General features: G+C 63.9%; 105 protein-coding genes, 1 pseudogene and 1 riboswitch (1 of these 107 cut by a window edge). Of the genes and pseudogenes, 42 read left to right on the top strand and 64 right to left on the bottom strand.

The window, feature by feature from the left end:
* Positions 1-110: 110 nt before the first annotated feature.
* The 3 genes and pseudogenes from ACE3UG_RS03980 to ACE3UG_RS03990 form a co-directional block, all read left to right on the top strand.
* A pseudogene (locus ACE3UG_RS03980) lies at positions 111-278 on the top strand (RHS repeat-associated core domain-containing protein); the annotation flags it as partial.
* On the top strand, positions 261-704 hold the full coding sequence (locus tag ACE3UG_RS03985; protein ID WP_374620442.1) for a DNA/RNA non-specific endonuclease: 444 nt from the start codon (positions 261-263) through the stop codon (positions 702-704). The pseudogene ACE3UG_RS03980 and the gene ACE3UG_RS03985, both read left to right, overlap by 18 nt.
* A gap of 12 nt (positions 705-716) precedes the next feature.
* Positions 717-1151, top strand: a complete 435-nt coding sequence (locus ACE3UG_RS03990; RefSeq protein WP_374619970.1) for an NTF2 fold immunity protein — start codon at positions 717-719, stop codon at positions 1149-1151.
* A gap of 434 nt (positions 1152-1585) precedes the next feature.
* Here the strand turns inward: ACE3UG_RS03990 and glmS are convergent, their stop codons facing one another.
* The 5 genes from glmS to ACE3UG_RS04015 all read right to left on the bottom strand — a co-directional run bounded on the left by glmS (position 1586) and on the right by ACE3UG_RS04015 (position 7224).
* Positions 1586-3415 (bottom strand): glutamine--fructose-6-phosphate transaminase (isomerizing), encoded by a 1830-nt coding sequence (gene glmS, locus ACE3UG_RS03995; protein WP_374619973.1) that lies wholly within the window; start codon positions 3413-3415, stop codon positions 1586-1588.
* A 110-nt stretch (positions 3416-3525) separates the two neighbouring features.
* Positions 3526-4887 carry a bifunctional UDP-N-acetylglucosamine diphosphorylase/glucosamine-1-phosphate N-acetyltransferase GlmU gene (gene glmU, locus ACE3UG_RS04000; protein WP_374619976.1) on the bottom strand — a complete coding sequence of 454 codons (1362 nt, stop codon included), beginning with the start codon at positions 4885-4887 and terminating at the stop codon, positions 3526-3528.
* Between the two features lie 111 nt (positions 4888-4998).
* Positions 4999-5955: a tRNA 2-thiocytidine(32) synthetase TtcA gene (ttcA, locus tag ACE3UG_RS04005; RefSeq protein ID WP_374619978.1), complete on the bottom strand. Its 957-nt coding sequence runs from the start codon at positions 5953-5955 to the stop codon at positions 4999-5001.
* Position 5956: 1 nt separating this feature from the next.
* Positions 5957-6352 (bottom strand): dihydroneopterin aldolase, encoded by a 396-nt coding sequence (locus ACE3UG_RS04010; protein WP_374619981.1) that lies wholly within the window; start codon positions 6350-6352, stop codon positions 5957-5959.
* Between the two features lie 29 nt (positions 6353-6381).
* Positions 6382-7224, bottom strand: coding sequence for an SDR family oxidoreductase (locus ACE3UG_RS04015; protein WP_374619983.1), 843 nt, complete (start codon positions 7222-7224; stop codon positions 6382-6384).
* A 259-nt stretch (positions 7225-7483) separates the two neighbouring features.
* Between ACE3UG_RS04015 and ACE3UG_RS04020 the strand changes: the two genes are divergently transcribed.
* The 3 genes from ACE3UG_RS04020 (at position 7484) to ACE3UG_RS04030 (ending at position 10080) form a co-directional block, all read left to right on the top strand.
* The gene (locus tag ACE3UG_RS04020; protein ID WP_374619986.1) at positions 7484-8698 is read left to right on the top strand and encodes a class I SAM-dependent methyltransferase; all 1215 of its coding nucleotides are present in this window, start codon (positions 7484-7486) and stop codon (positions 8696-8698) included.
* Between the two features lie 32 nt (positions 8699-8730).
* Complete coding sequence (locus tag ACE3UG_RS04025) at positions 8731-8925, top strand: DUF2905 domain-containing protein (protein WP_374619988.1); 195 nt, start codon at positions 8731-8733, stop codon at positions 8923-8925.
* Positions 8926-9177: 252 nt separating this feature from the next.
* Positions 9178-10080 carry a glutamate/aspartate ABC transporter substrate-binding protein gene (locus ACE3UG_RS04030; protein ID WP_374619991.1) on the top strand — a complete coding sequence of 301 codons (903 nt, stop codon included), beginning with the start codon at positions 9178-9180 and terminating at the stop codon, positions 10078-10080.
* Positions 10081-10254: 174 nt separating this feature from the next.
* Here the strand turns inward: ACE3UG_RS04030 and ACE3UG_RS04035 are convergent, their stop codons facing one another.
* The 4 genes from ACE3UG_RS04035 to ACE3UG_RS04050 all read right to left on the bottom strand — a co-directional run bounded on the left by ACE3UG_RS04035 (position 10255) and on the right by ACE3UG_RS04050 (position 15206).
* Positions 10255-11505 carry a multifunctional CCA addition/repair protein gene (locus ACE3UG_RS04035; RefSeq protein WP_374619994.1) on the bottom strand — a complete coding sequence of 417 codons (1251 nt, stop codon included), beginning with the start codon at positions 11503-11505 and terminating at the stop codon, positions 10255-10257.
* Positions 11502-12146 carry a glutathione S-transferase family protein gene (locus ACE3UG_RS04040; protein ID WP_374619997.1) on the bottom strand — a complete coding sequence of 215 codons (645 nt, stop codon included), beginning with the start codon at positions 12144-12146 and terminating at the stop codon, positions 11502-11504. Before ACE3UG_RS04040 ends, ACE3UG_RS04035 begins: the two co-directional genes overlap by 4 nt.
* Positions 12147-12209: 63 nt before the next feature.
* Positions 12210-13160, bottom strand: coding sequence for a complex I NDUFA9 subunit family protein (locus ACE3UG_RS04045; protein WP_374619999.1), 951 nt, complete (start codon positions 13158-13160; stop codon positions 12210-12212).
* A 39-nt stretch (positions 13161-13199) separates the two neighbouring features.
* Complete coding sequence (locus ACE3UG_RS04050) at positions 13200-15206, bottom strand: transglycosylase SLT domain-containing protein (protein WP_374620002.1); 2007 nt, start codon at positions 15204-15206, stop codon at positions 13200-13202.
* 24 nt (positions 15207-15230) lie between these two features.
* Between ACE3UG_RS04050 and ACE3UG_RS04055 the strand changes: the two genes are divergently transcribed.
* From ACE3UG_RS04055 to pxpA, 4 genes are read left to right on the top strand one after another with little or no spacing between them, the layout of a single operon-like run.
* Positions 15231-15881 carry a 5-formyltetrahydrofolate cyclo-ligase gene (locus ACE3UG_RS04055; protein ID WP_374620005.1) on the top strand — a complete coding sequence of 217 codons (651 nt, stop codon included), beginning with the start codon at positions 15231-15233 and terminating at the stop codon, positions 15879-15881.
* A gap of 3 nt (positions 15882-15884) precedes the next feature.
* Complete coding sequence (gene pxpB, locus ACE3UG_RS04060) at positions 15885-16538, top strand: 5-oxoprolinase subunit PxpB (protein ID WP_374620008.1); 654 nt, start codon at positions 15885-15887, stop codon at positions 16536-16538.
* On the top strand, positions 16535-17545 hold the full coding sequence (locus ACE3UG_RS04065) for a biotin-dependent carboxyltransferase family protein (protein ID WP_374620011.1): 1011 nt from the start codon (positions 16535-16537) through the stop codon (positions 17543-17545). The genes pxpB and ACE3UG_RS04065 overlap by 4 nt, the downstream gene beginning before the upstream one ends.
* A gap of 41 nt (positions 17546-17586) precedes the next feature.
* A complete protein-coding gene (gene pxpA, locus ACE3UG_RS04070; protein WP_374620014.1) occupies positions 17587-18333 on the top strand; it encodes a 5-oxoprolinase subunit PxpA in 747 nt (248 codons plus the stop codon).
* A 111-nt stretch (positions 18334-18444) separates the two neighbouring features.
* On the opposite strand, the gene ACE3UG_RS04075 is transcribed toward pxpA, so the two are convergent.
* Both ACE3UG_RS04075 and ACE3UG_RS04080 read right to left on the bottom strand, forming a co-directional pair.
* Positions 18445-19971 (bottom strand): CoA-acylating methylmalonate-semialdehyde dehydrogenase, encoded by a 1527-nt coding sequence (locus ACE3UG_RS04075; RefSeq protein WP_374620017.1) that lies wholly within the window; start codon positions 19969-19971, stop codon positions 18445-18447.
* Between the two features lie 103 nt (positions 19972-20074).
* Positions 20075-21403, bottom strand: a complete 1329-nt coding sequence (locus tag ACE3UG_RS04080) for an aspartate aminotransferase family protein (RefSeq protein ID WP_374620020.1) — start codon at positions 21401-21403, stop codon at positions 20075-20077.
* Between the two features lie 311 nt (positions 21404-21714).
* Between ACE3UG_RS04080 and ACE3UG_RS04085 the strand changes: the two genes are divergently transcribed.
* Positions 21715-23163 carry a PLP-dependent aminotransferase family protein gene (locus ACE3UG_RS04085; protein ID WP_374620022.1) on the top strand — a complete coding sequence of 483 codons (1449 nt, stop codon included), beginning with the start codon at positions 21715-21717 and terminating at the stop codon, positions 23161-23163.
* A gap of 13 nt (positions 23164-23176) precedes the next feature.
* Here the strand turns inward: ACE3UG_RS04085 and ACE3UG_RS04090 are convergent, their stop codons facing one another.
* The 8 genes from ACE3UG_RS04090 to ACE3UG_RS04125 all read right to left on the bottom strand — a co-directional run bounded on the left by ACE3UG_RS04090 (position 23177) and on the right by ACE3UG_RS04125 (position 32933).
* Entirely contained in the window at positions 23177-24589 is a 1413-nt protein-coding gene (locus tag ACE3UG_RS04090; protein ID WP_374620025.1) for a TolC family protein, read from the bottom strand.
* A complete protein-coding gene (locus ACE3UG_RS04095; protein ID WP_374620028.1) occupies positions 24586-26739 on the bottom strand; it encodes a peptidase domain-containing ABC transporter in 2154 nt (717 codons plus the stop codon). The genes ACE3UG_RS04090 and ACE3UG_RS04095 overlap by 4 nt, the downstream gene beginning before the upstream one ends.
* Before the next feature lie 15 nt (positions 26740-26754).
* A complete protein-coding gene (locus tag ACE3UG_RS04100; protein ID WP_374620031.1) occupies positions 26755-28020 on the bottom strand; it encodes an HlyD family secretion protein in 1266 nt (421 codons plus the stop codon).
* A gap of 24 nt (positions 28021-28044) precedes the next feature.
* Complete coding sequence (locus ACE3UG_RS04105) at positions 28045-29001, bottom strand: hypothetical protein (RefSeq protein WP_374620034.1); 957 nt, start codon at positions 28999-29001, stop codon at positions 28045-28047.
* Positions 29002-30174 carry a radical SAM protein gene (locus ACE3UG_RS04110; protein WP_374620037.1) on the bottom strand — a complete coding sequence of 391 codons (1173 nt, stop codon included), beginning with the start codon at positions 30172-30174 and terminating at the stop codon, positions 29002-29004.
* Between the two features lie 70 nt (positions 30175-30244).
* The gene (locus ACE3UG_RS04115; protein WP_374620040.1) at positions 30245-30403 is read right to left on the bottom strand and encodes a hypothetical protein; all 159 of its coding nucleotides are present in this window, start codon (positions 30401-30403) and stop codon (positions 30245-30247) included.
* Between the two features lie 214 nt (positions 30404-30617).
* The gene (locus ACE3UG_RS04120; RefSeq protein ID WP_374620043.1) at positions 30618-31598 is read right to left on the bottom strand and encodes a GlxA family transcriptional regulator; all 981 of its coding nucleotides are present in this window, start codon (positions 31596-31598) and stop codon (positions 30618-30620) included.
* Positions 31599-31619: 21 nt separating this feature from the next.
* Positions 31620-32933, bottom strand: a complete 1314-nt coding sequence (locus ACE3UG_RS04125; protein WP_374620046.1) for an MFS transporter — start codon at positions 32931-32933, stop codon at positions 31620-31622.
* Between the two features lie 472 nt (positions 32934-33405).
* On the opposite strand from ACE3UG_RS04125, the gene urtA reads away from it, so the two are divergent.
* The 18 genes from urtA to ureG all read left to right on the top strand — a co-directional run bounded on the left by urtA (position 33406) and on the right by ureG (position 50543).
* The gene (gene urtA / locus ACE3UG_RS04130) at positions 33406-34662 is read left to right on the top strand and encodes an urea ABC transporter substrate-binding protein (RefSeq protein WP_374620049.1); all 1257 of its coding nucleotides are present in this window, start codon (positions 33406-33408) and stop codon (positions 34660-34662) included.
* Between the two features lie 62 nt (positions 34663-34724).
* Positions 34725-36347, top strand: a complete 1623-nt coding sequence (gene urtB / locus ACE3UG_RS04135) for an urea ABC transporter permease subunit UrtB (protein ID WP_374620052.1) — start codon at positions 34725-34727, stop codon at positions 36345-36347.
* On the top strand, positions 36348-37550 hold the full coding sequence (gene urtC / locus ACE3UG_RS04140) for an urea ABC transporter permease subunit UrtC (RefSeq protein WP_374620054.1): 1203 nt from the start codon (positions 36348-36350) through the stop codon (positions 37548-37550).
* 8 nt (positions 37551-37558) lie between these two features.
* On the top strand, positions 37559-38422 hold the full coding sequence (urtD, locus tag ACE3UG_RS04145; protein WP_374620444.1) for an urea ABC transporter ATP-binding protein UrtD: 864 nt from the start codon (positions 37559-37561) through the stop codon (positions 38420-38422).
* 2 nt (positions 38423-38424) lie between these two features.
* Positions 38425-39126, top strand: coding sequence for an urea ABC transporter ATP-binding subunit UrtE (urtE, locus tag ACE3UG_RS04150; protein WP_374620057.1), 702 nt, complete (start codon positions 38425-38427; stop codon positions 39124-39126).
* Between the two features lie 77 nt (positions 39127-39203).
* Positions 39204-40064: an urease accessory protein UreD gene (locus ACE3UG_RS04155; RefSeq protein WP_374620060.1), complete on the top strand. Its 861-nt coding sequence runs from the start codon at positions 39204-39206 to the stop codon at positions 40062-40064.
* A gap of 217 nt (positions 40065-40281) precedes the next feature.
* A complete protein-coding gene (locus tag ACE3UG_RS04160) occupies positions 40282-41673 on the top strand; it encodes a hypothetical protein (RefSeq protein ID WP_374620063.1) in 1392 nt (463 codons plus the stop codon).
* A gap of 411 nt (positions 41674-42084) precedes the next feature.
* On the top strand, positions 42085-42855 hold the full coding sequence (locus ACE3UG_RS04165; RefSeq protein ID WP_374620446.1) for a transporter substrate-binding domain-containing protein: 771 nt from the start codon (positions 42085-42087) through the stop codon (positions 42853-42855).
* Positions 42856-42895: 40 nt separating this feature from the next.
* A complete protein-coding gene (locus tag ACE3UG_RS04170; protein ID WP_374620067.1) occupies positions 42896-43576 on the top strand; it encodes an amino acid ABC transporter permease in 681 nt (226 codons plus the stop codon).
* Positions 43573-44223: an amino acid ABC transporter permease gene (locus tag ACE3UG_RS04175; RefSeq protein WP_374620069.1), complete on the top strand. Its 651-nt coding sequence runs from the start codon at positions 43573-43575 to the stop codon at positions 44221-44223. Before ACE3UG_RS04170 ends, ACE3UG_RS04175 begins: the two co-directional genes overlap by 4 nt.
* Complete coding sequence (locus ACE3UG_RS04180) at positions 44210-44932, top strand: amino acid ABC transporter ATP-binding protein (RefSeq protein WP_374620071.1); 723 nt, start codon at positions 44210-44212, stop codon at positions 44930-44932. The genes ACE3UG_RS04175 and ACE3UG_RS04180 overlap by 14 nt, the downstream gene beginning before the upstream one ends.
* Positions 44933-45093: 161 nt before the next feature.
* A complete protein-coding gene (locus tag ACE3UG_RS04185) occupies positions 45094-45396 on the top strand; it encodes an urease subunit gamma (protein WP_039394912.1) in 303 nt (100 codons plus the stop codon).
* Between the two features lie 312 nt (positions 45397-45708).
* Positions 45709-46284 carry a HupE/UreJ family protein gene (locus ACE3UG_RS04190; RefSeq protein ID WP_374620448.1) on the top strand — a complete coding sequence of 192 codons (576 nt, stop codon included), beginning with the start codon at positions 45709-45711 and terminating at the stop codon, positions 46282-46284.
* A gap of 45 nt (positions 46285-46329) precedes the next feature.
* A complete protein-coding gene (locus ACE3UG_RS04195; RefSeq protein WP_374620075.1) occupies positions 46330-46635 on the top strand; it encodes an urease subunit beta in 306 nt (101 codons plus the stop codon).
* A complete protein-coding gene (ureC, locus tag ACE3UG_RS04200) occupies positions 46632-48332 on the top strand; it encodes an urease subunit alpha (RefSeq protein WP_374620078.1) in 1701 nt (566 codons plus the stop codon). The genes ACE3UG_RS04195 and ureC overlap by 4 nt, the downstream gene beginning before the upstream one ends.
* Positions 48333-48392: 60 nt before the next feature.
* Complete coding sequence (gene ureE / locus ACE3UG_RS04205) at positions 48393-49109, top strand: urease accessory protein UreE (RefSeq protein WP_374620451.1); 717 nt, start codon at positions 48393-48395, stop codon at positions 49107-49109.
* Positions 49090-49815, top strand: coding sequence for an urease accessory protein UreF (locus tag ACE3UG_RS04210; RefSeq protein ID WP_374620081.1), 726 nt, complete (start codon positions 49090-49092; stop codon positions 49813-49815). The genes ureE and ACE3UG_RS04210 overlap by 20 nt, the downstream gene beginning before the upstream one ends.
* 89 nt (positions 49816-49904) lie before the next feature.
* The gene (ureG, locus tag ACE3UG_RS04215; protein WP_374620084.1) at positions 49905-50543 is read left to right on the top strand and encodes an urease accessory protein UreG; all 639 of its coding nucleotides are present in this window, start codon (positions 49905-49907) and stop codon (positions 50541-50543) included.
* A gap of 147 nt (positions 50544-50690) precedes the next feature.
* Here the strand turns inward: ureG and ACE3UG_RS04220 are convergent, their stop codons facing one another.
* The 12 genes from ACE3UG_RS04220 to ACE3UG_RS04275 form a co-directional block, all read right to left on the bottom strand.
* Positions 50691-51692 carry a TraB/GumN family protein gene (locus tag ACE3UG_RS04220; RefSeq protein WP_374620087.1) on the bottom strand — a complete coding sequence of 334 codons (1002 nt, stop codon included), beginning with the start codon at positions 51690-51692 and terminating at the stop codon, positions 50691-50693.
* Positions 51689-52735, bottom strand: coding sequence for a dipeptide ABC transporter ATP-binding protein (locus ACE3UG_RS04225; RefSeq protein ID WP_374620089.1), 1047 nt, complete (start codon positions 52733-52735; stop codon positions 51689-51691). Before ACE3UG_RS04225 ends, ACE3UG_RS04220 begins: the two co-directional genes overlap by 4 nt.
* Positions 52732-53736: an ABC transporter ATP-binding protein gene (locus ACE3UG_RS04230; protein WP_374620092.1), complete on the bottom strand. Its 1005-nt coding sequence runs from the start codon at positions 53734-53736 to the stop codon at positions 52732-52734. Before ACE3UG_RS04230 ends, ACE3UG_RS04225 begins: the two co-directional genes overlap by 4 nt.
* A complete protein-coding gene (locus ACE3UG_RS04235) occupies positions 53733-54653 on the bottom strand; it encodes an ABC transporter permease subunit (protein ID WP_374620095.1) in 921 nt (306 codons plus the stop codon). The genes ACE3UG_RS04230 and ACE3UG_RS04235 overlap by 4 nt, the downstream gene beginning before the upstream one ends.
* 12 nt (positions 54654-54665) lie before the next feature.
* Positions 54666-55670 carry an ABC transporter permease subunit gene (locus ACE3UG_RS04240; protein ID WP_374620098.1) on the bottom strand — a complete coding sequence of 335 codons (1005 nt, stop codon included), beginning with the start codon at positions 55668-55670 and terminating at the stop codon, positions 54666-54668.
* Between the two features lie 224 nt (positions 55671-55894).
* A complete protein-coding gene (locus tag ACE3UG_RS04245; protein WP_374620101.1) occupies positions 55895-57535 on the bottom strand; it encodes an ABC transporter substrate-binding protein in 1641 nt (546 codons plus the stop codon).
* 208 nt (positions 57536-57743) lie between these two features.
* Positions 57744-58574, bottom strand: a complete 831-nt coding sequence (gene metF / locus ACE3UG_RS04250) for a methylenetetrahydrofolate reductase [NAD(P)H] (RefSeq protein ID WP_374620104.1) — start codon at positions 58572-58574, stop codon at positions 57744-57746.
* 26 nt (positions 58575-58600) lie between these two features.
* Positions 58601-59500: a TlyA family RNA methyltransferase gene (locus ACE3UG_RS04255; RefSeq protein WP_374620107.1), complete on the bottom strand. Its 900-nt coding sequence runs from the start codon at positions 59498-59500 to the stop codon at positions 58601-58603.
* A gap of 47 nt (positions 59501-59547) precedes the next feature.
* The gene (locus tag ACE3UG_RS04260) at positions 59548-59907 is read right to left on the bottom strand and encodes a phage holin family protein (RefSeq protein ID WP_374620110.1); all 360 of its coding nucleotides are present in this window, start codon (positions 59905-59907) and stop codon (positions 59548-59550) included.
* A 162-nt stretch (positions 59908-60069) separates the two neighbouring features.
* On the bottom strand, positions 60070-61485 hold the full coding sequence (gene ahcY / locus ACE3UG_RS04265; RefSeq protein WP_374620113.1) for an adenosylhomocysteinase: 1416 nt from the start codon (positions 61483-61485) through the stop codon (positions 60070-60072).
* 31 nt (positions 61486-61516) lie between these two features.
* Positions 61517-61643: riboswitch (S-adenosyl-L-homocysteine riboswitch) on the bottom strand.
* A 38-nt stretch (positions 61644-61681) separates the two neighbouring features.
* Positions 61682-62365: an LrgB family protein gene (locus ACE3UG_RS04270; RefSeq protein ID WP_374620116.1), complete on the bottom strand. Its 684-nt coding sequence runs from the start codon at positions 62363-62365 to the stop codon at positions 61682-61684.
* A 70-nt stretch (positions 62366-62435) separates the two neighbouring features.
* Complete coding sequence (locus tag ACE3UG_RS04275) at positions 62436-62891, bottom strand: CidA/LrgA family protein (protein WP_374620119.1); 456 nt, start codon at positions 62889-62891, stop codon at positions 62436-62438.
* A gap of 196 nt (positions 62892-63087) precedes the next feature.
* Between ACE3UG_RS04275 and ACE3UG_RS04280 the strand changes: the two genes are divergently transcribed.
* From ACE3UG_RS04280 to ACE3UG_RS04290, 3 genes are all read left to right on the top strand, one after another.
* Positions 63088-64032 (top strand): LysR substrate-binding domain-containing protein, encoded by a 945-nt coding sequence (locus ACE3UG_RS04280; protein ID WP_374620122.1) that lies wholly within the window; start codon positions 63088-63090, stop codon positions 64030-64032.
* A gap of 146 nt (positions 64033-64178) precedes the next feature.
* Positions 64179-64952 carry an exodeoxyribonuclease III gene (locus ACE3UG_RS04285; RefSeq protein WP_374620453.1) on the top strand — a complete coding sequence of 258 codons (774 nt, stop codon included), beginning with the start codon at positions 64179-64181 and terminating at the stop codon, positions 64950-64952.
* 134 nt (positions 64953-65086) lie between these two features.
* Positions 65087-65824: a hypothetical protein gene (locus tag ACE3UG_RS04290; protein ID WP_374620125.1), complete on the top strand. Its 738-nt coding sequence runs from the start codon at positions 65087-65089 to the stop codon at positions 65822-65824.
* Positions 65825-65914: 90 nt separating this feature from the next.
* On the opposite strand, the gene ACE3UG_RS04295 is transcribed toward ACE3UG_RS04290, so the two are convergent.
* The 5 genes from ACE3UG_RS04295 to ACE3UG_RS04315 all read right to left on the bottom strand — a co-directional run bounded on the left by ACE3UG_RS04295 (position 65915) and on the right by ACE3UG_RS04315 (position 70949).
* Positions 65915-67210, bottom strand: a complete 1296-nt coding sequence (locus ACE3UG_RS04295) for an AmpG family muropeptide MFS transporter (protein WP_374620128.1) — start codon at positions 67208-67210, stop codon at positions 65915-65917.
* A 106-nt stretch (positions 67211-67316) separates the two neighbouring features.
* Positions 67317-67979, bottom strand: coding sequence for a methionine biosynthesis protein MetW (metW, locus tag ACE3UG_RS04300; protein WP_374620130.1), 663 nt, complete (start codon positions 67977-67979; stop codon positions 67317-67319).
* Positions 67976-69169 (bottom strand): homoserine O-acetyltransferase, encoded by a 1194-nt coding sequence (locus ACE3UG_RS04305; RefSeq protein WP_374620133.1) that lies wholly within the window; start codon positions 69167-69169, stop codon positions 67976-67978. Before ACE3UG_RS04305 ends, metW begins: the two co-directional genes overlap by 4 nt.
* Positions 69170-69478: 309 nt before the next feature.
* Positions 69479-70135: a nucleoid occlusion factor SlmA gene (gene slmA, locus ACE3UG_RS04310; protein ID WP_374620135.1), complete on the bottom strand. Its 657-nt coding sequence runs from the start codon at positions 70133-70135 to the stop codon at positions 69479-69481.
* A gap of 10 nt (positions 70136-70145) precedes the next feature.
* A complete protein-coding gene (locus ACE3UG_RS04315) occupies positions 70146-70949 on the bottom strand; it encodes an HAD-IA family hydrolase (RefSeq protein ID WP_374620138.1) in 804 nt (267 codons plus the stop codon).
* A 598-nt stretch (positions 70950-71547) separates the two neighbouring features.
* Here ACE3UG_RS04315 and ACE3UG_RS04320 point away from each other — a divergent pair.
* From ACE3UG_RS04320 to ACE3UG_RS04330, 3 genes are all read left to right on the top strand, one after another.
* Positions 71548-72216, top strand: coding sequence for a GntR family transcriptional regulator (locus ACE3UG_RS04320; RefSeq protein ID WP_374620140.1), 669 nt, complete (start codon positions 71548-71550; stop codon positions 72214-72216).
* A gap of 80 nt (positions 72217-72296) precedes the next feature.
* A complete protein-coding gene (locus tag ACE3UG_RS04325; RefSeq protein WP_374620143.1) occupies positions 72297-73352 on the top strand; it encodes a Rieske 2Fe-2S domain-containing protein in 1056 nt (351 codons plus the stop codon).
* Complete coding sequence (locus ACE3UG_RS04330; protein ID WP_374620146.1) at positions 73349-74293, top strand: 2Fe-2S iron-sulfur cluster-binding protein; 945 nt, start codon at positions 73349-73351, stop codon at positions 74291-74293. The genes ACE3UG_RS04325 and ACE3UG_RS04330 overlap by 4 nt, the downstream gene beginning before the upstream one ends.
* Positions 74294-74462: 169 nt before the next feature.
* Here the strand turns inward: ACE3UG_RS04330 and ACE3UG_RS04335 are convergent, their stop codons facing one another.
* The 3 genes from ACE3UG_RS04335 to ACE3UG_RS04345 all read right to left on the bottom strand — a co-directional run bounded on the left by ACE3UG_RS04335 (position 74463) and on the right by ACE3UG_RS04345 (position 77467).
* On the bottom strand, positions 74463-75161 hold the full coding sequence (locus tag ACE3UG_RS04335; RefSeq protein ID WP_374620149.1) for a diphthine--ammonia ligase: 699 nt from the start codon (positions 75159-75161) through the stop codon (positions 74463-74465).
* 172 nt (positions 75162-75333) lie between these two features.
* Positions 75334-76239: an acetylglutamate kinase gene (gene argB, locus ACE3UG_RS04340; protein ID WP_374620151.1), complete on the bottom strand. Its 906-nt coding sequence runs from the start codon at positions 76237-76239 to the stop codon at positions 75334-75336.
* A 721-nt stretch (positions 76240-76960) separates the two neighbouring features.
* The gene (locus ACE3UG_RS04345; protein ID WP_374620154.1) at positions 76961-77467 is read right to left on the bottom strand and encodes a copper chaperone PCu(A)C; all 507 of its coding nucleotides are present in this window, start codon (positions 77465-77467) and stop codon (positions 76961-76963) included.
* Positions 77468-77685: 218 nt separating this feature from the next.
* On the opposite strand from ACE3UG_RS04345, the gene ACE3UG_RS04350 reads away from it, so the two are divergent.
* Both ACE3UG_RS04350 and ACE3UG_RS04355 read left to right on the top strand, forming a co-directional pair.
* Positions 77686-78954 (top strand): ATP-binding protein, encoded by a 1269-nt coding sequence (locus tag ACE3UG_RS04350; RefSeq protein ID WP_374620157.1) that lies wholly within the window; start codon positions 77686-77688, stop codon positions 78952-78954.
* Positions 78951-79493 carry a response regulator transcription factor gene (locus ACE3UG_RS04355; RefSeq protein WP_374620160.1) on the top strand — a complete coding sequence of 181 codons (543 nt, stop codon included), beginning with the start codon at positions 78951-78953 and terminating at the stop codon, positions 79491-79493. The genes ACE3UG_RS04350 and ACE3UG_RS04355 overlap by 4 nt, the downstream gene beginning before the upstream one ends.
* A 64-nt stretch (positions 79494-79557) precedes the next feature.
* Here the strand turns inward: ACE3UG_RS04355 and hslU are convergent, their stop codons facing one another.
* The 5 genes from hslU to ACE3UG_RS04380 form a co-directional block, all read right to left on the bottom strand.
* On the bottom strand, positions 79558-80916 hold the full coding sequence (gene hslU / locus ACE3UG_RS04360) for an ATP-dependent protease ATPase subunit HslU (protein ID WP_374620162.1): 1359 nt from the start codon (positions 80914-80916) through the stop codon (positions 79558-79560).
* A gap of 105 nt (positions 80917-81021) precedes the next feature.
* Positions 81022-81573, bottom strand: a complete 552-nt coding sequence (gene hslV, locus ACE3UG_RS04365; protein ID WP_374620165.1) for an ATP-dependent protease subunit HslV — start codon at positions 81571-81573, stop codon at positions 81022-81024.
* 544 nt (positions 81574-82117) lie between these two features.
* A complete protein-coding gene (dksA, locus tag ACE3UG_RS04370) occupies positions 82118-82537 on the bottom strand; it encodes an RNA polymerase-binding protein DksA (protein ID WP_374620457.1) in 420 nt (139 codons plus the stop codon).
* A 389-nt stretch (positions 82538-82926) separates the two neighbouring features.
* Entirely contained in the window at positions 82927-84006 is a 1080-nt protein-coding gene (locus tag ACE3UG_RS04375) for a GTP-binding protein (protein ID WP_374620167.1), read from the bottom strand.
* 90 nt (positions 84007-84096) lie between these two features.
* Positions 84097-84591, bottom strand: a complete 495-nt coding sequence (locus ACE3UG_RS04380) for a Fur family transcriptional regulator (protein ID WP_374620169.1) — start codon at positions 84589-84591, stop codon at positions 84097-84099.
* 210 nt (positions 84592-84801) lie between these two features.
* On the opposite strand from ACE3UG_RS04380, the gene ACE3UG_RS04385 reads away from it, so the two are divergent.
* A complete protein-coding gene (locus ACE3UG_RS04385; RefSeq protein ID WP_374620172.1) occupies positions 84802-85677 on the top strand; it encodes an EamA family transporter in 876 nt (291 codons plus the stop codon).
* Positions 85678-85696: 19 nt separating this feature from the next.
* Here ACE3UG_RS04385 and ACE3UG_RS04390 read toward each other — a convergent pair whose 3' ends face one another.
* From ACE3UG_RS04390 to ACE3UG_RS04410, 5 genes are all read right to left on the bottom strand, one after another.
* On the bottom strand, positions 85697-86920 hold the full coding sequence (locus ACE3UG_RS04390; protein ID WP_374620174.1) for a class I SAM-dependent rRNA methyltransferase: 1224 nt from the start codon (positions 86918-86920) through the stop codon (positions 85697-85699).
* A 157-nt stretch (positions 86921-87077) separates the two neighbouring features.
* The gene (gene xerC, locus ACE3UG_RS04395; RefSeq protein ID WP_374620177.1) at positions 87078-88139 is read right to left on the bottom strand and encodes a tyrosine recombinase XerC; all 1062 of its coding nucleotides are present in this window, start codon (positions 88137-88139) and stop codon (positions 87078-87080) included.
* 49 nt (positions 88140-88188) lie between these two features.
* Positions 88189-88857, bottom strand: a complete 669-nt coding sequence (locus ACE3UG_RS04400) for a DUF484 family protein (RefSeq protein WP_374620180.1) — start codon at positions 88855-88857, stop codon at positions 88189-88191.
* A gap of 159 nt (positions 88858-89016) precedes the next feature.
* Entirely contained in the window at positions 89017-89868 is an 852-nt protein-coding gene (dapF, locus tag ACE3UG_RS04405; RefSeq protein ID WP_374620183.1) for a diaminopimelate epimerase, read from the bottom strand.
* A 43-nt stretch (positions 89869-89911) separates the two neighbouring features.
* Positions 89912-90808 (bottom strand): lipid A biosynthesis lauroyl acyltransferase, encoded by an 897-nt coding sequence (locus tag ACE3UG_RS04410; protein WP_374620186.1) that lies wholly within the window; start codon positions 90806-90808, stop codon positions 89912-89914.
* 188 nt (positions 90809-90996) lie between these two features.
* Here ACE3UG_RS04410 and metK point away from each other — a divergent pair, with 188 nt between their 5' ends.
* A complete protein-coding gene (gene metK, locus ACE3UG_RS04415) occupies positions 90997-92175 on the top strand; it encodes a methionine adenosyltransferase (RefSeq protein ID WP_374620189.1) in 1179 nt (392 codons plus the stop codon).
* Positions 92176-92297: 122 nt separating this feature from the next.
* Here the strand turns inward: metK and ACE3UG_RS04420 are convergent, their stop codons facing one another.
* Positions 92298-93782, bottom strand: coding sequence for a coniferyl aldehyde dehydrogenase (locus tag ACE3UG_RS04420; RefSeq protein WP_374620192.1), 1485 nt, complete (start codon positions 93780-93782; stop codon positions 92298-92300).
* Between the two features lie 71 nt (positions 93783-93853).
* Positions 93854-95518: an isovaleryl-CoA dehydrogenase gene (locus ACE3UG_RS04425; RefSeq protein WP_374620194.1), complete on the bottom strand. Its 1665-nt coding sequence runs from the start codon at positions 95516-95518 to the stop codon at positions 93854-93856.
* Between the two features lie 318 nt (positions 95519-95836).
* Here ACE3UG_RS04425 and ACE3UG_RS04430 point away from each other — a divergent pair, with 318 nt between their 5' ends.
* Positions 95837-97522: a GMC family oxidoreductase gene (locus ACE3UG_RS04430; protein WP_374620197.1), complete on the top strand. Its 1686-nt coding sequence runs from the start codon at positions 95837-95839 to the stop codon at positions 97520-97522.
* Here the strand turns inward: ACE3UG_RS04430 and ACE3UG_RS04435 are convergent.
* From ACE3UG_RS04435 to gatC, 13 genes are all read right to left on the bottom strand, one after another.
* A complete protein-coding gene (locus tag ACE3UG_RS04435; RefSeq protein ID WP_374620200.1) occupies positions 97490-98380 on the bottom strand; it encodes an A24 family peptidase in 891 nt (296 codons plus the stop codon). The two genes, ACE3UG_RS04430 and ACE3UG_RS04435, sit on opposite strands and share 33 nt — an antisense overlap.
* 2 nt (positions 98381-98382) lie before the next feature.
* On the bottom strand, positions 98383-99474 hold the full coding sequence (locus ACE3UG_RS04440) for a type II secretion system F family protein (protein ID WP_374620203.1): 1092 nt from the start codon (positions 99472-99474) through the stop codon (positions 98383-98385).
* A 55-nt stretch (positions 99475-99529) separates the two neighbouring features.
* Entirely contained in the window at positions 99530-101248 is a 1719-nt protein-coding gene (locus tag ACE3UG_RS04445) for a GspE/PulE family protein (RefSeq protein ID WP_374620205.1), read from the bottom strand.
* Positions 101232-101702 (bottom strand): hypothetical protein, encoded by a 471-nt coding sequence (locus ACE3UG_RS04450; protein WP_374620208.1) that lies wholly within the window; start codon positions 101700-101702, stop codon positions 101232-101234. Before ACE3UG_RS04450 ends, ACE3UG_RS04445 begins: the two co-directional genes overlap by 17 nt.
* Positions 101692-103053, bottom strand: coding sequence for a type 4b pilus protein PilO2 (gene pilO2, locus ACE3UG_RS04455; protein WP_374620211.1), 1362 nt, complete (start codon positions 103051-103053; stop codon positions 101692-101694). Before pilO2 ends, ACE3UG_RS04450 begins: the two co-directional genes overlap by 11 nt.
* A gap of 1 nt (position 103054) precedes the next feature.
* Positions 103055-104824 (bottom strand): secretin N-terminal domain-containing protein, encoded by a 1770-nt coding sequence (locus ACE3UG_RS04460; RefSeq protein ID WP_374620213.1) that lies wholly within the window; start codon positions 104822-104824, stop codon positions 103055-103057.
* Between the two features lie 51 nt (positions 104825-104875).
* The gene (locus ACE3UG_RS04465) at positions 104876-105571 is read right to left on the bottom strand and encodes a toxin co-regulated pilus biosynthesis Q family protein (RefSeq protein ID WP_374620215.1); all 696 of its coding nucleotides are present in this window, start codon (positions 105569-105571) and stop codon (positions 104876-104878) included.
* Positions 105572-105627: 56 nt separating this feature from the next.
* The gene (locus ACE3UG_RS04470) at positions 105628-106275 is read right to left on the bottom strand and encodes a type 4 pilus major pilin (RefSeq protein WP_374620218.1); all 648 of its coding nucleotides are present in this window, start codon (positions 106273-106275) and stop codon (positions 105628-105630) included.
* Positions 106276-106804: 529 nt separating this feature from the next.
* A complete protein-coding gene (locus ACE3UG_RS04475; protein WP_374620221.1) occupies positions 106805-107611 on the bottom strand; it encodes a polyphosphate kinase 2 family protein in 807 nt (268 codons plus the stop codon).
* 125 nt (positions 107612-107736) lie between these two features.
* Positions 107737-109209, bottom strand: a complete 1473-nt coding sequence (gatB, locus tag ACE3UG_RS04480; RefSeq protein ID WP_374620459.1) for an Asp-tRNA(Asn)/Glu-tRNA(Gln) amidotransferase subunit GatB — start codon at positions 109207-109209, stop codon at positions 107737-107739.
* A gap of 105 nt (positions 109210-109314) precedes the next feature.
* Entirely contained in the window at positions 109315-109818 is a 504-nt protein-coding gene (locus tag ACE3UG_RS04485; RefSeq protein ID WP_374620224.1) for a hypothetical protein, read from the bottom strand.
* 2 nt (positions 109819-109820) lie between these two features.
* Positions 109821-111311 (bottom strand): Asp-tRNA(Asn)/Glu-tRNA(Gln) amidotransferase subunit GatA, encoded by a 1491-nt coding sequence (gene gatA / locus ACE3UG_RS04490; protein WP_374620227.1) that lies wholly within the window; start codon positions 111309-111311, stop codon positions 109821-109823.
* 103 nt (positions 111312-111414) lie between these two features.
* Positions 111415-111714, bottom strand: a complete 300-nt coding sequence (gene gatC / locus ACE3UG_RS04495; protein ID WP_374620230.1) for an Asp-tRNA(Asn)/Glu-tRNA(Gln) amidotransferase subunit GatC — start codon at positions 111712-111714, stop codon at positions 111415-111417.
* 550 nt (positions 111715-112264) lie between these two features.
* Between gatC and ACE3UG_RS04500 the strand changes: the two genes are divergently transcribed.
* Together ACE3UG_RS04500 and mreC are read left to right on the top strand one after the other, a co-directional pair.
* Positions 112265-113308, top strand: a complete 1044-nt coding sequence (locus tag ACE3UG_RS04500) for a rod shape-determining protein (protein WP_010805637.1) — start codon at positions 112265-112267, stop codon at positions 113306-113308.
* A 184-nt stretch (positions 113309-113492) separates the two neighbouring features.
* Positions 113493-114286 carry the 5' portion of a rod shape-determining protein MreC gene (gene mreC / locus ACE3UG_RS04505; protein WP_374620234.1) on the top strand. The gene runs 175 nt beyond the window's last position, so only the first 794 of its 969 coding nucleotides appear in the window; its start codon is at positions 113493-113495; the stop codon falls past the right edge of the window.

Here is a 114286-nt window from a genome sequence, read left to right on the forward strand (position 1 = left end):
CAGCCTCCGCGCGCTTGAGCGCCTCCAATATCTGGCTGTCCGTGAATCTTGACTTCTTCATCTGCAGAACTCCCTCTTAACGAGAAAATTCTACTTCTCCCAGCGGTGGATTTCAGGGGGCATTACCTGATGAGTCGGGGCTGCACTATAACCGGCATCGGTATTACGATCCCAACTCGGGACGGTTCGTCTCGAAGGATCCGATTGGGCTGGCGGGTGGCGTCAACGTCTACCAGTATAGGCCGAACCCAGTCGAATGGATTGACCCTCTTGGCCTCTGGGACTCAAACCCGCTCACAAAATATCGATACAACGACAACGGCACACTAAAGAGCGCTACTGCGAAATTTCGTCCCGAGAATCTGGGCACTGGTACCACAACCAATGCAAGTTCACGAGCTGCAGCGCGAACTTTTGGGTGTGCTAGCGACGACGCAGGGCACCCGATTGCGCGCAACCTTGGCGGTCTTGGTGGCGTTAAAGAAGTCTTTCCACAAGATCCGAGTACCAATCGCGGTGAGTTCAGGGATTTCGAGGCTGGCATCGCGAACCAAGTGACGCGCGGCAACAACGTCATTGTTCGGGTAGTGCCGCAATATGGGCTCGGTTCAACGAGGCCTGATTCGGTCCTTTATCAAGCTAGGGTGAATGGTGTAACGCGATCCCGAACGTTTGAAAATCCTTGCCCTTGTACATGTCCTTAAAGAGGAATAAAAGTGACGCCAGTTGCTCGATTGCGGGAATTCGTTGCAGACATGTTGGAGTGGGAAACCACGTTTGACGTGCAAAGACGTGCGCAGCAAAGAGAGCGGCCGAAAGATGCCGTTTTTCGAGAGAAAATGATTCAGGGTAATAAAGCTAAGCTTCTGAAAATATTCAAGGAGCACCTAAGTAAATCGGCCTTAGCTACGGAGGCAAAAGCTCGTCTCGACACAATGGGAACGGGCCGTCCCCCAGTGTTTGCGCAGCAGGTGCTGGAAGACACCGAGATTCGTTCTGGAAAGAAGGTATATGTAGAAACGCTGAACGAGAAGGACATTACCCCACGTCGACGCTACGCTCTCGTCATAGAAGATGATGAACCGAAGATCGACGCGGTATATGCCTGGCGCGACAGCATCGGTAAGTGGGAGAAGCAGCATTCCATCTGATGCGAGTCGAGAGCCCGAGGACAAGCTCTTTGCGAGCGACGCACTACAGTTCCGATTAGCCAACGAGTCGTTGATCAACGGAATGAATACTGATGCCGCATTCGGTCGAGATATGTTGAGGAGGAATCCGACTTTGTCGGTGGAACAGCCCCTTGAATCACCGGACTCCGTCAGCCACGTAAAATTACGGATAGGACAAGAAGCAAGAAGTGATGGAAGTATTGACGGCGCCGGAGCGCAAGCGGAGATGATCCGCGACGGAAAAGCTCACGGCGATAAGCCATAAAAAAGGCCAACGGCAGAATTGCTCGTTGGCCTTGTAGTGCAAGTCTTTCCGAGAGGAGAGACCGCGACGCATTTAGCTGATGCGGCGCGACATTCAATGCGCATCTATTGGCTTCTTCAGACGGAGTACCGCCCCCGCCCCTCCCGCCTTACTCCACCGTCACTGACTTGGCCAGATTACGCGGCTTGTCGACATCGGTACCACGGGCACAGGCCGTGTGATAGGCGAGCAACTGCAGCGGCACGACGTGCAGAATCGGCGACAGCTGACCGTAGTGCTCCGGCATGCGAATCACATGAATGCCCTCGGCGTTCGAGATATGCGTGTCCGCGTCTGCGAAAACGTACAACTGGCCGCCACGCGCGCGCACTTCCTGCATGTTCGACTTCAGCTTCTCGACCAATGCGTCATGCGGCGCCACCGTCACCACCGGCATCTCTTCCGTCACCAGCGCAAGCGGACCATGCTTCAGTTCGCCCGCCGGATATGCCTCGGCATGAATGTACGAGATCTCCTTGAGCTTGAGCGCGCCTTCCAGCGCAATCGGGTAATGCAAGCCCCGTCCAAGGAACAACGCATTCTCCCGACGAGCAAACTCCTCCGCCCACGCAATGATCTGCGGCTCCAGCGCCAACACACTATGCAACGCCGCCGGCAAGTGCCGCAATTGCGCCAGATAGTCCGCCTCCTGTGCCGCCGTAAGCCGACCGCGCAGCTTCGCAATCGTCAACGTCAACAAGAATAGCGCCGTCAACTGCGTCGTGAACGCCTTCGTCGACGCCACACCGATTTCCGTTCCCGCACGCGTCAAATAGTGCAGCGCCGTCTGACGCACCATCGCGCTCGTGCCCACGTTGCAAATCGCGAGCGTGTTCGTCATGCCCAGCGATTGCGCATGTTGCAGCGCCGCCATCGTGTCGGCCGTCTCGCCCGACTGCGAAATCGTCACCACCAGCGTTCTCGGATTCGGCACGCTGTCGCGATACCGATACTCGCTCGCCACTTCCACTTGCGTCGGAATCTGTGCCAGCGATTCCAGCCAGTACTTGGCCGTCATGCCCGAGTAGTAGCTCGTGCCACACGCCAAAATCAGAATCGAATCGACGTTGCTCAACACCGCTTCCGCCTTCTCGCCGAAAAGCGTCGGCGAAATGCCTTCCACCCCTTCCATGGTGTCGCCAATCGCACGCGGCTGCTCGAAGATCTCCTTCTGCATGTAATGCCGATACGGACCAAGCTCCACCGCCCCCGTATAGGCCTGCACCGTGCGCACTTCGCGCTCGACGGCCACGTCGTTGCGATCCACGATCTTCACGCCCTCAAGCGTGAGTTCAACGACATCGCCCTCTTCCAGATAGATGAACTGATCGGTCGTGCCCGCAAGCGCCAGCGCGTCCGACGCGAGGAAGTTCTCCCCCTCGCCCACCCCCACGACCAGCGGCGACCCGGCACGCGCGCCCACCACGCAGTGCGGCTCCTGCTTGCGGAACACGGCAATCGCATAGGCCCCCTTCAGACGCCGCGTCGCCAGACGCACCGCCTGAAACAGATCGCCCGCCGCACCGTTCGAGAGCAGATGATGCACGAGGTGCGCAATGACTTCCGTGTCGGTCTGCGACACAAACGCGTAGCCCAAACCACGCAGCTCGTCACGCAAGCCCTCGTGATTCTCAATGATGCCGTTGTGAACCAACGCCACCTCGTCGCGCGAGAAGATCGGATGCGCATTGTCCGTGATCGGCGCGCCATGCGTCGCCCAGCGGGTGTGGGCAATCCCCGTCTCGCCGCTCAGGTGCGTTTGCGCAAGCTGCTCGTCAAGATCCGCCACGCGCGAGACACTGCGGGCACGCTGCGGCACGCCATCCTTCAACACCGCGACACCGCATGAGTCGTAGCCGCGATACTCCAAACGACGCAACCCCTCGACCAACACCGGTACTACATTACGACGCGCTACCGCGCCAACAATGCCGCACATATTCGCTTCCCTTAGTGCCAGAGACCCTGGCGCATTCGATCGGATTCAACCCGTTTTTTGACTCTCCGGCGCACACGCTCGCGTCGTACGCCGATCCATAACCGCCGATTCTACTGCTTCTGCTTGCGCGGACGAACGTAACCCGTCTTCGCTTCCTGCGTCTTGCCATTGAGCACCAGTGCATCTTCCGGCGTGTCCTTCCACACGGTCGTGCCCGCAGCGATCGTCGTGCCGCGACGCACCGTCACCGGCGCCACGAGCTGCGTGTCCGAACCGATGAAGACGTCGTCCTCGATCACCGTGCGATGCTTGTTCGCCCCATCGTAATTGCACGTAATGGTGCCCGCGCCGATATTGACCCGCGCACCCACGGTCGAGTCGCCGACATAGGCCAGATGGTTCGCCTTCGAACCCCTCGCGAGCGACGCATTCTTCACTTCCACGAAGTTGCCGATGTGCACCTCGTCGGCCAGATCGGCCCCCGGACGCAGACGCGCATACGGCCCGATGTGCGCATCGGCGCCCACCACCGCACCGTCCAGATGACTGAACGCCTCGATGCGCGTCCCCGCGCCAATGGTGCTGTTGCGAATCACACAGTTCGGACCGATGGTCGCACCATCGCCTATCGTCACCTTGCCCTCGAAGATGCAATTCACATCGATGCTGACGTCCGTGCCGCACGCAATCTCGCCACGCACGTCGAAGCGCGCAGGATCGATCAGCGTTACGCCCGCCGCAAGCAATGCACCCGCCGCATTGCGCTGGTAATCGCGCTCCAGCTCGGCAAGCTGCGCCTTGTCGTTTACGCCATTGGGCTCCCACGCGAACGCCGGCTGCGTAGTGACGACCGGCACATCCGCCGCGACCGCGCAAGCGATCACGTCGGTAAGGTAGTACTCGCCCTGCGCATTCTGATTCTTCAGACCCGCCAGCCAGCCTTTGAGCGCGCGTGTCGGCGCCACGACAATGCCGGTGTTGATTTCGCGAATGGCCAACTCCGCCTCGTTGGCGTCCTTCTGCTCGACGATGCGCAACACCTTGCCCGCCGCGTCGCGCACGATCCGGCCATAACCGGCCGGGTTGTCCAGATCGACCGTGAGCACGCCCAGCTTGTCGTCACCCGCCGCGTTGAGCAGCGTCTGCAACGTCTCGGCGCGGGTGAGCGGCACGTCGCCGTAAAGCACCAGCGTCGGTACCGATTCGTCGAGCAGCGACACCGCCTGCTGCACAGCATGTCCGGTCCCCAATTGCTGCGCCTGCTCGGCGAAATACACGCCGTCACCGGCGACCGCCTCGCGCACAGCATCGCCGCCGTGTCCGATCACCACGATGAGCTTGCCCGGCGTGAGCTTGCGCGCAGTCGCAATCACATGCGACAGCAGTGGCCGGCCAGCCAGCGGCTGCAGCACTTTGGGCAACTTCGAGCGCATGCGCTTTCCCATACCAGCAGCGAGAATCACAATATTCATGGCGTCGTGACGATTTGAAAGTGGAAATACATGGTTCGGGGTCATGCGACGCTACCGTGGCGTTCGGCAGGTCGCGTCAGCGGTCGCATCAGTGGGCGCGGACAAGCGCGATCAGTCGTCGAATTGCGCAATGCGGATGATGCCCGCGTCGTTGTCGTCGGCGCACGGCGCCTCGTCGAACGCGATATCCCCGAGCGGATCGGGTTGCCCCGTCGCACGCAAATTCTTGAAATCGTGAATCCCCGTATCCATCAGATGGGACGGCACAACATTCGACAGCGCACTGAAAATCGACTTGATGCGCCCAGGGTGCTGCTTCTCCCACTGACGAATCAGCGCCTTCATCTCGGCACGCTTCAAGTTCGGCTGGCTGCCGCACAGCGTGCACGGAATGATCGGAAACTGCTTGTACTCAGCGTACCGCTCCAGATCCGATTCCCGCACGTAAGCAAGCGGACGAATCACCACGTTCTTGCCGTCATCCGACTGCAACTTCGGCGGCATGCCCTTGAGCTTGCCGCCATAGAACAGGTTCAGGAAGACGGTCTCGATGATGTCGTCTCGATGGTGGCCCAGCGCGACCTTGGTCGCGCCGAGTTCGCCCGCCACGCGGTAAAGAATGCCGCGACGCAGACGCGAGCAGAGCGAACACGTGGTCTTGCCCTCGGGCACCACGCGCTTGACAATGGAATACGTGTCCTGATTCTCGATGTGGAATTCCACGCCGAGCGAACGGAAGTAATCGGGCAGCACATGCTCAGGGAATCCCGGCTGCTTCTGGTCGAGGTTGACCGCGACGATGGAAAAATCGATCGGCGCGCGCTCGCGCAGCTTGAGCAGAATGTCGAGCATGGCGTAGCTGTCCTTGCCGCCGGACATGCACACCATGACACGGTCGCCGTGCTCGATCATGTTGTAGTCGCCAATGGCCTGCCCCGTCAAACGGAACAACCGCTTCTCGAGCTTGTTGTTCTCGAACGCGAGCTTCTGCGCCTTCTTCACACTATCGGCGGCAACGTTTGCGGGCGCAGCAAAGGCCGCACCGGTCTCAGGCATGACGGCACTCATGTCAGGCGTCCTTCATCTTGAATACTTCGATGCCGACCGAGTGGCAATCGGGATAGACGTCGGGCTTCTCGGTCGACACGCCCACCGCACGCACACGCGGATGCGCGAGCAGCGCGCTCGCCACATCGTCGCACAGGGTTTCCTGAAGGTGGATGTGGCCCTGCCCGACCCGCTTGGCAATGGTCTCGCGCATGAAGTCGTAGTCGACCACCTCGTCGAGCTTGTCCGACACGGGCGTACTGTCGGCAAGCGGCACAAACAATTGCACATTGATCAGCACGCGCTGCTCGCCACGCTTCTCGTATTCGTGCACGCCGATGTTGATGAACACTTCATAGTCGCGCAGGAACATGCGACGGCAGTCCATCAGGCGAGGGTGGGAAAGGGCGCTATGCATTTTGAAAACTCTTAATGACCATCTGACAATCAACGAGACCGGTCGGCATCGGCCGGCTCGGTCAGAAATTTCACGTCGCGCGACGAACGCGCGAGATGCTGCCCGCCATCGACATACAGCACCGTGCCGGTCACCGCAGACGCCTCAGCCAGGTACGCCACGGCCTGAGCAATGTCCTCCGGTGTCGACGACGCGCCCAACGGGGTGGAAGCGTGCGCCGCTGCAAACCCCGCCGGCGTCTGATCGACCGACAGCAGGGTTACCCCCGGCGCCACGCCCACCACGCGCAAGCGCGGTGCAAACGCTTGGGCAAGCAACGTCGTTGCCACCTCCAGCGCCGCCTTCGACAACGTGTACGACAGGTAATCGGGGTTCGGATTCGCGAGCTTCTGATCCAGCAGATTGACGACGACGCCGCGCTCCGTCTCGCCCAACGCCGCGTGCATCTCGCGCGCAAGCACGAGCGGTGCACCCGCATTCACGCGCATGTGGCGCTCCAGCGCCTGGTAGCCGAAATCGTCGGCATTATCGTACTCGAAGCGCGAGGCATTGTTCACGAGACAAACCGGCACGCCAAGCGCTGCGATGCATCGCGCAACGAGTCCCGCCGTAGCGGCTTCGTCGGCCAGCGACGCCTGCAACGCCACGGCCCGTCGCCCCAGCGCCTCGATGGCCGCCACGGTCTCGCGCGCCTCGTCGTGCGAACGCTCGTAATGAACGGCGACGTCCCATCCCAGGCGCGCGAGCCGCAAGGCAATGGCGCGGCCAATCCGGCGCGCGCCCCCCGTCACCAGCGCCACGCGCGGCATGCCGGACGTGCTGGCAACGTCGCCTTCGGCCGACGTGGGGCGTGGTGTCGATGCAACGGTCATACAGCGAATTCCTGTCAGAAGGCGGTTGGTTCGATGAATTTCGTGCGGCAACGGCCGTCCCCGGGCACTCAACGCGGCGGCGTGGGACAGCGCTGCGCGTCGCCCCGATCCGAGGGTGTGCTTCGCACGAACCGGCGAAAAGCACGCGCAAACGGCATGAAATTGACGAAATCCGGCGAAAATTACCCCCAATTCGCTCGCAGACACGCCAGTATCAATCATGACAGCCAGTCTGCACTGTCTCCGTTACAATGCCCGCATGAATCAGGCCGCACCGAAACCCCATAGTTTACCCGTTCCGGAGCCGGACGCGCTCGAACACTCGCGCCGCCTCACGGCATATCTTGCCGACGCCATCGACGCGGCCGGCGGCTGGCTGCCGTTCGATCGCTTCATGGAACTGACCCTTTACGCGCCCGGCCTGGGTTACTACGCCGCCGGCGCCGCCAAATTCGGGCGTCTGGCCGCCGACGGCAGCGATTTCGTCACGGCACCGGAACTCACGCCGCTCTTCGCGCGCACCCTGGCCCGTCAACTCGGTGAGATCTTCGAGCAGACGGACGACGCGCAAGTGCTGGAGTTTGGCGCAGGGTCGGGGCGTCTCGCGGCCGACCTGCTGCTCGCCCTCGACGCCGAAGGCACGCCGTGCGAGCGCTACTCGATCATGGAACTCTCCGGCGAGCTGCGTGCGCGCCAGCGCGACACGATCGCGCGCGCCGCACCGCATCTGCTCGATCGTGTCGCGTGGCTAGACCGGTTGCCCGACGCCTTCCAAGGCGTGATGCTGGGCAACGAGGTGCTCGACGCCATGCCAGTCCGCCTGTGGGCACGCCGTGCGGACGAGCAGGGGCGGCCCGTCTGGTTCGAGCGCGGCGTGACGCTCACGCGCGATGGCTTCGCGTGGGAAGAACGAGACTACGCCGGTGCGCTGCCGCAGGCCCTCGACGCCCTCGCCGATCTGCCGCCGACACAGGAATATCTGACCGAGACGCACGAAGCGGCATCGGCATTCGTGCGCAGCGTCGCCCCGCTGCTCGCCCGTGGTGTGCTGCTGCTCATCGACTATGGCTTTCCGTCGCGCGAGTACTACCATCCGCAGCGCGCCCAGGGCACGTTGATGTGCCACTACCGGCATCACGCGCACGACGACCCCTTCTATTACCCGGGCCTGCAGGACATCACCGCGCACGTGGAGTTTTCCGGGATTGCCGATGCGGGCGTAGAAGCCGGGCTAGATCTGCTGGGTTTCACCTCGCAAGCGCGATTCCTGATGAATGCGGGCATCGTCGATTTAATGAGCGCGCTCGATCCGACCGATCCGAAAACGTTCCTGCCAGCGGCTGCCGCCGCGCAGAAGCTGCTCTCCGAGGCCGAAATGGGTGAGCTTTTCAAGGTCATCGCGTTCGGACGCGGCATGGACGAGTGGGCCGGCCTGTTCGGCTTCGCCACGGGCGACCGCAGCCACGCCCTCTGATCCCCTCTCCTTCAACTCAAGGCCACACCGATATGTTTCGCTGGATGTTCACGATCTTCATCGCGATCTGCATCCTCTCGGCGGCCTCGCCATGGCTCACCAAACTCGGCATCGGCCGATTGCCCGGCGACCTGCGCATTCGCTGGCGCGGTCGGGAGATGGTCTTCCCGTTCGCCTCGACGGTCGTACTCTCGCTCGTCTTCAATCTGCTGATTCGTTTGCTGTAATCGCTCGCCGGTAACGCAACGTCTGTTGCAACCCGCGTTCGTCTCTTCCGCTCCCGTACCCGCTCCCGCTTGCCCGCCTCTCCCCTGCGAATGCGCCGCACTTCGGCCATTTGCGCCGACGGATCGTCCTGCGCGACGCCGGAGCACTGTCATCGCTAGGGTTAACAACTATTTTACCATTTGTTGCAAAAAAACTAATATGCAACAAATGATTCAATCGTGAATCACGGCGGCACCATTTCAGGAGCGGACATGAACAAGAGGCAATTGACCGGGGCGATGCTGGGTGTGGCGATGTGCGTCATGGCGGGCGCGGCGCTGGCCCAGACGGCATCGGAGACGCTGCAGAAGATCGCGAGCAGCGGCGTGATCACGATCGGGCATCGCGAGTCGTCGATTCCGTTCTCGTACTACGACAACGACCACAACGTCATTGGTTATTCGCAGGACCTGTGCAACAAGGTGGTCGACGCGGTGAAGACGCGCCTCAAGAAGCCCGACCTGCAAGTGCGCTTTATTCCTGTCACCTCGCAGAACCGCATTGCACTCGTGCAGAACGGCACCGTCGATATCGAGTGCGGCGTGACGACGAATCTGAAGGCGCGTCAGACGCAGGTCGACTTCTCGGACACGTTCTTCGTCGCGGGCACGCGCCTGCTCGTGAACCGGCAATCGGGGATCAAGGACTTCGCGGATCTGGCGGGAAAGCCGGTCGTGACGAACGCGGGCACGACGTCGGAGCGCATTCTTAACAAGATGAACAACGAGAAGCAGATGAAGATGAGCGTGATCTCGGGCAAGGACTATGGGGAATCCTTCACCATGCTCCAGGGCGGTCGCGTGCAGGCGTTCATGATGGACGACGTACTGCTCGCCGGTGCGCGCACGATGGGTCGCAACCCCGACGAGTGGGTGGTCACCGGCACGCCGCAATCGTTCGAAGCCTACGGCTTCATGATGAAACATGGCGATACCGAGTTCAAGAAGCTGGTCGACGACACGCTCGCGCACGTGATGACGAGCGGCGAGATCAATACGATGTACAGGAAGTGGTTCGAGTCGCCGGTACCGCCGAAGCACATCAACTTCAACTTCCCCATGAGCGAACAGCTCAAGCAGCTCTACGCGCATCCGAACGATAAGGCGTTCGATTGAGCTGTGCGCACGGGCACGCGTCGGGGCCGATTGCCAATCCGCAGTGCGCGTCACGGGCAACATCGCTCCCACGCAGAGACCACCGTCGCGGTGGTCTTTGTCCTTCCACTCGCCTCTCGCAAGGCCTCGTCGACGGCGCGATGTTCAGGCGGCGCGTATGCCCAGCGGCGCGGCTCACTCGTCGGCGGCGTGCAACCCTGCCGCTTCGACGGCAGCGATTCTTGCGGCCTGCACGGCGTCGCGAATCTTCGTGGGATTGTCCGCGTATTGCCGCGCGACAGCCCCTGCATCGATGCCGCGCGCCGCACTGAGCGCCGCCATCAACCGATCTCGTTGCGGATAGGGGGCGGTGGCGAATTCGCCGCCGCGTCCGCGCGCGTCGGACTCGCAGGCCTGGAGAATTTCGACGAAGCGCTCGGGCTTGCGCAAGGCGTCGCACCGCTCGAGCAGACGCACCAGGGCCGCCGCACCGAACTTCAGACTCCCGTGAATATTGCCATGCTCGCGCGCCACGACCTGCGCCAGTTCACGACACTCGACCGGCACGCGCAGACGCGCACACATCGGCCCGAGCAAATCGACGCTGCGCCCCTCGTGCCCGAGGTGACGCGGCAGGATCGCGTCCGGCGTCGTGCCTTTGCCGAGATCGTGAGTGAGTGCCGCGAAACGCACCGGTAACGAATAGCCCTGCTTCGCCGCGTAGTCGAGCACCATCATCACATGCACGCCGGTATCCACTTCGGGATGGAAGTCGGCACGCTGCGGCACGCCCCACAACCGGGCCACCTCGGGCAGTATGCGATCGAGTGCCCCGCACGCGCGCAAGACATCGAACATGCGCGACGGCTGTTGCGCCATCAGTCCCCGCGAAATCTCCTGCCACACCCGCTCGGCGACCAGCGCATCGACCTCACCGTTGGCAGTCATCTCGCGCATGAGCCCGAGCGTCTCCTGCGCCACGGAAAAGTCCGTGAACCGCGCGGCAAACCGTGCACATCGGAGAATGCGTACCGGATCTTCCGCGAAGGCTTCACCGACATGACGAAACAGTCGCGCGTCGAGATCGCGCTTACCGCCGTAGGGATCGATCAGCAGGTCCGACAGGCTGTTGTCGGGCAGAACCTCGCGCGCCATCGCGTTGATGGTGAAATCGCGCCGCACAAGGTCCTCCTCGAGCGTGACTTCCGGTGCGAAGTAGAACGAAAATCCGTGATAGCCGCGTGCCGTCTTGCGCTCGGTGCGCGCCAGCGCATACTCGGCCTGGGTCTTGGGATGCAGGAACACCGGGAAGTCACGGCCCACCGGCTTGAAGCCTTGCTGCACCATTTGCTCGGGCGTTGCGCCCACCACCACGTAGTCTCGATCCTTGACGGGCAGCCCCAGCATGGCGTCGCGAATCGCGCCGCCGACCGCGTAAATCTTCATGGACGCACTTCGTAGAAAGCGATGCTCTCGGTCTCGCCGCGTCCCGCCGCCACCCACGCCTGCACGGCAGCCACTTCGCGGATGCGGTCGGCATACGCCTGCGCGCGCGCCGACAGCACCGGCTCGAACGTCGCGAATCGCATCACCACAGGCGCGTAGAACGCGTCGGCAATGGTGAAGTCGCCAAACAGGAAGGGGCCGTCATAACGCCCGAGGCAATCTTCCCAGATGGCCTCGATGCGGCGGATATCGGCCAGCACTTCGGGCGTTACGCCCGCGCCCGGCCAATGGGCGGCAACGTTCATCCACATATGGGTGCGCAGCGCCGTAAAGCCGCTGTGCATCTCCGCGCAGATGCTGCGGGCATGAGCCCGCGCCTCGCGCGACTTCGGCCACAGCGGAAGATGCGCATAGCTATCGGCCAGATATTCGCAGATGGCAAGCGAATCCCAGACGGTGATGCCGTTGTCGATCAGGCACGGGACTTTGCCGGTCGGCGAATAGCGCAGGATCTGCTCGCGCGAGTCGGGCTGCGCGAGCCGCACATTCTGCTCCTCGAATGCAATGCCGAAGTGCTTGAGCACGACCCACGGGCGCATTGACCACGACGAATATTTTTTGTTGGCGATGATCAGTTGCATAGACACATTCCTTGCGTGCGCGACACATCGAGGTGTTGCGTGCCTGATGGGGGAAGCGAGGCGTCAGCGCCCCGCGTAACGCCGGTAGTCCGACAGGCGACGCTCCCAGTTGTCGCCGTCGAGATAATCGACGGCTACTTCCAGTCCATTCGGGACAAGCCCAAGTTCAGGCGCCAGCGGACCGGTCATGACATTATCGACACGCATCGAGTCGAGATTGTCGCGCGTGATGATCGGCTCACCCGGCAGCTTCTCGAAGAGCGCCGCCTGCAGGCGCGCAGTGCTGTCGGGCAACGACAGGATCGGCCGCTCGCAGCCGCACGCGGCCCCGGCAAAGCGCATGAGCGCCTCGAGCGTATACACCTCCGGCCCCCCCAGTTCGTATGTCTTGCCTAGGGTGGCGTCGTTGTCGATCGCGCCCGCGAAGGCCTGCGCGACGTCGATGACGTAAATGGGCTGAAAGCGCGCCTTGGCGCTCGCAAGCGGCACAATGGGCAAGCGCCGTTGCAGCTTCGCGAATGTATTCAGGAAGTGGTCGCCCGGTCCGAACACCACCGACGGGCGGAAGATCGTGACGGGAATCCCCGTCTCGCGAATCGCCTTCTCGCCATCGCCCTTCGAGCGCTGGTACATGCTCGGGCCATTCGAATCGGCCCCCAGCGCGCTCATGTGAATGAGTCGGTCGACGCCCCGGTCGCTGCACGCCTGTGCAATCTTGCGCGGCAATTCCACGTGTGCGCGAGCGAACGCGCGGCCGTAAGGCATGCCTCGGTCGCTGTGCAAAATGCCGACGAGATTGATGACGGCGTCGCTCCCCGCGATCACGCGCTCCAGCGCGCGCGGATCGTGCACGTCGCATTCGACGAGCTCCACGCCCGGCAGCACGCCAAGCGCCTTGGCAGCCTCGACACGCCGCGTTGGCAGGCGCACGACGTGCCCCATCGTCACCAACCGGGCCACCAGATGGCTACCGATGAAGCCGGTGCCACCGACGACACAAACGTTATAGCGCATGCGTCACCTCCGCGTCATGACTGTGGGACCGCTGTCCCGTCACTCGGGCAGGATTACGCCGAGCCGCTCCTTGAGCGATTGTGGACGGCCCGTGATCAGGGCCGCGTAATACGTCGTATTCGACAACACGTTCTCGACATAGGTGCGTGTCTCGTTGAACGGAATCGTCTCGGCGAAGATCGCACCCTCGACCGGATGCTCCAGCGTGGAGCGCCACGTGCGCGGACGCCCCGGGCCAGCGTTGTAGCCGGCCGATGCGAGCACCGCGGAGCCGTCGAATCGATTGTAGATATCCGACAGATAACTCGTGCCCAGACGAATATTGGTATCGATGTCGTGCATCATGCCCGGGTGGTAATCCATACCGATGCGCCTGGCGACCATCTTCGCGGTGGCCGGCATGATCTGCATCAGACCGCCGGCCCCGGCCGACGAGCGGGCATCGATGATGAACCGCGACTCCTGCCGAATCAGCCCATACGCCCACGCCTCGTCCAGATCGACGGCGGCGGCAAGGGGTTCGACCTTGCTGCGGAACGGCATCAGGTAGCGCAACGTAAAGTCATGCTCGGCCTTCGTGCGATCCGCCGTGTTGACCACGCGATCGAACAGTTCGATGCCATTGGCATACTGGGCGGCTGCGAGCAACTGACGGTCGGTCATGTTGCGCAATTCCCAGTTCCACTCCCGATTGCCCTCGAAACGCAGGCCCAGCGCGTAGAACTTCGCAGCGCGTTGGAAGCCGGGATTCGCGCGGTTCGCATCGACCTCCGCCTGGGTGACCGTCGTGCGCGGCGGCAACGACGTCTTGTTGCCCAGTTCCTCGTTCGCCAATTGCCCGTAGAAATTCGGTTGCAGGGCAATTTTCTGGAATTGCGCGCGCGCCGCGTCACCCTGCCCGGCTTCGCGCAACGCGCGGCCGTACCAGTACGTCCATACGGCGTTCTCGCGTAACGTCGCAGGCATCGCTTCGATGCCTGTACGCACGAGATTCCAGTCGCCCGCGCGCAACGCCGCACGAATCTTCCATTCCTGCGCCGTATTCGATAGCTTGGCGTTACCGGCCTGACGGTACCAGGTGATCGCCATCGGATTCTGCGACAGTGCGCCGCGCATGCCGATGCTGCCCCAGCCGATAGCCCGCTCCTCCCGCGACAGACTACCCGCCACCGACGAGAAGCTGCTCGCGGCAAGCATGGCGTCGCTGCGGGCCATGCGCACGACGGCCAGCAGCGCGAGCTCGCGCGATGCCTCCGAGCCATCCACCCCGCGCGCGAGAATCTGCGCCGGACGGGTCGCCGCCATGTCGAGCAGGCTGTCATCCGGACGGGCGGCGCCGAGTGCATCGGCGATCTGCTTGCCGAGCGAAGTGTAGTTTTCCTCGTAGGCCAGACGGATCTGATGCCAGACTTCCTTGCGCGGCAACTGGCCGCTCGCGGCCAGCGTATTTATCATGTCGACGCACCCCTCGCCGTAGTGCTTTGGCGTGGTCAGCAGGTCGATCGCGGCCTGCGTGACGTTCTCGCCGCGCGCAGCGCGCGACATCAGCGAGTAGCACTTCACCTGTGTGTCGTCGTCGAGCACGAACTTCGGATACTGCGCGTCGAACGTCTGCCAGTCATGGCGCTTGCCGAGCACCAGCAGCCAGTCGTTACGCAGCCGGTCGGCAATCGCCTGGCCGTCATACGTGCGCAAGAAAGCACGGATATCGTCGTCGGGCGCATCGATGAGCGCCTTGCCCGAGCGGTCGAACATGCGCGGCTTGATCTGGAAGTACTGGACGTACGACGGCACGTCGTAGTCCGAGAGCATGGCGGCAAGCACAGCGGCGCGCGGCGCATCGTTGGTGCGGGCGGCCTCGCGCAGTTGCACGAAGATGTCGTCGGGCGAGCGTTGCGAAAGCAGGTCGGCAGACGTCGCCGAGCGGCTTGCCGCCGATTGCGCCTTGGGACGACCGGTCGCCTGCGTCGTGCTGCATGCGACGAGCGCGGCAGCGGTCAGGGCCAGCGCAGCGGCGCGATATACTCGGGTGAAACGTTCTGACATCTTCGGGGGAGCGTCGGGTAAAAAGTGGATTCAAGCATAGCACGGGACCCCGCCGAACCGGCGGCCCAACCATCGGGAAATGGACCGGAATCGGCCACCGGGAAGGCGCAACTGCGCAAGGCGCTGCTCGACACGCGCAACGCGCTCACCACACGCGATGCGCGCGACGCCGCGCTCGCCGCGAGGTTGAGCGGCGAACTCGCGCGCCGCGCGCCGCGCTGCGTCGGCTTCTACTGGCCGATTCAGGGGGAATTCGATGCGCGGGCGCTCATCTGCGCATGGCTCGCGCAAGCGTCGCCCGGCGCGCCGCGTCTGGCTGCCCTGCCGGTCGTCACGGCACCGGCCGCCCCGCTCGCCTTCCATCGTTGGACCCCCGACACCGTCATGACCGAAGGCCACTATCGCATTCCGGTCCCGCGCGAGCCCGACCTGATCGTGCCCGACCTGCTGCTGGTCCCCTGCGTGGGCTTTACCCGCGACGGCCTGCGTCTTGGCTACGGCGGCGGCTTCTACGACCGCACCCTTCATTCGATGACCCCTGCCCCGCAAACGCTCGGCGTCGCGTACGACGCACTCGAAGTCCCCCATCTCAGCGCCGAAGCCCACGATCTGGCGCTCGACGCCATCGTGACTGAATCCGCCACCTTCGCACGTCCTTGCGGCACCCTCCGCTGACCGATGACAACCCTCAAGATTCTGCCGCTCGGCGACAGTGCCCTCGTTTGCGAGGCGGGCGTAACGCCCACGCTCGCCACGCAACGCCGCGTCTGGCATGTCGCGGCCCTCGCGCGCGAATGGCCCGACGTGCGCGAAGTCGTCCCCGGCATGAACAACCTCACGCTGTTGTTCGACCCCCTTACTGCGGATATCGACGTGCTGGGTGAGCGTCTGCGCGACGCCTGGCAAACGCAGCCGTCGGTGGGGGAGGTCGGCCGCGACATCGAGATCCCTGTGCACTACGGCGGCGAGCACGGCCCCGACCTCGCGGACGTCGCCAAGCAGGCTCGCCTGCAGCCGAAGACCGTCGTTCAGCGGCATACCGCGCCGGAATACATCGTCTACTTCCTGGGCTTTCAACCGGGCTTCGCCTATCTGGGCGGACTCGACGAGTCGATTGCCTCCCCCCGCCGCGCCGAGCCCCGACTGTCGGTGCCGGCCGGCGCCGTGGGCATTGGCGGCAATCAGACCGGCGTCTACCCGCTCACCTCACCCGGCGGCTGGCAAATCATCGGTCACACGGCCTGCCGCCTGTTCGACCCCGCCGCCACGCCGCCCGCCTTGCTGGCGCCGGGCGACCGTGTGCGCTTCACTATCGCGAGCCTCGACCTGTGATCGATATCCTGCGTGCCGGCCTGCTCACCTCGGTTCAGGACCTGGGCCGTCCCCGACAGCGCGAATTCGGCGTTGCCAGCGGCGGCGCCGTCGATTCGCTCGCGTGCGCCGTCGCCAACCGCCTCGTCGGTAACGAACCGAACGCCGCGACCCTGGAAATCACGATGGGAGCGTGCGTGCTGCGCTTCTCGTGCGCCACGCTCGTGGCGCTGGCCGGTGCCGATTGCCACGCCGATCTCGACGGCGCCCCCGTGTGGTCCTGGTGGCGCTTCCCCGTCGCGCGCGGTCAGACGTTGACGCTGCGCCCCGCTCGCTTCGGCATGCGCACCTATGTCGCCGTGGCCGGCGGCATCGACGTCCCCGAGACTTTGGGCTCGCGCAGCACCGACCTGACGGCCGGCTTCGGCGGCTTTGAAGGCCGCGCCCTGCGCGACGGCGACCGCATTGCCATCGGCCACGCGAGCGCCGCCACACGCAAACTGGCGCCGATGGGGGTGCGTCCGCCCGTGTGGCTGTCCGACCCGCTGGCGCACCGCGTACGCGTGCTGCCCGGCCCGGAATACGACGACTTTTCAGCGCTCGCCCACAAGCATTTCTGGGAAAACGCGTGGCGAGTCACGCCCAACAGCAATCGCATGGGCTACCGCCTTTCGGGCCCCGAACCCCTCGCGCGCAAGAAGAACCGCACCCACGATCTGCTCTCGCACGGCGTCGTGCCGGGCGTGATCCAGGTGCCACCGTCTGGGCAGCCGATCGTTCTGCTGGCCGACGCCCAGACCACCGGCGGCTACCCCAAGATCGGCACGGTGATCAGCGCCGACCTGTGGCGTCTCGGACAGGTGCGGCTTGGCAGTACGCTGTACTTTTCGGAATGCAGTGCGGCCGAAGCGCGAGAAGCGCTGCGCGAACAGTTGCGGTATCTTGCCCAGATCGATCGCGCGATCGCCTGGCACGATCGCGGCATTCTGAATACACCCCGGGTGCCGGCCATCACGCGCGAGCGTTGACACGGCGCACGCGCGGCGCCGGCGCCGCAGGAGACCCCTTGATGAAAATCGATTTGAACGTCGACCTCGGAGAAGGTTGCGATAGCGACGAGGCCCTGCTCTCGCTGGTCAGCTCGGCCAACGTGGCATGCGGCTGGCACGCGGGCGACGCGAGCACAATGCAACAGGTGGTGCGCTGGGCGCTGTCGAATGGCGTCGCCATCGGCGCGCACCCGAGCTTTCCCGATCGCGAGAACTTCGGTCGCACGGAGATGCAACTCCCTCTCGACGACATTCGCGCGGGCATGCTGTATCAGATCGGTGCACTCGCCGCGATGGTGCGAGCGCAAGGCGGCTGGCTTGCGCACGTCAAACCGCACGGCGCACTCTACAATCAGGCGGCGCGCGATCCGGCACTGGCCGAAACGCTTGTCGAAGCGATTCGCGCGTTCGATACCGATCTCGCCGTCTTTGGGCTGGCGGGCGGCGAGTTGGTGAAAGCGGCGCGCGCGGCCGGCATGCAGGCGGTTGAGGAAGTCTTCGCCGACCGGGGTTACAACCCGGACGGCTCACTGGTCAAACGCGGTACGCCCGGCGCCTTGATCGAACGCGAGGAAGATGTCCTCGCGCAAACGCTGATGATGGTGCGCGAGCAACACGTGCGCGCCGTCGACGGCACGCTCGTGCCGATTCGGGCGCAAACCGTCTGTCTGCATGGCGACGGCGAACACGCGCTCGAATTCGCGCAACGCATTCGCGGCTTCCTTCTCGCCGAGGGCATCGAGATCGCGCCGGCACGACAGGTGTAACCCCCAACGTCCCCCAACATCCTCCCGTCTCAAACGAAAACGCCGTCCGGGGATGTCCCCAGACGGCGTTTTCGTTGAGGGCGCCGGTAGACACCGGCGCTGGCGCGTGGCTTACTGACCGAGCGTCGGCATGGCGAGCGACGCCGTGGCATTGGCCGGACGTCCCTCCGGCCAGCGACGCGTGACAACCTTCGAGCGCGTATAGAAACGCACCGATTCCGGGCCGTAGATGTGCTGATCGCCAAACAGCGAATTGCGCCAGCCGCCGAACGAGAAGTATGACACCGGCACTGGAATCGGCACGTTCACACCGACCATGCCGACTTCGATCTCGTCTTCGAAGCGTCGCGCCGCACCGCCCGAGGTCGTGAACACCGCCGTGCCGTTGGCGTACGGGTTGCGGTTGATGAGCGCAATGGCCTCTTCCAGCGTGTTCACACGCGCCACAGCCAATACCGGCCCGAAAATCTCGTTGCGATAGATCGACATCTCAGGCGTCACGTTGTCGAACAGGCATGGGCCGATGAAGAAGCCCTCGTCACGCTGTGCGACTTTGAGACTGCGGCCGTCGACCACGAGTGTCGCGCCCTCGTCGACACCGGCGTCGACAAGTCCCCGCACCTTGTCGCAATGCGCGCGGGTAATCAGCGGCCCCATTTGCGCGACGGGATCGGTACCGTCGCCGACCGGCAGCGACTTCGCGGCTTGCGCCAGACGGGCCACCAGTGCATCGGCCACGTCGCCGACCGCCACGGCCACCGAGATCGCCATGCACCGCTCGCCTGCCGAGCCGTACGCAGCGCCGATCAACGCGTCGACGGTGAAGTCGAGGTCGGCGTCGGGCATCACGACGCCGTGGTTCTTCGCGCCGCCAAGCGCTTGCACGCGCTTGCCGTGCGCCGAGGCCGTGCTGTAGATGTACTGCGCAATGGGCGTCGAGCCGACGAACGACACGGCGTTCACGTCCGCATGGGTGAGCAGCGCATCGACGGCCGCCTTGTCGCCATTCACGACGTTGAGCACGCCATCGGGCAGACCGGCATCCTTGGCCAGACGCGCGAGCAGCAACGCCGCCGACGGCACCTTCTCCGAGGGCTTGAGCACGAACGTGTTGCCGCAGGCCACGGCCATCGGGAACATCCACAGCGGCACCATCGCCGGGAAGTTGAATGGCGTAATGCCTGCGCATACGCCCACGGGCTGGTGAATCGAGTACGTGTCGACGCCGGTGCCGACCTGCGGCGCGATCTCCCCCTTGAGCAAATGCGGAATGCCGATGGCGAACTCGACCACCTCGATGCCGCGCGTGACTTCGCCGCGAGCGTCGTCGAGCGTCTTGCCATGCTCTTGCGTGATCAATTGCACGAGCGCTTCTCGATGCGCTTCGAGCAGTTCCCGGTACTTCATCATCACGCGGGCGCGCTTCATGGGCGGCGTGGCGCGCCAGCCGGCCAAGGCAGCACGTGCGGCTGCCACGGCCCGCGCGACGTCCGCCGTGCCGCCCAATGCCACCTGACGAATCACCTCGCCGGTGGCCGGGTTCGTCACTTCGCCAAAGCGCAGCTCGGCTTCACCCGACGCCACGCGCTCGCCGCCAATCCAATGCTCGATACGTTCGGTACTCACTCGCTGATTCATGTCGATTTCCGTGAAAACGCTGTCGTTGGGCAAACGCCCACCCGAGGCAGGCGGTTGCCGCTACTGTCTGGCGGCGGCCGCCCCACTCTGCTGCCGATGTCGCTTATGCCGTCTCGCGAATGGCCTGCGCCACGATGCTGAACAACTCGTCGATCTGCGCTTCGCTCACGATGAGCGGCGGCGAGAACGCCAGGATGTCGCCCGTGTAGCGCACCATCGCGCCCTTCTCGAAGCACTTGACGAAGATGTCGTGCGCACGCGCGCCCGGCTTGCCGTCGCGCGTGGACAGTTCAATGCCGCCGACCATTCCCAGATTGCGAATGTCGATGACGTTCGGCAGGTCGCGCAGACCGTGGATGGCCTTCTCGAAATGTGGTGCGAGCGTTGCGGCGCGCTCGAACAGGCCTTCGCTCTGGTACAGATCGAGGGCGGCGCAAGCGGCGGCGGCGGCCAACGGATGACCAGAGTAGGTATAGCCGTGGAAGAACTCGATGGCGCCGGTGTTGCCTGCATCGACGATGGTGTCGTGCACGCCGGTTTTCACCGCGACAGCGCCCATCGGCACGGCGGCGTTGTTCACGCCCTTGGCCATCGTGATGATGTCCGGTGTCACGCCGAAATACTGGGCAGCGAAGGGCTTGCCGAGACGGCCGAGACCGGTGATGACTTCGTCGAAGATCAGGAGAATGCCGTGCCTGTCGCAGATCTCGCGCAGCTTTTGCAGATAGCCCTTCGGCGGCACCAGCACGCCGGTGGACCCGGCGAGCGGCTCGACGATCACGGCGGCGATGGTCGACGCGTCGTGCAACGTCACCAGGCGCTCGAGTTCGTCGGCCAAATGCGCACCCCATGCCGGTTGGCCCTTGGAGAACGCGGCCTCCTTGAGGTTGAGCGTATGCGGCAGATGATCGACGCTCGGTAGCAGTTGGCCCGAATACGCCTTGCGGTTCGGGGAGATACCGCCGACCGAAATGCCACCGAAGCCCACGCCGTGATAACCGCGTTCGCGGCCGATGAGCCTTGTGCGCTGGCCTTCGCCCCGGGCGCGATGGTATGCGAGCGCGATCTTCAGCGCCGTGTCGACCGACTCCGAACCCGAGTTCGTGAAGAAGACGCGATCAAGCCCCTGCGGCGTGATCGCGGCGATCTTGCTCGCGGCCTCGAACGCTTTCGGGTGGCCCATCTGGAACGTCGGCGCAAAGTCCATTTCACCCGCCTGCTGACGGATCGCTTCGACGATCTCGGTGCGGCAGTGACCGGCGTTCACGCACCACAAACCCGCGGTGCCGTCGAGAATGCGGCGATTGTCCGACGATGTGTAGTACATGCCCTCGGCCTTCACCAACAGGCGCGGCGAGCTTTTGAACTGGCGGTTGTTGGTGAACGGCATCCAGAACGCCGTCATGTCGAGATTCAGGTCTTTCATGCTCATCGCGGGGGCTCCCCAGGTCTTCGCTCGATCAGGATGTCGCGCAGTCTGCATAGCGCCGCGCCACGGGTGGATAGGATCGATCCTACGAGAGGCAGACCGATACAGACATGTACAGTTGCATGGAAAATGTATATTCTGTATCGGTCAATCGCACCCACTGTATTGGCAACAGCCGATTCGGCGGACACGCCTTGGCCCCATGCCATGCGGCAGGGGCCGAGACGAGACGCATCGACGTTGGGTCAGACACCGCAAGTCGTGGCCCACTTTCATTTACACACCCACGACGCCACCCGCGTCGTCTTGCCATCATGGTCCAGCCGCTCGCCTTTTCTCTGAACCGCGCCCAACCGGAAGCGCTTGTCGACCAGATCGTGCGGGAGGTCGAGCGTGCGTTGCAGCGTCAGACGCTGCATGCGGGCATGCGGATGCCCTCGATTCGCGCGTTGGCCAAGGCGCACGGCATCAGCACGTTCACGGTGGTAGAGGCCTACGACCGCCTCGTCGCCCAGGGCACGCTCGTCGCCCGGCGCGGGGCGGGGTTCTTCGTGGCCGGGGCCGCCGACGCGCGCGACGCCGGACTGGCCAGCCCGGGCGGCACGCTGGCCATGAGCGCCACGGCGAGTGAGGTCACCAACGCGTGGCTGCTCTCCGAGATCTTTGCGGACGACACCATCGCGGTGAAAAGTGGCTGCGGGTGGTTACCTGATAGTTGGCTCGATGAAGATGGGCTGCACGGCGCGCTGCGTGCGCTCTCGAAAGGGCCCGGCGCGCACTTCGCGCATTACGGGCATCCGCACGGGTATGGGCCGTTGCGCCAGTGGCTGGCGCGGCGTCTCGGCGAGTTGTCGATCGACGCCCCGCCCGAGCACATCGTGCTCACGCATGGTGCGACGCAGGCGCTCGACCTGGTGGTGCGTACGCTGCTCAAACCGGGCGACACCGTGCTCGTCGAAGCGCCTGCCTATTGCAATCTGTTGGCGGTGTTGCGTCTGGCAGGCCTGAATGTGGTGGGCATTCCACGCACGGAAGCGGGACTGGACCTCGGGGCATTGGAGCAGGCGGCACAGACGCACCGTCCGCGCGCGCTGTTCGTGAATCCGGCATTGCAGAATCCGTTGGGGACGTCGCTCACGCCAGCGGCGGCGCATCGCATTCTGCAGTGTGCGGAGCAGCATGGCTTCTGGATCGTGGAGGACGACATCTATCGGGAGTTGGCCCCCGCCGGCACGCCGTCATTGGCGGCGATGGATGGCCTGTCGCGCGTGATTTACGTGTCGAGTTTCTCGAAGACGATTTCGCCGTCGGTACGCGTGGGGTATCTGGCATGCGCGCGCGATCTGGCGCATGAGATTGCCCGCAGCAAGATGGTGGCGGGGCTTACGTCTTCGGAAATCAATGAGCGCATCGTTCATGCGATTCTCACCGAGGGGCGTCACCGCAAGCACCTCGAGCGCCTGTCGGATCGCTTGACGCGCTCGCGCGCGCGTCTCATCACGCAATTGCAGTTGCATGGTGTAACGCTGCTGGCCCAGCCGGAAGGGGGGATGTTCGTGTGCGGCAGCTTGCCGGAGACGGCGCAACCCGCGCGCGAACTGGCCGAAGCGGCACTCTCGCAGAGCATCATGCTGGCGCCGGGCGAATTCTTCCTCGCACACACCGAACCCTGCCACTGGTTCCGCTTCAACGTTGCCTACTCCGACGACGCCCGTCTATTCCGCTTTCTCGAGCGGGCGGCGGCGGGAAAATTGGCGCCTTGACCCCAGGTTCGAGCTATTGGGAAGGACGCTGCGCCTTCGTCGATATGACGTCGATGTTCAACTGACCAAGGTTCGCAATCAACGTCAGCTTCGCCAGATTCCATCGCGCACGCGATGCGGCCATCGCATGCTCCGCGTCCGCCAGAGCACTCTGCGCACTGATCAGTTCCTCGATGTTGCCGACGCCTTCTCGATAACGCCCGCGCGCGATCTCGTAGGATTGCGTCGCGTCATCGTGCAAACGGACTTCGACGACTCGACGCAGTGACAGCGCGCGCAGCGCCCGATGGCTCTGCCAAATGCTGGAAGCAATGTTTCGCTCGGAAGCCCGCATTTTCGCTCTGGCCACGTCGACTAGCGCTTCGGCTTCCATCGTGCGGTGCTTCCTGAGTCCGCCGTCGTAGAGCGGAATAGTGATCTGGATACCGATGCTGGCGCCGGTTCTGGCCCGTTCAGTTGTCATCGACCCAGTCCGAGTTCCACGGCTGACGTCTCCCACCAGTGTCAACGACGGTCCCCAGGCACGCTTGATGGCATCTCGCCCTGCCTCCTGCGCAAGTATTTCGGCATACGCTTCGCGCAGCATCGGATGCTGCTGCCTGAGGTCGGCCAACAGATCCTCGACGGGCGCGAGCGGATCGCGCGGCTCTGGACCGTTGGCGTCCTCGCCGTCCAGGTCGAGTGTCATGTTCATATCGATGCCAACCAACGAGGCAAGGCCCCCCTTTCGGGCGACAAGTTTTGCCCAGGCGTCCAATCTTTCCAGCACCTGCCGGTCATAGGCAGTGCGGGCGCGCAACACGTCGCCCCGAGCACCGGCACCCGCTTCGTATCTCGCACAAGCGGCCATTGCGCTCTGCCACGACAAGCCTTCCACCTTCAATGCCGTGTCGAGCAACGACTGCGCCTCGAGGGCGGCGTAGTAGGCCCGGGCGACATCGAACATCACCTGCTGAAGCCGCACGTCCCGAAGCGCAGTTGCGACCGCCAATCGATTTCGTGCCCTCTCCAGACGGGCACCACGTGAACCGGTGTCGAGCAAAAGCCAACTCATATTGGCTCGCCACTGGCCTGCGGAGCTTGCGCCGTTGGCATCGCCGCCCAGCGCCGAGGATGTCGATTGATCGCGCTCGCGCGAGACCTCCACCGCAGCGTGCACATATGGCAAATAAGCAGCGCGCGCGACGCCGATTCCGGCAGCACGCGCAGAGACTTCCGACCAGGATTGCGTGACACGCGGATCGAGCGCCAACCCGCGGCGTATCGCATCGCCCAAGGGCAGCGCAACGCGCTCGCCCGCCATTTCGGAGATCTCCTCCGTCGGGATACAGCTTGCCCAGGAGGACACGCTCGCGGCAAAGAACAGGAAGGCCGCCAACGTCACTTGCACAATAGCGTTGACCTGTCGGAGGCCGTCCGGCCTCATCGATCAGTCCCGACTTCGGTGGCCCCCGCCGGGCGGGGCGATTGTCTGCGATCGGAGACGATGGTTCCGTGGCGAATTTCGATCACCCTATCGGCACTCGCGATCGTCTGAGGACGATGGGCAATGATCACACGGGTCATGCGAAGCGCGCGAATCGCATCGTTGACACGCTGCTCGTTCTCCATGTCCAGATGACTTGTCGCCTCATCGAGCAACAGAATGGCGGGACGCTTATACAGCGCACGGGCAAGCAAAATTCGTTGCTTCTGCCCCCCTGAGAGCACGCTTCCCATATCACCGACCAACGTGCTGTATCCCATGGGCATGGCTTCGATGTCGTCGGCGATACAGGCGACGCGGGCGCACTCACGTATCCAGTCCGCATCTCCCTTCGTATCAAAAAGGCTAACGTTATCCGCCAGCGAGCCCGCAAACAATGTGTCGTCCTGCATCACAGCGCCCACCGCGCGACGAAGCCGGTAAGCCCCCAGCCTGTGCAACGGCGTTCCCGCCAATGAAATCGTCCCTGCCGTCGGCGTTAAAATACCGAGCAGCAAATGCGCCAACGTCGACTTCCCTCCCCCGGATGCGCCGACGATGGCCACCGACTCTCCGGCCGATACGGAGAACGTAATGTCCTCAAGAATTAGGGGGTCATACGCGTTGTGGCGAAAGCTGAGCCCCTGAACATCGAGCCGGGCGTTGGAAATCGTCTCGTCGACCACAGACACGTTCCCGTCGGCTTCAGGTGCGTGCAAGGCGATGTCCGCAAGGCGCGCAGCTTGCACGCCTAGCATTCTGAACTCCGCCAGCTTGTCGATCAGCGACGTTACACGAGATTGAAACTGCGTCTTGTACGCCAGCAACGCAATAAGGGCGCCGACCGTCAGGTCTCCACCGATGACAAACGTTGCCGCGATCCAGATGACCACAATATTCTCGGCGCCCATCAGAAAGCCGTTGGCGTGCCGATTGAGAAGTGTCAGCTTCTGGATGCGAATGTCTGCGTTGGCTTGTCGTATGAGCAATGTCAACCACGTCAATTGCCGCTCGTCTTCCCGCGAAAAGAGCTTGATGGTCTTGATTCCGCGTAACGTCTCGAGGAAATGACTCTGCTGGCGCGAAGCCTGCACCAGGTGCTCTTCCGTCGCGCGGAAAATCGGCCGGTGAAGCACCACACGTTGCAGTGCGTAGACACTCACGAATCCGAGCACGACAGCGCCAAGCGCCGGGCTGTAGACAAATATCAGAATGAGTGTCAACAAAGCCATGATGCCGTCGAGCCCTGCCTCCACGAATGAAGCCGTCAGCGTGCGCTGAATCTCGTCCACGGCACCGAAGCGCGACACCACGTCTCCCAAATGGCGTTTGGCAAAGTAGCTCACCGGCAAGCGAACCATATGGGCAAATAGATTCGCCCGCCATTGCAGATTCCACGTCACGCCGAGGCGCATCAGCGACCACGAACGCAGCGCCCCGATCGCGTGCTGGCATATGAGCGCCAGAGAGAATCCCACTGCGAGCGTCGCCAACAAATCGGTATCGGCGGTGATAAGCGCATGGTCGATAACCCACTGAAGATAGAACGGCGATATCAGCACGAAGACTTCAAGCGACACCGCCAGCACAAGAAGCTGCGTCATTGAAGAAGCGAGACCAGTGACGCTACCGAGCAAATCCGCGATATGCACCTTCTTCCTTTCGTCGCGCGCAACAAAATCGTCACCCGGCCAGAGTTCAAGCGCAACGCCGGTGAACGATTTCGACACGTCGGACATCGCGACGGTGCGACGTCCCATGGACGGATCGTGAATGATCGCGCTTTGCGCGCTCACGCGCACCAGCACGACAAAGTGATCGAAATTCCAGTGCAGAATGCAAGGCAGCCGCAACTTCGGAAGCGCATCAAGCGGCAGACTCACAGCGCGGCTCGCCAGGTTCAAACAGCGCGCAATGCTCACCACGCTTGCAAGCGTGGCGCCCATCTGAGAGATTGGGAATCGCGTGCGAAGCGACTGGAGGTCCACACAACGGCCGTACCTCCCGGCCACCATGGCCAGACACGCCAAACCGCATTCTGCCGCTTCCGTCTGGAGGATCGTTGGCACCCTCGCCCGGAACAAGGTGTCGAGTTGACTCCATTTTGTCATGCACCACTCCTGAACTCAGATTCTCCCGCCCATGCTCTTCAACGGATGAAATGCCCACTCATAAAGTCGCCGGGTTTCGCGCATGATGTCCGCATCCAGGGTCATGCCGGCTCGCAACGGGAGCGAACGGTTTTGTCCGGACGCCGATTCGGCAAGGCTTACCCTCACGAGATAAATCGGCACGCGCGAGCCATACCGGCCCTCGTAGGGATCGACGTCGAGGATATCGGTATGCGGCACCGCAGCTTCGGACACTGAGACCACCGTCCCTCCGAAATGCCCGAATTTCTGATGCGCAAACGCGCGGTAGCGCAGACGCACCCCATCTCCCGCCTTCAAAAATCCCACAGCGTTGCTCCGCACGTACAGGTGCGCTTCAAGCTGTGCGTCAACGGGCATGATCGACATGACCGGTGACGTTGCGCCGACATTCTGTCCCGCGTCGGCGACCACTGCCGTCGCGATTCCGCTAACAGGCGCCACGACGGAAAACTCGCGCTTCCCTTCGCTTTCCGCCAGCTCCTGCTCGAGATTGGTCAGGTCACGCAACGTTCTCGTTAGCTCACGATGCTGACCTAGCGGCATCGCCACGAGTTTCTGCCTATCGGCAGTCAACGCTCTCGTGGCTATCACACGCTCCCGCTGCAACACGCTCAGACGAGATTGTTGTTCCAGATATTCCGCGTGCTTTTCCTGTGCCAGTTCGCCGGAGACGTACGACCGCGCAAACAAGCGCTCGTATCTCTCTTTGTTCACCTTGGCGAGGGCGACGCGCTCGCGCTGATGTCCTATCAGGATGTCAAGTTTGCCAATCTCTTCCGCATGTGCCGCAATCGTGGCCTGCTGTTCTTCCAGGGCCAACCGCTGAACATGTTTCATCTCGACGATGTCTGCCCGCAACGAGGTCAGGCGAGCGGCGATCTGTGCCGTCACCGATGCGTGAATGCCTGCGCCGGTTCGCTGCCGACGCTCGGACGAGATCACGTACAGCACATCGCCACGGTTGACCCGTTGCCCCTCGGTGACCCATCGCGCTACGACGGTTCCCCTTTCTGCAGCGTAGACCTTCGCGACGCCCGATACCGGGACAAGTCGGCCGACAACGGCAACCCTGTGCGTATACGTACCGAGTACCAGGAGGGCAACCACTGCGGCTGCCATCGCGGCTGCCGCACCCATCGCCACTTTGACCGGCACCGGCTGCACCAAGAGCACATCTCCCAGCCATCTGGGCCGGCCCGCCGCCAAGGCCTCATCGCGGAACATAGCGTTGACAACCATCGAAGGCCCGATGCGGCGCGGGCATCAATGCGCCGCCTCGAAATGCCCATCGAGCGCGACGAATGCGAACCGATTGAAGTCCCCGTCATGGAAAATAACGCGCCCCGCGAGCACGTCCATACCCACGGCCCCGAGGGTGACAACGCCCTTGTCGGAAATCGTTGGTGCCGGAACGACGGGATGCCGGAGGAAGCGTTGTCCGTTAACTGTGATGTCCACCAGCCGGGTGCGTCGCTGGCTCGCGACGACGTTACCCAGCAGATCCACGTTTGTGGTTCGTTGCCGCCCGACGATTGACCGACGCAGCAGGCTGCCCAACAGCGTTGTTCGGTAGGCACCAGAATCCACGACGACCGGCACCCGCCCACCCGGCACATCGAGCGGAATCGCCATCACGCGATGAGGATTGGGAACCGTACCCACGAACTGTGCCGCGTATCGGCCACCGCCTTCTGGATCGAACCGCTCGCTCACGAAGAAGCAGTCGTCTTTGAAATCAAGGATCGACACCTTCTCTTGTGCCAGGTACTGTGGACTGATGATGCCGGAGAAGCCGTCCGCCATCAGCGGCGTTTCGTCAATCACGTAGAACTGCTGCTCGCTTCGATGGCCTGTCCCGTCGCTCACGAGCAGCAAGGCCCTTTTCGCCTGCGTGGACGACGCGATCGCGTTAAGGGTCTCCTTCTCCGTCGCGTGATCCTCCCCCTCAGCAAGCAATCGATTGTCCCAAAGCACGTGGACGTTGGACCCGGTGTCCAGCAGCATCTTTGCCGGCTTGTCGTTGATCGACACAACGATGTAGGGGTCGGACTTTCTCTGCGCGTCGCCGTATTCGACGCGAGAAATGAAGTCTGGGCGTATTGTCGGCCACGGCGCGCTACAGTTCGGAGCAGCGAACGCATGGGCCCCCGACCACCCCATACCCACAAGCGCAATGAAAGCTATCCAGAAAACGGACGCGACGCGATAAGTGAACGACATTCAATGAATCTCTACAAAGTTTCGGGATATGTCATTGATGGGAACGCCCCTCAACGCGAGGTACTCGGCACCCTTTAGATAAGTCGCTTTCAGACAGTCGCAATAGATGGTGTGCTGATCGGCCACACCGTCCTTGCAGCGATGTAACGGCGTATCGGCCCTCGTGGCGAGCTCGCATATCTCACGCCACAAACACGAGCGGCAAGCAGACGCAGCCGATCGCCGCGCCAGTAGGGCGCTGACGGTCGCGTGCCATGCAAGGAATTCGGAGAATGTCGCATCCGCGACATTCATGCGGGCGTAAAAGATATCGGGGATCACGTTTCTCAGCGTATCGTCGTGTCCGATGTCGCCGCCACTCGATAGCGTGAACACGATGCTTTGCTTCGCTTCGCTCCAGATCTCCGCTTTGCGCTTTTCGTCCGCCAGAATAGCGTCGAGCATGCGGTCGATGGAGCGGATGCGTACGGTGCCCCTGTCGTCCTCGGCCCAGCACTGGAAGAGCGCTTCATTAAACCGCTTCAGTGCCGCAACGTCCGACGCTTTGACGGAATCGTGCGACTCGTCCGGCAGCAGAAACTGGAGGTTCGTGATACCCAACGTCCGCGTGAGCGTCTCATATACCAATCGCGCGTCGAATTTCGGATTCATGACGCAAATCGCGCCATACCCCGGAATTTTTCCCGCGTCTGCCGCTTGCTTTATCAACGCGATTTTCTCTACCGTGCGGTCATAAGTACCCGCACCATTCTTATCAACACGGTTTTCGTCGTGATAGCTTTTGGGGCCGTCAATACTGACCCCTACATAGACATTCAACCGAGAGAGCAAGGCGAGCCACTCCTCGTCGATCAGCAGGGCATTGGTCTGCACCGTGAATTGCACCGCCGCGGCATCGCTGAGCCCGTGCTTCAGAATGGTGACGATCTCTTCAAACCGCTCGCGCTTCATCATCAACGGTTCACCGCCGTGAAGATCGATCTGAAACGTCGTCTCTTTGAAATTGGGCGCCGACGAACGGAGGAATTTGACAAACTGCCTCGCCGTCTCACTCGACATGTAGGGCGGATTCGACGCGTAATCCTTGTTCTCTTTATTAAAGAAGTAGCAGTACTTACAGTCGATATTGCAGCGCTCCGCGAGCTTCAGAATGACCTCGACGTACAGTTTCACGGTACCCCCCTGTAAAAACGGGCACGCGCCAAATCGCGCGTGCACCGTTTCAACGGCTAATGCCGTCGCCTCAGATAGCGCGGCTCCACGTCGCGTTCACAAACACGTTTCCGCCCCTGGCCCCTGAGATTTGCTCAAGCTCGGACAGCGGAATTTCCTTGATCGAACCGTCCTCTCGTGCTGCGTTCTGCTTTTCGGTCAGTTGCGCGATGAATGCCTGAGTGCTCATGGATAAGTCTCCTGAAAACCCGCGAGAAAATTCATCTCGTTGATTGCGGGGCGTCAACAAGACGCACTACGCTTTGCCGTGTGACAGTGAAACGCGGGTGGAGAAGAGTATTGACCGTGAACGGTCTGACTTGAAATCGGGAAATTCCGAAAAACTCCGGCTAGTTGCAACGCAACTTGCGTCTAGAACGACATCGGGAGGTCTGGGGTAGCCCTCAGACGTCCACCCCGAACCGCTCCCGATACGCCATAGGCGTCACGCCGTATTGACGTTGAAACGCGCGGCGCAGGTTTTGTTCGTCGCCGAAGCCCACACGCGCGGCGATGCGTTTGAGCGGCGCGTCCGAGTCGAGCAAGGCGAAACGGGCCGCCTCCAGACGCATGCGCTCGACCGCCTTGGCCGGTGTCGATCCCGTGCGCGCAAGGTAGCTTCTGGCAAACGTACGCGGACTCATGTTCGCCTGCTCGGCAAGGCGCACCACCGACAGATCGCCGTCCAGCCGCTCCGACATCCACGCGTGCAATTCCCCGAACGGTGCTCCGGCGGCAAGCTGTTCCTGCAACGGCGGACTGAACTGCGACTGCCCCCCCGCACGCTTGAGAAACACCACGAGCCGACGCGCCGCCTGCAACGCCACGTCCGCGCCGCAATCGTCCTCCACGAGCGCCAACCCAAGATCGATACCCGCCGTGATCCCGGCCGACGTCCACACCGGGTCCTCACGCACGTAAATCGGATCGGACTCGACCAATGCCTCCGGGAAACACGCCTGCAACATCGCCGTATCGAGCCAATGCGTCGTGGCGCGACGCCCGTTCAGTAACCCCGCCGACCCCAGAATGAACGCGCCCACGCACACCGAACACATGCGACGCACGCGCGGCGCGTAGCCCCGTAACCACTCGCTCACCTCGCCCGGCACCGCAGGACGATGCGCAATCGCACCGCCGACCGCAATCAACGTGTCAACGTCCATCGCGTCGAGCGCGCGCAACGGCTCGGTATGCAGCGTAATGCCCGACCCCGTCTCGACAGGGCCGCCATGCTCGGACACCACCACGGTCCGGTACGGGGCGGCCTGTCCCAGCGCCGCAAAGTTGCGAACGACCGCATGAAACGCATCGAGCGGTCCGGCCAGATCCAGCAGCACGAATGGCGGCACGATGAGAAAGGCAACGAGACGAGGTGGGTTCATGGTGACGCAATCATTGAATCGTCAGACGGGCGCTTGCGCCACCCGGCGTTTCGCGTCGACGGCGTACCACACGGTCGCGAGCGCAGCGAGTGCCAGCAGCGGGAAGGTCGCCTGGTTGATGGTGGCCCAGCCGTAGCGGGCGAGCAGTTGCCCCGCGAACAGACTCGCGAGCGCCGTCCCGGCAAAGGTGATGAACTCGTTGGCCGCCTGCGCACGCGCACGCTCCGCCGGACGATACGACAGGGTGAGCAAGGTCGTGCCGCCCACGAACATGAAGTTCCAGCCCACCCCAAGGAATGCCAGCGCCGCGTAGAAATACGGCAGGCTCGTCGAGGCCAGCGCCAGCACGCCGCACAGGGCACTCATCGCAATGCCCGCCAGCAACACCGGCACCACGCCCCAGCGCTTGACGAGATGCCCCGCGAAGAACGACGGCGCATACATCCCCACCAGGTGCCACTCGATGATGTGCGCACCGTCGTCGATGCTGTGACCGCACGCCACCGCCGCAATCGGCGTCGCCGTCATCACGAACATCATCACCATGAAGCCGATCAGGTTGTTCGCGAGCGCCGCCAGATAGATCGGCTGACGCATGATCTCGCCGAGCGGTCGGGCCGGTATCGTCGAGATCGTTGATATCGCCGGTAGTGCGGCAGCATGGCCCGCCGTCCCGCCAGCGGCGTGCACCGGCAAATCGCGCAGACAGCCGACGAGCAGCACCAGCGATATCCCGGAGAGGATCGCGACGACGAGATACGATCCCGCGAACGTCACCGGCGCAAACCAGTCCTTGCTGCCCGCCGCGAGCGCCGGCCCGATCACCGCCGCCAGCACGCCGCCCGTGAGCACGAGCGAGATCGCACGCGGCTTGTCTTCGACAGACACAACGTCTGCCGCCGCCAGTCGGTAGTAGCGCGCAAACGCCTGAAACACGCCCACACACGCCGTGCCCGCGCAGAACATGGCGAAATGCCGCTCGTAGATCGCCACGACCGAAACCAGCCCGCCCACCGTGCCGAACAGTGCGCCCAGCGCAAAGCCGAGCCGTTGCCCGATGCGCTGAATCAGTATCGACGCAAAGATCGTCGTGATGGCCGAGGCGACCGTAATCAGCGAAAACGGCAGCGTCGCATAGCCCTTGTCGGACGCCAACACATAGCCGACAAGCCCCGTCAACGTGAGATCGACGGACAGCGCGGCGGTGTACAACGCCTGACACGCGGCCAGCACGGCGGTGTAACGGCGGCCCATACGCCGATCGGGAAGTCTCTGGCGCTCGGCTTGGCCGGATTCGGTCGAGGGCGCGGCGCGCCCGGCAATGGCATCGGTCATGAGTGTGCTGTCGAACAAGTCGGGGAGTCGTCGGGAGTCCTCATCTTGCCGTCGGCCAGTTTGGCACGAATGCCAATCATGCATCAAAAAATGCCACTTCGTCTTTCCAGACGTCCGTCGCCGCTCGGCCGCCGTTGGCAGACGTCGCACCGATAGCCGCACCGCCCGTTCGCGCCAACTCGGTGCGCACCAACTCAGCGCGTGGCCGCACCATCGTGCTTCGCCCGGCGCGTGACACTCGGCCGAACGACGGATGCCGGCACGCCGCGCTCGGCGTGAATGGCCTCGCCCATGGGGCTCGCCGATGCACCGCGCATATGGCCCCGAGCGCCATGCGACCCGTAACGCTCACGCCCCGGCGAATGGGCGTCGACGCCACGCCCTCACAATCTTTCCCATCGCTGGCACGCCCTTTGCGTTAGTCCCCCAGTACCGGATCGACCGGTCTAACCAGGAAAGGGGAAGACGTACCATGAAACGACGCACGCTACTCCAGATGGCGGCCCTCTCGGGCGCCGCTTCGCTTACCGGCATGGCGCCGAATTTGTTCGCGCAAGGCAAGCAACCCATCAAGGTGGGTATCCTGCACTCGCTCTCGGGCACGATGGCCATCTCGGAGACGTCGCTCAAGGATGTCGCGCTCATGACGATCGCCGAAATCAACGCCAAGGGCGGCGTGATGGGACGCCCGCTCGAAGCGGTGGTGGTCGACCCGGCATCGAACTGGCCGCTCTTCGCGGAAAAGGCCCGTCAGTTGCTCACCAAGGACAAGGTCTCGGCCGTGTTCGGCTGCTGGACGTCGGTGTCGCGCAAGTCGGTGTTGCCGGTGTTCGAAGAACTCAACGGCCTGCTCTACTATCCCGTGCAGTACGAAGGCGAGGAGATGTCGAAGAACGTCTTCTACACGGGTGCCGCGCCGAACCAGCAGGCGATTCCCGCCGTGGAATACGTGATGAGCAAGGAAGGCGGCGGCGCCAAGCGCTTCTTCCTGCTGGGCACCGACTACGTCTATCCGCGCACGACCAACAAGATTCTTCGCGCCTTCCTGCATTCGAAGGGCGTGGCCGACAAGGATATTCAGGAGGTCTACACGCCGTTCGGTCATAGCGACTACCAGACCATCGTCGCCAACATCAAACAGTTCGCGCAAGGCGGCAAGACCACGGTCATCTCGACCATCAACGGCGACTCGAACGTTCCGTTCTACAAGGAGTTGGGCAATCAGGGCCTGAAGGCCACCGACGTGCCGGTCGTGGCGTTCTCCGTGGGTGAAGAGGAACTGCGCGGCATCGACACGAAGCCGCTCGTGGGACACCTCGCGGCCTGGAACTACTTCATGTCGGTGAAGAACCCGACCAACGACGCGTTCAAGAAGGAGTGGTTCGCCTACGTCAAAGCGAAGGGCCTGCCGGGCGGCGACAAGCGCGTGACCAACGATCCGATGGAAGCCACGTTCGTCGGCATGCATATGTGGAAGCAGGCCGTGGAGAAGGCCGGCAGCGTCGATGTCGACAAGGTGCGCACCGCCATGATCGGCCAGTCCTTCAAGTCGCCGAACGGCTTCGATATGGTCATGGACGGCAATCACCACCTGCACAAGCCGGTGATGATCGGCGAGATCCGCCAGGACGGTCAGTTCAACGTTGTGTGGAAGACCAAGACGACCGTGCGTGCCCAGCCGTGGAGTCCGTACATCCCGGGCAATGAAGGCAAGCCGGACAAGGTCTGACCTTCCTTTCATTCCTTGCGCCGGCGCCGCTTCGGCGGTCTCCGGCGCATGCAGAGGTTTCGATGATAACGATAAGACGCTGGACCGCTGCCGCCCTTGTCCTGCTCTCACTGGGCGCCGCGCTGAACGTTCCCGCCACGGCCCACGCCGCCGTGACGGACACCGACCTTACCGCGCTGGCCGGCGACGACTTCGACGCCAAGTCGCAAGCCATCGATCATCTTGCGTCGGACGGCTCGCCGCAGGCTGTCGCACTGCTCAAGGCCTTGGCCGACGACTCGGTCGTGACTGCCGGCGATCGTCTCGCCATCCAGGAAGGGGACAAATACGTCGATCCGATCACGGGCGCGCCAGTCAAAGGCGACGACGCCGGATCGCTCACGCTCAACAACGTGCTGCGCGCCAAGGTGGCCACGGCCGCCGCCGCAGGCGCCCTGCTCTCGCCCGATCGCGACGCGCGGGCGCACGCCATCGACACGATGCTGCAAGACCCCTCGCCCGCGTTCAAGGCCATCGTCGCGAAGGCCCGCCAAAAAGAGACCGATCCGGCGCTGCGCAAGCGCCTCGACCAGCTCTGGGCGCAGACGGCGTTACACGACGCCGATCCGAAGAAGCGTCGCGAGGCCATCGATCTGATCGCCGCCGCTGGCGACCCACAGATGCGCGATCTGTTGCTGCCCATCGTCGCGAAGCAGGCCGACGGCACCTACGCCGAACCCGACGCCGGCGTGCGCAGCGCCGCCGACATTGCCCTCACGAAGCTGGCTGCCGCACAGCGCCGCAGCGAGTTCTTCGGCACGGTGTTCGCCGGCTTGTCGCTCGGTAGCGTGCTGCTGCTCGCCGCACTCGGGCTGGCCATCACGTATGGCCTGATCGGCGTCATCAACATGGCGCATGGCGAGTTCCTGATGGTCGGTGCGTATGCCACGTATGTCGTGCAAACGCTCTTCCAACGCTTCCTGCCGGGCGCTTTCGACTTCTACCTCGCTGCCGCCGTGCCCGCCGCCTTCTTCGTGGCGGCCGTGCTCGGGCTCGTGCTGGAACGCACCGTCATCAAGCACCTTTACGGCCGTCCGCTCGAAACCTTGCTCACGACGTTCGGTATCAGCCTGTTGATGATTCAGGGCGTACGCACGCTGTTCGGCGCGCAGAACGTCGAAGTGATCAATCCTTCGTGGATGAGCGGCGGCATCGCGGTACTGCCCAATCTGACGCTGCCATACAACCGCATCGTGATCCTGATATTCGCGCTGGTGGTCGTGGCGCTTACCTGGTCGGTGCTCAACCTCACGCGTCTGGGTCTGTTCATTCGCGCCGTCACGCAGAACCGGTCGATGGCCGCATGCGTCGGTGTGAAGACGGGACGCGTCGACAGCTACGCATTCGCGTTCGGTGCCGGCATCGCAGGGCTGGGTGGGTGCGCGCTCTCGCAGATCGGCAACGTCGGCCCCGACCTCGGACAGAGTTACATCATCGACTCGTTCATGGCCGTCGTGCTGGGCGGCGTGGGGCAACTGGCAGGGACCATCGTCGGCGCGTTCGGCCTGGGTGTCGCCAACAAGCTGCTCGAACCGGTGTGGGGGGCCGTGCTCGCCAAGATCGCCGTGCTGATCCTGATCGTGCTGTTCATCCAGAAACGCCCGCAGGGCATGTTTGCGCTCAAAGGGCGCAGTGCGGAGGCCTGAATGCAGACATCGAACTATTTGCCCGAAGGGGCCGCCCCGTCGATCTCGCTGGACGTGCCGCCGCGTGCCCGGCTTCTGCCGAAGCACGTCGCGCCGCTGCTCCTCGCGTTCGTGCTGACGGTCGCGATTCTCGTGCCCGTATGCGCACTGGTGCTGCCGGACACGCATCCGTTGCACCTGTCGGCTTACGCCATGACGCTCGTCGGCAAAATCATGTGCTACGCCATTGCCGCGCTGGCGCTCGATCTGGTGTGGGGATATTGCGGCATTCTGAGCCTCGGCCACGGGCTGTTCTTCGCGCTCGGCGGATATGCGATGGGCATGTACCTGATGCGCGGCATCGGCCACGATGGCGTGTATCACAGCAACCTGCCGGACTTCATGGTGTTTCTCGACTGGAAGTCGCTGCCCTGGTACTGGACCGGCACCGAGCACTTCGCCTGGGCGATGTTTCTGGTCGTGGCGGTGCCCGGCGCGGTCGCATGGATCTTCGGCTATCTGGCCTTCCGCTCGCGGGTGAAAGGCGTGTACCTGTCGATCATCACGCAGGCCCTCACCTACGCCGCCATGCTGCTCTTCTATCGCAACGAGACAGGCTTCGGCGGCAACAACGGCTTCACCGACTTCAAGCGCATTCTCGGCTACTCGATCACGTCCGCGAGCACGCGCACGGTGCTGTTTCTCGTGACGTTTGTGGTACTCGTCGGGGCCTTTCTGCTGTGCCGCGCGCTGGTCGTCTCGAAGTTCGGCCGTGTGGTCACCGCCATCCGCGACGGCGAATCGCGCGCCATGTTCCTCGGCTACCGGCCGCTCAGCTACAAGCTGTTCGTGTGGACGCTGTCCGCCATGCTGTGCGGCATCGCGGGCGCGCTGTACGTGCCCCAGGTCGGCATCATCAATCCGAGCGAGATGGCGCCGGTGGGGTCCATCGAGATGGCGATCTGGGTTGCGATCGGCGGACGCGGCTCGCTCATCGGCGCCATCGTCGGCGCGTTCCTCGTCAACGGCGCGAAGAGCTACTTCACCGCGTACTTCGCCGAGTACTGGCTGTTCTTTCTCGGCGCGATGTTCGTGCTCGTGCCACTGCTGCTGCCGCAGGGCGTGATCGGGCTCGTCACGCAACGCTCGCGCAAGCGCGCTCGACACGCACCCGCCGCCGCCGAGGGCGATGCGCCTCACCCCGTCACCGGAGACCGCGCATGAACCACTACATGGCCGACATCAGTTGGCAGTTGGCCGACGCGCCCGAAGCCTCCGTTTCCGTCAACGTCAGCGGTGACGCGACGGGTATGTCGCACTTCGTCGTGCCGGGAGAGATCGACACGTCGCATGGCCTCATCCTGTATATCGAAAACATCTCCGTATCGTTCGATGGGTTTCGCGCACTCAACGACCTGTCGCTGTCGATCAAGACCGATGAATTGCGCTGCATCATCGGCCCGAACGGCGCGGGCAAGACGACGATGATGGACGTTGTCACCGGCAAGACTCGCCCCGACGCCGGACGCGCCTTCCTCGGCCAGACACTCGACCTCACACGACTCGACGAGCCCGCCATCGCCCAGGCAGGCGTCGGCCGCAAATTCCAGAAGCCGACGGTATTCGAGCACCACAGCGTATGGGAGAACCTCGAACTCGCGTGCGCGGGCGACAAGCGCTGGTTCCATGCGCTGTGGGCCGTCCTCACACCGGCCATGCGGCGTCGCGTCGAAGAAGTGCTCGCGCTCACGCATCTGGAGCACCAGGCGCACGTGCGGGCAGGACAGTTGTCGCACGGTCAGAAGCAGCGGCTGGAGATCGGCATGTTGCTCATGCAGCAACCGCAGCTCCTGCTGCTCGACGAACCCGCGGCCGGCATGACCGATGAAGAGACGGCACAGCTCGCCGAGTTGCTCAATCGTCTGCGCGGACACTGCTCGATGATGGTGGTCGAGCACGACATGGCGTTCGTCGCCGCGCTCGCGGGGGACACCGGGCTCGTCACGGTGATGGCCGAAGGCCGGGTGCTCGCCGAAGGCACACTCGATGCCGTGCAGCGCGACGAACGCGTGATCGAATCGTATCTGGGACGCTGACCATGCTGAAAATTCACGCACTCAATCAGTATTACAGCGGCAGTCACATCCTGCGCAACGTGGAATTCACCGTGCCCGATGCGCAGCTCACCGTGCTGCTCGGGCGCAACGGCGTTGGCAAGACCACGCTGCTCAAATGCCTCATGGGCGTGGTGTCCGTGAAGTCGGGCAGCATCGCATGGCGGGGCAAGACGCTAACCTCCGCGCCCCCCTACGCCCGCGTGGCGAACGGACTGGCGTATGTGCCGCAAGGGCGCGAAATATTCCCGCGTCTCACCGTCGAAGAGAATCTGCTGATCGGCGCGGCGAGCCGTCCCGCACGCGAGGCCAAGCACGGCGTGCCGGACCACATCTACGAACTGTTCCCGGTGTTGCGCGACATGAAGCAGCGGCGCGGCGGCGATTTGTCCGGCGGGCAGCAGCAGCAACTCGCCATCGGTCGCGCCCTCATGAGCGAGCCGCAACTCCTGATTCTCGACGAGCCGACCGAAGGCATACAACCGTCGATCATCAAGGACATCGGGGCAACGCTGCGGCGTCTGGTCGATGAGCGCGGCATGACGGTGTTGCTCGTCGAACAGTATTACGATTTCGCGCTCGAACTGGCAGATCACTATCGCGTGATGAGTCGCGGCGCAATCGTGGCGAGCGGACTCGGCAAGGACATGGAGGCCGACGGCGTGCGGCATATGGTGGCGGTTTGAAGCGCTTGCGGCAGGTATCGATGTCGCGCTTGCCCGGCGCATGCTAGATTCGCGCCATCCATTGCCGAACCCTCTTCATGAATTCCCTGAACGCTCCCCCCACCGGCTGGCATGCTGCGCTGACGCTGGGCTTCGCGCGACACGACACGCGCACCGTCCTCGCCACGCGACGCCACCACGGCCCGCTCGTCGTCCAGAAGTCGCTTCACCCGGAAGGTCCGGGCATTTGCCACGCGATCGTCGTGCATCCGCCCGGCGGGATTGCGGGCGGCGACGCGCTGGCCATCGACATCGATGTCGGCAACGAAGCACACGCCTTACTGACCACGCCCGGTGCGACCAAGTGGTACAAATCGCAGGGCCGGTTCGGAGCGCAGGACATCACCCTCACCGTGCATGACGGCGCGAAGCTCGACTGGCTGCCGCTCGAGAACATCGTGTTCGACCACGCCGACGTGCGCCAGCGCATCACGGTGCGGCTGGGCGAGGGCGCAACCGTGATCGGCTGGGACGCCACGCTGCTCGGCCGTCAGGCTGCCGGTGAACAATGGACCCAAGGCGATTGGCGTTCGAACTTCGAACTGCGCGATGCGAACGACCGCCTGCTATGGGCGGAACAGGCCATGCTCGGCGCGCAGGACGCACAACGCTCCGACGGCACCGGCGGCGCCGGCCTTGCCGGCTTTCCCGTCTTCGCAACGCTCTGGGCCGTGGGCCGCGCCTGCACCCGCGAGCTGGCCGAGTCGCTCGCGGAAGGTCTGCCGTTCAACGATGCCCTGCGCGCGGGGATCACCTGCCTGCCGGACAACGTGCTCGTGCTGCGCGTGCTCGGCCGTGAAGTAGAGGCGGTACGGCAATTGCTGATCTCGCATTGGCTCACGCTGCGTCCGATCGTGCATGGCGTGCCGGGCGAACTGCCGCGTATCTGGGCAACCTGAATCGTCACATCGGGCATGCGCTGTGGCCGCCCCGGACGCCAATTCCGGATTCGGACACTCGAATTCAGCTTCTGCACGCCCGAGTAGTGGGCACCGTCCCAAAGCCGCCACAGAAGCCGCCCCTCCTTATGATCGCGCGCCAGAGTCCAGCGAATGACTGTCGGCCGGGAAAGCCGGCGCTCGCCAGCCCGCTGCTCACCTTCACTGGACTCTCCGCATGTTTCCGACCCATCATTTCCGGCCGTACGACCGCCCACCGGCCAGCGCCACCGAGGCCACCCAACGCACCTCGCTCTTCCCCTCGCACGCCAGTCCGCCCCATGGTCTGGCGCAAGACCTTCGGGCCGTGCAGCAAGCCTCGCGATACGCCGGTGCGCTCGGCGACGATATTCCCGAGGCGGCGGGGGACAATCTGGTCGACTGGGGATCGCCGCCCGACTTCGGACCGGTGCCACAGATCGTTGCGCCGAGCGCCTTTCGGCTCGACGACGCGCTGCGCCGGACCGTGCCGTCGATCATCACTTTCATCTGGATCGGCGGCAACCGGATCAGCGGTCGGAACTATAACAACCTGCTCCACGCGGCCCAGTTGAATCCGGGCGCAACCGTCAACGTGTACGTCGACAGCGACGACCGGCATCTCGGGCTGGAAACGCTCGCCATGAAAAGCGGCCTCGGTGCCGGCACCCGGTTGCGCCAATGCGCGAACGTCAGGATCGTCCAAGCGAGAGATAGCGAATTTGGCCACGCGGTTTCCGACACCCACCGCGATGCATATGCGCTTTACGAGCGTTGCATGAAAACGGGACGGTATGCCATGGCTTGCGACGTGTTGCGCTGCATGGCGGTCCTGCGTGACGGCGGCGTCTATGTCGATGCCGACGATGAGATGTCGACGCCGATCGACTTCCATCGGCTTGGCGCGGCCCCTGACGAAATTCTCCACGATGCGCCATGCACGATCGACCATCGTCAGGGCGTGCCGCAGAGCTTCTTTCCGAGCAGTCCCTTCGCAGCGAACCCGGGCTGCGCCATGCTGCACGAGATGCTCGACCGCATGGGATTCAACTACCGGGAATACTTGCGCCTGGAACAAGGCCCCTACAAGCCCGCGTTCTGCTTCGAGGACACGATCCCTTACTACGAAATCCATCGCATGTGCGGTCCCGGCGTCTTCACCGAGGTGCTGTGCGCAAACGATCCCAGATCGTCGGAGTTGCTGACCCTGCAAACACGTAGCGCCGGAGATGTCGTGATGGTGCAGGACGGGATACTCGACCACGTACCGTTCGCCGATGCCACGCGCCCCGTCTGCGCAATGGAGATGGGGGCCGATCATAGCTGGGACGCCAGCGCAGCCGTCTCCCCCTTCGCGCACCTCGCGCAGGAAGAGCCGGAGGACACGGCCTTGCCCGACGCGCGCGGACTTCGCCAAAGCCGCGACGGCCGGTGCTTCATTCGCGCCGAGGGACGAACCTATCGCGTGGCGCCAGACGGCGGCCCCGAGCGTTGGACCGTCATCGATAGCGCAGGTCGACACGGTGCCGCGTATGCCACGCGAGCCGAAGTGGGCACCTGGGCCCTGACGACGGGCCTCGACGACGTCTGACATTCCCTGGGTGTGCCATCCGGTCTGCGCTCCACGCATGACCGGATGGCAGATGCACTCGAATGGTGCCACTCCCTCCCCGAGCCGCAAAATCGCACCAACCTGAGGCGCGACGCGTGCCGCCAAACGACCTTTCACGGTCGGTCCGCGCCCTTCTCTTACGCTGCACATCGGACAGCACGCCCGCCGCCGCCGCTTGCATCCCCCCGGGCACGATTCCTGCTAAGTCACTGTATCGACCGGTCAGACCAGATGCGCCGGCCGCCGGAACACTCCTGTTGCCGGAACGCTTCTCCCCCGATACCCGAGGTTGCCGCCATGCTGTCGTTCATCCGTACTGCCGTCTCTCATGAAACCGTTGCCGCCACACTCAGCGCGCGCGCCCGTGCCCGTCGAGTGTTCACCACGCTGATGCTTGGCGTGAGCACCGTTGCCGCCTTCGCTGTGGCGATGCCGCGTGCCGCGCACGCCGACGGTCTCGACGACGTTCTCAAGCGCGGCACCTTGCGCGTGGCCGTGCCGCAGGACTTCCCGCCGTTCGGCTCGATCGGTGCGGACATGAAGCCGGTGGGCTACGACATCGATACCGCCGCCCTGCTCGCCAAGGGACTGGGCGTGAAGCTCGAACTGGTGCCCGTTACGAGCGCCAACCGCATTCCCTATCTCACGACCAACAAGGCCGACCTCGTGATCTCCAGCCTCGGCAAGAGCGCAGAGCGTGAGAAGGTCATCGATTTCTCGGAAGCGTATGCGCCGTTCTACAACGGCGTGTTCGGTCCGAAGGACCTCGCAGTGTCCAAGCCGGCCGACCTGTCGGGCAAGACCGTCGGCGTGACGCGCGGGGCCGTCGAGGATCTCGAACTCTCGAAGATCGCTCCGGCCGACGCCACGATCAAGCGCTTCGAAGACAACAACGGCACGATCTCGGCGTTCCTCTCCGGGCAAGTGCAACTCGTCGCCACGGGCAACGTCGTTGCGGCCGCGATCGTCGCCAAGCACCCGCCCAAGCTGCCGGAGCCGAAGTTCCTCATCAAGAACTCGCCCTGCTTCGTCGGCCTGAACAAGAACGAGCCGCGACTGCTCGCCAAGGTCAACGACATCCTCACGGCGGCGAAGAAGGACGGCTCGCTCAACAAGATCTCGCAGACCTGGCTCGGCATGCCGCTGCCGGCCACCCTCTGATCGCAGCCCGCCAAACCCCGCGAACCACTCTCGGCTTCACATGCATTACGTTCTCGATTTTGCCGACCTGCGGCAATACCTGATGCTCTTCGTGCGCGGCGCCGCGATGACGATTGCGCTCACGGCCGTGTCCACGGTCGTCGGCGTGGTCATCGGCGCGCTGTGCGCCGTCGCCCGCGAGGAGGGCTCGGGTTGGCTCAAAGCCTTCGCGGGCCTGTACGTCGAGCTGATCCGTAACACGCCGTTCATCGTGCAGCTCTTCTTCATCTTCTTCGGGCTGCCGAGTCTCGGCATTCATATCGACGAGATGACTGCCGCCGTCCTTGCCATGAGCCTGAACCTCGGCGCGTACGCCACCGAGATCATTCGTGCGGGTATGCGCGCCGTGCCGCGCGGGCTATCCGAAGCCGGGCTGTCGCTCGCCATGACACGCGGCCAGATCCTGCGCCACGTCATCCTGCCGCAAGCGTTCGCCAAAGTGTTTCCCGCGCTCGCCAGCCAGATCGTGATCGTGATGCTGGGATCGGCCGTCGTCTCGCAAATCTCAGTCCCCGATCTGTCGTACGCGGCCAATTTCGTGCAGTCGCGCACGTTCCGCGCGTTCGAGAGCTATCTGGTCGTGACCGCCGTGTACCTCGTGCTCGCGATTGCGCTGCGCCGCGTGTTGATACGCTGCGCACGCCGCCTCTTTCGCGGCACCGTCAAAGGCGGTGCGCGATGATCGAGTTCTCGACGTGGGACATGTTTCGCGGCCTGATGCTCGCGGCCCGCTGGACGCTGGCGCTCTCGGCCATCGCCTTCGTCTGCGGCGGACTGGTTGCGCTGGCATTGCTCGTGGTACGCGTGGGGCGCGTGCAATGGGCCGCGCGTCTCGTGTCGCTCTACATTGAAGTGTTTCAGGGCACGCCGCTGCTCATGCAGTTGTTCCTGGTGTTCTTCGGCTTGCCGTTGCTCGGCCTGGAAGTCTCGCCATGGGTCGCGGCCGCCGTGTGCCTCACGCTCTACACGAGCGCCTACCTGACGGAGATCTGGCGCGGCTGCGTCGATGCCGTGCCCCACGGTCAATGGGAAGCCTCGTCGAGCCTCGCCATGCGTTACGGCGAGCAACTGCGCCACGTGATCCTTCCGCAGGCGCTTCGCATTGCCATCGCCCCCACGGTCGGCTTCTCGGTACAGGTGGTCAAGAGCACCGCGCTCGCCTCGATCATCGGCTTCGACGAACTCACGAAGACCGGCACCATGCTGACCAACGCGACGTTCCAGCCGTTCACCGTGTATGGCCTCGTCGCACTGATCTATTTCGCTGCCTGCTATCCGCTGTCGCTGTGGGCACGTCATCTCGAAAGGAAACTCCATGTCGCTCATTGAAGTCAGGGGCATGCAAAAGCGCTTCGGCGAAAACCCGGTGCTCCGAGGCATCGACATGAGCGTCGAGCGCGGCCAGGTCGTGTCGATCATCGGCAAGAGCGGGTCGGGCAAGAGCACGTTGCTGCGCACGCTCAATGGGCTCGAGCGGTTCGACGCGGGTAGCGTCGCCGTCGACGGGGTACACGTTGGCGCACGCGACACCGATTTGCGCGCCCTGCGTCTGAAGGTCGGCATGGTGTTCCAGCAGTACAACCTGTTTCCGCATCTCTCGGCCGGTGAGAACGTGATGCTCGCGCAGAAGGTCGTGAAGAAGACGCCCGCGGCCCATGCCCGTGAAGTCGCGCGCACCATGCTCGCCAAGGTTGGCCTCGCCGACAAGTTCGACAGCTACCCGTCGCAGCTCTCGGGCGGTCAGCAGCAGCGCGTGGCGATTGCACGCTCGCTCGCCATGAATCCGTCGGTGATGCTGTGCGACGAAATCACCTCGGCGCTCGATCCCGAGTTGGTCGGCGAAGTGCTCAAGGTGCTCGAAGACCTCGCCGCCGAAGGCATGACGCTGATTCTCGTCACGCACGAAATGCGCTTCGCCCGCCACGTCTCGGATCGCGTGGTGTTCATGCATCAAGGCAGGATCTGGGAGTCCGGTGCGCCGGAACAACTGTTCACGCAACCGACGACGCCGGAATTGCAGCGGTTCATCTGCCAATGACAATGCCCTGCGGCCGACGCCGCGCGCCCCTCGATTCGCACGGTTTTGGTGCGCCCTGCGCGCGCGGCAAAACGCAGTGGCGCGGATGCAGGGCTGCGCCTATGATGTGCGGCAGCGGCGTCCTCCCTACGAACCTTTCGCATTGAAGTTCCCCTGTCACGATGAAGCTCACCCCGCGCGAAAAAGACAAGTTGCTGATCTTCACCGCCGCCCTGCTCGCCGAACGCCGGCGTGCGCGCGGCCTGAAACTGAACTATCCGGAGGCGGTGGCGTTCATCAGCGCCGCCCTCATGGAAGGCGCGCGCGACGGGCGCACCGTTGCCGACCTGATGCACTACGGCACCACGTTGCTCACGCGCGACGACGTGATGGAAGGCGTGCCGGAGATGATCCCGGATATTCAGGTCGAAGCCACGTTTCCCGACGGCACCAAGCTCGTCACCGTGCATCACCCGATTCCCTGAAGCACGCGCGCGCGAGTGAATGCCGAGTATCCAAGCGTCGCATTCACCCCGCCGCTTGTCGGCGGGCTTCCGACGTATCGGCACGTACCGCACCTATCGCACGTATCGCGACGTATCGCGACCGATCCCAACGTATTCGCTTCTTCAGCGCCGACAACAACCTCCTAAGGACGTCTCATGTCAGTGACCCGCCTCCCTGTTGTCCGTGATGCCCACGAGGCTCACGATGCTCACGCTACCCGCGACGCGCGCGTCGCTGCTGCGGCGATTGCCGCCCCTGCCCCCGGCCCTGCGCGCCGTCGTCTCGCACGCCTGGCTAGCGGCCTCGCCCTGCTGGCCACCTCGGGGGTGGCGCTCGCGCACCCGGGGCATCCGGGCCACGACGCCGCCAGCAGCTTCCTCGCCGGCTTCGTGCATCCGCTCACCGGGGCGGACCACCTCTGCGCCATGATCGTGGTCGGCCTGTGGAGTGCGCTCACGTCCAAACGCGTCTGGCTCGCCCCGATCGCCTTCGTCGCCATGCTCGCTGCGGGGGGCCTGCTGGGCATGTCGCACTGGGTTGCCCTGCCGGGCGTCGAGCCCATGATTGCCGTCTCGCTGCTGGTGCTCGGACTCATGCTGGCGACGCGCGCAAAGCTGCCGGGCTGGGCGGGCGCCGCCGTCGTGGGAGCCTTCGCGATCTTCCACGGCTTCGCCCACGGCGCGGAATTGCCGGCCGAGGCCAGCGCCATGCATTACCTGGCCGGCTTCCTGCTCGCGACCGGCCTGCTGCACGGCATCGGCATCGGGGCGGGCGTGGCACTGCGACATCGCACGGCATGGGTGCCGCGATTGCTGGGGGCCGGCGTGCTGGCCTTCGGCGCGTCGCTGCTGGCGGCGGCGATCTGAACAGGTCAGGCACTACGCATTCGTGAATCCCGCTCGGAGACCCACATGATTCCCGGAGAATTGATAACCGCCGCAGGCGAGATCACGCTCAACGAAGGTCGCCCGACCCTCAGCGTGAGCGTCGCCAACACCGGCGACCGCCCGATCCAGATCGGCTCGCATTTCCACTTCTATGAAGTCAACGACGCCCTGCAATTCGACCGTGAGGCGACGCGCGGCTTTCGTCTGAACATCGCCGCCGGCACGGCCGTGCGCTTCGAGCCGGGACAACACCGGACAGTCGAGTTGGTGGCGTTGGCGGGAGACCGCCGCGTCTTCGGGTTCGCCGGTCGCGTCATGGGGGCGCTATGAAAATTTCACGCCGCGCCTACGCGGAAATGTTCGGCCCCACGACAGGCGATCGTCTGCGGCTGGCCGACACCGACCTCATCATCGAGATCGAGCGTGACTTCACCATTTACGGCGAAGAGGTGAAATTCGGCGGCGGCAAGGTGATTCGCGATGGCATGGGCCAGTCGCAGCGCACCCGCGCCGATGTCGTGGATACCGTCATCACGAACGCCGTCATCGTCGATCACTGGGGCATCGTCAAAGCCGACATCGGACTCAAGGACGGCCGGATCTGGGGCATCGGCAAGGCCGGCAATCCCGACATCCAGCCCGGCGTGACCATTCCGCTGGGCGGCGCGACGGAAGTCATCGCCGGTGAAGGCATGATCGTCACGGCCGGCGGCATCGACTCGCACATCCACTTCATCTGCCCGCAGCAGATCGAGGAGGCGCTATCGTCCGGCGTGACCACGCTGCTGGGCGGCGGCACCGGGCCGGCCACGGGCACCAACGCCACCACCTGCACGCCCGGCGCGTGGCACCTGGAGCGCATGCTGCAAGCCGCCGACGGCTGGCCGATCAACCTCGGCTTTCTCGGCAAGGGCAACGTCAGCCAGCCCGAACCGCTGATCGAGCAAATCGAAGCGGGCGCCATCGGATTGAAGCTGCACGAGGACTGGGGCTCCACGCCCGCCGCCATCGACGCCTGCCTGTCGGTGGCCGACGCCACCGATACACAGGTCGCCATCCACACCGATACGCTCAACGAAGGCGGTTTCGTCGAAGCCACCGTCGCCGCCATCAACGGCCGCACGATCCACACGTACCACACGGAAGGCGCCGGGGGCGGTCATGCACCGGACATTCTGAAAGTGTGCGGCGAGCCGAACGTGTTGCCGTCGTCCACCAACCCGACCCGGCCGTACACCATCAACACGCTCGACGAACATCTCGATATGTTGATGGTCTGCCATCATCTCGATCCGGCCATTGCGGAAGACATTGCGTTTGCCGAATCGCGCATTCGGCGCGAGACCATTGCCGCCGAGGATATCCTGCACGACCTGGGCGCGCTGTCGATGATCTCGTCGGACTCGCAGGCCATGGGCCGCGTTGGCGAAGTCGTCATGCGGACCTGGCAGACCGCGCACAAGATGAAGGTGCAGCGCGGCGCACTCGGCACCGACACGTCGCAGGCCGACAATTTCCGCGTCAAGCGTTACGTTGCCAAGTACACGATCAACCCGGCGATCACGCACGGCATGGCCCATGAAATCGGCTCGATCGAAGTGGGCAAATGGGCCGATCTGGTCCTGTGGGAGCCGGCATTCTTCGGCGTGAAGCCGTCGCTGATTCTCAAGGGCGGCATGATTACCTCGGCGCTCATGGGTGACCCGAATGCGTCCATTCCAACGCCTCAGCCGGTGCATTACCGCGAGATGTTCGGTGCCCGCGCCGGAGCGCTCGCGCGCACGTGCCTCACGTTTGTGTCGCAAGCCGCGTACGATGGCGATGTGGGCAGCCGCTACGGGCTGACCAAGCGCATCGTGCCGGTGCGCGGTATCCGGCAGGTGACCAAGGCCAACATGATCAACAACGACTGGCTGCCCCATATCAGCGTCGATCCCGAGACATATCAGGTCATCGCCGACGGCCAACTGCTGACATGCGAGCCGGCGACCGTGCTGCCGATGGCGCAACGCTACTTCCTTTTCTGAACCATGTCGCCAACCCCCGATTCGCCCCGCCCGGCCGACGCCGCCGAGTCGTCGACAACGCTGCGCCGCGTCGAGAAACGCCTCGACGCCGGACGCATTGCCGCGCCGCTCGCGCGTCGAGCCCCGGCGCTCGTGTTGCCGTTCGATGCCCGCAGCAAGAGCCGCCTGCGCGCCACGCTGGAGACGGGCGAAGACATCGCCCTGTTCCTGCCGCGCGGCACCGTGCTGCGCGGCGGCGACGTGCTCGTGGCCGACGATGGCGGCCTCATCCGCGTGGACGCCGCCCCGGAGACGGTGTTGCTCGTCACGGCCGCGACAGCGCTTGCGCTGACCCGCGCGGCATATCACCTCGGCAACCGGCATACCCCCGTCGAAGTGGGCGACGGCTATCTCAAGCTCGAGTACGACCCGGTGCTACGCGACATGTTGCTGCGGCTCGACGTTGACGTCGCCGAAGCCCTGATGCCCTTCGAGCCCGAAGCGGGTGCCTATGGTGGCGGACACAAACACGGTCACGACGCGACGTTCGCCGAAGACTTGGCGCTGGCGCAGCAAGTGTTCCATGAACATCACGGACACCCGCACGACCACGACCACGATCATGGTCATGGTCATGGTCATGGTCACGACCATGGTCACTCGCATTCTCATGCGCACGATCACGCCCATGTGCACGGCCCCGATTGCGGACACGCGCCCGTGTCCATGTCGAGCGGCACCGCCGTCGGCAGCGAGCCTCTCTCTGTGAGTCCCACCGATGACGGCAAGTCTGGCTAGCCCGCTCACTGAACCGGTGGCCACTGCGTCGCTTCAGTCGCTCGCGGCGCTGCTTCATCTGGCCTCGCCGGCGCTGCCCATTGGAGCGTTCAGTTACTCGCAAGGCCTCGAAGCCGCAGTTGAGCACGGCATCGTTCATGACGCCCCGAGCGCGCAATGCTGGATTGCCAGTCAGCTCGACGGTGTTTTCTCAACCGGGGAGATGGCCCTGCTCGCCAGACAGTGGCGTCACTGGCAAGCCGGCGACGTCGCCGCGCTCAGCCGTGTGAACGACTGGCTGCTTGCCACCCGCGAAGCCGCCGAGCTGCGGGCCGAAACGGAGCAGATGGGTTGGTCGCTCACGCAACTCGCGCTCTCGCTCGAATGGGGCGCGCCGGCACAACGCGCACACCTGGCGTCCATGCGTCCGATCGCCCTGCCGACGGCCTTCGCCTTCGCTGCATTGACGCACGGTGCCCCGCTGACCGACACGCTCGTCGCGTATGCGTTCAGTTGGCTCGAGAACCAGGTAGCGGGGGCGCTGAAGGCGGTGCCGCTCGGGCAATTGGCCGCGCAACGCGTGATCGTGGCCTTGCGCCCGTGCGTCGTGGAGGCCGCGCACCGCGCAGCGGCGTTGCCCGACGACCGGATCAATACGTTTTCCCCGGCGCTCGCCATTCTCGCCTCGCGACACGAGACTCAGTACTCACGCCTGTTCCGCTCGTGAGACGCATCGCGCCCCCTATCGCTATCCCCTATCGCTATCCCCTATCGCTATCCCCTATCGCTTTCCCACCGCCACCCACGACATTCGCCATGACGACATCTGCCAATACCCGTCGTACCAAGAAGAATCCGCCGCTGCGTGTCGGCATCGGAGGCCCGGTCGGCTCCGGCAAAACCACCCTGACCGAGATGCTCTGCAAGGCCATGCGCGAGCGCTACGATCTCGTGGTCATCACCAACGACATCTACACGAAGGAAGACCAGCGGCTTCTGACGGTAGCCGGGGCGCTCGAGCCTGAGCGCATTCTCGGCGTCGAGACCGGCGGCTGCCCGCACACGGCCATCCGCGAAGACGCATCGATCAACCTCGAAGCCGTCGAGCGCATGCTGGCGCGCTTTCCCGACGCCGACGTGGTTTTCATCGAATCGGGCGGTGACAATCTCGCCGCCACGTTCAGCCCCGAACTCTCGGATCTCACGATCTACGTGATCGATGTTGCCGGGGGTGAGAAGATTCCCCGCAAAGGCGGCCCGGGCATTACCAAGTCGGACCTGCTCGTCATCAACAAGACCGATCTCGCCCCCTATGTCGGCGCGTCGCTCGACGTCATGCGCTCCGATACGCAGAAGATGCGCGGCATGCGGCCATTCGTGATGGGGAACATGAAGGAAGGCAAGGGCCTTCAGGAGATCATCGGCTTTATCGAGGCGCGGGGCATGTTGGCCTGAGGCCGTGCGAGCCGCCCCCGCGACGACGGCACGTTCACGTTGCCGTCTCGCGCCCTTGCAAAGGGTCCCGGCAAGGTGTCGCGCTCGGCTTTGCGAACGCCGCACAGCAGGTCTGCCTGCGGCGACGCGCGCGAAGCCGCCCTCCCCCTAGCGCTGCGCCACCGAGAACCCGTGCTCGCGCAGCAATTGCAGCACCCCGTGCGGGCCGCCGAGATGGAGCGTGCCGACGGCCACGAAGACCGGCTGGCCCGGCTCGGCCAGAAAGAGCATGCGCGCCAGAAAGCGCCGATTGCGCGAGTACAGAATGCGCTCGTCGATGGCCTCGGCCAGCGCCACATTGCGCCGCACCTGCGCCGCCTTGCCCTGCGACCAGTCGAACACCAGCTCGGCGTCTCCCGCACGCCACAGACGGTGCAATTCCTCCACCTGCGCCGTCGCCTTTTTGGGTGTGAGCACCAACTCCTGCGCCAGCAATTCGTTCTGCTGGGCCGAACTCAGGCCGGTGAACGCGTCCATCTGCTCCGCGAGCGATTCGAGACCCACAATGCGGCCGCGATAGATGTTCTCCAGCTGGTTCTCCGTGCCGTACTCGGTTTGCAGGTCGGCCCCCATCGAGTCCAGCGTCTCGACGAGCAGCGCCGCCAGCCACGGGCGCATGTGACGAATCTCGGCGAGCATCGCCGGATTGCCCTTGAGCCGCGCGCGCAGCTTACGCCACAGTGGCGCGGGAATCAGCCTCGGCAGGCAGGCGCGTGAGCACATTCCGTACTTCTGGACGTCGTCCTGAGACATCGTCAGATCGTCGGGCGACAGCTCGAACGCCACCACCTTCGATTCCCGCAAGGCATCGACCACGACACTTCGGAACGGGTAGTCGTCGGGCTTGCCAACGTGCAGGGTGCCCATGACGTAGAGGGTCATGTCACCCTTGCGGGCTTCATAGAATGGGAGGTTGGCGCCCGGCGGCGATTCGCCGGGCTCGGGCACGACCAGCGGTAGCGGGCGCGGCGCCATCGCCGGCGGCGTGGGGAGCGATGCCGCCTCCAGCGTGACGGCGAGCGTCATCAGCAGGCAACCGAGCAGCCAGCCGGTCAATGCAACGCCCCGACGAACGTGCGTCGCGCGAGGTGGTCCACCCAATCTCGTCATCCCTCAATGTCTTCAACCCGATGGCACGCCACCAGACGTTCCTCGAGCCTGCGCAATGGCGGCACTTCCTCGCGGCACCGGTCGATCGCGTACGGACAGCGCGGCGCAAACGTACACCCCGGCGGCGGCCGCAACGGCGAAGGCAGCTCGCCGGTCAGCGCAATCTTGACGCGCCGCTCGGCGGCCTTGATCGCCGGCGTCGCCGACATCAACGCCTTGGTGTACGGATGCAGCGGCTTGCCGAACACGGCGGCCTTGGGACCGTGTTCGACCGCGCGGCCGAGGTACATCACCATGACGTCGTCGGCCACATGCTCGACCACCGCGAGATTATGCGACACGAATACGTAACTCGTCGCGTATCGGTCCTGCAAATCCATGAAAAGATTCAGGATCTGTGCCTGAATTGAGACATCCAGGGCCGACACCGGCTCGTCCGCCACCACAATGGCGGGCGACAGGATCATCGCCCGGGCAATCGCCACCCGCTGCCGCTGTCCGCCCGAGAACATGTGCGGGTAACGGGCCACGTGCTCCGGGCGCAAGCCAACGGTGCGCATCATCGCGGCAATCCGCTCCCCCCGCTGCGCGCGGCTCTCCGACGTATTGATGGCCAGCGGCTCATCGAGTGTCTGCCCCACCGTCTTGCGCGGATTGAGCGACGCATACGGATTCTGGAACACCATCTGGATTCGCGTGCGCAGCGGGGCCAGCTCCCTCGCCGACGCGGCCGTGGTGTCGGTCGCGTCGACGACGAGTCTGCCGGACGTTGGCGCTTCGATCAACGTCAGCACCCGGGCCAGCGTCGATTTGCCGCACCCCGACTCGCCGACCACGGCCAGGGTACGGCCAGCCGCCAGTTCGAACGACACGCCATTGAGCGCCTTGACGGTTGCCGGCGCGCGCATGAAGCCGCGGTTCACAGTGTAGAAGCGCGTCAGATCCTGCGCGGCCAGCACCATACGGCCTGGGGCGCGCTCGGCACGGTCCTGCGCAGGCGCCTGCGGCGCTCCTGGAGGCGTCGCGAAAACGGTTTCACTCATTGCGCTCCTCCTGTCGTGTGTTCGCCCGCCACCGCATGCGGTAACGGCTTGAAACATCGCACCTTCGGCGATCCCGCCGCGCCCGGCCCAACGTAAGGCTCCAGCACCGGCTGCACGGCGCGGCAATGGTCGTCGGCATACGGGCAACGCGGCGAGAGCAGGCAGCCCGCCGGACGGTCGTCGCGCCCGGGCACCACGCCCGGTAGCGTGCGCAGCCGCCGCACCCCTCGGTTGTGCTCGGGAATCGCCGAGAGCAACGCTTCCGTGTAGGGGTGATGCGGCGCGTCGAACAGCGCCGGTACCTGCTGGTTTTCAATCACCTGCCCCGCATACATGACGGACACCCGGTGTGCAACCTCCGCCACCACCGCCAGATCGTGCGAAATCAGCACGAGCGCCATGCCGTGATCCTTCTGCAATTGCAGCAGCAAGGCCATGATCTGCGCCTGGATGGTGACGTCGAGCGCGGTCGTCGGCTCATCGGCAATCAGCAGTTTCGGACGGCAGGCAATCGCCATGGCAATCATCACGCGCTGGTTCATCCCGCCGGAGAGTTGATGCGGATAAGCGCCGGCCCGGCTGGCGGCATCGGGAATCTCGACCTGCATCAATAGCTCGACGACACGATCGCGCAACGCTCGCCCCCGCAACCCCATATGGCGGCGCAGCACTTCGCCGATCTGATAGCCGACGGTGTAGCTCGGGTTCAGGCTCGTGAGCGCGTCCTGGAAGATCATCGACACGTCGCGGCCGACGATGCTGCGGCGCTCGCGCGCCGACGCCCGCAGCAGATCGCGTCCGTCGAAGCGCACTTCGTCGGCATGCACGCGCCCCGGCGCGTCGACCAGCCCCATGAGGGCGAGCATCGTCACGCTCTTGCCCGAGCCGGATTCACCGACCACGCCAAGAATCTCGCCCTGGCCGACGTCGAGGTCGATGCCGTCGACAGCGCGCGCGCCCTCGAAGTCGACCGAGAGATTTCGAATGGAGAGAAGACTCATGCGATTCGCTTCAGTTTGGGGTCGAGTGCATCACGCAGGCCGTCGCCGACCAGATTGATGGCGAGCACCGAGATCACGATCGCAAGCCCCGGCAGCGTCACAATCCACCAGGCACTTTCCATATAGTCGCGCGCCGACGCGAGCATCGAACCCCACTCCGCGAGCGGCGGTTGCACACCCAGCCCGAGAAAGCCGAGCGCTGCCGCGTCGAGAATGGCCACCGAGAAACTCAGCGTGGCCTGCACGATGAGCGGTGCCGCGCAGTTCGGCAATACCGTCGAGAACATCAGCCGCAAGGTGCCCGCGCCCGCCATGCGGGACGCAACGACGTATTCCCGTTGCAATTCCCCGATGGCCGCCGCGCGTGTCAATCGCACATACGCGGGCAACGTGACGATCGCAATCGCGATGGTCGTGTTGGCAAGGCCCGGGCCGATCACGGCCACCACGGCCACCGCCAGCAACAGCGAAGGCAGCGCCATCATCATGTCCATCAGTCGCATGATCGGCGCATCGAGCCAGCGCGGGAAGAAGGCCGCCAGCAGTCCGAGCAGAATGCCCGGAATCAGCGAGAGCACGACCGACGACAGACCGATCCAGAACGACAGCCGCGCGCCGTAGATCAGACGCGAAAGAATGTCGCGCCCGGCCTCGTCGGTGCCCAGCAGGAACTGGGCGTTGCCGCCGTCGAACCACGCGGGCGGGAGCTTCACGAAGTCGCGATATTGCTCGATAGGACTGTGCGGCGCGACCAGTGGCGCAAGCACCGCGGCGGCGAACATCAGCAACAACACGATGGCCGCAGCCGTTGCGCCACGGTTCGCCGTGAAGCTGCGCAGGAACTCCCGGAACAGATGCGCACGCGGCGTGGCCGTCACGGCGGCGGGAGGCGGCAGCGTAGCAGGGGTATCACTCATGGTTGACCTCCTTCAGTGCCGAATGCGCGGGTTGACGACACCATAGAGCACGTCGACCAGCAGGTTGACCAGAATCACGCCCGTCGCGATCAGCAGAATGCCTCCCTGCACCACCGGATAGTCGCGTCGCAGAATGGCATCGATCAGCCATTTGCCGATACCCGGCCAGGAAAACACGTTCTCGGTGAGCACCGCGCCGGCGAGCAGCACGCCGACTTGCAGACCGATCACGGTAATGACCGGAATCAGCGCATTGCGCAGCGCATGCACGACGATCACGCGCCACGGCGAAAGGCCTTTCGCGCGTGCCGTGCGGATGTAGTCCTCGCGCAGCACTTCGAGCATGGCCGAGCGCGTCATGCGCGCAATCACCGCGAGCGGCACCGTGCCGAGCACGATGGTCGGCAGAATCAAATGCGTCACTGCCGAGCGGAAGGCCCCTTCGTCTCCCGAGAGCAGCGTGTCGATGAGCATGAAGCCGGTCACGCTCGGCACGTCGTATTCCACGCCGATGCGCCCGGACACCGGCGTCCATTGCAGATAGACGGAGAACAGCATGATCAGCAGCAGCCCCCACCAGAAGATCGGCATGGAGTAGCCCGTGAGCGCAGCGCCCATCGTGGTGTGGTCGAGCATCTTGCCTCGCCGCAACGACGCCGCCACGCCCGCAGGCAAACCGACGGCGAGTGCGAAGATCATGGCGCAAAGGGCCAGTTCCAGCGTGGCGGGAAAGCGAGCGAAGAATTCGTGAAGCACACCTTCATTGGTGACGATCGAGCGCCCAAGGTCGCCCTGCGCCGCGTGTTTCAAATAGACGAAATACTGCGTGGTGAGCGGCTGATCGAGTCCCAACCGCTTCATCGCTTCGGCGTGCATGACCGGATCGAGATTGCGCTCGCCCACGAGCACCTCGATCGGATCGCCGGGGATAAGGTGAATGAGCGCGAACGCCAGGACGGTGATGCCGATGAAAGTCGGGATCACCATGCCCAGTCGTCGCAGGACGAATCTCAGCATAGGAAGAAGGTTCCGTGGGGGCTGCGCATCGCACCGCCCCCGGCGCAGGGGCGGGCGGCGCTGTGCCGCGTTAATCACGCGTAGACGATCTTTTGTCCTGTCGCGGCCATCGGCCATCGGCCATCGGGCTCGGGCGCGGCGGCCGAGCCCGATGGCTGGGCATGCATGACGACCGGTGGTCGGCACCGGCCGGAACCGGTCGTCACTATGCCCTGCCGGGCGGCCTACTCCAGCGACACGCCTGCGAAGCTGTTGCGGCCGAACGGGCTGAGCTTGAAGCCTTTCACGTTCGTGGCCATCGGCTTGTATTGCGTGGAGTGCGCAATCGGCGAGAACGGCAGTTGTTGCGCGAAGATCTCCTGGGCCTGCGTATAGAGCTTCGTGCGCAAGGCAACGTCGGTGGTCTGACGCGCCTGCTTCACGAGGTCGTCGAACGGCTTGTAGCACCACTTCGAGAAGTTGTTGCCGTTGACCGAGTCGCAGCCGAGCAGCACGCCGAGCCAGTTGTCGGGATCGCCGTTGTCGCCGGTCCACCCGATGAGCAACGCGTCGTGCTCGCCCGCTTTCGCGCGCTTGATGTACTCACCCCATTCGTACGTGACGATATTGGCCTTCACGCCGATCTTCGCCCAGTCGGCCTGAATCATCTCGGCCATGAGCTTGCCGTTCGGGTTGTACGGACGCTGCACCGGCATCGCCCACAGCGTGATCTCCATGTGCTTCACGCCCGCCTTGTCGAGCAGTGCGCGGGCTTTCTCCGGGTCGTAGCCGGCCGACTTGATGTTCTTGTCGTACGACCATTGTGTCGGCGGCATCGGCGCGCCGTTCGACAATTGTCCGGCCGAGCCGTAGACGGACTGGAGAATCGCCTTCTTGTTGATGGCCATGTCGAGGGCCTGACGCACTTCCACCCGATCGAGCGGCTTCTTCTGCACGTTGTAGGCAACGTAACCCAGGTTGAAGCCCACCTGATCCGGCATCTTGAGCTTCGACGCCTTGCCCTGCGCCGCGATATCGGCCTTGAGCGCATCGACGTCGGCCGGGCGCGGATAGGTCGCGACCTGGCACTCGTTGCGCTTGAGCTTCTGCATGCGCACATTGGCGTCGGTCGTGATCGCGAAGATCAGCTTGCTCACCTTCGGCGGCAGACTCGTGTTCCAGTATTGCTTGTTGCCGTCGAAGCGCAGCGTGGCGTCCTTCGTGTAGCTGCGGAAAATGAACGGACCGGTACCGACCGGCTTGAGCGCGATATCGCGGGGATTGTTCGCCGCGAGCAACTTGTCTGCGTACTCCTTCGAGAGGATCGACGCAAACGACATCGCCAGGTTCTGGAGGAACGGCGCGTCGACCTTTTTCAGAACGAAGCGCACCGTGTACGGATCGATGACCTCGATGCGGTCGATGTCCGCCTGCAGGCCCATGTCGACGAAATACGGGAACTCCGTCGGATACGCCTTGCGAAACGGCATGTCGCGATCGCCCATGCGGTCGAAGGTGAACTTCACATCCTCGGCGTTGAAGTCACGCGTGGGCGTGAAGTAATCGGTGGTGTGAAACTTGACGCCCTTGCGCAGATGGAAGGTGTAGACCTTGTTGTCCGGCGAGATGTCCCACGACTCGGCGAGCGACGGCATCACCCCGGTCTCGCCCGGCTTGAAGGCGATCAGGCGGTTGTAGATGGCGTCGGCGGGATCGAAGTCGGTGCCGGTGGTGAGTTGTCCCGGATCGAAACCGGCCGGGCTGCCCTCGGAGCAGTACACGAGGGTCTTGTTCGGGATTTCGACGGCTGCGGCGGGCCGGATCACGGCCGCACCGGCAAGCAAGGTCGCAGCCAAAAGCAAACGCAGGGTGTGAGTCTGTTTCATAGGCTCCTCGGGATCGGGTGTGACGCCCGACGGCAGACGATCCACCGCCGAGCCTACGAGGGATATTACTTAAGCTTCCCTCGCCTCACAACACGCCAAATCCCTAGCAATCGGCCTATTCGTGGTGTTTTTGCTTAGGAAATCACTTAATTATGATCGGGATTGACTTCCCACCCGCCGATTCGTTGGCGCACGATGGCGCCGCACCTCACAAACCGAGGCGCTGCCACATCGCTTTGGTGGCCGAAGCAGCGTTGAGCGTATAGAAGTGCAGTCCCGGCGCGCCTTCCGCAAGCAGGCGTTCGCACAGCGCCGTCACGACATCGAGTCCGAAGGCGCGGATCGAATCGCGGTCGTCGCCGAAGCCTTCGAGGCGCTTGGCGATCCAGCGCGGCACTTCGGCACCGCACATTTCCGAGAAACGCATCATCTGCGAATAGTTCGTGATAGGCATGATCCCCGGCACGATCGGCACCGCCACCCCCAGACGCGAAGCGTCGTCGACAAAGCGGAAATACGCGTCCGCATTGAAGAAGTACTGCGTGATGGCAGCGTTCGCCCCCGCCTTCACCTTGTTGGCGAAATGCTCCAGATCCAGACGCGGCGACTTCGCCTGCGGATGGTATTCCGGATAAGCCGCCACTTCGATGTGGAACCAATCGCCGGTCTCGTTCCGGATGAACTCGACCAGCTCCGATGCGTAACGGAACTCGCCAATCTCCCCCATCCCCGACGGCAGGTCGCCGCGCAGCGCCACAATGTGGCGAATGCCGTTCTGGCGGTACGTCTGCAGGATCGTGCGGATGTTGTCCCTGGTCGAACCCACGCACGAGAGGTGCGGTGCCGCCTCCACGCCTTCGCGTTGGATTTCGATGACCGTATCGAGCGTGCCTTGCTGCGTCGAGCCGCCTGCGCCGAAGGTCACCGAGACGAACTTGGGGCCAAGCGGGAACAATTGCTGGCGCGTGGCACGCAGCTTCTCCGCGCCTTCGGCGGTCTTGGGCGGGAAGAATTCGAAACTGAAGAATGGTTGCGTCATGATCGTTCTAATTTTGAGGGGTCCGTTCATGCCGCGCGCGTCGCGTGCACAAAGAACTCCCGGTTGCCGTCACCCCCGGCGATAGGACTGTCGAGCCAGGCGGCGAGCGTCAGTCCCAACGTCTCACAGGCGGTGCGGATCTTTGTCTCCACTTGCGCGTACTGCGCGGTATCCCGCACGAGGCCGCCTCGGCCGATATGCTCGCGCCCCACTTCGAACTGCGGCTTGACGAGCATCAGCAGATCGCCGCTCGCGGCGAGCAGGGGTGCAACGGCGGGCAGTACCAGCGTGAGCGAAATGAACGACACGTCACCGACGATCAGATCGAAGCCCGCCGCCGGGACGGCCGCCGTTGCCGGCTCCGCTTCACCGTGTTTGGCACCGTGTGTCGCGCCGTGTGTCGTGCCGTCGGTCGCACCATCTGTCGCGCGATGTGTCGCGCTGTCCGCCGCGCACTGCGCCAGACGTGCGTCGAGCATCTCACGCGACAGATGTCGTGCGTTGATGCCTTCGAGCGATACGAGCCTCGGCTCGCCTGCCAGGCGTGGATGCAGTTGCCCGTGACCGACATCGACCCCGATGACCCGCGCGGCCCCCGCCTGCAAGAGGCAGTCGGCAAAGCCGCCGGTCGACAGTCCGACGTCGAGCGCCACGCGCCCCCGCACGTCGAGCCGCGTTTGCATGAGCGCGCCGGCCAGCTTCAACCCGCCGCGCGACACGTAGCTGTCCTCGCCGGGCAAGCCGTCGGCTGCCGCCCGCACTTCGAGGTCTTCGTCGAGCGCCACGACCTGACTGGCTTTCTTCACGGCCGCCTCGGTCCCCGCGTAATACACGCGGCCGGCGTCGATGAGACGTTGAGCGGCGGTGCGCGATGCAGCCAGCCCTCGGGAGACGAGGGCTTGATCGGCACGAAGGGCTTGCGACATGACGGCGGGGTTCCTGCAAAGCACGGTCGACGGCGACGCGTCGACACTCACACGTTGGTGGCGCGGTCGCCGCCGAACACCAGCGCCGACAGAATCCAGGAAATCAGGCTATAGAGCAGCGAGCCGAAGAGCGCCGCCCAGAAGCCCGAGACTTCGAAGCCCTTGACGACATGCGAGGCCAGCCAGAACAACAGCGCGTTGATCACGAAGATGAACAACCCCAGCGTCACCACCGTGACCGGCAGCGTCAGTATGACGAGCAACGGCCGCAGGAACGCGTTGATCAGCCCAAGCACGATCGCGACGATCAGCGCCGTCCCGATGCCCTTGAGCTGAATGCCCGACACGATGTGCGGCAAGACGAGAAGCGCGATGGCATTGATGAGCCAAATCAGCAGCAGACGCATGGCAAGCTCCGAAGAACAGGCCGGTGCGGGAGGTCTGTCCCGGCACCGGCAGTGGTAGAACCCAACGCGGCGGCACACCGTGCCGCCGCGCCAAGCCGTTGCCCGTTAGCCGTGCATTGCATGCAGCGCACCGGCGGGGGGTCCGGCCAGACTCGTTACCGATCAATAGCGATAGTGCGCCGGCTTGAACGGGCCGTTCTTGTCGACGGTGATGTACTTCGCCTGATCGTCGGTAAGCACGGTCAGCTCGGCACCGATACGCCCCAGGTGCAAGCGCGCGACCTTCTCGTCAAGGTGCTTCGGCAGCACATACACGCTGTTCTTGTACTTGGCGCCGTACACGAACAGCTCGATCTGTGCGAGCGTCTGGTTGGTGAACGAATTGCTCATCACGAACGACGGATGCCCCGTGGCGCAGCCCAGGTTCACCAGGCGGCCCTCAGCCAGCAGAATGATGCGCTTGCCGTCCGGGAAGATGATGTGATCGACCTGGGGCTTGATGTTTTCCCACTGATACTTGCGGGTCGACGCTACGTTGATTTCCGAGTCGAAGTGACCGATGTTGCACACGATGGCCTGGTGCTTCATTGCCGCCATATGGTCGTGATCGATCACGTGGAAGTTGCCGGTGGCCGTCACGAAAATGTCGGCCTTGTCGGCGGCATATTCCATCGTCACCACGCGATAGCCTTCCATTGCCGCTTGCAGCGCGCAGATGGGATCGATTTCCGTGACCCACACCGTGGCGCCCAGGCCGCGCAGGCTTTGCGCACAGCCCTTGCCCACGTCGCCGTAGCCCGCCACGAGGGCGATCTTGCCGGCGATCATCACGTCGGTCGCGCGCTTGATGCCGTCGACCAGCGACTCGCGGCAGCCGTACAGGTTGTCGAACTTCGACTTGGTGACCGAGTCGTTCACATTGATGGCCGGGAACGGCAGCGTGCCGTCCTTTTCCATCTGATACAGACGATGCACGCCCGTGGTGGTCTCTTCGGTCACGCCCTTGATCTGCGACAGACGCTTGCTGTACCAGTGCGGATCGATGGCGATATGGCGCTTGATCGCGGCGTACAGCGCGACTTCTTCGTCGTTGGTCGGATGGCCGACGACCGACAGGTCCTTCTCGGCCTTGCTGCCCAGAATCAGCAGCAGCGTGGCGTCGCCGCCGTCGTCGAGAATCATGTTGGCGAACTCGCCATTCGGCCATTCGAAGATGCGGTGGCTGTATTCCCAGTACTCGTCGAGCGACTCGCCCTTGTACGCGAACACGGGGATGCCGGCGGCAGCAATGGCAGCCGCGGCGTGATCTTGCGTCGAGAAGATGTTGCACGAGGCCCAGCGCACTTCGGCGCCGAGGGCGACGAGCGTCTCGATGAGCACGCCCGTCTGAATCGTCATGTGCAGCGAGCCGGCAATGCGCGCGCCCTTGAGCGGCTGACTGGCCTTGAACTCGGCACGCGTGGCCATCAGACCCGGCATTTCGCTCTCGGCGATGGTCAGCTCTTTGCGGCCCCAATCGGCCAGCTTGATATCGGCAACGTGGAAATCGGCGAATTTCGAATCGACTACGGCGTTCATCACGCCTCCTTTCTCTAAAGACTAGATAGTTGGGACGTGAGCGCCGTTCTTGCGGCCCACGCGCCATGCACTCCGGGAGTCAACCGGCGGCCGGCGGGGCCAATAGGAAGGATCTTGAGCCTGGCAGCACGGTGGCTGTCGCAACGCTCCTCAAGACCCCGGCATTGTAGCAAAACTCCGGCGCAGCGGAGGTACGTCAGAGGGGCAGGTGGGCGAGCAGCGGCGCGGCGAAGACCATCACGATGCCGTTGATCATCATGACGAGGCTGGCCACGACGCCCTCTTCGCTGCCGATCTGGCGCGCCTTGGCGGTACCGAAGCCGTGAGCGCCCGCGCCGAACGGGGCACCGCGTGCCATGCGCGTACGCAGTGGCAACCACGAAAGCAACGCTTCGCCGAGCAACATGCCGATGAATCCCGTGATGATGACGAAGAGCCCCACCAAATCGCGCGAGCCACCGACCTTGTCGGAGACCGCGAGGGCGAACGGCGTCGAGATCGAGCGGGCGAGCAGGCTGCGCGCCATCTCGGGCGGCAGCTCGAACAGGCGAGCCAGCACGAACGAACTGCCCACGGCGACGATCATCGCGACGAGCACGCCGACGATCAGCGCAAAGGCGTGCCGACGGATGATGCCGCGATGCTCGTAGATCGGCACGGCGAACGCAATCGTCGTCGGACCGAGCAGCCATACGAGCCAACGCGAGTCGGCGATATACGTCGCGTAGGAAATGTCCCCGCCGACCATCACGGCAATGAGCAGAACCGGCGCGAGAATGGCCGGCCCCAGCCACACCTTGCCGAAGCGCGCGTAGAGGCGCTTCGACACGTAATAGAAAACCACCGTGAGAACGAGCAGCATGAGCGCCGTATGATTCATGACAAGACCCGGCATGCGCCATTAACCGTGAGCGCCGCGGCCATGGCGGCGACGATGGACTCGGTACGCATTAGCGCGCGTCGTGCGCGTGCGCGCGGCGAGCGGGGATGCGCACCCGTGCGCGCTTGAGACGGCGCTCGGCCCGGCAGGCCAGGTCGACCGCCAGCGCGGTCGAGACCATCACGAGCACCGTGCCAACGCCGATCACGACGAGCAATTGCAGGCCTTCGTGGCGCAGCAGATCGGTGTACTGCATGACGGCGGCGACCATCGGCACGAAGAAGAGGATCATTTCGGCCAGAAACCAGTCGGCACCCCGCTTGATCTTCTCCGTCTTCAGCACGCCGCTCATCAGCAGGGCCACCACAGTGAGCAGACCTAATACGCCGCCCGGCAACGGCAGATGAAAATGACGCGACGCAGCATCCGCCACCAGATAGATGCCCATGAGCAGCGCAATTTGCCAGACCACACCCGCCACGCGCTTGCCACGGAGATACAGACGGCTGGCGATCATCTTGGTCATGGCGAACTCCTGGGGGTGGCATCAATATGAAGCCCAGTATAGGAAGCACCGCAACATAAATATAATGAATTAGTATTATCAAATCGATTCCACAATGGAATAATTTAAGTATTAACCCTAATCGTGCATGGCGGCGCCTTACGGGACGGGCCTTTCCGACTTTTTGCACCATGCCGGTGCCTCTCAGGGAACCAAAATGGAACTGCGCGCGTTACGAGGATTTGTGGAAGTCGTACGACAGCAGAGCTTCACGGCGGCGGCCGAAGCGCTGTTCGTGACCCAGCCGACGGTGAGCAAGATGGTCAAGGCACTGGAAGGCGAACTGGGTACGCCGCTGATGTTGCGCGAGGAGCGCGGCATGGGCCGCCGGCTTCAGTTGACCGATGCGGGGCGGGTCGTCTTCGAGCGCGCTCAGGACGTTCTCGCCGCCTACGCCCGCCTGCAGCAGGAGTTGGCCGATCTCGATACGGTCGTGCGCGGCGAATTGTCGATCGGGATACCGCCGCTTGGCGGCGACCTGTTCATTCCGGTGATCGGGGCGTTTCATCAGCATCATCCGGACATCGAGATGAAGCTCTTCGAGACCGGCTCGCGCGCCATTGAACAGGCGCTGCTGGCGGGGGACATCGAACTGGGCGCCGTGTTGCTCCCGGTCGATCCCACGATTCTCGACGTGCTGCCGGTATGCCATTACGCGTTGCGTCTGATTGCACCGCGCGAATCGCGCTGGGAAGGGCGCGCCTCCATCGGCCTGGGTGAATTGCGCGACGAGCCGTTCGTTTTCTACGGAGAAGGCTTTGCGTTGTCCGAGCTCGTGACCGCCGCGTGCCGTCGCGCAGGCTTCACGCCGAAAATTGCGGGACGTTCGAGCCAATGGGACTTCATTGCGTCGATGGTCGACAACGGTGTCGGCATTGCCTTGCTGCCCGAGCCCTTCTGCGCCCGGCTCGATCCGAAGCGCTTCGTGATGGCGGACGTGCGCGACCCGGAAATTCCGTGGGATCTGGCGATGGCATGGCGGCGCGACTCCTATCTGTCGCACGCGGCGCGACGCTGGCTCGCGCTCGCGCGCGACATTCTCGGGCCGGGGGGCGACGGCGAAGCCAAGGCGGCCATCGCCGGCGGCGCCCGGCGCACGTGAGACCAAGCCGTCAACGCCAGATGCGGACCTAGACGACGAAACAGGACAATGCCCCGACGGGTGGCGTCCGACATGATGCGGCGATTGCGGTATCCTTGCCGCTGACATTCTCCCCCTTGCCGCCCGAGCGCGGCGCATCGACACTCATGCGCATCATTACCGCGAATCTCAACGGCGTGCGATCGGCCGCCAAGAAGGGCTTTTTCGAATGGTTCGGCACTCAGGACGCCGACATCCTGTGCGTGCAGGAAATCAAGGCGCAGATGCCGGACATGACGCCGGACTTCCTCACGCCGCACGACTATCAGGGCTATTTTCACTATGCCCAGAAGAAGGGTTACAGCGGCGCGGGCCTCTATGTGCGACGCGAGCCTGACGATGTCGTCGTCGGCTGGGGCCACACGGAGTTCGACGCCGAAGGGCGTTATGTCGAGGCGCGTTACGGCAACCTGTCGGTGATCTCGGTGTACATCCCGTCGGGATCGAGCGGAGAGGAACGTCAAGCCGCCAAATTCCGCTTCATGGCCGACTTCATGCCTCACCTGCTCGCGCTCAAGGCGGCGGGGCGCGAAGTCGTCTTGTGCGGCGACGTGAACATCGCGCACAAGGAAATCGACATCAAGAACTGGAAGGGCAACCTGAAGAACTCAGGCTTCCTGCCGGAAGAGCGCGCCTGGCTCACGCAGTTGTTCGACGACCACGGATTTGTCGACGTCTTTCGCACGCTCGACCCGCGCGCCGACCAATACACGTGGTGGAGCAATCGCGGACAGGCTTACGCGAAGAACGTCGGCTGGCGCATCGACTACCAGATCGCCACGCCGGGTATTGCGGGCAAAGCCAAAACCACATCGGTGTTTCGCGACATCAAGTTCAGCGACCACGCGCCGCTCACGGTCGACTACGACCACGCGCTGTAAAGCGCGCACGCACCAAGGGCGGTGGGCGCCTGCCGCCCCTGCCACCCAATCTCTGACGCCCACGCACACAGCCTGGCACTACCCACTGCCCCCTCCTCTCGGCCCCAGGCCGTCGGGGGCAGCGAACCTGAGTTATGAAGACCCTATTGTTCTGTACCAGCTATCTCAAAGACGCCGACGCCTGGCAGACTCGCTGTCAGCGCTGGCTCGACTACTACCGGAACGGGCCGATCAAGGCCGACCGGATCGTGATGATCGACGACGGTTCACCCTATCTGCCGCCGGCCGAGACGATCCCGACCGTGCCGGCCGGGGAAGACCTCTCCACCCATGACGCCACGCATTGCATCGTTCGCTTCGAGGAGAATCTCGGGCGGCAAAGCATGAGCTGCTATCCGGGCTGGTGGCGCAGTTTCCTGCATTCCGTCACGATTGCACGAGCCCTCGGCGCAAACAAGATCGTCCACATCGAATCCGACGCTTACACGCTGAGCCGTCGGCTGACTGACTTCATCAATGACACTCGGTCAGGCTGGCATGTCATGTGGGCGCAGCGTTACGCGTTGCCGGAAACGGCGATCCAGATCATTTGCCGAGATCAGTTCGACGCGCTCGAGAGGTTCAGGGACACGCATCCGGATATGGACTTTCCCGACATCGCCGAACGCCTCCTGCCATTCACGTCGGTGAATCGGCAGTTCAAGGGCGACCGGTATAGCGAATTCAAACGCAATCGGGGTATCTTCCGCTCACGAAAATTCAATGCGCTCCCGATCTTCCAGAAGGACTTCTTCTGGGAACCGATTCCGCATGACGCGGACTTCGCCACCCAGGTCGTCAAGCGCCAGAAGGTCGCCTTCCGCGACGCCTGAACGACACCGAAACAGCGCAGCGAGCGCAGCCGTGTGCAGCCGTGTGAAAGGGCAAAGCGGCGTAAAGGGGATGCCCGACGCCCGTCCCCTTCAGCGCGACCCGCTCGCGGCGGGCACACCGTCGCCACCGTCATCGTCGGCCCCCCACGGCGCAACCTTCGGCAGGAGCAACATGCCGGGCACCGCCAGAACCGTGCAGATCAGGAAGAACGTAACCCAGCCAACGCCATCGACGATATACCCCGTGCCCGCGTTGGCGAATGTGCGCGGCACGGACGCCAGACTCGTGAACAGCGCGAACTGCGTCGCCGTATAGCGCGGGTCTGTCGTGCGGGCAATGTAGGCCGTAAACGCCGCGGTACCCAGCCCGGCCGTGAACGCTTCGAAGGCGATCACCGCGCCCAGCCCCGTGACCACCGGTCCGGCTTTCGCCAGCCACGCAAAGCCAAGCACCGACACCAACTGCAGCACACCGAACACCCACAGCCCTCGGTTGATGCCCAGCTTGATCAGCCAAACCCCGCCGATGATGCCGCCCGCCACGCTCGCCCAAAGGCTCGTCGCTTTGGCCACCACGCCGATCTGTGTCTTCGTGAAGCCCAGATCGAGATAGAACGACGTGGCCAGCGACGTCGCCATCGAATCGCCCAGCTTGTAGAGAAAGATGAACGCGAGCACGAGCAGCGCCTTCGCCCAGCCGCCGCGCGTGACGAATTCGTGAAACGGCTCGACCACGGCCTCGCGCAACGTCTTCGGCGGCGTACCTCGAATCTCCGGCTCCTTGACGACGAGCGTCATGACAATGCCAGGCAGCATGAACGCCGCGGTCGCAAGGAACACCTGCGACCAGGGCAGATGATCGGCCATGATGAGCGCGAGCGAGCCGGGCACGAGTCCCGCCACCTTGTAGGCGTTCACATGCATGGCCGTGCCGAGCCCCTGCTCACGGTCGGACAGCAGTTCGCGTCGATAGGCATCCAGGCTAATGTCGAGACTGGCGCTGAAGAACGCCAGCGCCGCCGCCAACGCCGCAATCGTCATCAGATCGCGCTGCGGCGAATACGTCCCCATGAGTGCCACCGCCCCCGCCACCAGCAGTTGCGTGACGAACATCCAGCCACGCCGCCGTCCCGGCTTCCACCCGAACAGGTTGGGCGCGAAGCGATCCATGAGCGGCGCCCATAGAAACTTCCACGTGTACGGAAACTGGATGAGCGCGAACAGACCGATCGCCTTGAGGTCCACATGCTCGCTGCGCAGCCAAGCCTGCACCAGATTGAGCAGGATGAAAAGCGGCAGACCGGAGGTGAAGCCGAGAATCACGCAGATGAGCATCCGCGTGGGGTGGAAGACACGCCCGTCGTCGGGCGGCAGCGAATCGGTCATGGAAAAGACAGTTGGGGCCAGCCGCCTGCGGTGCGCAGCACCCGGCCCCCTTGTTCCTTACCCATCAGGGACCCGGCGCTTCGCTGCCCCGTGAGCTGCTGTCGGTTCAGGAACGCTTGACGCGATAGACCGCAAGACTACCACGCCAGTTCGCACCCACGGATACGAGTTGCCCGTTATGCAGCACGGCGCGATCGAGAATCTGCACGCCGACATCTGGCGCGAGCGCCTCGAAGTCCTTGATCGTCAACACGCGCACGTTCGGCGTGTTATGCCACTGGAACGGCAAGCTTTTCGATACGGGCATGCGTCCCTGCAACACCGATAACCGATGCGGCCAGTAACCGAAGTTCGGGAACGACACGATGGCTTCGCGGCCCACACGTACGGTCTCGCGCAGAATGTCCGCCGTGCGGTGCAGGGTCTGCAATGTCTGCGACAGAATGACCGTATCGAAGCTCTGATCTTCAAAGAGCTTCAGCCCGTCTTCCATATTCTGCTGAATGACGTTGATGCCGCGTTGCGCCGAGGCAAGCACGCCGGCGTCGTCGATCTCGATGCCGTAGCCGCTCACGCCCAGTTCGTCGATCAGCAGACGCAGCAGCGAGCCATCGCTGCATCCGAGATCGAGCACCTGCGACGACGGCTCGATCCATCGCGCGATCACCCGGAAGTCCGGTCGCTCGGCGAGCGACGCGGAAATGCGACGCCTCGACGCCGCCAACTGGGCCGCCTGCGCGCTGGTCGTCGGTACAGTGGACTGGCTCATACCCCGACCTCCTGGGCAATACGTTCGTAGTAGGCGCGCACCAGATTGTGGTAACGCGAATCGGTGAGCAGGAACGCGTCGTGCCCGTGCGGCGCGTCGATCTCGGCGTAGCTGACGGTGCGACGCGTATCGAGCAGCGCCTTGACGATCTCGCGCGAGCGAGTGGGCGCGAAGCGCCAGTCGGTCGTGAACGACACGATCAGGTACTTGGCCGTGGTGTGCGACAACGCCTTCGCCAGATCGCCGCCCACCGTTCGGGCCGGATCGAAGTAATCGAGTGCACGCGTGATCAGCAGATACGTGTTGGCGTCGAAGTACTCGGCGAACTTGTCGCCCTGATAGCGCAGATACGACTCCACCTCGAACTCCACATCGAAGCTGAAGCGGTAGCCATCGTCCTGTGCGCTGCCGTCGCTCTTATCGGCGGTCTTCACCCCGTCGACCAGCACTTCGGCTCGGCGCAATGCACGACCGAACTTGGTCGCCATGTCCTCATCGGATAGATAGGTGATGTGGCCGATCATGCGCGCCACACGCAACCCGCGACGCGGCACTACGCCGTGCGCATAGTAATCGCCGCCGTGGAAATCCGGATCGGAGAGGATGGCCGAGCGCGCCACTTCATTGAAAGCAATGTTCTGTGCGGAGAGCTTCGGCGTGGAGGCGATCACCAGACAGTGCCCGACGCGCTCGGGGTACATGATGCTCCACGCGAGCGCCTGCATACCGCCCAGACTGCCGCCCATCACGGCGGCGAACTTGCGGATGCCGAACGCATCGGCCACACGCGCCTGCGCGTTGACCCAATCTTCGACGGTCACGACGGGGAATTGGGCACCATACGGTGTGCCGGTGGCTGCGTTGAGGCTCATCGGCCCGGTCGAGCCGAAGCACGAGCCGAGGTTGTTCACCCCGATGACAAAGAAGCGATCGGTGTCGAGCGGCTTGCCGGGCCCGACCATGTTGTCCCACCAGCCCACGTCCTTGGGGTTGTCGGCGGCAATACCCGCCACGTGATGCGACGCGTTGAGCGCGTGGCACACCAGCACCGCGTTGCTGCGATCGGCATTCAACTCGCCATAGGTCTCGACCATCAGGTCGTAGCCTGCGAGCGTGCTGCCGTTTTGCAGCGCCAGCGGCTCGGCGAAATGCATCCGCTGCGGCGTGACGATTCCGATTGAAGATTCCATAACTCCCTTTCCGAAACATGCCCGGGTTGGCATCCGAGTCGACAACGATCGACGGACAGCGTCCTGAAGCGTTCTGTGCGGGAAAAGGGGTCGGCGGAAAAACGGCGGCGTGCGCGAACGACCTCTTTAGCCGCATTTTTAATGAATGCCCTCCGCCCGGGAACCCCCGGTAGAGTCATTCGCGCGCCCGCAAGCGAGTCACCAAATCGGCGCGCCAATCGTCGCGACAAGGCCGGCCAAACCTCTGGCAGCCGCGTCGCGCGTTGCAAAAGTATAACGTAATCTGCGCCGTCGGCGCAGGCCGCGGTCTTAGCGCAGCAGCGCCGCGACCTGGGGCTCGGCGCCCTCGGTTGGCGAGCGCTTGAAGCCGCTCTTGGCGAAGCGATGCCAGCGCCCGAGCACGTAGGACACGAGCAGGTTGGCGCGCGAGTTGGCGTCGAATGTCTCGGGCAGCGTGCCTTGTGCGCTCGCCAGACGCAGCACCTGACGCAGCGACGCCTCGATGCGGTCGAGCAGTTGGTTCATGCGCTCCTGCAACCGCTCGTGTTCGCCGACCAGCGCTTCGCCGGTCAGCACGCGCGTCATGCCTGGGTTTTTCTCGGCGAAACCGAGCAGCATCAGCACAATGGCGCGCGCTTGCGACACGCCGTCCTGATCCTGAGCGGAGATCTGATTGATCAAGCCGAAGATCGTCTGTTCGATGAACTCGATGAGGCCCTCGAACATCTGGGCCTTGCTCGCGAAGTGGCGATAGAGGGCCGCCTCGGAGACCTCGAGGCGCGCGGCAAGCGCGGCCGTCGTGATCCGCTCGCCCTTGGGAGTCTCGAGCATGGCGGCGAGCGTTTGCAACACCTGTACCCGGCGCTCACCCGGCTTGGGCCGGGTTGTCTTCACCGGCGCGGGCGCGGCCTCCAGCGCATCGGCGGCGCCGTAACCGGCACCGCTCGAAGAGTTTTCCTGCTGCATCGTCTGGTCGTTATCGGTAGGAATTTGATGGTCGGGCGGCCCCGGCTGCGCGTCTCGCACCGGCCCCGGTCGCAAGGCGCGCCCGTAACTCGCGCACAGATTGTACTTTGATATCCACATAGTGTGGGCGCCCACTGCGCGGCATTGCGTCGCCAAGACTGTTTCTCGCTGGCAGATGCCCCGTGATCCAGACGGTCTTGATGCCGAAATGCCGCAAGTGCTTGAGGTGGGAGCGGGTGTCTTCGACGAGCCATGTACGAGAGGGCGCAAGCCCTTCGCGCGCGAGCAACCGGCGCAACATGATCGCGTCGGGCTTGGCCCGCCAGGCGCGCCGGTCTGCCATGTCCTCGATACTCACGCAGCGCTCGAAATGTCGGCGGATGCCCAGCGCCTCGACGATCGGCAGCGCGTAGTGTGCCGGGGCATTGGTCAGGAGGATCTTGCGCCCCGGCAGTCCGGCGAGCAGGCGTGCGATCCCGCGCTCGGCGCGCAGCACTTCGACCAGCGGCGGCAGTTCGTGCACACGCGCCAGAAACTCGTGCGGATCGATGGCGTGATGCTTGATGAGACCGAGCAGCACAGCGCCGTAGCGAGCCGTGTAGGAGGTACGCAAATGATTGGCCTCGTCTTGCGTCAGTCCCAGCTTCTCGACGATATAGGCGGTCATCGCGCGGTTGATGCGTGGAAAGATCGCGTGCGACGCACGGTGTAGCGTGTTGTCCAGATCGAACAGCCAGACCGGACCGCGCGTGCCGTGTTCGCTGCGGGCGCGCGGCGCGCGGCGGCGTCGGCTCAGAACGTGAGAAGAAGGCACGGGGATAGCAGACTCATGCGAGGGGTTACATGGAAGCGGCCTTCACCGATCTGGCAGTCGCACATTCTGCCGGCGAACGCGGCGTAGCCGTGGCAAGGCACGATGCTAGCGCGCGCTTCCCGCTTTGACAAATCGGCGCGGCCCGCCTCACGCCCGCTCGACGTATTCCGTCCCGTTCACTGCACGGCTTGTCGCGCCTGTCGATGGCTCGCTCCGCCGCCCCGCGCGGCGGGCGATTCCACGCGCCACGTGCAAAGTACGCGCTCCGGCACCCCTGGCGCGTGGGTCAGACTGACGCGATGTCGAGGTTGATACGGAGTGCCTTGCGTACCCTTGCCCGACAAAGGGGGCGGCATCCGCCGCCTGACGATGCGCCTCGCCAAGCCACATCGCCCGCCCCCCCCCGCTTTGCGATGCCCGGGCGACCGAACGAGTCCGCTCGAACTTATGCGGCAGAACGCAATTGGGATCCCATATAGACACTTTTCAGGGTATCTACCGATGCTATTTGCTCATATGGGATCCCATAATTAAAAAAACGGGGGCTTGGGAGATGCCAAAGCGCCGCATAGAGAGTCCAGCGAACGAAAGGAGACGCATGCTGCATCCCACGCCCACCACGGTTCAATTGCGCGAGATGATCCTCAAGGGCGAACTTGCGCCGGGCGAGCGCTTGGCCGAAGCCAAGCTCGCGGAACAGTTGGGTGTCTCGCGCATGCCGGTCCGGCAGGCGTTGCCGGTGCTCGCGGAGGAAGGGCTGGTGGTCCGCGCCGGGCAGCGCGGGTACGCAGTGCGAGCGCACACGCGTGAGGAGAGTGTCGAGGCGCTGCATCTGCGCGGCGCGCTTGAAGGCTACGCCGCGCGCCTGCTCGCCGAAAAGGGCGCGACCGACGCGTTGCTCAAGCAGTTGCGCGACGTTCTGGCCGAGGGCGACGCCCTGCTCGCCGACCACACGATGACCCCCGAAGTGCAGATCGATTACGCGACGCTCAATGCGCGCTTCCATGACCTGCTCGTCACCGGCGCGCAGAACCCGCTGCTCGAAGGCTTCGTCGCGCGCTGCAATCGGGTGCCGTTCGTGGCCCCGCGCACTGTCGCGTTCGGGCACGAAGACCGACGTCAGTATGCCGACATCCTCACGTATGCGCATCGTCAGCATCACGCGATTGTCGAGGCGATTGCCGCGCGTCAGCCCGATCGCGCCGAGTTCATGTGCCGCGAGCACATCGTCACGCAAGAACACAGCATGGGCGCGCAACTGCTCTGACGCGCGCCACCCCGGCGTCACTTCCCCCCTCTACCGAAACAGGAGCGCGCCCCCGAAGGCACGCCAAGGAGACAACGATCGTGTTCCTCAAAAACACCTGGTACGTCGCTTGCACGCCCGACGAATTTGCCGACAAGCCGCTGGGCCGCAAGATCTGCAACGAAGTGATGGTGTTCTTCCGTGAAGCGAACGGCAAGGCCGCCGCACTGGAAGACTTCTGCCCGCATCGCGGCGCGGCGTTGTCGCTGGGCTTCGTCAAGGACGGCCACCTCGTGTGCGGCTATCACGGCCTGACGGTCGACGGCGGCGGCAAGTGCACGAAAATGATCGGCCAGCGCGTCGGCGGCTTTCCGAAGACACGCGCGTACCCGTGCGTGGAGCGTTACGGCTTCGTATGGGTCTGGCCCGGCGACGCCGCGCTCGCCAATCCCGACGAGATCCCGCACCTGGAATGGGCCGTGAACGACCAGTGGGCGTATGGCGGCGGCCTGTATCACATCAAGTGCGACTATCGTCTGATGATCGACAATCTGATGGATCTGACGCACGAGACTTACGTGCATGCGACGAGCATCGGCCAGGAAGAAATCGAAGAAGCGCCGCCGAAGACGACGGTCGACGGCGACACGGTGATCACGGCGCGTCATATGGAGAACATCAAGGCGCCGCCGTTCTGGGCAAGCGCGCTGCGTGCGAACGGCCTGGACGATCAGGTGGCGTGCGACCGCTGGCAAGTCTGCCGCTTCACGCCGCCGAGCCACGTGATGATCGAAGTGGGCGTGGCGCACGCAGGTCATGGCGGCTACGACGCGCCCGCCGACAGGAAGGCAGGCAGCATCGTCGTCGACTTCATCACGCCCGAGACCGACGAGTCGATCTGGTACTTCTGGGGCATGGCGCGCAACTTCAAGCCGGACGACGCCGAGTTGACTGCCGCAATCAAGCGCGGCCAGGGCGGCATTTTTGCCGAGGACCAGGCGGTCCTCGAAGCGCAGCAGCGCAATCTCTCGGCCTATCCGGAGAAGAAGATTCTGAAGCTCAACATCGATGCGGGGGGCGTACAGTCGCGCAAGGTGCTCGAACGCTTGATCGAAGCCGAACGTGCAATGACGGCCAATGTGGAGAATGCGGCATGAAAGTGCGCCTGGCGAGCAAGCGCGATGTCGCCACCGACATCTGCGAATTCGAATGGGTGAGCATCGACGGCAGCCCGCTTCCGCCATTTACTGCCGGCGCGCACATCGACGTGCATGTGAGCGACGTGCTCGTGCGACAGTACTCGTTGTGCAATGCGCCAAGCGAGACCCATCGCTATTGTGTAGGCGTACTGCGCGATCCGGCGTCGCGAGGCGGCTCGGTCGGCATGCATGCCCTCGCGGTCGGCGCCATGTTGGAAATCAGCGCGCCGCGCAACCACTTCCCGCTGGCGGAACATGCCGAACACAGCATCCTGCTCGCCGGGGGAATCGGGGTGACACCGATTCTATGCATGGCCGAAGCGTTGTCCGCGAGCGATGCGTCCTTCGAAGTGCACTACTGCACACGCGAACCCGCGCGCATGGGCTTTCGAGAGCGTTTCGCGCGAGACGATCTCGCCGCGAAGACGCACCTGTACTTCGACAACGAGGGCGGGCGCGCCGATCTCGACGCCATACTCGCGCAACCCTGCGGCGGCAAGCACCTATACGTCTGCGGTCCGGCAGGTTTCATCGATGCTGTCGTGTCGCGCGCCGCCGCAGCCCGATGGCCGGAAGGCAATGTGCATCGCGAGTACTTCGCCGCGCCGGGGCAAACAGACGCCGACGACGACAAGCCGTTTCAGGTCAAGCTGCTTTCAAGCGGGCGCGTGATCGACGTGAAGGCCGGCGAGACGCTCGTCGCGGCGCTCGCCGCACAGGGGGTGGACGTCCAGACGTCTTGCGAGCAAGGCGTGTGCGGCACATGTCTCACGCGTGTCGTCGACGGCACCCCCGATCACCGCGACGTCTACCTGACCGACGAAGAACGCGCAGCGAACGACCAGATGCTGCCGTGCTGCTCGCGCAGCAAGTCGGCCATGCTGGTGCTCGATCTGTAACGCAGCATGCCGTCTGCATCGACGCATTCGGCCGATTCCCTTCTATTCGGCTCCCTTCCCTTCCACTCGCTTCTACGCCTCCGGTCAGGGAATCTCGCCGCGCCCTGCCACTGAACGGCGCGACGCGTTGCGTCAACGCGCAGTGTCTGGCGGATGCGTCACATGCCGCTCAACCCTCGGCGGCCACCACGTGCGCTCGGTGATACGGCGTGCCGCCATATTCCTCGGGGCCGTGAATCGTCTCGACGCGCTCGATGCGCCACGGCACCGGCCGGGTGAAACGCGGGCCATCGTAGACGAACGTGTGGAACTCGCCGTTCTCGCCGCACGCGTCGACGTGCGCCGGAAGATCCGCCAGCAGCGACGCATCGTAGTCGCGCCCGACGAACGCCGGCCCGAGATGGCGTCCGTCCACACAGACAATCACCGCGCGATAGCCCAGCGAGATGAATTCGTGCGCCAGCGCCAGGCGCTCACGCTGCCATAGCGGCAGCACCGCCGACATACCCGCCGCCGCACACACCTTCTCCTCCCAATCGCGATGCGCCTGCAAGTCGATATCGCCGAACAGCCCGTGCGTGATGCCCTCGGCGCGCATCGTCCGAAGCCGGGCGACGAACGCCGCCTCGTACTCGCGCCAGCCGGCTTGTCCGACGTCGAGCGCGATGCCGAGCGCATCGGCCTGCGCCTGCATCAATTCGCGCGATAGTCCGTGCGAGCGCGAGCTGTCGCCCGTCTCGTCGAACATCGCCAGCAAACGCCGCACCTCGTAGTGCGGTTCGCCGCTCGCATCGCGGGACAGCGCATGGTGCAGGGCAAGGCAGGAATCCTTGCCGCCACTCCAGGAAAAGAAGGCGGGTATGGGCATGGGGTCTTGTGCGTGGGCCGGTCGAACCGTCAATTCAAGCGCTATCGCTCTATCGCTCTATCGATCCATCGGAGCGAAGATCCTGCAAATGCAAAGCGGACCCCGCAGGGTCCGCCCTGGAGACCTGCGGGGTTGCGATGTTCCCATCGCCCTCGCCCGCATGGCCTCGCGCTCAGTGCGAGCGGATCATCGTGCCGAACGGCTGCTCCGTCAGAATCTCGAGCAGCACCGAATGTTCGATGCGGCCGTCGACGATGTGCACCGACTTCACGCCGCTCTTCGCGGCGTCGAGTGCCGACGAGATCTTCGGCAGCATGCCGCCCGAGATCGTGCCGTCGGCGAACAGATCGTCGATCTCGCGCGCCGAGAGATCGGTCAGCAGGTTGCCGTCCTTATCCATCACGCCCGGAATGTTGGTCATCATCACGAGCTTCTCGGCGCCCAACACTGTGGCGAGCTTGCCAGCCACGAGGTCGGCATTGATGTTGTACGCCTGCCCGTCCTCGCCCACGCCGATCGGCGAGATCACGGGAATGAAAGCGTCGTCCTGCAGGGCGCGCACCACCGCCGGATTGATCGATTCGACTTCACCGACGAAACCGATGTCGAGCAGCTTCCCGGCATTTTCACGATCCGGTATCAGCATCTTGCGTGCGTTGATCAGGCCGCCGTCCTTGCCGGTAAGCCCCACCGCCTGACCGCCGTATTGGTTGATCAGCAAGACGATGTCCTGTTGGACTTCGCCGCCGAGGACCCACTCGACCACTTCCATGGTCTCTTCGTCGGTCACTCGCATGCCTTGGATGAACGTACCTTGCTTGCCGATCTTCTTGAGCGCCTGATCGATCTGCGGGCCACCCCCATGCACCACCACCGGGTTGATGCCGACGAGCTTGAGCAAAATGACGTCGCGCGCGAAGCCTCGCTTCAGGCGCTCTTCGGTCATTGCGTTGCCGCCATATTTGATCACCACGGTCTTGCCGTGATATTTGCGGATGTACGGCATCGCCTCAGCCAGGATTTCGGCTTTGAGTGCAGGTGCGATGTCGTCGATGGTAGACAGTAGCGGATCGGACATGGCAAGAAGGCTTTCGCAGATGGACCAGAAACACGGCGCATTGTACAGCCAAGAAGCCCGTGCGTGCGGGCTTTGAGGGGTTTCGGAAGGGTCCGGGATCGCTATCGGTCGATGCCCATGGCGCCCCGTTGTCACATGCCGGACGGCAACCGCAAAAGCGGCGATTCTCGCCCCCTCAGCGGCGCATGATCGCGCGTGCGTATCACCCCTTTCACTTCGTCATGGGCGCCCGCATGCGGCCGATTTTTACCTCGACGCCTCTCGCCGCCCAATTTACGCCCCGCGTCAGCCCACATGCGGCCGACCGTCAAACGTGACCGCGCTGTTGCAACTGCGCAACTGCGCGACTCGCGCCGACCCACGCCCGGCCTCTCTGACGCCCCGACGCCCCGACACCTTGGAGGGTGCCGGAAGTACCGGAAGTACCGGAAGTGCCGGAAGTGCCGGAAGGGCCGGAAGGGCCGGAAGGGCCGGGAGTGCCGGGAGTGCCGCCAGCCAGCGACAGAGCGCGCCCGCCCCCTCATGCCGGCGGCGGCACAGCCGTCGACATCGACCTCGCCGTAGAACATCGGCGTTCGCCGGGTACGGTACGTCGTATTGGCCCCATTAGACCCATTAGACCCATTAGACCCATTTGACCCATTAGACCCATTAGACCCATTAGACCCAATGGACCCATTGGACCCATTGGTCCGGTCGCCGGGTGGGCGTTGCATGCGCCTTACTGACTGTGCGCGCCGTGCGCCGTACCTGCCATGCCCGCCATGCCACCGCCCGTCGGAGCACCCGCCGTCAGATCGCGTACGGGCACCTGCACCTGCTGCTCGAACGTCTTGTGGTCGGCCGCTTCGAACCGCAACGTCACCGGCACAGAATCGCCCTTCTTGAGCGGCGCCTTCAGATCGTTGAGCATGATGTGATAGCTACCGGGCTTGAGCTGCACCGGCTGATTGGCCGGCAGCGGCAAACCATTCGGCAGGGCGCGCATTTTCATGAGCGTGCCTTCGAGCTTCATTTCATGCACTTCGGCGTTTGCGGCGGCGGGGGTGCTCACCCCCACGAGCGTGGTCGCGCGATGCGCCTGCAACGTCATGAAAATACCCGTCGCGCTCTGGCCCGGAACCGTGCCACGCGCCCACGCGCCGGAGACATCCACTTGCCCTACCTGCGCAAATGCCGAGGCCATGCCAAGACTGAGTGCTGCGGCCGCCCATAGCTTGTGCTTCATGCAAACTCCCTTTCGTTGTCGACGGAAAGCATCCGCCGTGTATCGCATGAGACGATGCGCGACACCCCGCCGCGCAAGACGTGGACGATCATTGTAGTCGCGCGTCGCCCCACGCGTGCGCAAGCTACGCGATGTGCGCCATGCCGCCCATGCGACAGAGTGTCGCAGCGCCCAACGACGCCGGATGGCCCGTGACCCGGACTTGGTACACTTGTCGTATGACTCATTTTCCCATCGAGCGAACCAACGTGGTTCAGCTCTTCTGGCTGCGCTGTCTGGCCATTGTCGGCCAGTTGGCCACGATCGGCGTCGCGCAACTGTGGCTCGGCGTACGTCTGCCGCTCGAGCCGATGCTCACCGTCATCGCCCTCGAAGTCCTGTTCAACGTGCTCACGTGGATCCGCGCAAGGGGCGGTGTCGAGCGCGCCAGGCGCCGCACCGATCTGGACCTGATGAGCCAGTTGCTTGTCGATCTGGCCGCGCTTAGCGCGTTGCTGTTTTTCTCGGGCGGTGCAACCAACCCCTTCGTCTCGCTCTTCCTGCCGGGCCTTGCGATTGCGGCCGCGGTGCTGCCGTGGCGCAACGCGTCGCAACTGGCGCTGCTCTCGCTGGTCGCCTATGGCGCGCTGAACTTCCAGTATGTGCCGCTCGATCTGGCAGACCCGGGCAACCTGCTGCGCCTGCATTTGGCGGGCATGTGGGTCAACTTCGTGGTCAGCGTGCTGGTGATCGCGTGGTTCGTCTCGCGAATGTCGCGAGCCCTGCGCGCGCGCGACGCGCAACTCGCCCGCGCCGAACAGCGGTTGCTGCGCGACGAACGCATGGCCGCCCTCGGTGCACAAGCCGCGAGCGTGGCGCACGAACTCGGCACGCCGCTCTCGACGATGGCCGTGGTCGTGGGGGAATTGCGCAGCGAGAGTTTGAACAACGCCGCATTGAAACCGTTCGAGCCCGATCTCCAGACGCTCGAACAACAGATCGCACTGTGCAAGAGCGTCATCGGCCATGTGCAAATGCGTGCGGCGGCGCCCGTGCGTCAGGTATTGGCCGAGTGGCTGCCGGCGTTCACCACGCAATGGCGCTTGCGGCATCCGCAGGTACAGTTCCAGTTGCGCGTGCCTGCGCAGTTGACCACACGTATCGAAGACACCGTGCAGGTCGGCCAGATTCTGACCATCCTGCTCGATAATGCCGCCTACTTCAGCCCGTCGTCGGTCACGCTCGACGTGGCCGCCACGCAGGACGACGTCCGCTTTACCGTCCGCGACGAAGGCCCCGGCATGGGCGCTGAACTGCGTACCCGCCTGGGGAATTCTCCTGTCATGAGTACGCATGGCGGGCACGGCATGGGCCTGTATCTTGCCTTTGCGAGCGCACAACGCCTCGGCGGCGACATCACCCTTACCCCCAACTTGCCGCAAGGCACATGCGCAGAGTTGCGCTTGCCAATGGCCACCTTCTTCTTCGGCTCGCGGAGTCAGACATGAACGCCTCCCACTTCCTGCTTATCGACGACGATGTCGTCTTCGCCGAAACACTCGCCCGCGCATTGACCCGACGGGGCTATGACGTCCATATTGCAGCCGACAGCGCTTCGGCGCTGCTCGCGGCGCGCACGCGCCAGTTCGACCTGATCTCGGTCGACCTGCATCTGGGTCACGACTCGGGACTGCCGCTCATCGCGCCGCTGCGTGCGTTGCAACCGAAATCTCGCATGCTGGTGCTAACGGGTTACGCGAGCATTGCGACGGCAGTGCAAGCGGTCAAGGATGGCGCCGACAACTATCTCGCCAAGCCCGCCAACGCCGACACCATCCTCGCGTCGCTGCGCAGCGACGCGAGCGAAGCCCAAGCCGACGAAGCCATCGAAAATCCGTCTCCCCTGTCGGTCGCACGCCTCGAGTGGGAGCATATTCAACGCGTGCTCGCCGAGCACAACGGCAATATTTCCGCCACCGCACGCGCGCTCAACATGCATCGGCGCACGCTGCAGCGCAAGCTGCTCAAGCGGCCGGTGAAGCAGTAACGTCCGCCGTCAGACGAGAAAAAGGCCCCGAAGGGCCTTTTCTCACTTCACTTTACCGTCGATCTCACAGCACGTAGCGCGACAGATCTTCGTTCTGCGCCACTTCGTCGAGGAAGCGATTGACGTATCCGGTGTCGATCGTCACGACCTCGTTCGCCTGCTTGCCCGCGTTGTACGAGATGTCTTCGAGCAACTTCTCGATCACGGTGTACAGACGTCGCGCGCCGATGTTTTCCGTCCGCTCGTTGACCGAGAAGGCGATTTCCGCGAGCCGTTTGATGCCGTCGGGTGCGAACTCGAGCTTCACGTCTTCCGTGGCGAGCAAGGCCTGATACTGCTTGACCAGGCTAGCGTCCGTCTGCGTGAGAATCGCTTCGAAGTCTTCGACCGACAGCGATTCGAGTTCGACGCGAATCGGGAAGCGGCCTTGCAATTCCGGAATCAGATCGCTCGGCTTGGCCAGATGGAACGCCCCGCTGGCGATGAACAGAATGTGATCCGTCTTGATCATGCCGAACTTGGTGCTCACGGTCGTGCCTTCGACTAGCGGCAACAGATCGCGTTGCACCCCCTGGCGAGACACGTCGCCGCCGCCCACTTCGCTGCGCGTGGCAATCTTGTCGATTTCGTCGAGGAACACGATGCCGTTCTGCTCGACATTGCGCAGGGCCAGTTGCTTGACCTCCTCGTCGTTGAGCATCTTCGACGCTTCCTCGTCGGTCAGCACCTTGAGCGCGTCCTTGATCTTGAGCTTCTGACGCTTCTTGCGCTGGTTGCCCAGATTCGCGAACATGCCCTTGATCTGCTCGGTCATCTCTTCCATTCCCGGCGGGCCCATGATCTCCATGCCCTGTGCCGGAACTTCCACTTCCAGTTCGACTTCCTTGTCGTCGAGCTGACCCTCGCGCAGACGCTTGCGGAATGTCTGACGCGTGACGTTATCTTCGGTGCTCGCCTCGGTCTCGAGCGACGCGGAACCGAATCGGATGTCGCGCGGCGACTCGCGCCCGGTCGGCAGCAACAGGTCGAGAATGCGGTCCTCGGCGCGATCTTCGGCCTTGGTGCGCACCTTTTTCATCTCAGCTTCGCGCGTCTGCTTGATCGCGATTTCCGCGAGGTCGCGCACGATGCTGTCGACATCGCGGCCCACGTAACCGACTTCGGTGAACTTGGTCGCCTCGACCTTGATGAACGGCGCGTCGGCCAGCTTGGCCAGACGCCGTGCGATTTCGGTCTTGCCGACACCCGTCGGACCGATCATCAGAATGTTCTTCGGCGTAATTTCCTGACGCAGGGGATCGGCCACCTGCTGACGACGCCAGCGGTTGCGCAACGCCACGGCAACAGCCTTCTTGGCCTTCCGTTGGCCGATGATGTGTTTGTCGAGTTCGGAAACGATCTCGGAAGGGGTCATATGGGTCATGACGTTTGCCAGATTAAGAGTTCGCACAGAGGGTGACGCCCGGCCGTTCCATTCCCGGCCGGCAAGGCGCGCAGCAGGCATTCGCCCGCTGCAGCGCGCGCGTCGTCACTTCGCCGCCGTTGGGGGCAGCGACTCGATGATGTGGTTGCCGTTGGTGTAGATGCACATTTCGCCAGCGATCGTCAGCGCCTTCTTCACGATCTCCGCCGGCGTCAGATCGGTGTTCTCGACCAGCGCGAGCGCCGCAGCCTGTGCATACGATCCGCCTGAACCGATCGCGGCAACGCCGCCTTCCGGATCGAGCACATCACCATTACCGGTGATGACCAGCGTGGTCTCGGCATCGGCGACGATCATCATCGCTTCGAGCCGGCGCAGCATGCGGTCGGTACGCCAATCCTTGGCAAGTTCGACCGCCGAGCGCGTCAGATGCCCCTGGTGCTTCTGGAGCTTCCCCTCGAAACGGTCGAGCAGTGAAAATGCGTCGGCCGTCGCACCGGCGAAGCCGACCATGACCTTACCGTCGTATAACGTGCGCACCTTGCGGGCGGTGCCCTTCATCACGATATTGCCGAGGGTGACCTGACCGTCACCGCCAAGCGCGACCTGATCGCCGCGCCGAACGGAGACGATAGTGGTGCCGTGATATTGCTCCATGCCTGTTCCTTTTCGGGGGGCGACACGCCCCGTAACGATTGGCCCGGACGCTTCGCGCGCCTCACCACGGTGACGACGCGCCCGACCGGGCGAGACGTGACTGTAGTTTAGGGCAATCGAAAGAATATCAAGGGGCGTCGACGGCGACGCGCCGGCATGGGCCGACGCCCGCTGGCGGATGCCGCGCCAAGCGGCATGGATCGTGGGCGTCGCGCGGCATCGCGTTGCGCGAATTCGCCGCTACGGGGAAATTTCTCGGACATTGCCCCGTTTTTGCGACGCGCTGCCGCTGAGAGCGTGGTGCGCAAACCGACGCGGGCGGCGTGCGGTTTTTCAATTTGGGCGTGAAGCGCGCCGGGTTGCAGGTCTTGCCATGCGTTGCACAAACGCGACAGTGTCCGGTCCGCCGACGCAGGTCGCCCGGACGACGTCAAAAAAGCAACAAAAAAGGCATGTCTGGAAGGACATGCCTTTGGCAAACCGATCGACCCGAAATATCTGACGTGCCGCCACCGCGCGGCATCGGGCCGGTCGTGCAGCCCGATCAGTCGCCGAACAGCTTTTGGCGCAGTTCTCGGCGCTCCTGCGCTTCGAGCGACAGGGTCGCCGTCGGGCGCGCGAGCAGACGCGGAACGCCGATCGGCTCGCCGGTCTCTTCACACCATCCATACTCGCCCGAATCGATGCGGGCCAGCGACTGCTGCACTTTTTTCAGCAGCTTGCGCTCGCGATCACGGGTACGCAGCTCAAGCGCGTGCTCCTCTTCGATCGTGGCGCGGTCGGCCGGATCCGGAACGAGAATGGTTTCGCGCAGATTCTCGGTGGTTTGACCGGCGTTACGCAAAATATCAGCTTGCAGATTTTCCAGACGATCCTTGAAGAAGGCGAGTTGATCTTCATTCATGTAGTCCTTCTCGCCCATCTTCAGAATTTCGGCCTCAGTCAAAAGTCTTTTCTTGCTCATGGGTTTACGTGGCGTCTCTTTCGGATAGTCCGGTGATGCCCCTGCAGCGGGTGGGGCATCTTGCTTACCGGCGATGCCGCGGGCGGCTTCTTGGGTTACGTTCCTGCCGGACGATCCGGTCGCCCCCTTTCTGGCGGCGGCCTTTTCGCCCGTCTTCGAATTGCCTGTTGGAGCATGCTTGACACCCGCATCCGGCGCCGGCTCTGACCGGCGCGTGGGGCGTGCGGTGGCAGTCTTGCGAGAGGCGGTAGCCATGGCGGTGCTCCCTGCCGACCCGCCGGCATGCCGCGTCAGTTCGCTGGCGGCAGTCCCGGTGGGCAGCTATTGTAACCGAATCGTTCAACAGCCTCGGTTAAGGGGTTTCCCGTTGACCGGTTCGGCAGTCCCGCTCAGACCAGACAGCGTTCCAGCCCTTGCAGGATGATGTCTTTCGGCAGCTCGGCACCGATGAACACCATCTTGGTGTTCGGCGTCTCGCCGGGTTGCCATTTCGCGCCCACGTCGCTGCCCATCATCTGGTGCACGCCCTGGAACACGACCCGGCGGTCGATGCCGCGCATGTTTAATACACCTTTATAACGCAATAAGCGTTCGCCGTACACCTGTAGGATGCTCCCGAGGAAATCCTCCAGCTTGGCCGCATCGAATGGCTTCTCGCTGCGGAAGACGAACGACTTGATGGCATCGTCGTGATGGGCATGGTGCGGGTGAGCGTGCCCGTGGCCGTGCCCTTCATGGGCGCACTCGCCATGATCGTGGTCGCAGTGCGAATGATCGTGGCCGTGGTGGTCATGGTCATGGTCATGCGAAGGCCCGTCGGCCGCGAGAAAGTCCGGGTCGATGTCGAGCTTGTCGTTCAGGTTGAAGCCGTGGATGTCGAAGATCTGCTTGAGATCGGCCTGGCCGAAGTCGACCACCTGCTGCGGCGCGCGCGGGTTCATATGCGTGAGGCGATGCTTCAGGTCGTCCAGCGCCTCGGGGGTGACCAGATCGGCCTTGGTGATGAACAGGCGATCGGCAAAGCCCACCTGGCGCTGCACCACTTCGTGCTGATCGAGCTGTTGCGGGCCATGCTTGGCGTCGACCAGCGTAATGATGGCGTCGAGCCGATAGGTGTCGGCAACCTCGTCGTCCATGAAGAAGGTCTGCGCCACCGGGCCGGGGTTGGCCAGGCCGGTCGTCTCGATGACCACGCGGTCGAACTGGATCGTGCCCGCATCGCGCTGGCTGTTCAGGTCGGACAGCGCCTGCACCAGATCGCCACGGATCGTGCAGCAGATGCAGCCGTTGCTCATCTGCACGATCTGTTCGGCGTTGTCCTGCACGAGGATGTCGTTATCGATGTTCTCTTCACCGAACTCATTTTCGATGACGGCGATCTTCATGCCGTGCGCTTCGGTCAGGATGCGCTTGAGCAGCGTGGTTTTCCCGCTGCCGAGAAAGCCAGTCAGGATGGTGACGGGGGTCATGAATGAATGTCCTGTTGTGAAGCGGCGTACCCAATGCCGCCTGAATGTCACTCACTGTACCCGAGGAAACAAAAAGCGGCTTGGAACGCGTTAGTTGGGGGCGCCCGCGCACTGCGCGCAGGTGCCGTGAATCATCAGCTCGACCTGCTCGCCCACAAAACCCCGGGGCAGGCGCTTGAGTTCGCGCTCACTTAATTGGGGATGCTGGGGCCAATCGTCAAGACAGAAGGTCCGATGACAGCGTACACACCGGAAATGACCGTGTTGCGTGTGCGGACGAGGCGACGCGGCGCGTTGCGGGTCGACATGCTCGGCCATGACGAAGCGGAAGATCCGGTCGTCGCCCGCCTGCTTGATCGCCCAGCCCTGCGCAACCAGCCAGTCGAGCACGCGGTAAGCCGTGACGCGGTCCAGCGGATCGGCGTCGGTGGCGAGATCGGCGAGCACTTCCTGATGCGTGAGCGGCCGGCCGGCCTTGAGCAGCAGCGCCAGCACACGGACACGTCCCGAGGTAACGCGACCCGACTGCTCCTGCAAACTCGCGCGGGCGGCTTCCAGATAAGGTTGAAGTTGAGTAAGGCTCATGAATCGATTTAAGCACAGCACCGCCACCGCTGCAACCGAGTTGCAAAAGTGCGCGCCACCGGGCGAGGGCCGGAGACGGCGGGCGGGCGATCATCGGGAGTGACCCGAGAATGACCCAGGCGCGACCCAGCGTGACCGATAGGCGACCGAAAGTAACCGGAAGTGGCCCGGCAATGCGTCATACAATTGTCACAAAAACCGCCCCTCGCCATGTCGCCCACCGCTCTTGCCCTCGTCGTCACCGCCGCCTTTCTGCACGCCGCCTGGAATTTCCTCGCGAAACGCATCGACACGAGCGAAGGGGGCGGCCCACAGCTCGTCTTCCTTTATGCGCTGCTCACCGTCGTGCTGTATACGCCGCTGGCGCTGTTCGTGTTGATCGGCTCGCACGCGGCTTGGCCGAATGCCATTGGCTGGGCGGTCATCGCTACGAGCGCACTGTTGCACTATGGCTACACACTGGTCTTGCAGCGCGGCTATCGCGTGGGCGACCTGTCGGTCGTCTACCCCCTCGCACGCGGCACCGGGCCACTGCTCTCGTCGCTGGGCGCCATCGTATTGCTCGGGGAACGTCCGGGCTGGCTGGCGCTCTTCGGCATCGGGCTCGTGGTGGGCGGCGTACTGATCATCGCCGGCGGCGAGCGCCTGTTCCGGCGTGGCAGCATGCACGCGGGTGCCGGCTGGGGCGTGCTTACGGGCGGATTCATCGCGGCGTACACGCTGGCCGATGCCTACGCCATCCGCACCCTGCTGCTCGCACCGTTCGTTTATTACTACCTGGAGAATGTGCTGCGGGTGGTGCTCTCGGCACCGATCGCCTGCTCGCGCCCTGCCCGCATGGCCACGCTCTGGCAAGCGAACTGGCGCAAGATCGTACTGATCTCGCTGATTTCGCCGATGTCCTATTTCCTGATTCTCACGGCACTGAAGTACGCACCGGTGACGCATGTCGCCCCGGCACGCGAGATGTCGATGATGATCGCCGCGCTGCTGGGCGTGCGCCTGCTGGGCGAAGGCGAGATGCACCGCCGCGTGGGCGGTGCGGTGTTGATCGCCTTGGGTGTGGTCGCGCTGACGCTGGGGTGATCCCCTCAATAGCAAGCGCTTACATACGCTGCAACCAAAGTCCCTTCAGGTATTCTCCTTCGGGGAATTGGGTCAGCATCGGATGATCCATGCCGGCCGAGAGACGGCGCAGAATGCGCGCGTCCACACCGGCATCGACGGCCGCGCTCGCCACGATCTTCTGGAACAGATCCGCGTCGATTGCCCCCGAGCACGAGTACGTGAGCAACTGGCCCCCCGGGCGCAGCAGCTTGAAGCCCGCCATGTTGATGTCCTTGTAGGCTCGGGCGGCGCGGTCCACATGATGGGCAGACGGCGCGAACTTGGGCGGATCGAGCACGATCATGTCGAACACACGCCCCTCGTCGCGCAGCGCGCGCAGGGTCTTGAAGACGTCGGCATCGCGCCACTCGGCGCGCGAGGCGTCGAAGCCATTGAGTTCGACATTGCGCGCGCCGATGGCCAATGCGTCGCCCGACGAGTCGATGGACAACACGCTTTGCGCCCCACCCGCCAGCGCCGCCAGCGAAAAGCCGCCGGTGTAGCAGAAACAGTTGAGCACGTCGCGGCCCTTGGCCTGCTGCTGCACCAGCAGACGGTTGTCGCGCTGGTCGACGTAAAAGCCGGTCTTGTGCCCGTTGCGTACGTCGACGTAATACTGCACGCCGCACTCGTAGGTCGCGAGGAACGCCGGCGCTTCGGGCGGCTCGGCCCCGGCCAGCACTCCGGTGATACTCGGCAGGCCTTCGCGCTCACGCACGGCGGCGTCGGAGCGCTCGTACACGTTGGGGCAGCCGGTCGCGCCGACGAGGGCGCGTGTGATCGCCTCCTTCCAGGCTTCCACGCCTGCCGCCATGAACTGGCAGACGAGTTGATCCGTCACCGGCGCACCCGGCACTTCGGACGCGCTTCGGTACCGGTCGACGATCAGGCCGGGCAGGCCGTCCGCCTCGCCGAAGATCACACGCGTTGCGCCCGTGTCGTGCACCATCTGCTCGCGATAGGCAAGGGCGGCGGACACGCGACGCTTGAAGAACGCATGATCGACGGGCTCGTTCTCGTCGAACGTCCACACGCGTGCGCGGATGGCCGACACCGGGCTGAACGCCGCGCGCGCAAGAAAGCGGCCGTCGGCGGCGCGCACCACGACCGTCGCGCCGGAAGCCGGCTTGCCGTCCACACGCGCCACGGCGGTGGCGTAAATCCAGGGGTGGCGGCGCAGCAAGGACTTTTCTTTGCCGGGCTTGAGGGTCAAGGTATTCATGAGGAACGGGCCAGCGGTTACCTACAGGGTGGCGGCAAGTCGCGCGGCATGGGCGGCGGAGCGCCACACGCGGGCGATGTCCGGCAGACGGACAACCGACGGGACTTGCTTGGGAAGGACGCGATTCTACACCGAGTCGCGCCCTCGACCGCAAAGCTCAGGTCTTCTTGCGCGAGCGCGGATGCGCCTGATCGTAGACCTTCGCAAGATGCTGAAAGTCGAGCTTGGTGTAGATCTGCGTCGTCGAAATATTGCTGTGACCCAGCATCTCCTGCACGGCGCGCAGGTCGCCCGACGATTGCAAGACATGCGTGGCGAACGAGTGACGCAACATGTGCGGGTGGACGTGTGTCGGCAGCCCGGCCGCCAACGCATGGCGCGCCAGCCCTTGCTGTACGGCGCGCGCCCCGATGCGACGGCCGCGCGCCGACAGGAAAAGCGCGTGCGGCTCCGCCGTCGCCAGTGCCGCACGCACGCTCAGCCAAAGGCCGAGCGCCTGCGCCGCCTTCTCGCCCACGGGCACGCGACGTCGCTTGTTTCCCTTACCGGTCACGACCACCTCGCGTTCGGACAAATCCAGCCAACTCGCGGAACGGTAGCCGTCGGCCTCGACATAACGATGGTCGAGGCTCGTCAGCTCCGACAGACGCAAGCCCGATGAGTACAGCAGCTCGAACATCGCCCGATCGCGCACCGCTTCGGCAGACGTGCCGGACGAAAACTCGACGAGCGCCGACGCCTGATCGGGTGACAGCGCCTTCGGCAACGGTTTGGGCTGCTTTGGCGCACGCACGCCTTCCACGGGATTGGCCGCCAGCGGCGTGCGCTGGGCGAGCCACGCGAAATAGCCACGCCAGGCAGAGAGCTTGCGCGCAATCGAGCGGCCGACCAGGCCCTCGCTGTGCAACTGCATGACAAAGCGACGAATGTCGCCGTGTTCGAGCGATTCGAGTGACTCCAGCGAGCGTGCGCGCGCCATGCGCTGCAACTGGCGCAAGTCGCGGGTGTAATTCTCGAGGGTGAGGCGAGCGAGCTTGCGTTCGCTGGCGAGCGACGTGAGATAGCTGCGGATCCCCGGCTCGAGCGGCGTGTCGTCGTCCGATGCCGTCGCGGCCCTGGGTTGGCGCGCGCGATCCGGCGAGATGCCGCCGGACCGGGCTTTGGATACCGTTGCTCGGGCCGGATGTGGCGATCGGGGCGATCGGGGCGACGTGGCCATAAGGCGCGGTGGGGGGAGAGGCGTCAGATCGTCATGGACCCGACGCGCTTCAATCGTTCGCGCGCAGCTTGCCGAGGGCCGCCCCGGCCAACTCACCGATCTGCGTGAGGAAGTCGGTCGCCATGCCTTCATGGAAGCGACGCGCATCGTCCGAACCCATGACGAGCAGGCCGAAGACCGGACCATCCGTCTCTTGCGGATCGCGCAGCGCCAGCAACGCGACCGAGGCCGGATCGCTCGGGGCACCCAGCCAGGTCACCGCCTCGAACCCGGTATTGGCGCCGCAATAGGGCGTGGCGAGGCTCGATGCGAAGATTTTCACCTCTTCGCTCACGCTGCGGGCGAACTCGGCGGGTTGATACGGCGCCGCGACATTCCACAGGCGAACTGCGGCGAAGGGGACATTGAAAACGTCACGCAGACCGCGAGCGATCGCTTCGGGCAACGCATGCGGATCGCGCTCACCGAGCAGGCCGAGGTTCCAGCGGTGCAGCTTGCCCGAGATGTCGTCGTTTTCGTGGCCGTAGCGCATCAGCTCGGCGAGGCGTCGCTCGATCTGCTTGGTCTTCTCGCGCTGCATCTCGATCTGGCGCTCTTGCAGCGACACTGCGCGCTGTCCGTGCGGGCTGGTGAGCCGCACGCCGGCCAGCAATTCGGCATGGCGCTCGAAGAAGTCGGGGTGCGCGATCAGGTATTCCGCAATATCTCGGTCGTTCATGAGTGTCCGTCTGCTGTTCGTCAACGGCCGCCGGGCCTCTGAGCACAAGGGTCGTCGGCGCCCGCCTGGGTCGCTAAATCAGAATCCGTCAGAAACCAAAATCGTACTGTCTTGCTACCGGGGCCGGCCGGCTTGGAAGGCCACGACTGACGTTCGGCGTCAGATCTCGATCGTGCCTTCAAAGACCGTTACGGCGGGCCCCGTCATGATGACCGGGCCGCTTGCGCCGTCCCAGTCGATGGTGAGCGTGCCGCCGTGCGTCTCGACGGCCACGGGCGAAGCCAGCAGCCCGCGGCGGATGCCGGCCACGGCTGCCGCGCAGGCGCCGGTGCCGCAGGCGAGCGTCTCGCCCGCACCGCGCTCGTACACGCGCAAACGCGCCCGATGCGGGTCCACCACTTGCAGGAAGCCGGCATTCACACGCCGCGGGAAGCGGGCGTGACGCTCGATCATCGGGCCGTGCGTCTCGACCGGTGCGGTATCGACGTCGTCCACGACTTGCACGGCATGCGGATTGCCCATCGAGACGACGGAAATCCACGTCGTCTCGCCGGCCACGTCGAGCGGCCAGAGCGTATCGTTGCCCTCGCGGCGGCCTTCCAGACCGCTGGCGTCGAACGGTACGTCAGACGCCGTGAGGATCGGTGCCCCCATATCCACGCTGACCTGACCGTCGTCGCGCATGGTGAGCGTGATGACGCCCTGCTGAACCTCGACGCGCACCGTACGCTTGTCGGTAAGCCCTGTGTCGCGCACGAACTTGACGAAGCACCGCGCACCGTTGCCGCAATGTTCCACCTCGCCGCCGTCGGCGTTGAAAATGCGATAGCGGAAGTCCACGCCGGGTTGTGTCGAGCGTTCGACGAGCAAGAGCTGATCCGCGCCGACGCCGAAATGGCGGTCGGCGAGCGCACGCCACTGTTCGGGCGTGAAATCGATGGCCTGCGAGATGCCGTCTATCACGACGAAGTCGTTTCCGGCGCCCTGCATCTTGGTGAATTTGAGCTTCATGCCGCTATTGTAGTGGAGAAGGTCGACGCGCATCCGATGCCGGTCAATACACACCCGGCTCGCCGGGCGGGCGCGTCTTGAAGCGCTTGTGCACCCAGTAGTACTGCTCCGGCATCTTGAGAATCTGCTCTTCGAGGAACGCGTTCATTCGGCGTGCGTCGGCGTTGGGGTCGCCGCTCGGATAGTTTTCCCACACAGGGAACACCTTCAGGCGGTAGCCCTTGTAGTTCGGCAGTACCTCGCCGATGAACGGCAGGATCTGCGCCCGGCCGACTTCGGCGAGGCGAGAAACGGATGTCAGCGTGCAGGTCTGAACACCGAAGAACGGCACGAACGTGGAGTTTCGCGCCCCGTAGTCCATGTCGGCCGCCAGCATGACGGGCTTGCCTTTGCGGAACATGCGTAGCACGTCGCGGGCGCTGTCGCCGCGCGCGATCATTTCTGCGTCGAAGCGTCCGCGCTGCTCGCGGGCCATGGCGTCGAACGCCGGGTTCGACATCGGCGTATAGAGCGACGCGCACGGCCGGTGCAGCGAATAATTGATGAATATCGAGCCGGCCTCGATGCCCACGAAGTGGAATCCGAGCAGAATCGTCGGCGGCATGTCCGGGGCCAGCAGGTCGACCGCCGAGTCGAGTTCGATCAGCCGCTCGAGCTTCTTTCCGTCGGCAAACCATTGCACGCTGCGCTCGGCATAGCTGCGAATCGCATGCACGAACGAGGCCTTGGCGACGCGCTCGCGCGTGGCTTCGTCCCAATGCGGGAAACACAGCCGCAAATTGGTGTGCACGACCCGCTTTCGGGCGCTCGGAATCAGGTACAGCACTTGACCGACGCCCGCGCCAAAGCGCGCGACCCAGCTATAAGGCAGCAGGTTGAGCGCCCGCAACAGACCGACGCTCAGGTAGTACCCGAGGGATTTCTTGGGAGTGGTTGCCATGTCGCAAGCAAGATTTCTTCAGGGGCGTATAATAATCGACATCGCCGAGTTAACTGACAACTTGCGGGGCGATTCGAATGTGCCACCCTATCCTGGCAGCGCATTCGACCAATTTTCCGCTAAAGCGTCGCCGCTTCCCCTCCGATGACGGCTACGTGAGTCGCCAAATTCGTTTAGAGGAGCCAGAAGTGGCGAACGACTATCTCTTTACCTCCGAATCGGTTTCCGAAGGTCACCCGGACAAGGTTGCCGACCAGATTTCGGACGCCGTTCTCGACGCCATCCTGAAGCAGGACAAGCACGCACGCGTTGCCGCCGAAACGCTTTGCAACACGGGGCTCGTCGTGCTGGCCGGTGAAATTACCACCTTCGCCACGGTCGATTACCAGCAAGTCGCACGCGACACCATCCGCCGCATTGGCTACGACAATACCGACTACGGTATCGACTACAAGGGTTGCGCCGTGCTGGTCGCCTACGACCGTCAGTCGCCCGACATTGCCCAGGGCGTGGACCGCGCGCATGACGACAACCTCGACCAGGGGGCTGGCGACCAGGGCCTGATGTTCGGCTACGCCTGCGACGAAACGCCGGAACTCATGCCGCTGCCGATCTATCTGTCGCACCGCCTCGTCGAGCGGCAGTCGCAGGTGCGCCGTGATGGCCGTCTGCCGTGGCTGCGCCCGGACGCCAAGTCGCAAGTCACCATCAAGTACGAAAACGGCCGCCCGCACAGCATCGACACCGTCGTGCTCTCGACGCAGCACCATCCGGACATCGCGCTGGAAGCCCTGCGTGAAGCCGTGATCGAAGAGGTCATCAAGCCGGTGCTGCCGGCCGACCTGATCAAGGGCGAGATCAAGTTCCTGGTGAACCCGACCGGCCGTTTCGTGATCGGTGGCCCGCAGGGCGATGCCGGCCTCACGGGCCGCAAGATCATCGTCGACACCTACGGCGGCGCCGCGCCGCACGGCGGTGGCGCGTTCTCGGGCAAGGACCCGTCGAAGGTCGACCGCTCGGCAGCCTACGCCGGGCGTTACGTCGCGAAGAACATCGTGGCTGCCGGTCTGGCGTCGAAGTGCGTGATTCAGGTCTCGTACGCCATCGGCGTGGCGCGTCCGACATCGGTCATGGTCAATACCTTCGGCACCGGCAAGATCAGCGATCAGCGCATTGCCGAGCTGGTCGAGAAGCACTTCGATCTGCGTCCGAAGGGCATTATCCAGATGCTCGACCTGCTGCGTCCGATCTACGAGAAGACGGCCGCCTATGGTCACTTCGGCCGTGAAGAGCCGGAATTCTCGTGGGAAGCGACCGACCGTGCCGACGCCCTGCTGGCCGACGCCGGCCTGCGCGCCGTGGCCTGATCCCGGCATCGCCTGTACGACGGCCATCGGTCTCGACCGCTGGCCGTCAAACGAAACCCCCGCTCGGGTCGAACCGGCGGGGGTTTTGTTTTATCGAGCCCCCGGATGCCGAACGCCGGACTTCAGCGCAGCAATTGCCGGATCATCGCGGCAAATACTTTGCCGTAGGGCGGATTGAGCAGCCCGGCGCCGTTCCAGCGCGCCTGCCGGAAGATCGGCTTCTCCTTCGAGAACGTACGAAAGCCCGCTTCGCCGTGGTACCCGCCCATCCCCGACGCCCCCACGCCACCGAACGGCAGCGCGTGCTCGGCAACGTGCAGCAGCGTGTCGTTGATCGTCACGCCACCGGAAATCGTGCCGTCGATCACGCGGCCAATGCGCGCGTTGTCGGTATCGAACACGTAAAGGGCGAGCGGACGCGGGCGCTCGTTGACGTAGGCAATGGCCGCATCCAGATCGTCGTAGGGCACCACGGGCAACAGCGGCCCGAAAATCTCCTCGCGCATCACGCGCATGCCGTCGTGCACGCCGGTGAGCACCACGGGCGGCAAACGTCTGCGTGATGCCTGCGCTGGCGCGTCGAAGAGTGCGTGCGATGTGGCGCCCTGTGCGGTGGCCTCACCCGCCAGCCCCGACAGCCGATCGAAATGCCGCGCCGACACGATGCTCGTGTACTGTGGATTGTTCACGGCGTCCGGGTACAGACGTGCGGCCACTTGGCGCGCCGTTGTCACGAAGGCGTCGAGCTTTTCGCGCGGCACGAGCACATAGTCGGGCGCCACGCAGGTCTGTCCCGCGTTGACCAGCTTGCCGAGCATGACCCGCTCCACGGCGTGTTCCCACCGCGCCCCCGGACCGATGATCGCAGGCGACTTGCCACCGAGCTCGAGCGTTACCGGCGTGAGGTGCTCGCTCGCCGCACGCATCACGTGATGGCCAATCGACGTCGCCCCCGTAAACAACAGATGATCGAACGGCAGTGTCGAGAACGCGCGCGCGACCTGTGCATCGCCGGTCACCACCGTCACCCAATCCGGCGGGAAGGTCTCGCTCACCGCGCCCGCGAATACTTCGGCGAAACGCGGCGTAACCTCCGAGACCTTGATCATCACCCGATTGCCCGCCGCCAGCGCATCGGTGAGCGGCCCGACGGCGAGAAACAGAGGGTAATTCCACGGCACGATCACGCCCACGACCCCCAGCGGCTGCGGCACCAGCGCCCGTCGCGCGGGCAACAACCACAGATTCGCCCAGCCGCGCGAGCCCCGCATCCAGCCACGCGTATGCGCGAGCGCATGCTTCAGGTTGCCGTGTGACGGGAACAGTTCGAGCATGTCCGTTTCCTGTGCCGAGCGTCCGCCGAAATCCTCATCGATGGCGCGGGCGAACGGCTCCCGAAACTTGTGCAGCATCGCTTGCAGCGCCTTGAGGTGACGCTTGCGCGTTGGCCAGTCGACTTGCGGCGAAGCATCGTGAGCCTGTCGCATCGCTTCGAAGCGAGGCATCAGCAACGTGCGCGCGAGATCGTCGTCGTGCGCCGATCCGTCAACGGCCGACGATGCCGGCACCGCCTCATGCAAACTGTCCAACTCATGGTTGAATCCCATGTCTTCTCCTCCCTTGGGTCGCTGGCAGCACGCGTGAGTGCTGCACAGCGCCGTCGATATGTCGTTATGCGTTATGCGAGAAATGCCCGGTCGAGCCAGGCGCGTTGCACAGCCACCGGGAGCGAATCCGGCAAGACACCGTAGACCCGCCCGCCGCTCGTCGAGAATCGGCTCTCGATGAAGCCGTGCGCCAATTCGGACGGCGCATGCTCAAGCAACAAGGCCGCCTGAGCGAGCAAGACAATCTGCTGTGCGATGGTGCGCGCGCGCACGGCGTGGGTCGGCGCAGCGCCGGCCAGCCAGCCATGCACCTGTGCGAGTGCAGCGCGCAGCGTGGCATGCGAGCCCGTGCGTTCGGCGAGCCATTGAAACCAGCATTGTGCGACGTCGGGTTCACGGCTCATGGCGCGCAACACATCGAGACACATCACGTTGCCAGACCCTTCCCAGATCGAGTTGACCGGCGCCTCGCGATACAGCCGCGCCAGCGGCCCCGTCTCGACGTACCCGTTGCCGCCCCACACCTCCATGCACTCACCTGCAAGTTCGAGCGCGCGCTTGCACACCCAGAACTTCGCCGCAGGCAGCACAATGCGTCGCCACGCACGCTCGATGGGCGAATCGTCGTCAGACGCATTCGCATCGAACGCCCGGGCAAGTCGCATCGCCAGCCACGTCGCCGCCTCCGATTCCAGCGCCAGGTCCGCGAGCACCGTCGTCATCAGATCCTGATCGATGAGCTTCGCACCAAACGCCGAGCGATGCCGCGCGTGGTGAATCGCCTGCACGACGCCCGTGCGCATCATCGCCGCACTGCCGATCACGCAGTCGAGCCGCGTGTAGGTCGCCATCTCGATGATCGTTGGAATGCCACGCCCGGGCGCGCCGACGCGCGTGCCGTAGGCCCCCTGCAATTCGACTTCGCTGCTCGCGTTGGATCGATTGCCGAGTTTGTCCTTGAGACGCTGAATCTGCACCGCGTTCTTGCGGCCGTCCGGTGCATAGCGTGGCACGAAGAAACAGGAAAGCGCATCGCTGTCGCTGTCTCGCGCGAGCACCAGATGCGCGTCGCTCTGCGGCGCGGAGAAGAACCACTTGTGACCCACGAGCGAGAACGCGCCGTCGCCGCAATCGGTCGCCGTGGTGGTGTTGGTCCGCACGTCCGAGCCACCCTGCTTTTCCGTCATCCCCATGCCGATGAGCATGGCGTGCTTCTGCGCGAACGGCACGTCGCGCGGGTCGTGCTGCGGCGCGAGCAACTTGTCCTTGATCGACGCGAAGCGCGCAGGGTCCTTGGCGAGCACGGGAATGCTGGCGAACGTCATGGTGGTGGGACACAACGCGCCCGCTTCGTTCTGCGCGTGAAGAAAATACGACGCCGTACGCGCCGCCATCACACCGGCACGCGGATGCGCCCATGGCAGCGATTGCAGTTGTGCACCGCGCAACAGGTGCATCAGGGCATGCCACGCCGGATGGAATTCGACGTGATCGATGCGATTCCCTTGAGGATCGAACGATTGCAGTTCCGGCGCGTGACGATTGGCCGCCTCCGCCCACTGTTGAACCTCCGCTTCGCCGAGTCGAGCCCCCTGGCGATGTAGCGCCTTGGCGTGCCAGTCCGCGTCGAAGGCCGCAACAGCGGCCTGCAGCGCCGCATCGGTCGCGTAGAGGTTGTAATCCGTGAGCGGCGGCACCTGATTGGTGACGTCGTGGGTCTGCCAGACTTCAGTCATCCGTGTCTCCGTATGCCCACATGCTCATCGAACCATCGGCTCATCGGCTCATAGGTCGTATTGGACGGTCACGCCAAGTGGATCATTTCATCATAGCGGCTAGGCTCGTGCGCTTGCACAAATTAGAGGAATGCTTCACTTCCCCCCCGGACACAGGGAATCTCTGCCTACAATGAGTGCCGCTGCAAAGTGCCGCCCATGAGGCGTGCACCGTGCAGCGCGGCACAAGAAAAAAAGCGTAGAACGCTTGGTAGAAGACAAAGAACAAGACGTCAAGAAAGCCATTGATGCAGTGCCCATCCAAGGGAGGATGACAGCATGGACTACGACTACATCATCGTCGGCGGTGGCTCGGCCGGCTGCGCGCTGGCCGCGCGATTGGCCGACGGTGCGCCGGGCTGCACGGTCGCGCTCATCGAAGCGGGCCCGCCCGACGACAGCTTCCTCATACGGCTGCCGCTCGGTCTCGCCGCATTGGTGCCGTTTCGCTCGCGCCGCAACTACGCCTATCGCACGACGCCGCAGCAGGGATTGGCGGGCCGTCAAGGCTATCAGCCGCGCGGACGCGGTCTGGGCGGCTCGAGTTCGATCAACGCCATGATTTACACGCGCGGCCATCCGGACGATTACAACGCGTGGGCGCAGGCTGGCTGCACCGGCTGGGGATGGGACGATGTGCTGCCGTACTTCCGCCGCAATGAAAACAACGAGCGCGGCGCCAACGCGTGGCACGGCACCGGCGGTCCGCTCAATGTTGCCGATCTGCGCACGGTCAATCCGTTCTCGCAGCATTATGTCGACGCGGCACGCGAAGCCGGGTTTCCGGTCAGCGACGACTTCAACGGCCCGCAATACGAAGGCGCGGGCGTCTATCAGGTGACGCAAAAGGACGGGCAGCGCTGGAATGCCGCGCGCGCTTATCTGCATGGGAAATCGCGGGCGAATCTCCATGTCGTCACCGATGCGCTCGTGCAGCGCATTGTCTTCGATGGCAAACGGGCGACCGGCATCAAACTGCAACGGCGAGGCGCGTTGGAGACAATGCACGCCCGCGCGGAAGTCGTGCTCAGCGCCGGGGCATTCAATTCGCCGCAGTTGCTGATGTGTTCGGGAATCGGTCCTGCCGAGCATCTGCGCGCGCATGGATTGGAGGTTCGCGTGGATGCGCCGGGGGTCGGCGAGAACCTGCAGGATCACATCGACTTCATCATCAACAAGTACGTCGCGCATCGCGATCTGGTCGGCTACACGCCCGCAGGGTTGTGGCATCTGCTCACGCAGGGGCTGGACTATCTGCGCGCGCGGCGCGGCCTGTTCGCCAGTAACGTGGCCGAGGCGGGCGGGTTCCTCAAGAGCGATCCGTCACTCGCCCTCCCCGATTTGCAGATGCACTTTCTGGTGGGCATCTGCGACGACCACAATCGTCGCCTGCACCTGCGGCGCGGCCTGTCGTTGCACGCGTGCGTGCTGCGTCCCAAAAGCCGCGGACGCGTGACGCTGGCGAGCGCCGACATGCGCGACGCGCCGCAGATCGACCCGGCCTTTCTGCAGGCGCAGGAAGACGTCGACACATTGCTGCGCGGCGTGCGCGTGATTCGCCGGATTCTCGCGGCGCCCTCGCTCGCGCGGTTCGGCGGCGAGGAGTTGCACAGTCGGGGCGTCGAGTCCGACGAAGCGCTCACGGCGCTGATCCGTGCGCGCGCCGACACCATCTATCACCCGGTCGGCACATGCCGCATGGGTAGCGATGCGGCGTCGGTCGTCGACACGGAACTGAAGGTGCGCGGCGTGGAGGGCTTGCGCGTGGTCGATGCGTCGATCATGCCCACGCTTATCGGCGGCAATACCAACGCCCCCTCGATGATGATCGGTGAAAAAGCCGCAGACCTGATATTGGCACGCACTTCGGTGCCGACGCCGCGCATGGAACCGTCGCCAGCGGACGCCGCAGCGCAACGCTCTGCGACGCCGTTAGCCGCCCGGGCGCAGCCACAGGTCCAGTAGCGGCTCGCCCCACAGCAGGCTCGCCAGCGCCCCCAAACTCAACCACGGACCGAACGGCAGCGGCTCGCGCAACGCGCGGCCGCGCCACACGGCAAATGCGGCGAAGGCGAGCGTCGCTGCCACTGCGCCGAACGCCAGCATCAGCGGAACGCCGATCCAGCCCAGCCAGGCGCCACACGCAGCGACGAGCTTGGCGTCGCCGCCGCCGAGCCCGTCTTCGCCGGTCAGCGCCCGATATGCCCCCGCAATCGCCCCCATGACGCCGTAACCCAACGCGGCGCCGAGCACGGCTTGATCGATGGGCAGTGTCAGGCCTGCCACGCTGCACAGCAAGCCCGCCCACAGCAGCGGCAATGTCAGTGCATCGGGTAACAATCGCTGATCGATATCGATCAGCGTGAGCGCCAGCAACGTCGCCCCGAAACCGCACCATGCGAACATCGTGAGAAATTGCATCGACGGCGCGAACGTCCACGCGACGCTCGCGAACATGACGCCCACCGCCAGTTCGACGAGCGGATAGCGCAGGGAGATGGCCGCGCGGCAATGCGCGCATCGCCCGCGCAGGAATGCGAAGCTCAATACCGGGAAATTGTGGCGCGCCGCAATGCGCGCCTCGCAACGCGGGCAGTGCGACGGCGGCCACGCGAGGTTGAACGCAGGCGTGACCGGTGGCACCTCATCGGCCCACGCGGCGGCCTCGCGCGACCACTGCGCCTCCAGCATGCGCGGCAGCCGGCACACGACGACGTTCAGAAAGCTGCCCACGAGCAGACCCAACATCGCCATGGCCGCAACGACAACCTCACGCGGCAACGCCCGAAACGCATATCCAAGCGTATCGATCAGGGATGACATCGTCAGAACATCGACTCCGCGTATTCGCCAGCCGCATGGCCGATCTGCAGCATGCCGCCCACGGTGAAGATAATCGTCAGACCGACCAGCGCCATCAGCACCGAGCGCAGCATGGCAGAGCGGATCTTGATACGCTCCGCGACTTCTTCGATGGTCATCAGGCCGATCTTGCGAATACCGGCGTCGAAATTGCTGCGCCCCGAGTATTCGACCAGACGATCGAAGACCTCCTCATTGAAGATGCCGGTGTCCATCGCCTTGACCATGCTTCGCTCGCTCTTGAGCGACGCACGCATGCGCAACAGGTGAGAACGCATCCAGGGCGAGGCGCCAGCGAGCATCAGCGAAATGGCGTCGAACACCGACGTCTTGGCACCCGTGAGCGCGGCCAGCGCCACGAGGAACTCGCCTGCGCGCACGTCGCGATACACGGCGTAAGGGCCGAAATTGTCGACGCGTCGCCGCAGCGGCCCGGTCCATCGGCTCAGCGATAGCGAAATCGCCACCACCGCCAAGACCGGCACGCCGTAGAGCAACGGCCACCAATTCGCCACGAAGCCCGACACGATATACAGCCCCGCGCCCACGAGTGGAAACAGCTCTGGCGGCATGATCTCGGTCATGATGGGCATCATGCCGTAGGCCACGCCCAACTGGATCGCGGCGAGCAGCACCGACATGAAGATCGGCAGCACCACGGCCCCGGCGATCGCCGCGCGTGTCTGCTGCTGCAGAGTGACCACACGCGCCAGAAAGCGCAGCGTGCCCGCCAGATCGCCCTTCTCTCCGGCGGAAATCACGATCAGATCTTCGTCGGGAATCGTACCCTGCCACGACTTTCTCAGATTCTTCGAGCTCGCGCGGTCACGCCAGATGGCATAGAGCGGCGCCATCGGGCTGCGCCGCTCCTTGGCACGTGCATATCGACGTGAGAAAAGCTCGAACGGATTGGCACCGTCCTCGATGGCATCGGCAAAGTCGCTATAGAACTTCGCCCGCATCTTGCGAAAGTAGCGTTTCGCTCGACTCAGGCCCGGATACGGTTCACGCGCAGGAGACAGTTTGGCAAGCAGACGATTGGCGGCTTCGAGCATAGGAAATTGAGCTGCGTAATTGAGCTGCGGTTCAGACAAATTTCATGACGATGAGTTACACACTCGCGAGACGACGCGGCGGCTGAGGCGACGTTGAGCCCCCTTTCCATATCTGGAACTTCTTGAGCTTATAGAAAGCGGCTTCGATATCGAGCGGGTCGACGCGCCCTTGCGACATCTTGTAGATCGCATGTTCCATCGCCGATTTTCCGTACATGACAGGACTCGTGAGATCCCCATCGTGATGGGCTCGCCAGTACCGCTGCGCGTCCCAGAACTTCGACTGACGCAGCAGATCCAGCAATTCGTCGTTCAACTCGCACACCTCGGCCACGACCGTCTGCCCCGCTGTGCCCCGGCCCTTGCAGTGCTCACACCCCGGCCCCGCCACGCGTACACGCGCCGTATCGATGCCAAGGTCGCCGATGACGCGCAACGTCGTGTCAGGCAGTTGCCCGGCAGCCGGCAGTTTGCAGTGATCGCACAACACCGGAATGAGCTTCTGGTACACCATCGCGGTGAGAAAGTTCGGTGAGGTCACAGCCGAGACCGGCATGCCGATTTCGTCGCTGACCAGACGCGGAATAATGCCGAAGGCGCTCGACGCGTGCACGGTCGAGAGCACCTGGTGGCCGGTCTCGGTCATCGATTTCGCGAAGGACCCCGTCTCGACGTCGCGGATCTCGCCCGGCATCAGCTTGTCCGGGTCGCCACGCAGCAGCACCTTTGCCGCAGCACCGAACGCCGATTCGCCGTGACCGTCCTCGGCGCGCCGCTGAATCGGTATTTGCGTCACATGCGGCTGGATATACTCGACCGGATCCTCGATGGAGAAGAATTTCTTACCGGCGTCGCGCTCGTACATCATCATGGTGCGCAATGTCGTCGATTTTCCCGAGCCGGTCTCGCCCGCGATGATGGTCAGACCGGGGCTGCGATGCACGGCGTTCTCCAACACTTCGACCTGATCGTCGGAATAGCCGAGTTCGGCAAGCGACATCACATCGTCGTCCACGGCTTCGTTGACGAGCAGCCGCAAAACGACATCGACGCCGCGATTCTCCTTGATGCTCTGCAAGCGCAATTGATACTTGCGATTGCGCAGGTTAAGGGGAATCGAGCAACTCTGATGCTGATCCTCGTCGAAGTGATTGTGACTTCGGCTACTGGGGTCGGCGCGCGAATTGTAGGCCGCCGAGACGGCGTCGAGCATCGCATGGTAGTCGCGCGACAGGCGATCCAGCTCGCTTGTCGCGCGCAGCTTGCCGTGAATGCGCATGCGCACGCGCACATGATGGCCTTCGCGAAATTCGAAATGAATGTCGGAGGCACCCGCATCGATGGCGCGCTCGATGATCAGATCGAAGTTTCGATAGGCTCCGGTGCGCTGCTCCTCGGTTCGTGCTCCCGCGTCGCCCTGCTGCTGCAGCCGCGACTGCATGAGCAGTATCTCTTCCGTCGTACCGACGTAGACACCTTCGAGATCGAGCCGGTGCGTCGCCCGCACCGCCTGTTCGAAGCGAGCGAGCAGGTCGGAGCCCTGCATGCGCACAAACGTCGTGTGCTCGAGCAGCACCAGAAACAGACGCGGCTTGATGGCCACGAGCACCAGCGAGCCGTTTTCTGCGCCTGCCAGCGTGATTCCGAGATCCTGACGCCAGCCCTGCGTCTGAATATCTTCGATGCGAAGGTCGGCAATGGGGCGTGCAACGGTACCGCCGCGCGAGTTGACGCGCGAGAACGCCGCCTGAAATCGATCAGAAATCTTCGCCATTGCGCCGCCCCGAAGCACCCAGTCTTGCACTGTTCGCCTGGACCGGCCCCATCGCATTGGGCAGGAGCAGGCGACTTGGCTTGCCGCCTCGCGCCACGTCCACGAAGTCGCTGCCGATCTTCACGACCTGCCAGTCGCCGAACCGGTCGCCGTCGCTTACGCTGTAGCCGAACCGGCCATCGACGCGCAGATAGGCGACCGTGGTGTCGTCGACGCCGTGAATGAAGAGCAACTCGGGCGGCACCTCGGACTTCGCGCCCTTCGCTGACGACGACCCAGCGCCGTTCGTCCCATTCGTCCCGTTCGACGAGTCTGCGGCCTCCTGAGAGGACTTGAGGTGAGCGCGCGCAAAGGTATCGATCGTCTCTTCGGCGCGCACCGACATGACCGGCACCGACAGCGATGCGATGACGGCCATCGCGAGCCATACCGTCGGACGAAGCTTAATGAACATAGTAGGTTCCTTGAGCGGAGAAGACAGGTTTGGTGTCGTCGATCACGATCTTCAACTCGTGCAACGACATGTTGCCGGCACGCATCATCAGGCCGGCGACGGAATCGACGAACGCCAGATGCCCAGCCATCTTCCACTCCCCCTTGGCGATCGGCGGCGGTACGTCGTTGCGCGAGGTCACCGAGGCAGGTGCGTTGACCAGGGGTTGGGCCATCGTGAGCGAGATATCCATGCCGTAGTCGCCAAGCGATTGCAGACGGGCGCCCGCCGTGCGCAGAAACTGCGTGCGCGGCACGGGCGTCACCCGCGCATCGCCATCGTCGTACTCGTCTTCGTCATTGTCATCGCCGGGGCCCTCGGCGGCGCCCGGGGCCGCCGTCGCTGCGGCCTGCTTCGGCACTGGCGGGCGGGTGTCGGGCGGCGTCATGGATTCCGTGGCGTTATCAAGGTCGACGATCTGGGCATTCGGCCGCTGGGAGAGGAGCAGATCGAATGTGCCGCCTTCCTGGCGACGCCACTGAATCTCGCAGCGATTGACGTCGCACTCGATGGCAGCGGGACGCCATCCGCCCGCGCTCGCCGGCAATGTCTGAATCGCGTACTGCAGGCGTCGCGCAAACGACGCGCCTGCCGCGAAGGGCTCCGCGGCAATCGCCCGTGCCAGCGCCTGTTTGTAGGCGTCGACGGGATCGACCCGGTTGGCGGCCGCAAGCTTCGCCTTCTGCATGTCGTCATACCAGGTCCACCCCCACCAGCCGGCGCCCGCGAGAAGCGAGAGCGCGACGAGCGAGATAGCGGCGACTTTCAGTTGCCGCGCCGGCAACGGCCTGCGCACCGCTTGCAGACGCGCCTCGCCCAGCGGCTCCTCGCGCACGTGCTTTGCGATGTCGTCGAGCGTGAGCGCCACGTCGGCGCTGCGGCAATTCGGCGGTGCGATGCCGACGGTCTTGATCCCGCCGTCGATCTCCGCGGCCCATTGCTCCAGCCTTGCCGGCACTTCGGAGGCCGGTATCACCAGATCCAGTTCCGGACGGTGATCACGCAAGGTGAGGAAGAGCGTTGTCGAGGGATCGTCGGGATCCGCATGCACGAATGCGACGTTCGGTCCGTCGACCATCGCCCCCAGCACGGCGCCCAACGCATAGTGATGGGCTGCGCCTTGCGCATTGACGCCGGTGTCGATCGCAAACAGTCCGACGGTGCGCGTGCCGGCACCGTCGTCGGCAACGGCGAAGTGCGACGCATCGCGGCTCCTGGCGAGACCGCGAATTTCTGTCGGCTCCTTCTGAAGGCCGATCAACGTCTCCCACTGCGCGCCGACCACGAGCTGGTTGGACAATATGCGTGTCATATCACACGCCCTCGGTCAGTTCCGGCGAAATCAGGATGACGACTTCCTTGACCTGCTGCCGCGCCTCCTTGGTGCCGCCTTCGTAGTTGAAGATGCCGTCGCGATCGGTCGAATCGTCCTTGCGGCGGAAGCCGCTGAGCACCAGCGTATCGCCCGACTTGAGCGACGCACGCTGCATGGTCTGTATCGACGCCGTGATCGGTAGCTGCATGAACGTACCGACGCCGAGACCGTCATCGCCACTTCCGCGTTCCTCCTTGCCGCCAACGCCCACCTTCACGCCATCCGGGCCGATTTCTGCGCTCACGTCCGAACCGGAATCGCCCCCCCCCGCGTTGGTGCCGCTGGGCGTTTCCTTGCCCGTGCGCAAATTGATCTTGTCGAGCTTGCGAAGGTCGGACATATCGATCTGCACTTGCAGCATCACGCTTCGGTTGTCCATCAGCGTCGGCAACAGGTTCATCACGAAGCCCGTCGTCAACACCGACTGCTCGGCCGTCACGACGGCTTGTCCGCCATAGTTGCCGGGCGTCATCTTCGTTTGCGCGACAAAGCCCTGATTCTGAGTGACGGCGACGGGCGCCGGCTGATTGTTCAGCGTGACGACCGTGGTGTCGATCACGGTACTCACCCGCCCCTGCTGGCTGAGCGCCCGGATGAAGGCCCCGGTCCCCCGGAATCTGCCGCTATCGATCTTGTTGAGCTGCAACCCGCCTTTGCGCGCCATCAGCGCGCCGCCGGCGGCGGGACCCGCCAGTCCCAATGTGATGCCGCTCGCGGCCTGGTACACCAGATCCCAGTCGACGCCAGTGGCCGAGTTCTCCTCGAGCGAGACGGAATACACCTGAACGCGCAACTTGACCTGACGGCCGAGCACGGCATTCTCTGCATCGATGTAGCTCGCCACGCGCTCGATGACGTCGGCCGTGTCGCTGACCACAAGCGAACTCGTCACCACGGACGGCGTGACACGCCCTCCCTCGGAGAGCATGTCTCTCACCGTTCTGACAAGGTCGGCCCAGTAATCGAGTTCCGATTCGACACTCACATTGGCGTCGGCGTTAAAGCTCAGATCGACCCCACCCGCCGAGCCGCTTGGACCGCCGCCGCCCGACGCGCCGCGATCGGCCTTCATCTGCGAGGCCTTGCCCACCGACGCCCGGTACGACGAACTGCCAGGCATCATCTTGATCTGGAAGGTCCGTGTGACATAACGCGCGAAGTGCACGACACCGTCGCGATAGGTCCAGTGCGTGCCCGTACGGTGTGCAATGGTATCGAGCAGGCCGGAGAGCGTGCCGGCGTATTGCAGCGGCACGGTCGGCTCGCCCGTGTCGGCACAGTTGATCTGGAAAAGGTTTGCCGGACTGCCGCCGCCGTTTCTGTCGCCATTGCCGCCGCCATTACCGCCCCCCCCTCGGCCAGCAGCGCACGACACATCGGAGGCCATGCGTACGGTCAGGCCGTTGCCGCGTGCGACCTGCGCGAGTACCACCGACATCGGCAACGGTGCGCCGGTGGAAAAGCGCACGTTTCGCTTGAAGATTTCCGGTAACGCTACCGAGGCGTTGATCGGCACCGAGCGCTTCGCCAGCCACGCCCCTTCAACGTGTTCGATGGCGCGAATCGGGGTTGCCGAGTGCGTCTCGAACGCCGATTGCGCGTTCGTGCGCGCCTCTGAGACGTTAGCGTCGGTCGTGGAGAGCATGCCGGGTGTGCCGCACGCCGTCAGAAACGTTGTGGCGCACAACACGCCAAGTCGCTTACTCATGGATTACCGCTTCCGAGATGATGGCCGCGCCGGGGGGGTGCGCAGCGCTTGTTATTGTGTGGCGTGAACGACGCGCAGCACGCGGTTGGCCTCATAGACTTTCACGCGAATCGGCGCGTCGGTGTTCTGCAGCGAGACCACGATCTGCTCGACGATGCCAAGAAAATCGCCCGTAAACGTCGCCGGATATTCGATGGGAAAGTCACGGTCGATTTCCCAGGCGAGTTGCCAGCCATGCTCTTCCAGATAGCGCTGAAGCGCCACCGAGACACGGCCGTCGCCGGGCGACATGAAGAGTTCCAGAAGCGCCCGCACTTCGACCGGCGCGAGCGGCGCCTGCGACGCTGCGGTTTGCGATGCCCCTTCGGGCATCGAGGTCACATCCGTCGACACATCCGGCGACACATCGGTCGACGCAGCCGCTTGCGCTGCGTGCGCGAGCGGCTCCTGCGGCGCCTGCAGCTGCGACGCAGCGACTTGCGGTACCGCCTCGGGGATCGAGGTCACGTCCGGCGACACATCGTTCGACGTAGACGCCTCGACTGCGCGCTCGTCAACTGCGCGCCCGATCGGACGTTGCGACATCGCCGCAGGCCCTGCCTCGCCCGACATCAGCGGCTTGTGGCTGGCGAAGGCGATGCGCAGACCGGGCGATCCATGCGCCTCCTGAGAGGCCGCGAAAGCAAAAGCCGTGCTCGACCAAACGGTTGACGCGACCGCAGCGGTCAGCACCTTTTTGATGTGCATGTTTTCCTCACGTCGAATTCAATGCCGAAACGTCGGATGCGGTTCGATCATTGGGATCAGGAGCCGCTGATGGTGAACTCGAGTTTCGCCTTGGTCAGATCGTTCTTTTGAGCTCCATCGCTGCCACTTGCATTCGAGGATTGGCACGCCGTCGCGAGGTTACCCATATTGAAAGGCGTCTTCAGATCCTTGAGATTCGTGCCGTTCACAGTGACCGTTGCGAAGTTCGCGTGCAGCGTGGTCATGAACTTTTGGCACTGATCGCTCGGCACTTCCTCCGACGTCACCTTCACCCCGAAATTCGGCCCATTGGCGATTGCGGTGCTGATAGGTTCCATTTTCAGCGTCCCGCCGAATCGGTTCAGATATTCCCCCGCCGTTCCTGCAGGCGACGGCGTAATCGAGCCGAACATGCCCATTTTGTCCATATCCTGCGCGGTCGTCTTGGCGGTCAACTGCCCGGACAGCACAGCGTTCTGAATCGACACCACGGCCATCTGCCAGTCCTTGATCTCCTGATTCACACGCACGGAGTTCATCAGCCTGGGCACACCCACCATCGCCCCGGCCATGATCAGGCCCATCACCGCCACGGCGACGGACAACTCGACCAACGTCACACCACGCTGATGGCGCTTGTTCAATCGGCCGATCATCTTGTTCTTCATCTGCACGAGTGCGCCCTCGTTTGCTTGCATGTCCATACCCCTCTTCCTGAGCTAATCGATTGGAAATGTCGCGCAGCAAAGCGTTGACATCCCTGCGTGGCGACAGGGGCGATTTATGCCTGAACACGAAGCACTGCGTTATCGCGTGCTATCTGAATTTTTCGCAAATTGACAATTCCGCATAGCAAGAAAGTCCCCATTCGCGCATCAATTCCGATAAGCCGAGGCACTTCGTCATAGTGCGAAGCGGCGCCTTCGAGGTCACTCGGAACGAGGTGGGACGCGGATCGCCGGGAATCGGCGCCGCCCCGCGGATTGTCGCGGCCATCAGAATTGGCCCAACCGCAGCGAGAGTATTCACAACGTCGCGCACCGACGTCGTTATTCAGCGGTTTCACAAGGCACATTGCATGCCCGTGTACGCGGATGAGGGATGTCCGCGCAGTCCCCTGAAGCGATCACTGCGCGGCCGACGCCTCGACCAGGCCGGCCCGCAGAACCGAAATGTCGGAGCATCGTTGGACCGATGGCGGTCGGCCGGACGCTTGACGCGGTCGATGCCGCGTCATTCCACCTTCAGGCCCACCAGATCGGGTCTTCCGGGCGGATAGGACAGCTTCAGATCGGTCATCGCCTGGACCAGCAGCTCGGCCACCATCAGGTTACGGTGTCGCTTTGAGTCGGACGGGACGATATACCACGGCGCATATTCCGTCGAAGTGGCCGACAGCGCGGCCGCATACGCTTTGGCGTATTGCGGCCAGAAGCTGCGTTCCTTGAGATCGGTGATCTCGAATTTCCAGTGCTTGTTCGGGTCGTCGACACGCTCTTGCAAGCGCTTGCGCTGCTCGTCGAATGAGATATGCAGGAAGCACTTGATGATGCGTGTGTTGCTATCCGTGAGCAGCCGCTCGAAGTTATTGATGTGCGTGTAGCGCCGCTTGCACTCTTCGGCGTCGATCCAGTCGTGCACGCGTGTGATGAGCACGTCTTCGTAGTGACTTCGGTTGAAGATTACCAACTCGCCCGCCGCCGGCACGACCCGGTGGACACGCCACAGGAAGTCGCGTGCCAGCTCCGCGGGCGTCGGCGCCTTGAAGTTGGCGACGCGAATACCGAGCGGATCGACGTTCTGGAACACCGCGCGAATGGTGCTGTCCTTGCCGGCGGTGTCCATGCCTTGCAACACGAGCAATACGCGGCGCTGGCTGTTGGCGTGCAGAATGGTCTGCAACTCGTCGAGCTTGAGGGCCAACTCGGCCATGCGATCCTTGTCGTCGCCCTTGCTGTCGCCCGAAAATGGCTTGTCGGCCGGATCGTAGTCCGACAGGTCGAGCTTCTTGTCGAGCGGTACGCGGTATTTCTCGAACATCGCCAACTCCTCATGACAGGCGGGAAGCCAGTATCGCGCAAAAACAAAAGCGCGGCGCCGCACTGGCGACCGCGCTTTTGTACATGGCTTCCCGTACGCCGCAACGGCGCCAGGTTCAGCGCTCGTCAGGCGCCGAGCTTCTTCTTGAGCAACTCGTTGACCTGCGCCGGATTGGCCTTGCCCTTGGTGGCCTTCATCGCTTGGCCCACCAGTGCATTGAACGCCTTCTCCTTACCCGCGCGGAACTCTTCCACCGACTTGGCATTGGCGGCCAGCACTTCGTCGATGATCTTCTCGATCGCCCCTGTGTCGGTGATCTGTTTCAGGCCCTTCTCTTCGATGATGCGGTCCGCCGCGCCGTCGTCGGTGGCACGCGCCTCCCACATCAACTGGAAAACTTCCTTGGCGATCTTGTTGGAGATCGTGTTGTCGGCAATGCGTGCGAGCAAGCCCGCGAGCTGAGCGCTCGACACCGGGCTTGCGTCAATGCCGATGTCCTCGCGGTTGAGTTGCGACGACAGCTCGCCCATGATCCAGTTGGCGGCAGGCTTGGCGCTTGCCTTGCCCGCCTTCGCGACCACGGCTTCGAAGTAGGCGGCTTGCGCTTTCGACTGCGTGAGCACGGCGGCGTCGTAGTCGGACAAGCCATATGACGCGACGAAACGCGCCTGCATGCCGGCGGGCAATTCAGGCAGTGCGGCGCGCACGCGCTCGATCCATTCGCTATCGATCACGAGCGGCAGCAGGTCCGGGTCCGGGAAGTAGCGATAGTCGTGCGCGTCTTCCTTGCTGCGCATCGACCGCGTTTCCTTCTTGTCCGGATCGTACAGACGCGTTTCCTGCACCACCGTGCCGCCGTCTTCGATCAGCTCGATCTGACGACGCACTTCGTACTGAATCGCCTCTTCGAGGAAGCGGAACGAGTTCAGGTTCTTGATTTCCGCACGCGTGCCAAATTCCTTCTGTCCGACCGGACGCACCGAGACGTTGGCGTCGCAGCGGAACGAGCCTTCCTGCATGTTCCCGTCGCAAATGCCGAGCCACACCACCAGTCCGTGCAAGGCCTTCGCGTACGCCACGGCCTCGGCCGCGCTGCGCATGTCGGGCTCGGTCACGATCTCGAGCAGCGGCGTGCCGGCGCGGTTCAGGTCGATGCCGGTCATGCCGGCGAAGTCCTCGTGCAGCGACTTGCCTGCGTCTTCTTCGAGGTGGGCGCGCGTAAGCGTCACGACCTTTTCATAGGCCTCGCGCCCGGTGCGGGCATCCGCCTCCACCTGGATCTTCAGCGAGCCGCCCAGCACCACCGGAATTTCGTACTGGCTGATCTGATAGCCCTTCGGCAGATCGGGGTAGAAGTAATTCTTGCGCGCAAAGATGCTGCGCGGCGCAATCGTCGCCCCAATGGCCAGACCGAACTCGATCGCGCGCTCGACCGCACCGCGATTGAGCACCGGCAATACGCCCGGCAGCGCCAGATCCACGGGACACGCCTGCGTATTCGGGGCCGCGCCAAACTGCGTCGACGCGCCCGAGAAAATCTTGGAAGCGGTGGAGAGCTGTGTGTGCGTCTCCAGGCCAATAACGACTTCCCATTGCATATGGTTCACCCTGTCTCAACTTGTCGGCACGGCGCATTCGCCCTGCCCTTGCCGCCGGTCGCCCCCGCTGCGGTGACGCTCCGGCCTGTTCCTGTTCGCCTGCGCTTAACGGCGCGTATCCGCCGCGCAAATCCCCGAGCGCGGATCGAAACTCACCGGCCATGCGTTCTCGTAAATGCCCGGCGTGCAATACGCCTCGCAGTTGGCATGGCCGATGGTCACGTTGCCCGGGTCCTGCCAGATGAGCAACTTGCAGCGCCCGCTGTTCGCGCGCAGTTCGATGCTTGGGCGCCACTGCGTCTGGTGAAAGTCCGCCAGATTGAAGTGGCAACTCCCGCGCTGGCCGACCCACAGACGCCAGTCGAGCGCCTGCACCTGATTGGCCGACACCTTGAGCGTCGCCTGTTCGCGAAAACCGTCTTCGTCCGTCTGCGAGCAGTAGCCCGACAGATTGATCTCGCGATAGGCGATCGGCGTCGGACGCCCGAACGGCAGGCTGCATGACGCGAGCATGAGCACCATGCCGGCAAGCGTCAGGCCCTTCGACGCCAGCGCGGTCATGCGCCCGCCGGACGTAACGAGAGACGTCAACACGCGCTGGCGACTCATCGTCAGACGCCCGCCGGTGCACGCGTGTGCCAGTCGGTCGCGCGTTGGAACGCGTCGGCCACTTGCAGCAGGCGGGCTTCGTCGAAGTAGTTGCCGATCATCTGCAGGCCCACGGGGCGTGCATCGTGCCCCGTCCCGACCGGCAGGCTCATGCCCGGCAGACCGGCCAGGCTGACCGACAACGTGTAGATGTCGGCCAGATACATCTGCACCGGATCGGCGCTCTTCTCGCCGAGGTTCCACGCGACCGACGGCGCCACCGGACCCATGATGACGTCGCACTGCGCGAACGCATTCTGGAAATCCTGTGCTATCAGGCGGCGGATCTTCTGCGCCTGCAGGTAGTAGGCGTCGTAGTAGCCGTGCGAGAGCACATAGGTGCCCACGAGAATCCGGCGCTTGACCTCGGTGCCGAAGCCTTCGGCACGCGACTTCTTGTACATGTCGAGCAGATCGCGGTACTCGGCCGCACGGTGCCCGTAGCGCACGCCGTCGAAACGCGACAGGTTCGACGAGGCTTCGGCCGGCGCGAGCACGTAGTACACAGGGATCGACAGTTCCGTCTTCGGCAGCGACACCGGCACGCGCACGGCGCCGAGCTTCTCGAATTCGGCGAGCGCGGCATCGATGGCCTGACGCACGTCGGCGTCGAGGCCTTCGCCGAAGTACTCGGCCGGCAGACCGATGCGCAGGCCCGCGAGCGGCTTGTCCGCCGACGCGCCGTCGAGCGGCTTGCCCAGGCCCCGCGCGAAGTCCTCGTCGGCGCGCTCGAGGCTGGTCGAGTCACGCGCGTCGAAACCCGCCATGCCGTTGAGCATCCACGCGCAATCCGCAGCGCTGTGACCGAGCGGGCCGCCCTGATCGAGCGACGAGGCGAACGCGATCATGCCGTAGCGCGACACCCGGCCGTAAGTCGGCTTGATCCCGGTCACGCCGCAAAACGCTGCCGGCTGGCGGATCGAGCCGCCCGTATCGGTCCCCGTGGCGGCCGGTGCGAGACGCGCAGCCACCGCCGCCGCCGACCCGCCAGACGAACCACCTGGCACGGCACGCTTGTCCCACGGGTTCTTGACCGGGCCGAAGTGCGAGTTTTCGTTCGACGAGCCCATCGCGAACTCGTCCATATTGGTCTTGCCCAGCGTGACCATGCCCGCGCCGGCCAGACGCTCGACGACGGCCGCGTCATACGGACTCACGTAATGCTCGAGCATGCGCGAGCCGGCGGTGCTGCGCCAGCCGCGCGTGACAAACACGTCCTTGTGCGCGACGGGAATGCCCAGCAGCGGGTGGTGAGCGCCCTCGCCAGCGGCGATGCGGGCATCGGCGGCACGCGCTTGCGCGAGGCTCGCCTCGGTGTCGACATGCACGAACGCGTTCAGGTCGGCGGCCCCGGCAATGCGGTCCAGATAGTGCTGTGTCAGCTCGACGCTCGAGACGCGCCGGGCGTCGAGCGCGGCGCGCAAATCCTGCAGATGAATCAGATCTTGTTCCATGGTGGCTGCTGTTAAGCGCATGAGGGAATGAGGCGCGCCAATGGCGCGCGGCAACATATTGCGTGGGCGCCGGGCGGGTCGGACGCCGGGCAACGGGCCGGACTCATTCGATGACCTTCGGCACAAGATAGAGGCCGTCCTGCACGGCCGGCGCCGGGCGCTGATTGGCTTCGCGATCGACGCGCTCCGTCACGGCATCGATCCGCAGCCGCTGCGCGACCGCCTGAATTTGCTCGATCGGATGCGCAAGCGGGGCGACGTCGCGCGTGTCGACCGACTGCATCTGCTCGACGAGCGCAAAGAAGCCATTGAGCTCCTTTTCCATGTGATGCGCCTCCTCGTCGGCCAGCTCGAGCCGCGCGAGATGAGCGATGCGTTTGACGTCAGAGAGATTCAAAGCCATGAAGAAATCCCGAAAAAATGCGCATTGGAGAGCAGCCGGATGCATACCTGACGCCAATATTAGGGCCAGAATGCGGAGAATGTGCGGACGAGACCAGGTTCGACAGCGGTTTTACTCCGCGCACCGGGCTGCGCAGGACGGTCGGCGCGCCGTGCCACAAGGCTCCCGGCGTGAGCGCCGGGGGTGTCGAATGTGGTGTCAACGTGCTCGTTTTTCCTGCAAAACCTGCGAAATTATAAGGTATCATTGCGCATTAAATTTGCGTCGGGGCGTGTTTTTACACCCTCCGCCGCTGTCGCGCAGGTGGGCCACGGCACGTCCGGAGGGCGCGACAGACGATCGCGCAGTCCAATGGAAGACCCTGACGCGACGGATTTATGACGGCAGCCCCGCCTCCTGCCCGGTACCGCATTCCTCGGTTTGTCCGCACGTTTCGCGAGCCGCCGCGTGGCGCCTGGCGATTTTTTTGCGAACAGTCCGGAACCCAGATGACAGGCAGCCGTCCCAGTCACCATCATTGGGACGGCCTCACGCAAACACAGGATTTTGCATGTTCGGTTTTCTACGCAGCTATTTCTCAAACGACCTGGCCATCGACCTGGGCACGGCCAATACCCTCATCTACATGCGCGGCAAGGGCGTCGTGCTCGACGAACCGTCGGTCGTCGCGATTCGTCAGGAAGGTGGCCCAAGCGGCAAGAAGACGATTCAGGCCGTCGGCAAGGAAGCCAAGCAGATGCTCGGCAAGGTGCCGGGGAACATCGAGGCCATTCGCCCGATGAAGGACGGCGTGATCGCCGACTTCACGGTGACCGAGCAGATGATCAAGCAGTTCATCAAGATGGCGCACGAATCGCGCTTGTTCTCGCCGTCGCCGCGCATCATCATCTGCGTGCCGTGCGGTTCGACCCAGGTCGAGCGGCGCGCCATCAAGGAAGCCGCGCACGGCGCGGGCGCCTCGCAGGTGTATCTGATTGAAGAGCCGATGGCCGCTGCCATCGGTGCCGGCCTGCCGGTCTCGGAAGCCACGGGCTCGATGGTCGTCGACATTGGCGGCGGCACGACCGAGGTGGGCGTGATCTCGCTGGGCGGCATCGTCTACAAGGGTTCGGTGCGCGTCGGTGGCGACAAGTTCGACGAAGCCATCGTCAACTACATCCGCCGCAACTACGGCATGCTGATCGGCGAACAGACCGCCGAAGCGATCAAGAAGGAAATCGGTTCGGCGTTCCCGGGTTCCGAAGTCAAGGAAATGGAAGTCAAGGGCCGCAACCTCTCGGAAGGGATTCCGCGCGCCTTCACCATTTCGAGCAACGAAATCCTCGAGGCGCTGACCGATCCGCTCAACCAGATCGTATCGTCGGTGAAGATTGCGCTGGAACAGACCCCGCCTGAACTGGGGGCCGACATCGCCGAGCGCGGCATGATGCTCACGGGCGGCGGCGCGCTGCTGCGCGATCTGGACCGCCTGCTCGCCGAGGAAACCGGCCTGCCGGTGCTTGTCGCCGAAGACCCGCTCACCTGCGTGGTGCGTGGCTCGGGCATGGCGCTCGAGCGCATGGACAAGCTCGGCAGCATCTTCTCTTACGAGTAAACCAACGTGCGCGGTTCGTCGTCCGGCGCGGTGGGGTCATCCCTTCCCCACCTCACCCGAGACGACCCGCACCGCAGCAAGACCTTGCGCACGGAGCGTGTCGCCATGCCGCCCCGTCGCACCCGATTGACACCATTCGCGCACCGCGGCGTCTCGCTGCGCGTGCTCCCCTGAAGGGCCCACCATGCAGTACAGTCCGCCGCCACTGTTCAAACAGGGACCGTCGGCGTTGGCCCGGCTGATCTGTTTCGTCGCGCTTGCCGTCGGCCTGCTCGTGGTTGACTCGCACTACAACACCCTGGAGCGGGTTCGGGCCGTTGTCGGCACCGCACTCTATCCGGTCCAACGCATGATGCTGTTGCCGCGCGACGCCATTCTCGGCGTAGCGGGCTTTTTCTCGACCGAATCGCAAATCACGGGGGAGAACCGGGCGCTTCGCGAGCAAAATCTCGAACTCTCCGTTCAGGCCCAGCGCAACAACCAGTTGGTGGCCGAGAACGAACATCTGCGCCAGATGCTCACCTTGCGCGAGCGGCTGCCCGTGCCGAGCATTCCCGCCGAAATCGAATACGACACGCGCGACCCATTCACGCAGCGTGTTGTCATCGATCGCGGCTCGCGGCAAGGCGTGAAGCTCGGGGCGCCGGTCGTCACCGAGCAGGGGTTGCTCGGCCAGGTCTCCCGCGTGTTCCTGCTGCAAAGCGAAGTCACGCTGCTCACCGACAAGGAACAAGCCGTGCCCGTGCAAGTCACGCGCAGCGGCGTGCATAGCGTGATCTACGGCGGGCTGCGCGGCGACGTGCTCGACCTGCGCTTCATTCCGCTATCGGCCGACGTCAAGGTCGGTGACGAAATCGCCACCAGCGGCCTGGACGGCATCTACCCCGCCGGCCTGCCCGTCGCACGCATTACCAAGGTCGACCGCGTCTCCGACACCGCGTTTGCGCGCATTCTGTGTCAGCCGGTGGCCAATCTGCG

The organism is Pandoraea sp., from assembly GCF_041919235.1.
Lineage (GTDB): Bacteria > Pseudomonadota > Gammaproteobacteria > Burkholderiales > Burkholderiaceae > Pandoraea.

Coding starts and splice junctions, on each gene's coding strand:
- glmS (WP_374619973.1), bottom strand. CDS start 3,415: ATGTGCGGCATTGTTGGCGCGGTAGCGCGTCGTAATGTAGTACCGGTG.
- glmU (WP_374619976.1), bottom strand. CDS start 4,887: ATGAATATTGTGATTCTCGCTGCTGGTATGGGAAAGCGCATGCGCTCG.
- ttcA (WP_374619978.1), bottom strand. CDS start 5,955: ATGAGTGCCGTCATGCCTGAGACCGGTGCGGCCTTTGCTGCGCCCGCA.
- ACE3UG_RS04010 (WP_374619981.1), bottom strand. CDS start 6,352: ATGCATAGCGCCCTTTCCCACCCTCGCCTGATGGACTGCCGTCGCATG.
- ACE3UG_RS04015 (WP_374619983.1), bottom strand. CDS start 7,224: ATGACCGTTGCATCGACACCACGCCCCACGTCGGCCGAAGGCGACGTT.
- ACE3UG_RS04020 (WP_374619986.1), top strand. CDS start 7,484: ATGAATCAGGCCGCACCGAAACCCCATAGTTTACCCGTTCCGGAGCCG.
- ACE3UG_RS04025 (WP_374619988.1), top strand. CDS start 8,731: ATGTTTCGCTGGATGTTCACGATCTTCATCGCGATCTGCATCCTCTCG.
- ACE3UG_RS04030 (WP_374619991.1), top strand. CDS start 9,178: ATGAACAAGAGGCAATTGACCGGGGCGATGCTGGGTGTGGCGATGTGC.
- ACE3UG_RS04035 (WP_374619994.1), bottom strand. CDS start 11,505: ATGAAGATTTACGCGGTCGGCGGCGCGATTCGCGACGCCATGCTGGGG.
- ACE3UG_RS04040 (WP_374619997.1), bottom strand. CDS start 12,146: ATGCAACTGATCATCGCCAACAAAAAATATTCGTCGTGGTCAATGCGC.
- ACE3UG_RS04045 (WP_374619999.1), bottom strand. CDS start 13,160: ATGCGCTATAACGTTTGTGTCGTCGGTGGCACCGGCTTCATCGGTAGC.
- ACE3UG_RS04050 (WP_374620002.1), bottom strand. CDS start 15,206: ATGTCAGAACGTTTCACCCGAGTATATCGCGCCGCTGCGCTGGCCCTG.
- pxpB (WP_374620008.1), top strand. CDS start 15,885: ATGACAACCCTCAAGATTCTGCCGCTCGGCGACAGTGCCCTCGTTTGC.
- pxpA (WP_374620014.1), top strand. CDS start 17,587: ATGAAAATCGATTTGAACGTCGACCTCGGAGAAGGTTGCGATAGCGAC.
- ACE3UG_RS04075 (WP_374620017.1), bottom strand. CDS start 19,971: ATGAATCAGCGAGTGAGTACCGAACGTATCGAGCATTGGATTGGCGGC.
- ACE3UG_RS04080 (WP_374620020.1), bottom strand. CDS start 21,403: ATGAGCATGAAAGACCTGAATCTCGACATGACGGCGTTCTGGATGCCG.
- ACE3UG_RS04085 (WP_374620022.1), top strand. CDS start 21,715: ATGGTCCAGCCGCTCGCCTTTTCTCTGAACCGCGCCCAACCGGAAGCG.
- ACE3UG_RS04090 (WP_374620025.1), bottom strand. CDS start 24,589: ATGAGGCCGGACGGCCTCCGACAGGTCAACGCTATTGTGCAAGTGACG.
- ACE3UG_RS04095 (WP_374620028.1), bottom strand. CDS start 26,739: ATGACAAAATGGAGTCAACTCGACACCTTGTTCCGGGCGAGGGTGCCA.
- ACE3UG_RS04100 (WP_374620031.1), bottom strand. CDS start 28,020: ATGGTTGTCAACGCTATGTTCCGCGATGAGGCCTTGGCGGCGGGCCGG.
- ACE3UG_RS04105 (WP_374620034.1), bottom strand. CDS start 29,001: ATGTCGTTCACTTATCGCGTCGCGTCCGTTTTCTGGATAGCTTTCATT.
- ACE3UG_RS04115 (WP_374620040.1), bottom strand. CDS start 30,403: ATGAGCACTCAGGCATTCATCGCGCAACTGACCGAAAAGCAGAACGCA.
- ACE3UG_RS04120 (WP_374620043.1), bottom strand. CDS start 31,598: ATGAACCCACCTCGTCTCGTTGCCTTTCTCATCGTGCCGCCATTCGTG.
- ACE3UG_RS04125 (WP_374620046.1), bottom strand. CDS start 32,933: ATGACCGATGCCATTGCCGGGCGCGCCGCGCCCTCGACCGAATCCGGC.
- urtA (WP_374620049.1), top strand. CDS start 33,406: ATGAAACGACGCACGCTACTCCAGATGGCGGCCCTCTCGGGCGCCGCT.
- urtB (WP_374620052.1), top strand. CDS start 34,725: ATGATAACGATAAGACGCTGGACCGCTGCCGCCCTTGTCCTGCTCTCA.
- urtC (WP_374620054.1), top strand. CDS start 36,348: ATGCAGACATCGAACTATTTGCCCGAAGGGGCCGCCCCGTCGATCTCG.
- urtD (WP_374620444.1), top strand. CDS start 37,559: ATGGCCGACATCAGTTGGCAGTTGGCCGACGCGCCCGAAGCCTCCGTT.
- urtE (WP_374620057.1), top strand. CDS start 38,425: ATGCTGAAAATTCACGCACTCAATCAGTATTACAGCGGCAGTCACATC.
- ACE3UG_RS04155 (WP_374620060.1), top strand. CDS start 39,204: ATGAATTCCCTGAACGCTCCCCCCACCGGCTGGCATGCTGCGCTGACG.
- ACE3UG_RS04160 (WP_374620063.1), top strand. CDS start 40,282: ATGTTTCCGACCCATCATTTCCGGCCGTACGACCGCCCACCGGCCAGC.
- ACE3UG_RS04165 (WP_374620446.1), top strand. CDS start 42,085: ATGCTTGGCGTGAGCACCGTTGCCGCCTTCGCTGTGGCGATGCCGCGT.
- ACE3UG_RS04170 (WP_374620067.1), top strand. CDS start 42,896: ATGCATTACGTTCTCGATTTTGCCGACCTGCGGCAATACCTGATGCTC.
- ACE3UG_RS04175 (WP_374620069.1), top strand. CDS start 43,573: ATGATCGAGTTCTCGACGTGGGACATGTTTCGCGGCCTGATGCTCGCG.
- ACE3UG_RS04180 (WP_374620071.1), top strand. CDS start 44,210: ATGTCGCTCATTGAAGTCAGGGGCATGCAAAAGCGCTTCGGCGAAAAC.
- ACE3UG_RS04185 (WP_039394912.1), top strand. CDS start 45,094: ATGAAGCTCACCCCGCGCGAAAAAGACAAGTTGCTGATCTTCACCGCC.
- ACE3UG_RS04195 (WP_374620075.1), top strand. CDS start 46,330: ATGATTCCCGGAGAATTGATAACCGCCGCAGGCGAGATCACGCTCAAC.
- ureC (WP_374620078.1), top strand. CDS start 46,632: ATGAAAATTTCACGCCGCGCCTACGCGGAAATGTTCGGCCCCACGACA.
- ACE3UG_RS04210 (WP_374620081.1), top strand. CDS start 49,090: ATGACGGCAAGTCTGGCTAGCCCGCTCACTGAACCGGTGGCCACTGCG.
- ureG (WP_374620084.1), top strand. CDS start 49,905: ATGACGACATCTGCCAATACCCGTCGTACCAAGAAGAATCCGCCGCTG.
- ACE3UG_RS04220 (WP_374620087.1), bottom strand. CDS start 51,692: ATGACGAGATTGGGTGGACCACCTCGCGCGACGCACGTTCGTCGGGGC.
- ACE3UG_RS04225 (WP_374620089.1), bottom strand. CDS start 52,735: ATGAGTGAAACCGTTTTCGCGACGCCTCCAGGAGCGCCGCAGGCGCCT.
- ACE3UG_RS04230 (WP_374620092.1), bottom strand. CDS start 53,736: ATGAGTCTTCTCTCCATTCGAAATCTCTCGGTCGACTTCGAGGGCGCG.
- ACE3UG_RS04235 (WP_374620095.1), bottom strand. CDS start 54,653: ATGAGTGATACCCCTGCTACGCTGCCGCCTCCCGCCGCCGTGACGGCC.
- ACE3UG_RS04240 (WP_374620098.1), bottom strand. CDS start 55,670: ATGCTGAGATTCGTCCTGCGACGACTGGGCATGGTGATCCCGACTTTC.
- ACE3UG_RS04245 (WP_374620101.1), bottom strand. CDS start 57,535: ATGAAACAGACTCACACCCTGCGTTTGCTTTTGGCTGCGACCTTGCTT.
- metF (WP_374620104.1), bottom strand. CDS start 58,574: ATGACGCAACCATTCTTCAGTTTCGAATTCTTCCCGCCCAAGACCGCC.
- ACE3UG_RS04255 (WP_374620107.1), bottom strand. CDS start 59,500: ATGTCGCAAGCCCTTCGTGCCGATCAAGCCCTCGTCTCCCGAGGGCTG.
- ACE3UG_RS04260 (WP_374620110.1), bottom strand. CDS start 59,907: ATGCGTCTGCTGCTGATTTGGCTCATCAATGCCATCGCGCTTCTCGTC.
- ahcY (WP_374620113.1), bottom strand. CDS start 61,485: ATGAACGCCGTAGTCGATTCGAAATTCGCCGATTTCCACGTTGCCGAT.
- ACE3UG_RS04270 (WP_374620116.1), bottom strand. CDS start 62,365: ATGAATCATACGGCGCTCATGCTGCTCGTTCTCACGGTGGTTTTCTAT.
- ACE3UG_RS04275 (WP_374620119.1), bottom strand. CDS start 62,891: ATGACCAAGATGATCGCCAGCCGTCTGTATCTCCGTGGCAAGCGCGTG.
- ACE3UG_RS04280 (WP_374620122.1), top strand. CDS start 63,088: ATGGAACTGCGCGCGTTACGAGGATTTGTGGAAGTCGTACGACAGCAG.
- ACE3UG_RS04285 (WP_374620453.1), top strand. CDS start 64,179: ATGCGCATCATTACCGCGAATCTCAACGGCGTGCGATCGGCCGCCAAG.
- ACE3UG_RS04290 (WP_374620125.1), top strand. CDS start 65,087: ATGAAGACCCTATTGTTCTGTACCAGCTATCTCAAAGACGCCGACGCC.
- ACE3UG_RS04295 (WP_374620128.1), bottom strand. CDS start 67,210: ATGACCGATTCGCTGCCGCCCGACGACGGGCGTGTCTTCCACCCCACG.
- metW (WP_374620130.1), bottom strand. CDS start 67,979: ATGAGCCAGTCCACTGTACCGACGACCAGCGCGCAGGCGGCCCAGTTG.
- ACE3UG_RS04305 (WP_374620133.1), bottom strand. CDS start 69,169: ATGGAATCTTCAATCGGAATCGTCACGCCGCAGCGGATGCATTTCGCC.
- slmA (WP_374620135.1), bottom strand. CDS start 70,135: ATGCAGCAGGAAAACTCTTCGAGCGGTGCCGGTTACGGCGCCGCCGAT.
- ACE3UG_RS04320 (WP_374620140.1), top strand. CDS start 71,548: ATGCTGCATCCCACGCCCACCACGGTTCAATTGCGCGAGATGATCCTC.
- ACE3UG_RS04330 (WP_374620146.1), top strand. CDS start 73,349: ATGAAAGTGCGCCTGGCGAGCAAGCGCGATGTCGCCACCGACATCTGC.
- ACE3UG_RS04335 (WP_374620149.1), bottom strand. CDS start 75,161: ATGCCCATACCCGCCTTCTTTTCCTGGAGTGGCGGCAAGGATTCCTGC.
- argB (WP_374620151.1), bottom strand. CDS start 76,239: ATGTCCGATCCGCTACTGTCTACCATCGACGACATCGCACCTGCACTC.
- ACE3UG_RS04345 (WP_374620154.1), bottom strand. CDS start 77,467: ATGAAGCACAAGCTATGGGCGGCCGCAGCACTCAGTCTTGGCATGGCC.
- ACE3UG_RS04350 (WP_374620157.1), top strand. CDS start 77,686: ATGACTCATTTTCCCATCGAGCGAACCAACGTGGTTCAGCTCTTCTGG.
- ACE3UG_RS04355 (WP_374620160.1), top strand. CDS start 78,951: ATGAACGCCTCCCACTTCCTGCTTATCGACGACGATGTCGTCTTCGCC.
- hslU (WP_374620162.1), bottom strand. CDS start 80,916: ATGACCCATATGACCCCTTCCGAGATCGTTTCCGAACTCGACAAACAC.
- hslV (WP_374620165.1), bottom strand. CDS start 81,573: ATGGAGCAATATCACGGCACCACTATCGTCTCCGTTCGGCGCGGCGAT.
- dksA (WP_374620457.1), bottom strand. CDS start 82,537: ATGAGCAAGAAAAGACTTTTGACTGAGGCCGAAATTCTGAAGATGGGC.
- ACE3UG_RS04375 (WP_374620167.1), bottom strand. CDS start 84,006: ATGACCCCCGTCACCATCCTGACTGGCTTTCTCGGCAGCGGGAAAACC.
- ACE3UG_RS04380 (WP_374620169.1), bottom strand. CDS start 84,591: ATGAGCCTTACTCAACTTCAACCTTATCTGGAAGCCGCCCGCGCGAGT.
- ACE3UG_RS04385 (WP_374620172.1), top strand. CDS start 84,802: ATGTCGCCCACCGCTCTTGCCCTCGTCGTCACCGCCGCCTTTCTGCAC.
- ACE3UG_RS04390 (WP_374620174.1), bottom strand. CDS start 86,920: ATGAATACCTTGACCCTCAAGCCCGGCAAAGAAAAGTCCTTGCTGCGC.
- xerC (WP_374620177.1), bottom strand. CDS start 88,139: ATGGCCACGTCGCCCCGATCGCCCCGATCGCCACATCCGGCCCGAGCA.
- ACE3UG_RS04400 (WP_374620180.1), bottom strand. CDS start 88,857: ATGAACGACCGAGATATTGCGGAATACCTGATCGCGCACCCCGACTTC.
- dapF (WP_374620183.1), bottom strand. CDS start 89,868: ATGAAGCTCAAATTCACCAAGATGCAGGGCGCCGGAAACGACTTCGTC.
- ACE3UG_RS04410 (WP_374620186.1), bottom strand. CDS start 90,808: ATGGCAACCACTCCCAAGAAATCCCTCGGGTACTACCTGAGCGTCGGT.
- ACE3UG_RS04420 (WP_374620192.1), bottom strand. CDS start 93,782: ATGGGATTCAACCATGAGTTGGACAGTTTGCATGAGGCGGTGCCGGCA.
- ACE3UG_RS04425 (WP_374620194.1), bottom strand. CDS start 95,518: ATGACTGAAGTCTGGCAGACCCACGACGTCACCAATCAGGTGCCGCCG.
- ACE3UG_RS04430 (WP_374620197.1), top strand. CDS start 95,837: ATGGACTACGACTACATCATCGTCGGCGGTGGCTCGGCCGGCTGCGCG.
- ACE3UG_RS04435 (WP_374620200.1), bottom strand. CDS start 98,380: ATGTCATCCCTGATCGATACGCTTGGATATGCGTTTCGGGCGTTGCCG.
- ACE3UG_RS04440 (WP_374620203.1), bottom strand. CDS start 99,474: ATGCTCGAAGCCGCCAATCGTCTGCTTGCCAAACTGTCTCCTGCGCGT.
- ACE3UG_RS04445 (WP_374620205.1), bottom strand. CDS start 101,248: ATGGCGAAGATTTCTGATCGATTTCAGGCGGCGTTCTCGCGCGTCAAC.
- ACE3UG_RS04450 (WP_374620208.1), bottom strand. CDS start 101,702: ATGTTCATTAAGCTTCGTCCGACGGTATGGCTCGCGATGGCCGTCATC.
- pilO2 (WP_374620211.1), bottom strand. CDS start 103,053: ATGACACGCATATTGTCCAACCAGCTCGTGGTCGGCGCGCAGTGGGAG.
- ACE3UG_RS04460 (WP_374620213.1), bottom strand. CDS start 104,824: ATGAGTAAGCGACTTGGCGTGTTGTGCGCCACAACGTTTCTGACGGCG.
- ACE3UG_RS04465 (WP_374620215.1), bottom strand. CDS start 105,571: ATGCACATCAAAAAGGTGCTGACCGCTGCGGTCGCGTCAACCGTTTGG.
- ACE3UG_RS04470 (WP_374620218.1), bottom strand. CDS start 106,275: ATGGACATGCAAGCAAACGAGGGCGCACTCGTGCAGATGAAGAACAAG.
- ACE3UG_RS04475 (WP_374620221.1), bottom strand. CDS start 107,611: ATGTTCGAGAAATACCGCGTACCGCTCGACAAGAAGCTCGACCTGTCG.
- gatB (WP_374620459.1), bottom strand. CDS start 109,209: ATGCAATGGGAAGTCGTTATTGGCCTGGAGACGCACACACAGCTCTCC.
- ACE3UG_RS04485 (WP_374620224.1), bottom strand. CDS start 109,818: ATGAGTCGCCAGCGCGTGTTGACGTCTCTCGTTACGTCCGGCGGGCGC.
- gatA (WP_374620227.1), bottom strand. CDS start 111,311: ATGGAACAAGATCTGATTCATCTGCAGGATTTGCGCGCCGCGCTCGAC.
- gatC (WP_374620230.1), bottom strand. CDS start 111,714: ATGGCTTTGAATCTCTCTGACGTCAAACGCATCGCTCATCTCGCGCGG.
- ACE3UG_RS04500 (WP_010805637.1), top strand. CDS start 112,265: ATGTTCGGTTTTCTACGCAGCTATTTCTCAAACGACCTGGCCATCGAC.